At 37.8% G+C, this 86,223-nt stretch carries 81 protein-coding genes and 1 pseudogene (1 of these 82 running past the window's edge); 23 read left to right on the forward strand and 59 right to left on the reverse strand.

Translation table 11 applies throughout. The features are described 5' to 3' along the window. The 8 genes and pseudogenes from BZK16_RS06635 to BZK16_RS06670 form a co-directional block, all read left to right on the forward strand. Positions 1 to 811, forward strand: a pseudogene (locus BZK16_RS06635) (Rne/Rng family ribonuclease) (its annotated part extends 719 nt beyond the left edge of the window); the annotation flags it as partial. A gap of 838 nt (positions 812 to 1,649) precedes the next feature. Beyond that, positions 1,650 to 2,174: a hypothetical protein gene (locus tag BZK16_RS06640; protein ID WP_077928112.1), complete on the forward strand. Its 525-nt coding sequence runs from the start codon at positions 1,650 to 1,652 to the stop codon at positions 2,172 to 2,174. Positions 2,175 to 2,320: 146 nt separating this feature from the next. After that, positions 2,321 to 4,384 carry a polyphosphate kinase 1 gene (ppk1, locus tag BZK16_RS06645; protein ID WP_077928113.1) on the forward strand — a complete coding sequence of 688 codons (2,064 nt, stop codon included), beginning with the start codon at positions 2,321 to 2,323 and terminating at the stop codon, positions 4,382 to 4,384. An 8-nt stretch (positions 4,385 to 4,392) separates the two neighbouring features. Continuing rightward, a complete protein-coding gene (locus BZK16_RS06650; protein WP_077928114.1) occupies positions 4,393 to 6,198 on the forward strand; it encodes an SLC13 family permease in 1,806 nt (601 codons plus the stop codon). A 191-nt stretch (positions 6,199 to 6,389) separates the two neighbouring features. Then, the gene (locus tag BZK16_RS06655) at positions 6,390 to 7,592 is read left to right on the forward strand and encodes an amino acid aminotransferase (protein WP_077928191.1); all 1,203 of its coding nucleotides are present in this window, start codon (positions 6,390 to 6,392) and stop codon (positions 7,590 to 7,592) included. A gap of 491 nt (positions 7,593 to 8,083) precedes the next feature. Next, a complete protein-coding gene (locus BZK16_RS06660) occupies positions 8,084 to 9,043 on the forward strand; it encodes a biotin--[acetyl-CoA-carboxylase] ligase (RefSeq protein WP_077928115.1) in 960 nt (319 codons plus the stop codon). Further along, complete coding sequence (locus BZK16_RS06665) at positions 9,036 to 9,773, forward strand: type III pantothenate kinase (protein WP_077928116.1); 738 nt, start codon at positions 9,036 to 9,038, stop codon at positions 9,771 to 9,773. Before BZK16_RS06660 ends, BZK16_RS06665 begins: the two co-directional genes overlap by 8 nt. Before the next feature lie 19 nt (positions 9,774 to 9,792). Continuing rightward, positions 9,793 to 9,999 carry a DUF3079 domain-containing protein gene (locus BZK16_RS06670; RefSeq protein ID WP_332881382.1) on the forward strand — a complete coding sequence of 69 codons (207 nt, stop codon included), beginning with the start codon at positions 9,793 to 9,795 and terminating at the stop codon, positions 9,997 to 9,999. Positions 10,000 to 10,013: 14 nt separating this feature from the next. Here BZK16_RS06670 and BZK16_RS06675 read toward each other — a convergent pair whose 3' ends face one another. Both BZK16_RS06675 and BZK16_RS06680 read right to left on the reverse strand, forming a co-directional pair. Further along, positions 10,014 to 10,496, reverse strand: coding sequence for a DUF1294 domain-containing protein (locus tag BZK16_RS06675; protein WP_077928117.1), 483 nt, complete (start codon positions 10,494 to 10,496; stop codon positions 10,014 to 10,016). 40 nt (positions 10,497 to 10,536) lie between these two features. Next, complete coding sequence (locus BZK16_RS06680; protein ID WP_077928118.1) at positions 10,537 to 11,913, reverse strand: L-serine ammonia-lyase; 1,377 nt, start codon at positions 11,911 to 11,913, stop codon at positions 10,537 to 10,539. 165 nt (positions 11,914 to 12,078) lie between these two features. On the opposite strand from BZK16_RS06680, the gene BZK16_RS06685 reads away from it, so the two are divergent. Continuing rightward, complete coding sequence (locus tag BZK16_RS06685) at positions 12,079 to 12,594, forward strand: Slp family lipoprotein (protein WP_077928119.1); 516 nt, start codon at positions 12,079 to 12,081, stop codon at positions 12,592 to 12,594. Here BZK16_RS06685 and BZK16_RS06690 read toward each other — a convergent pair. The 24 genes from BZK16_RS06690 to apbC all read right to left on the reverse strand — a co-directional run bounded on the left by BZK16_RS06690 (position 12,591) and on the right by apbC (position 30,672). Then, positions 12,591 to 14,753 (reverse strand): primosomal protein N', encoded by a 2,163-nt coding sequence (locus BZK16_RS06690; protein WP_077928120.1) that lies wholly within the window; start codon positions 14,751 to 14,753, stop codon positions 12,591 to 12,593. The two genes, BZK16_RS06685 and BZK16_RS06690, sit on opposite strands and share 4 nt — an antisense overlap. Next, positions 14,750 to 15,331 (reverse strand): LemA family protein, encoded by a 582-nt coding sequence (locus tag BZK16_RS06695; RefSeq protein WP_077928121.1) that lies wholly within the window; start codon positions 15,329 to 15,331, stop codon positions 14,750 to 14,752. The genes BZK16_RS06690 and BZK16_RS06695 overlap by 4 nt, the downstream gene beginning before the upstream one ends. Positions 15,332 to 15,344: 13 nt before the next feature. Continuing rightward, positions 15,345 to 15,845, reverse strand: a complete 501-nt coding sequence (locus BZK16_RS06700) for a DUF2867 domain-containing protein (protein ID WP_077928122.1) — start codon at positions 15,843 to 15,845, stop codon at positions 15,345 to 15,347. A gap of 30 nt (positions 15,846 to 15,875) precedes the next feature. After that, positions 15,876 to 16,895 carry a protease SohB gene (gene sohB, locus BZK16_RS06705; RefSeq protein WP_408645563.1) on the reverse strand — a complete coding sequence of 340 codons (1,020 nt, stop codon included), beginning with the start codon at positions 16,893 to 16,895 and terminating at the stop codon, positions 15,876 to 15,878. Between the two features lie 71 nt (positions 16,896 to 16,966). Next, positions 16,967 to 17,794: a peptidylprolyl isomerase gene (locus tag BZK16_RS06710; RefSeq protein WP_077928124.1), complete on the reverse strand. Its 828-nt coding sequence runs from the start codon at positions 17,792 to 17,794 to the stop codon at positions 16,967 to 16,969. Positions 17,795 to 17,807: 13 nt separating this feature from the next. After that, positions 17,808 to 18,080: a BolA family protein gene (locus BZK16_RS06715; protein ID WP_332881383.1), complete on the reverse strand. Its 273-nt coding sequence runs from the start codon at positions 18,078 to 18,080 to the stop codon at positions 17,808 to 17,810. Then, positions 18,080 to 18,673, reverse strand: a complete 594-nt coding sequence (locus BZK16_RS06720; RefSeq protein WP_077928126.1) for an inner membrane-spanning protein YciB — start codon at positions 18,671 to 18,673, stop codon at positions 18,080 to 18,082. The genes BZK16_RS06715 and BZK16_RS06720 overlap by 1 nt, the downstream gene beginning before the upstream one ends. Next, positions 18,666 to 19,604, reverse strand: coding sequence for an ACP S-malonyltransferase (fabD, locus tag BZK16_RS06725; RefSeq protein ID WP_077928127.1), 939 nt, complete (start codon positions 19,602 to 19,604; stop codon positions 18,666 to 18,668). Before fabD ends, BZK16_RS06720 begins: the two co-directional genes overlap by 8 nt. A 13-nt stretch (positions 19,605 to 19,617) precedes the next feature. After that, entirely contained in the window at positions 19,618 to 20,571 is a 954-nt protein-coding gene (locus BZK16_RS06730) for a beta-ketoacyl-ACP synthase III (RefSeq protein ID WP_077928128.1), read from the reverse strand. A gap of 10 nt (positions 20,572 to 20,581) precedes the next feature. Then, a complete protein-coding gene (gene plsX / locus BZK16_RS06735) occupies positions 20,582 to 21,634 on the reverse strand; it encodes a phosphate acyltransferase PlsX (protein ID WP_077928129.1) in 1,053 nt (350 codons plus the stop codon). Between the two features lie 84 nt (positions 21,635 to 21,718). After that, complete coding sequence (rpmF, locus tag BZK16_RS06740) at positions 21,719 to 21,913, reverse strand: 50S ribosomal protein L32 (RefSeq protein ID WP_008315565.1); 195 nt, start codon at positions 21,911 to 21,913, stop codon at positions 21,719 to 21,721. 33 nt (positions 21,914 to 21,946) lie between these two features. Next, the gene (gene rpmF / locus BZK16_RS06745; RefSeq protein ID WP_077928130.1) at positions 21,947 to 22,150 is read right to left on the reverse strand and encodes a 50S ribosomal protein L32; all 204 of its coding nucleotides are present in this window, start codon (positions 22,148 to 22,150) and stop codon (positions 21,947 to 21,949) included. A 33-nt stretch (positions 22,151 to 22,183) separates the two neighbouring features. After that, the gene (locus BZK16_RS06750) at positions 22,184 to 22,684 is read right to left on the reverse strand and encodes a YceD family protein (RefSeq protein WP_077928131.1); all 501 of its coding nucleotides are present in this window, start codon (positions 22,682 to 22,684) and stop codon (positions 22,184 to 22,186) included. Between the two features lie 73 nt (positions 22,685 to 22,757). Continuing rightward, complete coding sequence (gene moaC, locus BZK16_RS06755; protein ID WP_077928132.1) at positions 22,758 to 23,240, reverse strand: cyclic pyranopterin monophosphate synthase MoaC; 483 nt, start codon at positions 23,238 to 23,240, stop codon at positions 22,758 to 22,760. Further along, positions 23,230 to 23,682, reverse strand: coding sequence for a YcgN family cysteine cluster protein (locus BZK16_RS06760; RefSeq protein ID WP_077928133.1), 453 nt, complete (start codon positions 23,680 to 23,682; stop codon positions 23,230 to 23,232). The genes moaC and BZK16_RS06760 overlap by 11 nt, the downstream gene beginning before the upstream one ends. Before the next feature lies 1 nt (position 23,683). Then, positions 23,684 to 24,664: a YihY/virulence factor BrkB family protein gene (locus BZK16_RS06765; RefSeq protein ID WP_077928134.1), complete on the reverse strand. Its 981-nt coding sequence runs from the start codon at positions 24,662 to 24,664 to the stop codon at positions 23,684 to 23,686. After that, a complete protein-coding gene (locus BZK16_RS06770; protein WP_233145215.1) occupies positions 24,661 to 25,080 on the reverse strand; it encodes an HIT domain-containing protein in 420 nt (139 codons plus the stop codon). Before BZK16_RS06770 ends, BZK16_RS06765 begins: the two co-directional genes overlap by 4 nt. Positions 25,081 to 25,124: 44 nt before the next feature. After that, positions 25,125 to 25,412 carry a cell division protein ZapA gene (locus BZK16_RS06775; RefSeq protein ID WP_077928135.1) on the reverse strand — a complete coding sequence of 96 codons (288 nt, stop codon included), beginning with the start codon at positions 25,410 to 25,412 and terminating at the stop codon, positions 25,125 to 25,127. 12 nt (positions 25,413 to 25,424) lie between these two features. Then, complete coding sequence (locus BZK16_RS06780) at positions 25,425 to 25,829, reverse strand: hypothetical protein (RefSeq protein ID WP_077928136.1); 405 nt, start codon at positions 25,827 to 25,829, stop codon at positions 25,425 to 25,427. A gap of 20 nt (positions 25,830 to 25,849) precedes the next feature. After that, a complete protein-coding gene (locus tag BZK16_RS06785) occupies positions 25,850 to 27,058 on the reverse strand; it encodes a UbiH/UbiF/VisC/COQ6 family ubiquinone biosynthesis hydroxylase (protein WP_077928137.1) in 1,209 nt (402 codons plus the stop codon). 8 nt (positions 27,059 to 27,066) lie between these two features. Then, a complete protein-coding gene (locus BZK16_RS06790; protein ID WP_077928138.1) occupies positions 27,067 to 28,233 on the reverse strand; it encodes an FAD-dependent monooxygenase in 1,167 nt (388 codons plus the stop codon). A gap of 5 nt (positions 28,234 to 28,238) precedes the next feature. Further along, positions 28,239 to 29,003, reverse strand: a complete 765-nt coding sequence (map, locus tag BZK16_RS06795) for a type I methionyl aminopeptidase (RefSeq protein WP_077928139.1) — start codon at positions 29,001 to 29,003, stop codon at positions 28,239 to 28,241. Positions 29,004 to 29,016: 13 nt separating this feature from the next. After that, the gene (dcd, locus tag BZK16_RS06800; RefSeq protein ID WP_077928140.1) at positions 29,017 to 29,586 is read right to left on the reverse strand and encodes a dCTP deaminase; all 570 of its coding nucleotides are present in this window, start codon (positions 29,584 to 29,586) and stop codon (positions 29,017 to 29,019) included. Positions 29,587 to 29,589: 3 nt separating this feature from the next. Beyond that, complete coding sequence (apbC, locus tag BZK16_RS06805; RefSeq protein ID WP_077928141.1) at positions 29,590 to 30,672, reverse strand: iron-sulfur cluster carrier protein ApbC; 1,083 nt, start codon at positions 30,670 to 30,672, stop codon at positions 29,590 to 29,592. A gap of 206 nt (positions 30,673 to 30,878) precedes the next feature. On the opposite strand from apbC, the gene BZK16_RS06810 reads away from it, so the two are divergent. Next, positions 30,879 to 31,553: a hypothetical protein gene (locus BZK16_RS06810; protein ID WP_077928142.1), complete on the forward strand. Its 675-nt coding sequence runs from the start codon at positions 30,879 to 30,881 to the stop codon at positions 31,551 to 31,553. Here BZK16_RS06810 and tsaE read toward each other — a convergent pair. The 11 genes from tsaE to BZK16_RS06865 all read right to left on the reverse strand — a co-directional run bounded on the left by tsaE (position 31,542) and on the right by BZK16_RS06865 (position 45,247). After that, positions 31,542 to 32,000, reverse strand: coding sequence for a tRNA (adenosine(37)-N6)-threonylcarbamoyltransferase complex ATPase subunit type 1 TsaE (gene tsaE, locus BZK16_RS06815; protein ID WP_077928143.1), 459 nt, complete (start codon positions 31,998 to 32,000; stop codon positions 31,542 to 31,544). The two genes, BZK16_RS06810 and tsaE, sit on opposite strands and share 12 nt — an antisense overlap. A gap of 1 nt (position 32,001) precedes the next feature. Further along, positions 32,002 to 32,394 (reverse strand): ADP-dependent NAD(P)H-hydrate dehydratase, encoded by a 393-nt coding sequence (locus BZK16_RS06820; protein ID WP_456300684.1) that lies wholly within the window; start codon positions 32,392 to 32,394, stop codon positions 32,002 to 32,004. A gap of 40 nt (positions 32,395 to 32,434) precedes the next feature. Continuing rightward, on the reverse strand, positions 32,435 to 33,661 hold the full coding sequence (locus BZK16_RS06825) for an NAD(P)H-hydrate epimerase (RefSeq protein WP_233145216.1): 1,227 nt from the start codon (positions 33,659 to 33,661) through the stop codon (positions 32,435 to 32,437). Between the two features lie 174 nt (positions 33,662 to 33,835). Then, on the reverse strand, positions 33,836 to 35,194 hold the full coding sequence (locus BZK16_RS06830) for an MATE family efflux transporter (protein WP_077928145.1): 1,359 nt from the start codon (positions 35,192 to 35,194) through the stop codon (positions 33,836 to 33,838). Between the two features lie 23 nt (positions 35,195 to 35,217). Next, positions 35,218 to 35,895, reverse strand: coding sequence for a MarC family NAAT transporter (locus BZK16_RS06835; RefSeq protein WP_077928146.1), 678 nt, complete (start codon positions 35,893 to 35,895; stop codon positions 35,218 to 35,220). A 69-nt stretch (positions 35,896 to 35,964) separates the two neighbouring features. Further along, the gene (gene gyrA / locus BZK16_RS06840) at positions 35,965 to 38,589 is read right to left on the reverse strand and encodes a DNA gyrase subunit A (protein ID WP_077928147.1); all 2,625 of its coding nucleotides are present in this window, start codon (positions 38,587 to 38,589) and stop codon (positions 35,965 to 35,967) included. 163 nt (positions 38,590 to 38,752) lie between these two features. Next, on the reverse strand, positions 38,753 to 40,153 hold the full coding sequence (locus tag BZK16_RS06845; protein ID WP_077928148.1) for a RelA/SpoT domain-containing protein: 1,401 nt from the start codon (positions 40,151 to 40,153) through the stop codon (positions 38,753 to 38,755). A gap of 109 nt (positions 40,154 to 40,262) precedes the next feature. Further along, a complete protein-coding gene (locus BZK16_RS06850; RefSeq protein ID WP_077928149.1) occupies positions 40,263 to 41,072 on the reverse strand; it encodes an ATP-binding cassette domain-containing protein in 810 nt (269 codons plus the stop codon). A gap of 9 nt (positions 41,073 to 41,081) precedes the next feature. After that, positions 41,082 to 42,086, reverse strand: a complete 1,005-nt coding sequence (locus tag BZK16_RS06855) for a FecCD family ABC transporter permease (protein WP_233145217.1) — start codon at positions 42,084 to 42,086, stop codon at positions 41,082 to 41,084. Continuing rightward, the gene (locus BZK16_RS06860; RefSeq protein WP_077928195.1) at positions 42,086 to 42,943 is read right to left on the reverse strand and encodes a heme/hemin ABC transporter substrate-binding protein; all 858 of its coding nucleotides are present in this window, start codon (positions 42,941 to 42,943) and stop codon (positions 42,086 to 42,088) included. Before BZK16_RS06860 ends, BZK16_RS06855 begins: the two co-directional genes overlap by 1 nt. A 15-nt stretch (positions 42,944 to 42,958) precedes the next feature. Continuing rightward, positions 42,959 to 45,247, reverse strand: coding sequence for a TonB-dependent hemoglobin/transferrin/lactoferrin family receptor (locus tag BZK16_RS06865; RefSeq protein ID WP_077928150.1), 2,289 nt, complete (start codon positions 45,245 to 45,247; stop codon positions 42,959 to 42,961). 375 nt (positions 45,248 to 45,622) lie between these two features. Between BZK16_RS06865 and BZK16_RS06870 the strand changes: the two genes are divergently transcribed. The 5 genes from BZK16_RS06870 to bfr (BZK16_RS06890) all read left to right on the forward strand — a co-directional run bounded on the left by BZK16_RS06870 (position 45,623) and on the right by bfr (BZK16_RS06890) (position 50,539). Beyond that, the gene (locus BZK16_RS06870) at positions 45,623 to 46,972 is read left to right on the forward strand and encodes a c-type cytochrome (RefSeq protein ID WP_077928151.1); all 1,350 of its coding nucleotides are present in this window, start codon (positions 45,623 to 45,625) and stop codon (positions 46,970 to 46,972) included. Then, entirely contained in the window at positions 46,972 to 47,868 is an 897-nt protein-coding gene (locus BZK16_RS06875; RefSeq protein ID WP_077928152.1) for a c-type cytochrome, read from the forward strand. The genes BZK16_RS06870 and BZK16_RS06875 overlap by 1 nt, the downstream gene beginning before the upstream one ends. Before the next feature lie 104 nt (positions 47,869 to 47,972). Further along, positions 47,973 to 48,833, forward strand: coding sequence for a tetratricopeptide repeat protein (locus BZK16_RS06880; RefSeq protein WP_158076823.1), 861 nt, complete (start codon positions 47,973 to 47,975; stop codon positions 48,831 to 48,833). A gap of 760 nt (positions 48,834 to 49,593) precedes the next feature. After that, positions 49,594 to 50,064: a bacterioferritin gene (bfr, locus tag BZK16_RS06885; protein WP_077928154.1), complete on the forward strand. Its 471-nt coding sequence runs from the start codon at positions 49,594 to 49,596 to the stop codon at positions 50,062 to 50,064. A gap of 10 nt (positions 50,065 to 50,074) precedes the next feature. Beyond that, positions 50,075 to 50,539: a bacterioferritin gene (bfr, locus tag BZK16_RS06890; protein WP_077928155.1), complete on the forward strand. Its 465-nt coding sequence runs from the start codon at positions 50,075 to 50,077 to the stop codon at positions 50,537 to 50,539. Between the two features lie 69 nt (positions 50,540 to 50,608). On the opposite strand, the gene fabF is transcribed toward bfr (BZK16_RS06890), so the two are convergent. From fabF to BZK16_RS06905, 3 genes are all read right to left on the reverse strand, one after another. Next, positions 50,609 to 51,886 (reverse strand): beta-ketoacyl-ACP synthase II, encoded by a 1,278-nt coding sequence (gene fabF / locus BZK16_RS06895; protein ID WP_077928156.1) that lies wholly within the window; start codon positions 51,884 to 51,886, stop codon positions 50,609 to 50,611. A gap of 2 nt (positions 51,887 to 51,888) precedes the next feature. Continuing rightward, a complete protein-coding gene (locus BZK16_RS06900; RefSeq protein WP_077928157.1) occupies positions 51,889 to 52,455 on the reverse strand; it encodes a TetR/AcrR family transcriptional regulator in 567 nt (188 codons plus the stop codon). A 115-nt stretch (positions 52,456 to 52,570) separates the two neighbouring features. Continuing rightward, positions 52,571 to 53,389: a MetQ/NlpA family ABC transporter substrate-binding protein gene (locus BZK16_RS06905; protein ID WP_077928158.1), complete on the reverse strand. Its 819-nt coding sequence runs from the start codon at positions 53,387 to 53,389 to the stop codon at positions 52,571 to 52,573. A gap of 119 nt (positions 53,390 to 53,508) precedes the next feature. On the opposite strand from BZK16_RS06905, the gene BZK16_RS06910 reads away from it, so the two are divergent. From BZK16_RS06910 to BZK16_RS06925, 4 genes are all read left to right on the forward strand, one after another. Continuing rightward, positions 53,509 to 54,072, forward strand: coding sequence for a DNA-3-methyladenine glycosylase I (locus tag BZK16_RS06910; protein WP_077928159.1), 564 nt, complete (start codon positions 53,509 to 53,511; stop codon positions 54,070 to 54,072). Positions 54,073 to 54,162: 90 nt separating this feature from the next. Then, complete coding sequence (locus BZK16_RS06915) at positions 54,163 to 54,909, forward strand: MipA/OmpV family protein (protein ID WP_077928160.1); 747 nt, start codon at positions 54,163 to 54,165, stop codon at positions 54,907 to 54,909. An 85-nt stretch (positions 54,910 to 54,994) separates the two neighbouring features. Continuing rightward, entirely contained in the window at positions 54,995 to 55,750 is a 756-nt protein-coding gene (gene cysZ / locus BZK16_RS06920; protein WP_077928161.1) for a sulfate transporter CysZ, read from the forward strand. A 62-nt stretch (positions 55,751 to 55,812) separates the two neighbouring features. Then, on the forward strand, positions 55,813 to 56,388 hold the full coding sequence (locus BZK16_RS06925; RefSeq protein ID WP_077928162.1) for an RNA pyrophosphohydrolase: 576 nt from the start codon (positions 55,813 to 55,815) through the stop codon (positions 56,386 to 56,388). Positions 56,389 to 56,428: 40 nt separating this feature from the next. On the opposite strand, the gene BZK16_RS06930 is transcribed toward BZK16_RS06925, so the two are convergent. Continuing rightward, a complete protein-coding gene (locus tag BZK16_RS06930; protein WP_077928163.1) occupies positions 56,429 to 57,115 on the reverse strand; it encodes a DUF2884 family protein in 687 nt (228 codons plus the stop codon). Between the two features lie 68 nt (positions 57,116 to 57,183). Beyond that, on the reverse strand, positions 57,184 to 59,223 hold the full coding sequence (locus BZK16_RS06935; RefSeq protein WP_077928164.1) for an OPT family oligopeptide transporter: 2,040 nt from the start codon (positions 59,221 to 59,223) through the stop codon (positions 57,184 to 57,186). A 166-nt stretch (positions 59,224 to 59,389) separates the two neighbouring features. On the opposite strand from BZK16_RS06935, the gene BZK16_RS06940 reads away from it, so the two are divergent. The 3 genes from BZK16_RS06940 to acuI are packed head-to-tail and all read left to right on the forward strand — an operon-like array spanning position 59,390 to position 62,807. After that, entirely contained in the window at positions 59,390 to 60,673 is a 1,284-nt protein-coding gene (locus tag BZK16_RS06940; protein ID WP_077928165.1) for a GntP family permease, read from the forward strand. 9 nt (positions 60,674 to 60,682) lie between these two features. Continuing rightward, on the forward strand, positions 60,683 to 61,828 hold the full coding sequence (locus BZK16_RS06945) for a glycerate kinase (protein WP_077928166.1): 1,146 nt from the start codon (positions 60,683 to 60,685) through the stop codon (positions 61,826 to 61,828). Position 61,829: 1 nt separating this feature from the next. Further along, positions 61,830 to 62,807 carry an acrylyl-CoA reductase (NADPH) gene (gene acuI, locus BZK16_RS06950; RefSeq protein WP_077928167.1) on the forward strand — a complete coding sequence of 326 codons (978 nt, stop codon included), beginning with the start codon at positions 61,830 to 61,832 and terminating at the stop codon, positions 62,805 to 62,807. Between the two features lie 48 nt (positions 62,808 to 62,855). Here acuI and BZK16_RS06955 read toward each other — a convergent pair whose 3' ends face one another. The 12 genes from BZK16_RS06955 to gmk form a co-directional block, all read right to left on the reverse strand. Further along, positions 62,856 to 64,448 (reverse strand): hypothetical protein, encoded by a 1,593-nt coding sequence (locus BZK16_RS06955; RefSeq protein WP_077928168.1) that lies wholly within the window; start codon positions 64,446 to 64,448, stop codon positions 62,856 to 62,858. A 67-nt stretch (positions 64,449 to 64,515) separates the two neighbouring features. Further along, a complete protein-coding gene (locus BZK16_RS14465) occupies positions 64,516 to 64,689 on the reverse strand; it encodes a hypothetical protein (RefSeq protein WP_198932440.1) in 174 nt (57 codons plus the stop codon). A 149-nt stretch (positions 64,690 to 64,838) separates the two neighbouring features. Further along, positions 64,839 to 66,677: a hypothetical protein gene (locus tag BZK16_RS06960; RefSeq protein ID WP_143691149.1), complete on the reverse strand. Its 1,839-nt coding sequence runs from the start codon at positions 66,675 to 66,677 to the stop codon at positions 64,839 to 64,841. Positions 66,678 to 66,856: 179 nt separating this feature from the next. Beyond that, positions 66,857 to 68,965 (reverse strand): polyribonucleotide nucleotidyltransferase, encoded by a 2,109-nt coding sequence (gene pnp / locus BZK16_RS06965; protein WP_077928170.1) that lies wholly within the window; start codon positions 68,963 to 68,965, stop codon positions 66,857 to 66,859. 264 nt (positions 68,966 to 69,229) lie between these two features. Further along, on the reverse strand, positions 69,230 to 69,496 hold the full coding sequence (rpsO, locus tag BZK16_RS06970; RefSeq protein ID WP_077925807.1) for a 30S ribosomal protein S15: 267 nt from the start codon (positions 69,494 to 69,496) through the stop codon (positions 69,230 to 69,232). Positions 69,497 to 69,590: 94 nt separating this feature from the next. Continuing rightward, positions 69,591 to 70,097: a DUF192 domain-containing protein gene (locus BZK16_RS06975; RefSeq protein ID WP_233145218.1), complete on the reverse strand. Its 507-nt coding sequence runs from the start codon at positions 70,095 to 70,097 to the stop codon at positions 69,591 to 69,593. Next, positions 70,057 to 71,274: a ribosomal protein uL16 3-hydroxylase gene (locus tag BZK16_RS06980; protein ID WP_077928172.1), complete on the reverse strand. Its 1,218-nt coding sequence runs from the start codon at positions 71,272 to 71,274 to the stop codon at positions 70,057 to 70,059. Before BZK16_RS06980 ends, BZK16_RS06975 begins: the two co-directional genes overlap by 41 nt. After that, positions 71,271 to 71,786 carry a sensor histidine kinase gene (locus BZK16_RS06985; protein ID WP_143691150.1) on the reverse strand — a complete coding sequence of 172 codons (516 nt, stop codon included), beginning with the start codon at positions 71,784 to 71,786 and terminating at the stop codon, positions 71,271 to 71,273. The genes BZK16_RS06980 and BZK16_RS06985 overlap by 4 nt, the downstream gene beginning before the upstream one ends. Positions 71,787 to 71,803: 17 nt before the next feature. Then, positions 71,804 to 73,852 (reverse strand): CHASE2 domain-containing protein, encoded by a 2,049-nt coding sequence (locus tag BZK16_RS06990; protein ID WP_077928196.1) that lies wholly within the window; start codon positions 73,850 to 73,852, stop codon positions 71,804 to 71,806. Positions 73,853 to 73,928: 76 nt separating this feature from the next. Next, positions 73,929 to 76,115: a RelA/SpoT family protein gene (locus BZK16_RS06995; protein ID WP_077928174.1), complete on the reverse strand. Its 2,187-nt coding sequence runs from the start codon at positions 76,113 to 76,115 to the stop codon at positions 73,929 to 73,931. Positions 76,116 to 76,135: 20 nt separating this feature from the next. Then, positions 76,136 to 76,396, reverse strand: a complete 261-nt coding sequence (rpoZ, locus tag BZK16_RS07000) for a DNA-directed RNA polymerase subunit omega (RefSeq protein WP_077928175.1) — start codon at positions 76,394 to 76,396, stop codon at positions 76,136 to 76,138. Positions 76,397 to 76,468: 72 nt separating this feature from the next. Next, positions 76,469 to 77,101, reverse strand: coding sequence for a guanylate kinase (gene gmk / locus BZK16_RS07005; RefSeq protein ID WP_077928176.1), 633 nt, complete (start codon positions 77,099 to 77,101; stop codon positions 76,469 to 76,471). Positions 77,102 to 77,283: 182 nt separating this feature from the next. On the opposite strand from gmk, the gene BZK16_RS07010 reads away from it, so the two are divergent. Further along, a complete protein-coding gene (locus BZK16_RS07010; protein WP_077928177.1) occupies positions 77,284 to 77,925 on the forward strand; it encodes an invasion associated locus B family protein in 642 nt (213 codons plus the stop codon). A gap of 88 nt (positions 77,926 to 78,013) precedes the next feature. On the opposite strand, the gene BZK16_RS07015 is transcribed toward BZK16_RS07010, so the two are convergent. The 5 genes from BZK16_RS07015 to BZK16_RS07035 form a co-directional block, all read right to left on the reverse strand. After that, a complete protein-coding gene (locus BZK16_RS07015; protein WP_077928178.1) occupies positions 78,014 to 78,754 on the reverse strand; it encodes a tRNA threonylcarbamoyladenosine dehydratase in 741 nt (246 codons plus the stop codon). 66 nt (positions 78,755 to 78,820) lie between these two features. Further along, positions 78,821 to 79,939 carry a PilT/PilU family type 4a pilus ATPase gene (locus tag BZK16_RS07020; protein ID WP_077928179.1) on the reverse strand — a complete coding sequence of 373 codons (1,119 nt, stop codon included), beginning with the start codon at positions 79,937 to 79,939 and terminating at the stop codon, positions 78,821 to 78,823. Positions 79,940 to 79,965: 26 nt separating this feature from the next. Beyond that, positions 79,966 to 80,397: a transcription antitermination factor NusB gene (gene nusB / locus BZK16_RS07025; RefSeq protein ID WP_077928180.1), complete on the reverse strand. Its 432-nt coding sequence runs from the start codon at positions 80,395 to 80,397 to the stop codon at positions 79,966 to 79,968. A gap of 70 nt (positions 80,398 to 80,467) precedes the next feature. Further along, the gene (gene rpoC, locus BZK16_RS07030) at positions 80,468 to 84,622 is read right to left on the reverse strand and encodes a DNA-directed RNA polymerase subunit beta' (protein WP_077928181.1); all 4,155 of its coding nucleotides are present in this window, start codon (positions 84,620 to 84,622) and stop codon (positions 80,468 to 80,470) included. Positions 84,623 to 84,650: 28 nt separating this feature from the next. Next, on the reverse strand, positions 84,651 to 86,223 hold a 1,573-nt coding region (locus BZK16_RS07035), incomplete at its 5' end, for a DNA-directed RNA polymerase subunit beta (RefSeq protein ID WP_456300681.1).

The following is an 86,223-nucleotide window of genomic DNA, read 5'->3' on the forward strand; positions in this document are numbered from 1 at the left end:
GCTTTTCGTGAGCAGAACAATGCCACAAATCCGCTCTAAGATTAAATTATACGAAGATCAAATTCCTTTGTTCACGCGTTATCAAATCGAAAACCAAATTCAATCAGCTTACCAACGTGAAGTGAAATTGCCTTCAGGCGGTGCTTTAGTTATCGACTACACAGAAGCTTTGGTTTCTATCGACATCAACTCAGGCCGTGCAACTCGCGGTGCTGACATTGAAGAAACTGCATTCAACACTAACGTTGAAGCCGCAGAAGAAATTGCACGCCAATTGAAACTCCGTGATCTAGGCGGCTTGATTGTCATCGACTTCATTGATATGTTGGAATCAGATCATCAACGCCAAGTGGAAAAAGCATTCCATGAAGCATTGGCTTTAGATCGTGCTCGTATTCAAACTGGTCACATTTCTCGCTTTGGTTTATTGGAAATGTCACGCCAACGTTTACGCCCTTCTTTGGATGAAACAACTCACATTGTTTGCCCACGATGTTCTGGCCATGGAACAATTCGTAACATCAAATCTTTATCATTAGAAATTTTACGTTTAATTGAAGAAGAAGGATTGAAAGAGCGTACTGGCGAAATCATCGTTCAGTTACCTGTTGATGTATCAATCTTCTTGTTGAATGAAAAACGTGAAGATGTTTCAGACATCGAAAAACGCTTAGGTGTTCGTGTTGTGATGATTCCTAATCAAGAATTAGAAACGCCACACTTTGAAATCACGCGTTATCGCACAGATCAAACAATGTTAACAAACAAAGTTAGCAATGAGCACAACACAACTGAAAAACCAATAGAAGAAGCATTGGTGAATCAAGCTTACAATCCTGCTAAACCACAGAAAAATATTCCTGTTGTAAGCAATATGGTACCTGCAACACCGCCGCCTGTCACAGAAGAAAAACCTGTAAAAGTACAACCACAGCAAACACCTTCATTGTGGTCAATGTTCGTGACTTGGTTTAAATCTTTATTAGCACCTTCTGAAAGCGCTCAGCCTAAAAAAGAAGAGAAAAAAGCACAGCCACAAAAGCAACAGCGCCAACGTTCAAATAATCGTCGTCGCAATAATCGCCGTGTGACAACTCGTGCAAATGCACCAGAACATAACGAAATTGCTACAGTTGAACGCGTTTCTGAAAGCCGTTCTGATATTGCTAAAGCTGATAAATCAGATAAGAACGAACGTAAGAATGATTCTGATAAGCAAAATGATGAATCTCGTGACAACAATGGCGAAGCACCAAAGTCTAGAAATCGCCGTTCACGTAACAAGAACAACAATGCTCAAAATACTCAGAAAACTGAAAAATCTGACAACAAGAATGAGAACCCTGTTAAAGCAACAAGCATTGCACCAAAGCCTGATTCTGTAGAAGTTGAAGTAAATGGCGAAGTGCGTAAACGTAAGATCAGAAAAGGTCGTAAACGCATTTCTGAAGAAGAAATGAACGCGTTGAAAAACATTGCAAATGCAGAAGTTATCGCTGAAACAACAGAAAAACCAGTAACTACAGAAGTACCTAATACTTCTACTGAAGAGATTGTGATTCAGCAAGAAGCCGTTGTGATCGTGACAGAAGAAAAACCTAAAGCCNCCAGTAACTACAGAAGTACCTAATACTTCTACTGAAGAGATTGTGATTCAGCAAGAAGCCGTTGTGATCGTGACAGAAGAAAAACCTAAAGCCAAAACTCAAACTGTTAAAGTTGAAGTCGAAGCTGAAAAAGCACCTGAAGTTGCAAGCATTGAAAAACCTGCTGAACCAATTAAAACTGTAACAGAAGAAGTTGAAATTGTGATTCAACAAACAACTGTAGAGCAATCAGAAGAAAAAGCTAAAGAGTCTGAGGCTTCTTTCATCAAAGTTGAAGTTGAGCCTGTTGTTGCTGTAGAACCAGTGAAAGCTGAAGTGCCTGCTGAAATCAAACCTGTAGCGGCACCCATTGAATCCACAGAAGAAATTGTGATTCAACAAAGCATCATTGAAACTAAGCCTGAGCCAAAAACTGCAGAAGTTAAAGAAAAGCCTGCTCAGCAAACTGTGACAGTAGAAGATGAAATCGTGATTAAACCTAAAATCATCGATACAAAAGATGTTAAAGAAGAATCTGAAATTCCAAGCTTCAAGATCATTTTAGAGGACGAAGCACCTAAAAAATAAGCTTCTTTTAAAAATCTTTTCAATTAATTAAAAAGCACAGGCAACTGTGCTTTTTCTTTGCATAGAAAAAGTGCATCTTTTCAGCTACAATAGACTGCTATTATTTTTATTATATAAGTAGGTCAATTGTGGATGCTTCGTTAACCATGTTAACCCCACATACTGTTCCACTCATTAATCGGGAACGTTCTATTCTTGCATTCCAAGAACGTGTATTGGCACAAGCAAAAAATAACACATTGCCATTATTAGAACGCCTCAAATTTATTGCTATTGTTTCATCGAACATTGATGAATTCTTTGAAGTTCGTATGGCAAATATGCAAGAGCAAATTCAATCTGGCTTAGAACGAATCGAGAATCAAAGTGCCAGTGAATGGCGCTTAAACATTCAAGCATATGCGTTGAAAATTACACAAGAACAACATCAAATCTTTTTTCATGAACTTTTACCTGAATTGAAAAAAGAGAGCATCAATGTGTTGGATCAAAATGAATGGAGCACTAAACAACATGAATGGCTCTATCATCTTTTCACACAAAATATGTTGCCAGTTTTCACACCGATTGCGTTGGATTTGGCACATCCTTTTCCACACATTACGAATAAATCACTCAACTTTATTGTGGATTTAAAAGGTACAGATGCGTATGGTCGAAACATTGATACAGCAATTCTGCCCATTCCTGAAAATTTACCACAAATCATTGAGCTACCATCACCCAATGGCGAAACTCAGCTCACAACAATTCAAGCCATCATTGAGGCATTTGTTGCAGATATCTTCCCAAGTTTAGAGATTCTAGGTTTATATCAATTCAGAGTAACTCGCAATAGTCATTTGTACATTGATAAAGAAGAACTGACGAACCTCCACCAAGCTTTGCGTGGTGAATTGAAACAACGCGGTTTTGGTCATGCTGTGCGTTTAGAAATTGAATGTCACTGCCCAGCTCATCTTAAATCACTATTGATCAAAGAATTTGAGCTATCACCTGAAGATTTATATGCAACAGAATATCACTTTGATTTCTCCCAGATTCACAACATTCTCGAATACATTGAACGTAAGCCACATCTGATCTTTACGCCCATCAAACGTCATATTCCTGCACGTTGGGAGAATCGTACAGATGCATTCAGTGAAATCAATCGTCAAGATGTTTTATTGCATCATCCTTATGATCGCTTTCTGCCAGTTGTAGATTTTTTAAAAGAAGCCTCCAATGATCTTGCTGTGCGTGCAATTCGTATGACTGTGTACCGAACAGGTGATGATTCGGAACTCATGGAATTGCTTGTGAATGCTGCAAGACAAGGTAAAGAAGTCAACGTTGTGGTTGAGCTCATGGCTCGCTTTGATGAAGCAACAAATTTATCATGGGCTTCTCGATTAGAAGATGCAGGCATTAAGATTGTTTATGGCGTATTTGGCTATAAAACTCATGCTAAAATGCTCTTAGTGATTCGTGAAGAGCAAAATCTCAAAGGTGAAACTTACCTTCGTCGCTATGCACATGTTGGCACAGGCAATTATCATCAAGGCAATGCAAGATTGTACACAGATTTCAGTTTATTAACTTCTCACAAAGAAGTTACTGCAAGTATTTCTGAAATATTCTTAAATCTATCGAGCCTTGCAAAAATTCCATCGCTATCAACAGTGTGGCAATCGCCCTTCAATTTTATTGATCGTCTATTGGAAGAGATTGATTTTGAAATTAATGAGGCTAAGGCAGGTAGAAAAGGCCATATCATTGCACGCATGAATGCCTTAATGGAACCCATCATCATCACTGCTTTATATAATGCTTCACAAGCTGGCGTACAAATTGATTTAATCGTACGTGGTGCATGTGCATTAAAACCTGGCATACCAGGTTTATCAGAAAATATTCGTGTGCGTTCTATTGTGGGAAGATTCTTGGAACATTCTCGCATTTACTATTTCTATCATGCAGGCAAAGAGCACGCCTATTTATCTAGTGCGGATTGGATGAACCGAAATTTCTTTAGAAGAATCGAAATCGCCGTGCCTTTGTATGATAAAGAGATCAAACAAAAAGTTGTGGAAGAAGGTTTATTATGGTGCTTAGAAGATCAAACTGCATGGTGCTTAAATGGTGCAACAGGCAATTATCATCAAGCGCCACACATTAACCCTGAAACATCCGTTCAATATCGTTTAATTCAAAAGCGCCTGTCGTAGGAAATGCTATGCTCAGTTACATCAATTTTCAAGTAATCCCTTATTTAACTAATGACCAACTATTTTCATTGGTTGTGCTCATTAGTGCCTTTGTTGCGTTTTTAATGGGACGAGTCCGCTATGATTTCGTTGCGTTAGGTGCGCTCTTAGCTTTAGTTATTTCTGGCATTGTGCCAATCTCAAAAACATTTGATGGTTTCAGCCATCCTGCGGTTATCACTGTTGCATCTGTTTTAGTGCTCAGCCATGCCATTGGCAAAACAGGCATTACATATCATCTTTCCAAACGATTGGGATATTTTTCCAATAGCCCATCCATGCTTGTATTTACTTTAGCAGGCTTAGTTGCATTCTTCTCAGCCTTTATGAATGATGTTGGTGCTTTAGCTTTAGTCATGCCAATCGCCATCCAACTTTGCCAACGCTATGATATTCCACCTGCCAAAGTATTAATGCCAATGGCATTTGCTTCACTGTTGGGCGGCACCATTACTGTGATTGGTACACCACCAAACTTAATCGTCGCCAACTATCGTGAATCAATTGGCTTAGCACAGTTCAACATGTTTGATTTCACACCAACAGGTTTAATCATTTCTGTTATTGGCTTGCTCTATCTTTCGCTCATTGGCTGGCGCTTGATTCCTAATCGCCGTTCTGAAAGTGCACAAACTAAATTCACGACAGATAATTATCTCTTGGAAGCCAAAGTTGAACATGGCAATAAAGTTGCAGATAAAACTGTTGCGATACTCGAAGAAATTTCTGAAAACTCAGTAAAAGTTGTTGTGATCATTCGTGGTGCGCGTCGTATCATAGCGCCAAGTAGTGAAGAGATCATTCGTAGTAACGATACATTACTGCTAGAAGGACAACCTGAAGAGCTTAAGCAACTCGAGTTACTGACAGGCATGAACTTAACGCGCAGCATTGCCAATAAAGATATTCCACACGATAAATTAGAAGTTCTAGAAGTTGTGATTAATCCAGGCTCTCGCATGGATAACCGCACATTATCTGAATTACAGTTCCGTGAAAAATATGGTTTAAATGTCATTGGCGTTGCAAGACATGGCGAGAATATTCGTAAGCGCTTCTCTCGCATTCAATTAAAAGTAGGCGATGTTCTACTCGTTCAAGGCCATGCCGATGAACTACCTGAAACATTACGCTATTTAGGTTGTTTCCCATTGGCTGAGCGAGATATCAGCCTCAAAGCTTCTTATCGCTTACTGCCAACCATTTTAATTTTCTTAGGTTCTATAGTTTTAGTGGCGACACAAACATTACCACCACAAATAAGTTTTCCTTTAGCTGTATTCTTATTAGTGATCTTTAAACTCTTGCCAATTCGTGATGTTTATCGTAGCCAAGAAGGCCCTTTATTAATGCTTTTAGGCTGTTTCATTACTGTAGGTTTTGCATTACAACAAACAGGTGTGACAGAAATTCTTGCCAATAAATTAGTGGGCGTAATTGGTGATCTGCCTGATGTTATGATTTTAGGTATCATCATCCTAATCACAATGATCATCACAGATGTCATTAATAGCTCCGCAACTGCTGTCATTATGTGCCCGATTGCTTATGGTATTTCACAGCAGCTTGGACATAATCCTGATGCTTACTTAATGGGTGTTGCGATTGCAAGTTCTTGCACATTCAACACGCCTATTGGTCATCATTCCAATACACTTGTGATGGGCCCTGCTGGCTATCAATTTGGTGATTATTGGCGTGTTGGCTTAATTTTAGATATATTAATATTAATAACCGTTACACCTGCATTACTTTGGGTGTGGCCTTTGTCATAAAATCACTCTATTTAACTTCAAAGGAAATCTATATGAGCGTTTTTAATCAAGTTGTATTGGCCCCTGATGACCCTATTCTTGGCTTAGTGGAAAAATTCAAACAAGATCCAAGAGAGAATAAAATCAACCTTACAATCGGCATTTATGCAGATGCAAATGGTAAAGTACCTGTTCTGAATGNGGAAATCTATATGAGCGTTTTTAATCAAGTTGTATTGGCCCCTGATGACCCTATTCTTGGCTTAGTGGAAAAATTCAAACAAGATCCAAGAGAGAATAAAATCAACCTTACAATCGGCATTTATGCAGATGCAAATGGTAAAGTACCTGTTCTGAATGTTGTGAAAAAAGCTCAAGATGCACTCTTTGCTGAAGCAAAACCTCATGTTTATTTGCCAATGCACGGTTTGCAAATGTACAACAACTCTGTACAGCGTTTACTATTCTCAGAACACCATTCAGTGATTGCTGAAAATCGTTTAGCAACAGTGCAAACATTGGGTGGCACAGGCGCATTGAAAGTTGGTGCAGATTTCCTTAACCAACTATTTGCAGAAAAATTACCAAAAGTTCACGTATCAGATCCTACTTGGGACAACCATCGTGCCATTTTCAAAGGCGCGGGCTTTGAAGTTGAAGCTTATCCTTATTTCGATTCAGAAACTGGCGGTGTACGTTTTGATGCGATGATTGAATATTTCAAAGCATTACCTGCAAACTCCATCGTAATTTTACATGCATGTTGCCATAACCCAACAGGCGCTGATTTAACAGATGCTCAATGGAGAACTTTGGCTGAAGTTGTGAAAGAAAAATCATTGATGCCTTTCTTAGATATGGCTTATCAAGGTTTTGCTCAAGGCGTTCAAGAAGATGCAAAAGCAATTCACATCATGACATATGCTGGTATGCCTGTATTGATTGCAAACTCATTCTCAAAATCGTTCTCGTTATATGGCGAACGCGTTGGTGCTTTATCAGTTGTTACAAAATCAGCTGAAGAACAAGTGCGTGTAACATCACAGTTGAAGAAAATGGTGCGTGCAAACTACTCTTCTCCTCCTGAATTTGGGGCTGCTTTAGTTGGCCACGTATTAAGTAATGATACATTACGCCAAGAATGGTTCGATGAGTTAGCTGAAATGCGTGTACGTATTCATGCAATGCGTGAGAAATTCACTGCATTATTGAATGAAGGCCAAACGAAAAAAGATTTCAGTTTCATCAAACAACAGCAAGGCATGTTCAGCTATTCTGGCCTTACAAAAGAGCAAGCTCAAAAGTTAAGAGATGAGCACGGTGTATATATCTTGGATACAGGTAGAATTTGTATTGCTGCCCTAAATGAGTATAATATCGTGGATTCGGCACAAGCCATCATTAAAGTTTTGTAATACATAACATCAAGGAGATATAGATGAAATTTTTTGAAAACAAATTACCACTATGCATTATTTGGGGTCTTTGTGCTCTCGGTTATACATCACTTATTTCCGTTGTATTTTTCAGCTAGTACATAAGTTATGACCCGGAAAAAAGTGCTCACTAGCACTTTTTTCTTTATCAATAGGCAATTTTCTGTAGTTATTAGTAAAGTACTCTTTTATTGATCACAATCATGATTAACATGATGCTTATGTTTTGGAAACAAGTATAATATTGTTGAGTCAACACAAACTATTATTAAAATTCTATAACATTTGACGTCAGGGAGAGAAAACATGAAAAAGTTTATTGATAACCAATTACCACTCTGGTTCATCTGGGGTGTTTGCATTCTTTCTTATGGTCTTGTTGCGGTTATTGTTGCCTTTAGCTAATACAAAACTCATTACCTAGAAAAAGTGCTTATTAGCACTTTTTTCTTTATCCAATAGTCCAATTTATGTCTCCATTAGCAAAAGAACTCTTCTATTTATTACAATCTGGCGAAATTTATAGTGGTGAAGCCTTAGCACAACGCTTTGATGTTACTCGCCAAGCTGTTTGGAAAGCTATCAACGAACTCAAAGTTGGGCACCTTGTTGAAACAATCGGCCGCCAAGGTTACAAAGCTTTCTATCCTTATATTCCTTTAGATCAAAAAAGTATTTTGGCTAAACTGCCAAAAAACTGCGTGGATGATGTCATTACGCAAATCGATGTCACATCAACTAATGAAGAAATTGCCAAATTGCCAATGAAAAAAGCATTAGTGATGGTGTGTGAAATGCAAACCCAAGGCCGTGGTCGAAATGGTAAAGTTTGGGTTTCTCCTTTAGCGCGTAATCTTTATTTTTCAATGCGCATCCAATTTAAAACTCAAGCATTGGCAAATCTAACAAGTTTTAGCCCTGCTTTAGGCATTTATTTAGTGGAGTATCTTCAAAGTAAAAACATTCCCGCTAAAATTAAATGGCCAAATGATATTTGGGTAAATGGCGCTAAATTAGCAGGTATTCTCATAGAAACTAGTGCAAAATCCGAGCATGAAGTTGAAATGATCATTGGAATTGGCTTGAATAATTTGCCACTTGCTGATACAAACTTAACTCAGAATAAAGCAACATCTGTATATGAAGTATTAGGTGAAGCAATCGATCGTAATATTTTAGTTGCAGATATTATTCAGTTAATCTCTAATCTTAGAGATGATTATGAGTCTTTTAATATTCCGAATATTGTAGAGCTATGGAATCACAATAGCGCTCTATATAGTCAGAAAATTAAATTGTTTTCTCCTGCACGAGAAATTATTGGTACAGAAGTTGGCATCGCAGACAATGGTGCGTTGTTGATTCAAAATGAGGATGGTACTGTGCAGCAGTATTTTTCTGGAGAGCTTTCGCTGCGTGCCTATGCCTAAGTTTTTGTTTGATTGCGGTAACACATGTATTAAGTTTGCTTTATTCACAGAAGAAAATGGTTTGTCACAACATCAGTTCATTGATTATTCAGTGCTACACAGCTTTGTGACTAAGCTCTTTAATCTTTATCCAATGCCAGATGAGATTAAAATCTCGTCAGTCACGAAAGTTGAAAGATTATCAACATTATTGGCTAATATTGCTGAATTTACTGATCTCAAACCCACTATTGCAAGCTCACAAAAAGATGCGTTAGGACTGATCAATCAATATGATATTCCTGAAACATTAGGCATTGATCGTTGGTTAGCAATGCTTGCAGCTTGGGATATTTATCGTGAATCAACATTAGTTGTAGATTTAGGTACAGCTCTAACGATTGATTACATCACACCTGAAGGTAAATTTGAAGGTGGACTAATCTTGCCAGGCATCAAATCATTGCGTGATGCGCTATTGAAAGACACTGCCATTAGAAATATCCCTGAATTACCATATACAAGTGAACTTGGGCACAATACTAGCTCATGTATTTCTTCTGGCATTCACTATGCGGTTGTTGGCTCAATATTAGCATTACATCAATCACTGCCCAATGTTAAAAGTGTCGTTTTATCAGGTGGCAGAGCAAAATGGCTCAAAGATATTTTAGAACCCATTTTGCCCAAAACAGAGTATCATGTGCATAAGCATTTGGTATTAGAAGGATTACTTCGCTTCCAAAGTTAATCCTAATGAGGGTTAGATTATGAAGTCTGAAACTAAAAAAATGCGGTTTCCACTGAAACCAAAGCACCCAGAAAAAATTTGCTGGGGCTGTGATAAGTTTTGTGCTGCCGATAAAATGATGTGTGGCAATGGCTCTGATCGCTCTCAACATCCCATTGAAGTCATTGGCGATGATTGGTATGAAACCTTATCTGAAGAGGATAAGAAAAAAATCATATTGGTTTAATGGTGAGGATTGCCCTACTCAATCGTACCTTTGATTTCATTAGAATGGCTTGGTTTATAAAAATCCAAATTCAACTGATTGATAAAATCACTATTAAAATAATCAAAAATCATCGAAATACCTTGCAAATTAAACAAAGCATAATCTGTCCAAAATGCACAATGCACAGTTACAATGAACCAAAATGTAAATTGATAACTCAGTTTGCGAGTTTTATGACGACAAACCATTTGTCCCCAAAAAGCACCAATCCAACCACCTAACCATTCAAAAAGATGCAATGTAGATTCACGCACGCGCCACATTCTATTTTTAGCAGCTAATTTATCTTTCTCATATAATCCAAAGACCATCATTGAAGCAACCACATAAACAATTGGTAGCCATCTCAATATATCTCTTTGATAAAAGAGCCATAAACCATAACATGTGATGCCGAGTGCGACAAAATAATAAAGAATTTTAATATAATCTCCAATTGTTCTGCTAGCCCGCATTATTCTTTCTCTATATATAATAATGCAGGCATATTACCATTTAATCACAAGGTGGCAAGATCATAATTGCTAAACCGCCTTGTGATGTTTCACGATACTTTGCATTCATATCCTTACCAGTGTTGTACATTGTTTCAATCACTTTATCCAATGAAACTAATGGCGCACTTTGACGATTGATTGCCATGCGCGCTGAGTTAATCGCCTTCACAGATGCAATTGCATTGCGCTCGATACATGGCACTTGCACTTGCCCATCGACAGGATCACACGTTAAACCTAAATTATGCTCCATGCCAATTTCAGCAGCCATGCAAACTTGCTCTGGCGTTGCGCCTAATATTTCTGCCAAGCCTGCTGCTGCCATCGAACAAGCAACACCAACTTCGCCTTGGCACCCCACTTCAGCACCAGAGATCGAAGCATTGCGTTGATACAATGTGCCAATCGCCCCTGATGCTAAAAAGAACTTCATTGCTTTTTCCGGTGTTAATGGCTCAATGAAACGATCATAATATTCCAATACTGCTGGCACAATGCCACAAGCTCCGTTCGTTGGTGCTGTCACAACTCGACCACCTGCTGCATTTTCTTCACTCACTGCTAATGCAAACAAATTAACCCAATCAATGATGATCATAGGATCTTTCGTATTTTGACCATGGGATGTCAGTAATTGATATAAATTATGAGCTCGACGAGGCACGCGCATTGGGCCAGGCAATTGTCCATCTGCTTTCATACCGCGCTCAATACATTCATTCATTACTTTCGCAATATTGCTAAAGTAATCTTGTATATAGTTCAGATCATGTGAAACCAATTCATTTTTCAATACAACATCTGAAATGGATTGTGATGTTTCAGCACAATACTGTAACAATTCTTTCGCAGATGTAAATGGATAAGGTATTGCTGTTATTTCAGTTTTACCTTTCTCAGCACTCATATCATCTTCATCTGAAATGATTTGCCCGCCACCAATTGAATAAAAGCTCATTTTCAATAGCAATTCTTCATCACGATAAGCAGAAAATGTCATCGCATTTTCATGGCGAGGTAAAAATTCACTGTGAAATTTCAGATGTGTTTTAGGAAAATCAATTTTATATTGACCATCATAAATGGATAGTTTTTCCTGAGTTCTAATAGTTTCTACAATGTTAGGAATCGCTTCAATATCCACATCATTGGCAGAATAACCTGATAAACCTAATAAAATTGCCACATCAGTTAAGTGACCTTTGCCGGTTAATGACAATGATCCATAAACATCAGCAATTAATGTGGTTGTCTCTTCAATCAAATTTTGCTGGATCAAACGATCCACGAATTCTTTAGCCGCTTTCATTGGGCCAATTGTGTGTGAGCTGGATGGGCCGATGCCAACTTTAAATACGTTCAATACGCTGTACATGATTCAGCCTCCAAATAAATTTAAACCAAAGTAAAGGTTCGTTATTTTGCCTAATTTATGCAAATTAGGCAACGCGATATCATGCTAATTTATTTTTAAAAAAGTTATCTTTTTGATATGATTTGTAACAACTTCTCTTTTGCCATTTCCCATAATGGAGCGATCATGAAAAAGCTTATTTTATTGGCAACACTTCTATTTCTGCAAGGCTGTGCTTCTAATTTCTTAGTGAATCAAGCAGGAGATGCTTTACATTATGAAGCTATTGCACAATTGCCCAAGAAAGAAGTCATGGATAGACGCGCTTATGTTGGCGGACAGATTGCTACCATCGATCGTAGTAAACGCCAGATTGAGTTAGTTAAGCGCCACATCAACAATTCCGGCTATCCTGAAGAAGGTAGCAATAACTTAGAACAACGTATCTTTGTCACATTCACGCCTGATGTCCGCATTAACTTCTATGATCTTGCCGCTGGCGATCGCATGGCTGTGATTGGTAAAATCATCGATCTACAGAAAGCTGACATTGCAGGCAATGAGATGACAATCCTACAAGTTGAAGTGAGTGGCGATAATTATAGAACATGGACTAATAATTATAGCCATCGTTGGGATGATGAGCCTTTCTATTGGAGTCCATATGGTAGATATGGCCGTTATCGCCCTTGGTACTACTAATCAAAATCCCACGGATCAATCTCACAAAAGTGGCGAATCTGACTGGGTAAATGATTCGCCGCTGATTGCATCAAATAATGTACTAATTGATGCAATGCTTTTCTCGATTTGCTTTGTAATACAACATAAAAACGATAATAGTTCTGACGCTTCGACAACGAATTAGGATAAATCGGCGTAATGCCCACAGGATAATCTCGGCAATCCAATGATTGCATCAATCCTTCAAAAGCCTTCAATGTTTCCTGCTCACTCTGCCCTTCCACTTGGAATAATGCTTGATATTCGTAAGGTGGAAATTCAAAATGATGGCGCTGTTCTAGTAAATTACGCGCAAATTTTGCATAACCCTGCTGTGGCAATTCTGTAAATAGTGGATGTTCAGGAAAGTGCGTTTGAATCACCACTTGTCCATGAGAAACATCTCGCCCTGATCGCCCTGAAACTTGCATTAAGGTCTGTGCTAATTTCTCTTCTGCTCGGAAATCTGATGAATACAAAATACCGTCAATATCCACCATACCAACCAATGTCACTTTATCGAAATCATGACCTTTGGCGATCATCTGTGTACCAATGATGATATCTACATTGCCTGCAATCACATCCTTCACAGCATCTTCAAATGCAGTTTTATTCTGCAATTGATCACGATCAAAACGAATCACATTAGCTTTAGGAAATGCATCTTGTAACGCTTTCTCAATGCGCTCGGTACCTTGCCCATGCATTTTCAATAATGCATTGTTACAGCTTGGGCATTTATTGGGTAATGCTTCACTGTGCCCACAATGATGGCAACGCAAGCTATGATTTTTACGATAAACCGTTAAACGATATTCGCAGGCTTTGCACTCTGGCACCCAACCACAAACTTCACACATCAAAACTGGCGAATAACCGCGACGATTGATATAAATTATCACTTGCTCTTTGCGTTCAATCGTTGCTTCAATGGCATTCAATAATTCAACAGAAATGCCATCCATCACCATGGATTCATTCATATCAATGATCTGCCAATTGGGAATTTGTCCTTTTGCCCGCTCATTCAGTGATAATAATTGATAGCGTTCACGCTCTACGTTATGCAACGTTTCTAAAATTGGTGTTGCAGAACCTAATACCAATGGAATCTTTAATAAATAGGCGCGCTGAATGGCTGCATCATGCGCAGAATAACGCACAGTATCACGCTGACGATATGAGCCATCGTGCTCTTCATCAATCATAATCATGCCAAGATTATCAAATGGCGTGAATAATGCCGAGCGCGTGCCGATTACCAAAGGCACAGTATGATGTTTTGCAGCTTCCCAAGCTTGCAACTTCTGATTCTCATTTACTTCGGAATGAACAACCACAAAGGAGATATTCAAAATACTTTTAACGCGTTCAATAAACTGTGGTGTTAAACCAATTTCTGGCACAAGAATCAATACTTGCTGGCCTTTGGTTAAAACTCGTTTCACCAACTCTAAATAAACTGCTGTTTTGCCTGAACCTGTCACACCTTCCAATAAAGATACCGAAAACTGCTCTAATGCAATCGCATCCACAGCTTTCTGTTGCTCATCATTTAATCTATAAGGCAATGGTGGAAATGTATGCTGTAAGAAATCTATAGGCTCGGGATATTGCTCTATATATTGCACGATGTTATCAGCTACTAAAGCTTTTTCGTGGGCTTTAAAATTACTGAATAATCCACAAAATTGAGTGCGTTCAATCGGCACGTGTTCTGCTAATTGCTCAACCAATGTCACTCGTGCTTTTTTATTTTTATTCTCTTCAATCCATGTGGAGAAATCATCAGATAATGTTAAATAAGTTTCACTACTTCGCTCATATGGCTCACTTTTACGGAGCTTTTGTGGCAACATCATACGAAAAACTAAGCCAATCGGTGCGTGATAATATTCAGCAATCCATTGCCCAAGCTTTAACATATCTTCTGTGAAAATGGGTGCTGTATCTAATAATTCAGCTTTCTTGAGCTTTTTATATTCACTCTGTTCAATAACTTTTAGGACAACGCCCACTAAATTTTGCCGCCCAAAGGAGACTTTGACACGGCAACCAATGGGCGCAATATCTGATGTTAACTCATAATCAAATACAGCATACAATGGACTTGGAATGGCAACTTGAACAATCATTGAAATACTTTAGGTGCTCCGTTCCCAATTTCTAAATCCAATTGTGCTAAATGTTTAAAGCCAAATAAACCTGCAATGATATTCGATGGAAATGATTCACGATCGATATTATAAAAAGTCACGCTATCGTTATAAGCTTGTCTTGCAAAAGCGATGGTATTTTCAATGTGTACCAACTCTTCATGCAATAATTTCATTTGTTGATTCGCTTTCAATTCAGGGTATTCTTCTACATTTGCAAAGAAACCTTGCAGGGCTGATGCAAAACTTGATTCGCTCTGCAATAACATCTGCATTGCTGCCAATGAGCCGATATCATCACGCGATGCAACCAAACTATCTGAAGCACGTTTACGTGCGCTGATTACACGTTCCAAAACTGTTGCTTCATGATCTAAATAACCTTTTGCCACAGAAACCAAATTTGGCACAAGATCATGACGTTTTTTTAACTGTACATCGATCTGTGCAAAGCTATTTTTGCAATAGTTACGTTTACGTACCAATCGATTAAAAATCGCAATGATTGTCACAGCAGCAAATGCTGCAATGATCCAAAAAATTGTTGAGGTTGTCATATTATTATTTTCCTTATCTGCCTAACTCGTACTCATCAATATTCTTAAACATACTTTTAACCACAATAGGATGGAACTTAGCGACAGGCACCATATATATTTTGCCTAAAATATTATGCTCCTTGACTGACGCAATCACATGCACCTTATTTTTTTGTTCATTTAAAGGTACTAATTTGATACAAATACAGACATCTAAATGCTTATCTTTCACTGCTAATGTTAACTTATTCTGTTGCTCTTCAAGAATCTGGAAGAAATGCGCTTTATGAGTTCCCCTATCAATACCGCCTTCAGAAAATCCTTGAATAGTTTTAATACCAAATAATCGGCAGAAAAAATCACGCACGCTAAACGAATAGCCGATCCATTTAGGCTGATGTTGTGTCATTAAGACATAAAAATCCATCGCAGATAATTCATTGGAAATTTCCATAGTTTGCACATCGAAATAATCCAATTGTTCTTTTGCACAAATTAAATCAATATGTTCAGGAAAATTATCTACAACCATATTTATAACCTTAATGATTTCTTTTTCAGATTAATATGAAAAACGAGATTGAATTTTTGCCAATACCTTCAATGCACTCGAACGCAATGTTTTACGTTCAACATAACCCACATGAATCACGCGAAATGCTTCTAGTTTAGACAATAAGTAAGCATCACTCGTTTGTAATTCATCCACTAAATTCAATGTTAATGCTTGTGAGCCTAGCCAATGCTCGCCCGTTGCGATTTCATCAATGTTCACTTGTGGACGATGTTGATTCACATACGCTTTAAAAATTGTGTGAATATCTTCTAATTCTTCTTTGAATTTTTCACGGCCTTCATCGGTATTTTCACCAAACATTGTCACAGTGCGTTTATATTTACCTGCTGTGAATTGCTCATAATCAATATCATATTTTTCCAATAAACGATGGAAGTTTGGCAATTGTGCCACAACACCGATTGAGCCAATAATTGCAAATGGTGCGGCAACGATCTTATTCGCCACACAAGCCATTAAGTAACCGCCACTTGCTGCAACTTCATCCACTGCAACAGTTAAGTTAAAATTTTTCTCTTTAAAACGCTCCAATTGCGCAGCTGCCAAACCATAGCCGTTCACAACACCACCAGGGCTTTTTAAACGCACAAATACTTCATCATTTTCTTTAGCAACGCTCAATACTGCATTCACTTCTTGCTTTAGGTTCTGTGCTGCATTGGCTGCCATATCACCATCAAAATCCAATACGAATAATTTAGGCAATGCTTTAGCTTCATCTTCTGTGGATTCTGATTTTTTCTTCCAGAACTGCCACCATTTTTTCTCAGATTTTTTGCTCGCTTTTTCATCTTCTTCAGACTTTTCATCAGAAATAAGATCTTCATACGATTCTTTCAACTCATCAAATTCTTCTGATAAATCTTCAAAGCAAATGGCACCTTTTTTCTTTTTAAGGTCTTTACCGCCCTTAATGATGATCAAAATAAGTAAAAGAGAAACTAAAATCGTGACGAGTTTGAAGAAAAATAAAAAGTAATTGGCTAAAAAATCCACTATATTCATTCCTAAGTACATAATAATAAAAAAGCCCAAATCAATGATTCAGGCTTTTACAGTATTGATTTTATCTGAGCTTACTGAGCTTTATATTCAATGTTAATTTTTTGCTGAATCCCTTCGATTTTATCACGAAGTTGGTTAGCAATTAGAGAATCTTTGATGCGCTCTTGAGAAAGCTCTAAAGTATCGATTGGCGTTTCACGAACTTCTTCCAAGCTGATGATGTGATAACCGAACTGAGTTTTCACAGGTGCTTTAGAAACTTCGCCTGCTTTCATTGTTTGTAATGCTGCACCAAATTCTGGCACCATTACTTGTGCTCTGAACCAGCCCAATTCACCGCCAGTATCTTTTGAGCCTGGATCTTTAGAGAATTTCTGTGCTGCTTCTGCAAATGATAAAGGTTTTTTCTTATCATTTAACTTAGCCAATAAATCTTTAGCTTCAGCTTCAGTTTCAACCAAGATGTGCGCTGCACGATATTCATTTTTATCGATTGCTTTCACTTGCTTGTCATATTCTGCTTTTACTTCTTCATCTGTAATTTTGATGTCATCTACAGTTTTCTTCAAGAAAGCCTGAGATAAACCTAATCTTGCAGCATGATCAATAAATTTTTTGTATTCAGCAGTTTGATCTAAACCTTCTTTCTTCGCTTTGCTTGCCAATTTATCTTGCAATGCCAATTGAGAAATCAATTCGTTCAATTGTTGTGCGTTTTGAATAAATTCTAAGTTATCTACGCCCACAATTGGTTCTACTGCTGATTGAAAATCTGCTTTTGATAATGGTTTACCATCAATCACAGCCACTGGATCTGGAATTTCAAAAGTTTGCGCTAAGCTCATAGAGCCAACAATGCTACTGAAAACTAATGCTGCACTAATTAACGTTTTTTTCATACTTAATAAGTCCTTATTTATTGGGTACAGTCGCTTCAATACTCAGTGCATGGATTTCACTATGCATCATGGAATCAACCGCGGTATATACCATTCTGTGACGTTGAACCAATGTTTTCCCCACAAATGCTTCAGAACAAATTTTTACAGTAAAGTGTCCTGCACCATTTTTTGCTCCTGCATGTCCTACATGATGATGACTGTCATCAATAATTTCAAGAAGCTCTGGTGAAAAATTTTCACGAAGTAATACTCCCATTCGTGCAATTCTTTCTACATTCATCATTATCCCTCTAAATTCTTACTCTTTTCAGCCGCTTCTCTATGACGTTTACTTTCACGATATAAATTCGCAATCATAATCACAGAGAACAATGTTGCCAAAATTGGGCCGATGATTGTTTTATAAATCACCCAACCTTCATTCGAAATATTAAATACAACTAATGCTGTATTGATTAATCCGCTAATGAAGAAATAAATCATCCAAATAATATTTTGGCGTAACCATACTGAATCAGGTAAATCTAATTCTAAATGCTTAGCAAATAAGTATTTGAAAGGCATCGTTTTAGAATAATACATCACAGCCAAACCAATACATAAAACTGCATTGATTACAGTTGGGCGCCATTTAATGAAAGATTCATTATCGAAATAAACTGTTAAACCTGAAAAAACCAAAAGGCTTCCCAACATTCCCCATGTTTTCCAATTGGTTTGTCGCCAAAAAACAGCACATACGACAGCCGCAACAACGCCAGCGCTTAATAATACTTTAGTGGCAAAGATTAAATTTTTACCACCAAAAAAGAAGCCTAGCAAAAAGGCAACAGATGTTAGCCCTAAAGCCGCTTGTGGAATATTGAATTTACCCAAGATTTGTTACAACCTCATTCAATGAAGCTTCACCATCAATATTGAATGATGTTGCTTCTTTATTAATGCGCTTTGTTAAACCTGTTAATACTTTATTTGGACCACATTCAACCAATTGAGTCACGCCTTGTGCGATCATTGATTCAACTGTTTCTGTCCAACGAACTGGTTGATATAACTGCTCAACCAAACTTGTTTTGATTTCAGCTGCATCATTGTGTGTTTTCACATCTACGTTGTGAATTACAGCAATGCTTGGTGCTGCAAATGTTAAAGATTCCATTTCTACTGCTAAACGATCCGCAGCTGGCTTCATCAACATGCAATGTGATGGCACTGAAACTGGCAAAGGCATTGCTTTACGCGCACCTTTATCTTTCGCCATTGCACTTGCTCTTTCCACTGCTGCTGCAGTTCCTGCAATCACAACTTGGCCAGGAGAGTTGAAGTTTACAGCTGATAAAATTTCACCTTCTGCAGCTTCTTCACATAATGCAACAACTGCCGCATCTTCCATGCCCAAAATCGCAGCCATTGCACCTTCACCAGGTTGCACAGCTTCTTGCATGTATGTTGCGCGCTGAGAAACTAATTTCACTGCATCAGCAAATGATAAAACACCTGCTGCAACCAATGCTGAGTATTCACCCAAGCTATGGCCCGCTAAAAATGCAGGACGAACTTCACTTTTTTCACACCATAAGCGCCACAAAGCAATGCTCACAGTTAAAATTGCAGGCTGAGTAATCACTGTTTTACCCAACTCTTCTTTAGAGCCTTCTAAAATGATTGCACGCAAATCATAGCCCAATGCATCATTAGCTTCTTGTAATGTCGCAGCCACAACTGGTTCATTCACAACATCAGCCAGCATGCCTTCTGTTTGTGAACCTTGACCTGGGAAAATAAATGCTAAATCTTTCTGAATCATAAAAACCTCTGTATTACATTCTGATCAAGGCTGAGCCCCAAGTGAAACCGCCACCAAATGCTTCTAATAATATTAATTGACCTTCTTTCACACGACCATCACGGCGCGCTGCATCCAATGCTAATGGGATACTTGCTGCGGATGTATTCGCATGTTGATCAACTGTAATGATAATTTTGCTTGAGTCTAAACCCATTTTCTTTGCTGTCGCATTGATGATGCGTAAGTTTGCTTGGTGAGGAATCAACCAATCCACTTGCTCTGCACTGATCTCATTTTGAGTTAATGTTTCCGCAACGATTTCATGCAATTTAGAAACAGCGTGTTTAAACACTTCACTGCCTTTCATTTGCACATATGGATTACCATCCACATCATCAGCATAAGGGCGATCCACACGTAATAAATCAGCATGGCGACCATCTGAGTGGATATGTGTTGATAAAACACCAGACTCTTCGCTTGCTTCTAAAATAATTGCAGCAGCACCATCACCAAATAACACACATGTTGCACGATCATTCCAATCCAACAAGCGAGAATAAACTTCTGTACCGATAATTAATGCACGCTTTGCAGAACCTGCTTTAATAAAGTTATCAGCAACACTCAAAGCGTAAATAAAGCCTGAACATGCAGCAGTGACATCAAATGCTGGTGCACCTTGATTACCCAATTCCGCTTGAATCAATGTTGCTGTTGATGGATAAACTTTATCTGGCGTTGATGTTGCCACCACGATCAAATCGATATCTGTTGCATCAATCCCTGCATTTTCTAATGCAGAACGCGCAGCATTCGCACCAAAACTTGTTGCAGTTTCACCTTCTGAGGCAATGTAACGCTGATGAATACCTGTACGTTCTACAATCCAATCATGATTTGTTTCGATCTTTTTTTCTAAATCATAATTAGTGACCACATTTTCTGGCAAATAGTGACCTGTTCCAATAATCTTAGAGTACATGCCTAAACCCTTAAATTTGTTCCGAATCGGATGTTATACCATCTTCCACTGAAAATTGCTTCTCGATTTGACCGACCACATCTTGCTCAGCCAATTTGACCGCAATATTGATAGCATTTTCAAAAGAGATACGATCAGCATTACCATGAGATTTCACAACAATACCGCGCAACCCTAATAAGCTTGCACCGTTATAATTTCTAGGATCAACCTCTGCTTTCAATGAATTCAACACAGATTTAGAAATGAGCGCAGCCATTTTCGTAAAAATATTTTTCTTGTATGAACGCTTCAAATATTCCGCGATCAACTTACAAGAACCTTCTAATGTTTTTAATGCAACATTACCTGAGAAACCATCACAGACAACAACATCCACATCGTCAAAGAAAATACCGTCACCTTCCACAAATCCAATATAGTTCAGATCCGTTTCTTGTAATAATTTTGCAGATTCACGAATTAGGCTGTTGCCTTTGATGGCTTCTGAACCAATGTTCAACAATGCAACTCTTGGTGAAGGATTTTTATCCATCGCAGCTGCTAACAATGAGCCCATAATGGCAAATTGTTGAAGATGTTTTGGCTCTTCATCTACGTTTGCACCTAAATCCAACATGTGAACATGTTTATATTTAGATTTTAATGAAGGCAATACAGTACAAATCGCAGGACGATCAATACCTGGCATTGTTTTCAAAACGAAACGTGCTGTCGCCATCAATGCACCAGTATTTCCTGCAGAAACACACGCAGATGCTTGTCCTGTTTTCACAAGATTAATGGCAACACGCATGGAAGAATCTTTTTTATTCTTCAACGCGCTTTGTGGTTGTTCATCCATTTCTACAACTTGTGTTGCATCTTGGATCTGAATTCGCCCTTCTTTATAAAGAGGATGCGCACTCAATTGTGCTTTCAATTTCTCTTCTTGGCCAACCGCAATCAACGTTAATTTTTCGTTGTTCATTGCAACGGAGATGACAGCGGGAAGAAGCTCTTCAGAGCCTTTATCACCGCTCATTACATCTACTGCAATCGTAATTTTCTGATTAAGTGACATATTATCCAAATAGAATTGTTCTAATAAAAAAACCCACGCGAATGCAATCCACGTAGGTTTTACTTTATCAACTTTTGAGTAAAATTACTCTACTGTTGGTACGTTTTTATCAAAGTTCAATACTTGGCGACCACGATAAAAGCCATTAGCAGTGATGTGGTGACGACGATGTAATTCACCGCTTGTCGCATCTGTGCTTAATTGTGCGCTTGTTAAAAAGTCGTGTGCGCGACGCATGTTACGCTTTGAACGTGTTACTTTTGATTTCTGAACAGCCATGTTTATTTCCTCTTAAAATTTACTAAAGAAAAACTATTTTTTTAGTAATTCAGCAAGCTCTGNTTTATCAAAGTTCAATACTTGGCGACCACGATAAAAGCCATTAGCAGTGATGTGGTGACGACGATGTAATTCACCGCTTGTCGCATCTGTGCTTAATTGTGCGCTTGTTAAAAAGTCGTGTGCGCGACGCATGTTACGCTTTGAACGTGTTACTTTTGATTTCTGAACAGCCATGTTTATTTCCTCTTAAAATTTACTAAAGAAAAACTATTTTTTTAGTAATTCAGCAAGCTCTGCAAAAGGTTGTTTCTTTTCCTCTTGTGGTTTGAGCTTTTCTAAATAATCCTTTCCATCGCAATCTTCATCTAAATCATGCTTTGGCACCAATGGAAGCGTTAATAAAACTTCATCTTCTAATAATTCTAGAAGATTAATTTCATCTCCTTCAACCAATAATAGAGCCTCGTCATCACCAATGAGATCATGCGCGGACTCATCTTTTACAGGGATCCAATGAATCGGTAGATCAAACTTAGTTTGAAACGGCTCTAAGCAACGCTGACATACCATAGATACATCAACAGCTACATTACCTTTAACCTCTTTCTGTCCTAACGGATTCGTTTCACCTTGAACCCGAAAACGAATAGGCGAATCGACAGAATAAACTGCCTCTTTTAGCCGAGGAAAATGCTCTACAGAGAGCGAATCTTCGTAAACTCGTCCTTCATTGACAGTTTTCTTGAGGGGAAACTCTGCGTATTTCACTTAAAATACCCTGCTAACAATCTCAAAAAAGATTGCTATTCTAATCTTTGCTGAATTTTTTGTCAAAATTTCTTCACTTTTCAGTACGTTTATAGTGACCGCTCTTGCCACCGATCTTCTCAAGAAGCTCGATATTGCTAATCACCATACTTTTATCGACAGCTTTTAACATATCATACACTGTCATGAGTCCAACGGAAACTCCTGTAATTGCTTCCATTTCAACACCTGTTTTGCCAACAGTCTCTGTTTGTACGATAATTTCTAGCGTACGATCATCATGATATTCAAAATCCACAGAAACATGTGTCAATGGCAAAGGATGGCACAATGGAATCAACAATGATGTCTGTTTCGTTGCTTGAATCGCAGCAATACGTGCAACCCCTAAAACATCACCTTTTTTACTTTCGCCTTTTTGCAAAGCATCAAAAGCAATCTGATTCATCGTAATTAAACCATGAGCCACAGCAATGCGCTTTGTATCACTTTTATCCGCAACATTTACCATGTGCGCTTCGCCTGCTTGATTAAAGTGTGTTAATTCATGACTCACGCGTAAAATCTCCATCAATCATATAATAATGCAGTGGCTTTTTAGTATCTTTCTCATGAATGAGTTTGTGTTGAGTAACATCCACAAATTCACGAACAGTATTGCGATCACCTGTTAATAAATAATGCCATTCAGGCAATGTTTGATCACGATAACGACGTGCATACGCGCATGTTTCTGGTAACCAATCCACAGTCGCCACTAATTTATACGTTAATTTAATACAATCAGATACAAACTGTTTTCTATTCACATAACTAGAACATTGGCAGGTATTCAAATCCAATAAATCGCATGCAACACGCGTTGTATAAATTCGACCTGTATCAATGTCTTCAATCTTATTTAAGCAGCATAAACCGCAACCATCACACAAAGCTTCCCATTCTTCTGGTGATAACTTTGCCAATGGCTTTTCCCAAAATGGACCTTGACTGTCCAAATCACTTCTCCTTATTCGTTTGAATGGATTGCACTATCCACTCTTCACCATATTTATCTTTAGGCATTATTTTAACTGTGATTGCTTCAGGCAATTTGAAATCATTCTCTTTTCTATCCATCACAAGCTGATGAGGATATTGTAATAAATATGCCAAACGATTCCCCAACAATACAACCAACCAAGTTAAATCCATCCAGATAAAAAACAGAATCACACTCGCAAAACCTGAATAAATCCCAGAATATTTCGTGGATGTCGCAATGAAATCTGCAAACATTTTACCCATGAATTGCCATGCAATTGCTGCAAATAAACCACCAAGCAATGCTGGTACAATTTTAACTTTTGCATTGGTTAAAAAGAAATACAATGCAGATAAAAACAGCATCAATACAACAACTGTCATGCCTTCGCTGACATATGCTGTTAACCAATTCGGCAAAGGTATCGAAAATACTTTAAAAATAACGGCACTAGATATCATTGAAATCAACGAGAATATTAAAACTGGACCCAATAAAACAATCACTAAATAATAAGAAATTCTTTGGGTAAAACTACGATTTTTCTCTACATTCCAGTTATTATTAAAAGCAGTTTCAATTGTGCTCACCAAGCTCACAACAGTATAGAAAAGCACCACAAAACCAATACTGCCCAATAAACCGACTTGTACATTGTCCACAAAACCAATCAATGTATTCATGATATTTTCATCTTGAATACCTGTTGATTCAAACATTTTATTCAATGTTGGAATAAAGTTTTGATAAACACCAAAGCTTTTCAGGATAGAAAAGCTCACAGCCATAAACGGCACAATGGATAAGATTGTTGTATAAGCCAAAGCTTGAGATCGGGTACGAATCCCTTCTTTAGAAACACTTTCGATTAAACGATAGATCAATCGACATAAGAATTTAAAAAAGTTACTGGGTTCTGCCCATAACCAAGCGCTTAACTTATTTACTAAACTCATACTGCGTAATTCACCAACTCTGCACGAATTTCTGCAGCTTTTGCTTCTAATTCTTCGCCATCATACATCAATGGTGCATCAAATTTTCCCCAAACAGGACCCGGCCAAGCACTATCAGATTCATAACGTGCAATCACGTGAACATGCAACTGCTTCACGATATTTCCTAAGTTCGCAACATTGAGCTTATCTGGGCTATATTTTGCTTTCATCAACTGAGAAACCATTACGATTTCACGCGTTAACTCTTGCTGATCTTCCATAGAAAGATCAATCAACTCTGATGCATTTTCCTGGCGTGGTACCAAAACCAGCCAAGGAAAACGTGATTCATTTTGTAAATAAAGATTACATAAAGGTAATTCTGCCACAAAACATGTGCTACCTAAAATTCTTGCATCTACATCAATTACCATATTTTATGCCTTTTGAGATAAAGCTTCGTCCAATTTGCCATATTTTATGCCTTTTGAGATAAAGCTTCGTCCAATTTGCCATTCAAAGAATCTAATTGATTAACCCATTGTGACCGCATATTTTTCAAAGAGGCTTCTGATTGCAACAATTCATCTGCCAAATTCAAGCCCACCATGATTGCTGCTTGCTCAATCGACATTTTGCCACTTGCGCGCATTGTCGTTAATTTTGAATCCAATAATACTGCTGAGCGTTTCAAAGAATCGACCTTATCCACTGGGCAGCTGATTTTGTAATCGATACCCAAAACAGTGATTGTAATTAATTCCATTGATCTTTCTCCTTATTGAACACCCAAAGATTCTAAGCGACTCATAATTTTCTTCAAATGCATTGTCAATTCAGCATTACGTGATTGAATCAAAGCATTTTCATCTTGCAACATTTGCACAGTTTGCTCTGACTCAGTTCGTAGCGTTTCCAAAGCTTGAGATGATGCTGTTTGCAATGTTGCTAACGCTTGAGCTGATTCCGTTTGTATTGTCTCAATTTTATGAGCAGATTCTGTTTTCAACGATGCAATAGTATTTGCTGATTCAGTTTTCAATGACTCAATCGTATGTGCTGATTCTGTCATGCATTGGCTTAAACTCTCTTTCAAAAGTCCTAATTCAACTTTTAAACTTTTATTTTCTTCCAACATTGTGAAAACTTTTGCTTCTAATTCTTTGAACTTATCTTCAATCATCCTTTGAGACCCTATTCCATTTAAGGTTTAACAAACTTTGGGACATCTCCATAGTAACCCATGGCAAATTTTGCCATTTCACGTTTCCCAAATGGTAATTTATCCGCAACTGTTAAACCGATATTACGTAATTTATTCATCACGAAGTGATCTGATCCACCACTGCGTTTGAAAAGATCCATAGCGCCCATAATCAGCATATTGTGCTTTTTACGACGCTTTTCATATTGTTTCAATACTGCATCATCTGATAGATTTAAACCTTGTTGACGAGCGTTCATCAACTCTTCCACCAAAGTTGCAGCATCTAAGAATCCGATATTAACACCTAATCCTGCCAAAGGATGAATATTATGTGCAGCATCACCTGCTAACACAAAATGATCACGGTAATATTGGCGTGCATGGTTCAATCGTAATGGGAAAGCACCTAAGCTCCAACTTGCCTCAATATTCCCAAAGCGGCCACCAAATGCTTCTGTTAAACGACGGCTAAATTCATCACGATCCAGTGCCAATAGTTCGTCCGCTTCCTGATGTGTTGTGTGCCATGCTAATGAACAACGACCATCATTCAATGGTAGTAATGCAACTGGGCCATTAGTTGTGAATTTTTGCCAGCAAGTATTATCATGTCCGCGTTCAGGCTTTACTTGCCCTACAATTGTTTTTTGCCCATAACTCCAACCTGTGCATGGAATGTTTGCCCAATCACGAATCAGCGATCGACCACCATCTGCACCGACAACTAATTCAGCTTCGTATTTCTCGCCATCATCAGTTTGTACGATCACACCATTGGCTATATTTTCAAAGCTCACTAATTTTCTGTTATCTAATAATGTGATATTCGCTTCGACTTTAACGCGATCTAATAAAGCACCTTGCGTTGCTTCATTATCTAAAATCCAACCCAATGCATCTGATCCTGTGCCATCTGCATCGAATTGCAAAGCACCATCGCCAGAACCATCCCAAACATGCATATGTAAGAATGGTGTCATTCGACCACTGTGCAATAAATTATCCCAAACGCCCACGTGCTCTAACCATTTGCGGCTAGTTGGCGTAAATGCAGAAACTCGTAAGCCATAATCATCTTTTGGATAAAGCTTTTCAATGGGAGCAAATTCTACGATCAATACTTTAAAACCTGATTCAGCCAGCGCCAAACCAATGCTTGATCCCACTAAACCTGCACCATTAATGATGACATCAAATTTCTGCATATTTTCTCCTAATATCCCATGCCAACTGTTGCGATTTTTTTCCTCACAAACGGCAATGTTTTAACGCCCAATAAGCCTAGCAATCGTGCTGTTTGTGCCAAAGTACCTTTAACACCAAATGCATTCACTAAGAAATCCGTTGCGCCCACTGTTTTCACAATATCTTTACGACGCACATCATTGAATGCTATCAAATCGCTTTCAGTTGGATATTGATTCACTGCAAATAAATCAATGATTGCTTCACAATCACGAATACCTAAATTCAAACCTTGTCCTGCAATCGGATGCAAACCATGAGCACTATTGCCTGCTAACAATAATTTACCATCCACAACTTTTTTAGGAATCATCAAAGTTAATGGCCAAACTTGGCGTTCACCAACCTCTGTGATATCGCCTAATCTCGCGCCAATTCTTGCTAAAATTTCAGCTGAATAAGTTAAGTCAGAAGCCTTCTTCCATTTTTCAGATTCACAGCTATCTGCAACCAAAACCACTGCCATTTCATGCTCGTTCACTGGCAATAAAGCCAAAGGTCCTTCTTCTGTGAAGCGCTCATAAGCAGTATTTTGATGAGGTTTCTCAAAAGTTGCGCGAGCAATCACAGCCACTTGATCATAATCTCGAGAGAACGTTTCTATGCCAAAATTATTGCGCAAAATAGAATTAACGCCTTCAGCAGCAATCAACCAATCAAAGGTTTCGGTAAATTTTTCATTATTTTGATGAATCGTCACTGTGCCATGCGATAAATCAGCACTTGGAATGATTCTGCTACCCAAACATAAGTCAATATGCTCTTGTGCAAGCACCTGTTCATACAGTGCTAAAATCACGCGCCCTTGCGGCACTAAATAACCAAAATGATCCAAATCATGCTGAGATGCTTTCATCAGCACCTCAACTTTGCATTTTTTCTGTGAAACATGCACAGAATTGATTGCCGTTGCATAATCCAACATATTGCCCCAAACACCCAAGCGCTTAAAGAACTCAACAGTGCGATGGGACAATGCCAGCATACGATGATCATCCACCAAAATATCTTTATCAATGTGTGACTTTTGATCCAAAAGCTTCACTTGATAACCAGATTGCCCTAATCCTAAAGCCAACGCTAACCCAATTGGACCCGCGCCTGAAATACAAAAAGAGAGTCGATGATCGTTCATAATACTTATAGTTTTGATAATGTTAGAATTTCATAACCTGTTGCTGTCACAAGAATTTGATGTTCCCATTGTGCTGATAAAGAGCGATCTCTTGTCACAACTGTCCAACCATCTGCCAATACTTTACATGCATATTTTCCTACATTGAGCATTGGTTCGATTGTAAAAATCATACCTTCTTGCATCACATCAGTCACTTTTGGTGAATCATAATGCAATACCAATGGCGCTTCATGGAACTCAATGCCAACGCCATGGCCACAGAAATCTTCTACAACAGAGAAATGATTAGCATGCGCATGCTTTTGAATCACTTGACCAATTTCGCGGAATGATGCACCAGGTTTCACAACTTCGATGCCTTTCATCATGCATTCATGTGTGACATCGATGAGACGTTTTGCTAATGTTGAAACTTCACCTGCTGTGTACATACGGCTGTTATCACCATAATAACCATCCAAAATCACAGTCACATCGATGTTTAAGATGTCGCCTTTCTTTAAAGGTTTATCATTTGGAATACCATGACACACAACATGATTCAAAGAAATGCACGTATATTTAGGAAAACCTGGATCACCATAACCAAAACATGCTGAAATCGCACCATGATCCAAAATGAATTGGTTCATAATGTTATCTAGCTCTTCAGTTGTGATGCCAACTTTTACGTGCTCGCCAATCATATCCAGAACATCTGCAGCCAAACGGCATGCTTTACGAATTCCTTCGATCTGTTCTGGTGTTTTTATTTTAATGTCAGACATTACTATCCTTCTATTATGTTCTTGGTAGTGTTACACCTGTTTGACCTTGGTATTTACCACCGCGGTCTTTATAAGATGTTTCACAAATTTCATCTGATTCAAAAAAGAGCATCTGCGCAACGCCTTCGCCCGCGTAAATTTTTGCAGGTAATGGTGTTGTGTTAGAAAATTCTAATGTTACATGCCCTTCCCATTCTGGTTCTAATGGCGTCACATTCACGATGATGCCACAGCGTGCATAAGTTGATTTACCTAAGCAAACTGTTAATACACTGCGCGGAATACGGAAATATTCAACCGTTCTTGCCAATGCAAATGAATTGGGTGGAATGATACAAACATCTGAAACTACATCGACAAAAGTGCCATCTTCAAAGTTTTTTGGATCAACAATTGTTGAGTTAATGTTCGTGAACACTTTAAATTCATTACTACAACGAACATCATAACCATAGCTTGATGTACCATAGCTGATGATGCGATTTTCATTGTCATCATAACGCACTTGGCTTGGCGCAAAAGGTTCAATCATGCCGTATTTTTCGGCTTGTTCACGGATCCAACGATCAGATTTAATGCTCATAATTTAGCTGTTCTCTACAACAATTTTAGGGAATTTGCCTGCCACATCTTTAGGTCTTTGTGACAAATGTGACACCATTTTAAGTGCAATCTCTTGATAACGCAAAGCAATATCCGAATCATTTAATGTTTGAAGCTCACCATTATCTAACGCTTTACGCACACGAATATCTAATGGTAACTGACCTAATAATGGCACGTGGCTATCTTGCGCCAATAATTTACCGCCATCTACACCAAAGATTGCTTCTTCATGACCACAATTAGAGCAAACATGTGTGCTCATATTTTCCACAACACCTAAAATTGGTACATCCACTTTTTCAAACATATCAATGCCTTTACGAGCATCGATCAATGCAATATCTTGTGGCGTTGTGACAATGACACTACCTGCTACTGGAATCTTTTGTGACAAGGTTAATTGAATATCACCTGTTCCTGGTGGCATATCGATGATCAAATAATCAATGTCACGCCAGTTTGTATCGTTTAATAATTGCGTCAATGCACCAACAGCCATAGGTGCACGCCAGATCATCGCATCTTTTTCATCTACTAAGAAGCCGATGGACATCGCTTGCATGCCATCAATTTCGATTGGCTCCATGCTCTTATTATCTTTAGAAACTGGCTTATCTTTTGTACCGAGCATTTTTGGCATACTTGGACCATAAATATCCGCATCCAAAATCCCCACAGAGAAACCTTCATTTTTCAAAGCATTGGCAATATTAATCGATGTTGTTGATTTGCCAACGCCACCCTTGCCAGAACCTACAGCAATGATATTTTTAATATTTTTGAATGGTTTCAAGCCATTTTGCACTTTATGCGTCACATTTTTAGCATTGATCTCGAAACGAACGCTTTCGCCTGTTTTCAACAATGGCTGAATTGCTTCACCACATGCTTTCACCAAAGCTTCATTATATGTTTTGCTTTCGAAGTTGAGAGTAATCGTCACAACATAAATTTGATCTTTTTCTAAATAATCAACTGATGTAATACGCAACAAATTGCCCAGCTTTTTATTATCAAAGACCACTTTGACATCATTTAAAGCATTCATGATTTTTTCTTTCATACAACCCTCAACATAATTTTAGACAATTACGCTTATTCTAGCACGCCTCAAGCAAACTAGACGAAATCTCACAAGCTGATATTTATCACAATTCGTATGAGTTCCATGATTTAACAATGAAATTCAAATGATTGATTATTTTTCCATGATATAATCCAAAAGATTACAATTTAAATCACCATAGATTATATAGAGACAGGATAATTATGAAAAAAATAATCCCTTTAAGTATGGCAAGCTTGATCGTATTGTCTGGTTGTATTTGGCCTGCTGTAGATGGTGCACCTGTTTATGGCGTTCCTTACGACGAATCAATTGCAGAACAACCAAAGTACAATTATGAACATTACAATGCTTGGGAAGTATCAGCTGTAGAACGCAATTCTTTAGATCGTGAAGTTGCGAACTTCAATCAAAATTCTTCTTACAAAATGCAAGAAACTTTGCGTAAATCCATTATAGAAGTGAAACAAAAATATCCATTATTATTTAAAAAGAAAAATGATATTTTCGCGAATGAAGTTTTCTTAGTGGGCGCTTTAGTGAATGCTAAAGATATTAATAAGAGCGAAAAAGCTGGCCGAATTGTTGGCATGGGCTTAACAGATGCCATTGGTAAAACAGCAACAGCTAAATATGTGCGTTATAAGCGCGATATGCTTGCTGTGCAGAATAAAATGATTGTACCAACAGCAGAAGCATCTCATGCAGCAGCTGCATTTAAGGCAGATATTATTGTAATGGGTGCTTATACTGTAAACGCTAATGACATTGCGATTCGCTATGCATTCTATGATGCTAAGACTCGCGCTTTCCTAGCAGAAGGCAGTACTGCAATCCCATTGGATCGCAACACAACTAAATTCGCGTCAGATATCTAATGCCAAAACTGCTTGTTGCCCAGATTCCGATTTGGGCAACAGCTGCATAGATAAGCTTTCATTTCTTTCTAAAACTAATAATAGATCAGACTCAGGGAGAGATTCACCACCTTTTTCTGGCCATTCGATCAGCCAAATTTTGTGATCATCTTCCAAAAATCCTAAATCATATAAATCTTGTTCTTCAATACGATATAAATCAATGTGATCGATATTGAAATCACCTGCAACATAACTCTCAATGATGGTATATGTTGGGCTTTTAATTATTTCTTCAACGCCTAAAGCTTTCAGAAAATATTTGGAAAATGTTGTTTTTCCAGCGCCCAATTCACCTGATAAATATAATTTAAACGCTTGTAAATTTTGTGAAGCAATCACTGCTGCTAGCTTTTCAGCAATCGCAGCAGTATCTGATTCACAGTGTAACTCGATTGTTAAATCCATCTTAATCCTTAAGTCTTGCGATTGCTTTTGGCAAGAATTCAATCACATCTGTTGCAATCACAGAGCGATAACCTTGCTCAGCACAAAGATCTCCTGCCAAACCGTGCAACCAAACACCTAAGCGCGTTGCACGTCTTGACGAAACGCCTTGCACAATCAATCCCGCAATAATACCACTCAAAGCATCACCCATACCAGAACTTGCCATCGCTGGATTACCCGTCGTATTGATACTTAAGAAGTCTGAATCACAAATCAATGAACCCGCGCCTTTCAATACAGTAATGCCAAATTTTTCTGACAATTGATAAGCCGTCACTAAACGATCTGCTTCAACATCATTGACTGTACCATGCAATAATCTTGCCGCTTCTACTGGATGTGGCGTGATCACATGATTATCTTTATTCTCTTCCAATAACTCTTTAGAGATTTTATCTTGNGCCAAATTTTTCTGACAATTGATAAGCCGTCACTAAACGATCTGCTTCAACATCATTGACTGTACCATGCAATAATCTTGCCGCTTCTACTGGATGTGGCGTGATCACATGATTATCTTTATTCTCTTCCAATAACTCTTTAGAGATTTTATCTTGAGCAATCAGATTTAAACCATCAGCATCAATCACGATTGGTTTGCCAGATGCCAATACAGCATCCATCAACTCCACTGACCATTCATTCGTACCCAAGCCACAACCAATTACAATGCACGTTGCCACCTCTAACATCGGGGCTAAATCTTCCGCACTATTCACGCCACGAACCATCAATTCAGGGTGATAAGGAATCATTGCAATTGCATGCGATGGATGCGTTGCAATAGAAACTCTACCTGCACCAATACGCAAAGCAGCATGACCTGCCAGTAGTGCAGCACCAGCCATCCCAATGTATCCACCCACAACTAAGATATGACCAAAGTTACCTTTATGATTGAACTTTTTACGATCAGGGAACCATTCCGCCATGGTTGGTAAATTAAAGCAGCAAGAAGCTGCATGAATTGATTCGAAACACTCTTCAGGAATACCTAAATCTGAACAAATGACTTTACCCACATATTCAGGGCCTTTACCTGTGTATAAACCTGGTTTTTGAGCAATGAACGTAATCGTTTCTGTTGCTTTCACTGCTTCACTTAGGATCGCACCAGTATTTGCATTCAAACCAGATGGCACATCTAGAGAAATCACAGGTTTGCCGCTACGATTAATCAACATCGCAGCACCCAACCATTCACCTGATAAAGCACGGTTTACACCTGTACCCATCATGGCATCAATGATTAAATCAGCATCATCTAAACAACTTGAAGTGAATGATTCACAAGGTACACCCATTCCTTTTGCAGCCAAATAAGCTTTACGCACATCATCCACTAAGTTATTAGGATCTGCTAAGTAGAAAATTTTAACTTCAAAGCCTGCGCTCAATGCTTGTTGCGCAAAGAAATAGCCGTCGCCACCATTTCGTCCAGCACCAACAATCACAGCAATCTTTTTCACATCTGGATATGACTTATAGAGATACCCCAGTACAAATAATGCAGCACGTTGCATTAATGTAATCGACGCGATATTGAGTACTTCTAGTGCTTTTTTCTCGATATCCTTGATGGCATGAATGTCATACAAAGGTGTTGAAGCGTTTTTCATGATACTTAACAATCCTATAAAATATGTGACTGAGCTAATTTAGAAACCGATAAGTTGACTAAAATAGTCCTAAGATTTGGAGCTGTATAGCATTCGACCATTTTTTATACAGCGAACAGTGCTAATGTAGCGAAATGTTTGAAGCGCAACATAGAAATCAATGTGCTCATTGACTTATGTCAAACCATACATGCCCTTCATTCGTTTAAACTGCCATTGCAAGCGTAAATTCGACAAGATTGCTGAACAGGTTAGACCAATAATTAAACCAACCCATACACCTTCTGCCTGCATATTTTTTGTCACCGCTAAATAATAACCAATCGGCAATGCAACTAACCAATAAGATGTAATACCGATCACCATTGGTGCTTTAGTATCTTTCATACCACGTAAACAACCCGCTGCCGCAATCTGTAAACCATCTGGCAATTGGAAAATGATAGAGAAAATCAATAAATGTGCACTGAGTTTTAAAATCTCAGGATCATCTGTAAATACCATTGGCAAATATGACTTCAAAGCAAAGAGATAAATACCTGTACCAATCATGATTCCGAAACATGTTAAACGCCCCATCTTCGCAATACGAATTGCACCTTCATAATCTTTACGCCCCATTCTCTGTCCAATCAATGCGATCAATGCAAATGAAGTGCTGAGTGGCACCATGAATGATAGACTTGTAATATTCAGTGCAATTTGATGGCTGTTAATCACAATCTCGCCAAAGCGCCCCAAGATTAATCCTGATACTGAAAATAATGCAACTTCCGCAAAAATAGATGCACCATTTGGCACGCCAACTTGTAGCAATCCTTTCACTTGCTTAAAAATACGTGCACGATAACGGAATAGATTCAAGGTTTTCAAACGTGGCTCTACGCGATAGAACATCAACATACTAATGAGCATGCTCCACATCGCAAATGCTGTCCCTAAACCTGAACCAATCACGCCATAACTTTTCAAACCAATTGGCTCATAGCCATAAACTAAGAAATAGTTCATGGCACCGTTAATCACAAAACCAATGAATGTCACGATTGTTACAGGTACAGGACGCGCAACACCTTCGCACACACAGCGCAATGTATTGAATAAGAAGATTGCAGGCACACCCACAGACAATGCACGCAAATAATTCACTGATAATGGAATCACATCATCTTGTACTTCAAAGAATTGCAAAATATGTTCTGAATTCCACATGATTACAATCGCAATCACTGAGAAAACAAGAGCAACTGAAACACCACCATGAAATATTGTGGGGATGCGTTTCACACGATTGGCACCAAACTGATGCGCTGTTAAAATCGTTACTGCCATCAATGTGCCACTTGCGAACAATAAAATTGGGTTCCACACAAATACACCCATCGCAACACCCGATTGCACAAGTGCATCAAAATGCCCAGTAATCGCAATATCTGTCGTTCCCATGGCCACTTGTAACAGCTGAGTACATAAAATTGGGAAAGCCAGCATGATGAGCGCTTTAAATTCCGCGCCCACAAAAAGTTTTTTCATCCAAATTCCTTATAAATATTATGTCATTTTGCCAATGGCACTTGATGAATCAATTCAATCACGCCATTGATACAGAACTGAACACCCATACAAACTAATAGAAAGCCCATGATTCGGGAAATCGCGTCGATGCCACTTTGACCAATCTTCGCAACAATTGTCGCTGAACTTTTTAAACAGACCCATAAGAATAAGCATAGTCCAATAAAAGAGATTATGGGTGCTGTTAACATGATCCACATGGGCGCGCCGAAACTTGGCAATGTTGATGCAATGCTGATGATCATTGCAATGGTTCCAGGGCCAGCAAATCCCGGCATTGTTAACGGAATAAACGCCAAACTTGATGAGCTTGTTCCTTTACCTTTTAATTCATCTTTTTTACTTTCTAACTCAGGCGAAGTGGATGAGCTTTGAGATGGAAACAACATTTGAAAACCAATCACCATGACAATTAAGCCACCTGCGATACGAAGGCCAGGAATGGAAATTCCAAAAACCTTCATCACAATTTGCCCACAGTAAAAGCTAATTAACATCAATGCCAATGAGTATTTCGCTGCTTGCTTTGCCTGTTTATTTTTTTCTTCATCAGGTAAACGTGCACCTAAACTCATCATCATGGTGGCAGATACTAAAGGATTCGCCAAAGGTAACAACATAAAGAAAACAACAAAAATAATTTTTCCAAATTCAAACATGCGATTTCTCCTTTAGATAAAAAAAGATAAGGCAGGTGATGCCTGCCTTATCTGAATTTAATGTAGTAATTATTCTACCGCATCGCCGCCAGATGATGTTTCATCGACAGCTTCAACATTTCCTTCAGTTTCTAGGCTTTCATCTATTTCATCAATCTCTTCTGCTTCAACCGCAGTTAAGCCAACCAACTTGTCCGACTCATCCAAACGAATCAAGCGAACACCTTGTGTATTACGACCTAAAATAGAAATTTCAGAAACTCGTGTACGAACCAATACGCCGTTACTTGAAATTAGAATAACTTCTTCTTCCTCTTTTACCAAGCAAGCACTGATCACTTGACCGTTACGCTCAGAAGTTTGGATACCAATCATTCCTTTACCACCACGACGATGGCGCGTGAACTCTTCTGTACGAGTACGTTTACCATAACCATTTTCAGTCGCAATCAATACAACGCTATCATCATTTGGAATGATCATAGATAAGATGGTTTGCTCTTCTGTTAAGTTCATGGATTTAACACCACGCGCACCACGACCAGTATCACGAACATCTTCTTCACTGAAGCGATTCACTTTACCATCTGATGTAAAGAGCATGATGTCTTTAGTACCATCAGTAATCGTTGTACCGATCAATTCATCACCTTCATCCAATGTGATTGCAATCACACCTGTTGAACGCTGGCTTGCGAATTTATCCAATGTTGTTTTCTTGATGACGCCAAATTTCGTTGCCATCACAATATATTTGTCAGCAACGTATTCATCCACTGGCATGATTGAACTAATACGCTCACCTTCGCTCAATGGCAACATGTTCACGATTGGGCGACCTGTTGAACCACGACCTGCTTCTGGTAATTCATAAGTGTGCAACCAATAAACGCGACCGATTGAAGAGAAACACATCAATTGTGAATGCGTGCTTGTTGTCATCATATTCACAACATAGTCTTCATCTTTAACTTTAGCAGCAGATTTACCACGGCCACCACGTTTCTGTGCTTGATATTCACCGAGCTGTTGATACTTGATGTAACCACGATGTGATAATGTTACAACCACCTGTTCATCTGCGATTAAATCTAAAATATTGATATCTTCTGCGGCTTGGCAAATCTCAGTACGACGCTCATCGTGATAATCAGCACGGACTTTTTCCAACTCTTCTAATACAACTTCGCGTAAACGATCAGGATTCACTAAGATTTCAATGAATGCAGCGATTGCTTCTAATAAGCCTTCGTATTCACCGTGAATCTTATCTTGCTCTAAACCTGTTAAACGCTGTAAACGCATATCCAAGATTGCTTGTGCTTGCGTTTCTGTTAAGCGATAGCCTTCAGCCAATAAGCCAAAGCCTTCTAATTCGCTCATTTTTGCATTTTCATTCAAATGTGCAGCGCGCTCTAACATTGGCACAACATCGCCTGCTGCCCAAATTTTCGCAAGCATTTTAGTTTTCGCTGTTGCACCATCTGGTGAAGAGCGAATCAATTCGATCATTTCATCGATATTCGCCAATGCAACTGTTAAACCTTCTAACAAATGTGCACGTTCACGTGCTTTACGCAAATCAAAAATTGTACGGCGAGTGATCACTTCGCGACGATGCGCCACGAATGCTTCCAATACTTGTTTCAAGTTCAACAATTTTGGCTGGCCTTGATCAATCGCAACCATATTGATGCTGAAACTGCTTTGCAACGCTGTATGCTTATATAGTTGATTCAATATAACCATGCCAGATTCGCCACGTTTCAATTCGATTACGATGCGCATACCATCTTTATCGGATTCATCACGCAAACCATCTGGTGCAATACCTTCAACGATTTTATCACGGTGCAATTCAACAATTTTCTCAATCAAGCGAGCTTTATTCACTTGATAAGGTAATTCTGAAACTACGATCACTTCACGATTACGCTTTTCATCAATTTCAATTTCACAACGCGCACGAATCACAACACGGCCACGACCTGTATGATACGCCTCACGAATTCCGCGTGTACCATTGATGATTGCTGCTGTTGGGAAATCTGGCGCAGGAATGTGTTCCATCAAACCATCAATTGTGATTTCTGGATCATTGATCAATGCAACACACGCATTGATTGTTTCAGTTAAGTTGTGTGGCGGAATATTTGTCGCCATACCAACCGCAATACCTGAAGAACCATTCACCAATAAGTTTGGAATTTGCGTTGGTAATACAGAAGGCTCAATTTCAGAACCATCATAGTTTGGAATGAAATCTACAGTATCTTTATCGATATCTTGTAATAAAGTATGCGCAATGCGGCTCATTCTAACTTCTGTATAACGCATCGCAGCTGGTGAGTCACCATCCACCGAACCGAAGTTACCTTGACCATCCACCAACATATAACGCATCGAGAATGGCTGCGCCATACGAACGATTGAATCATAAATCGCGCTATCACCATGTGGATGGTATTTACCCATCACGTCACCCACGATACGCGCAGATTTTTTATAAGGCTTATTCCAATCGTTATGAGTTTGATTCATCGAATGCAAGATTCGACGGTGAACTGGCTTCAATCCATCACGAACATCTGGCAAAGCACGACCAATAATCACGCTCATTGCATAGTCGAGATAAGACTTTTTCATCTCCTCTTCTAAGTTGACCGGAACTATCTCTTTGGCAAACTCACTCATTGAATATCCTTTGTCTAATTATTAATCTTTAACCGAAAAATTATATCACAAAAAGGTATTTTTTGCCCGAAATTCATAGATTGGAATTCCTTGATTTTTAGCAAGTTTTTACACAAATGGAATCACTTGAAATCCTAGTACAATTCTTTCTGCACTTTATAGATTAATCCTCATAATCATCTTTCTTTAATTTTTTAACGCTTTTAGATTTACTAGACTTGTCTTTCAAAGGAGTAGAAGCCAATATTCCTTTATTAAGGCTTAGATCTGACATAGATTTCAGCATATTTTGATTCTCAATCATGCTCTTCAAAGCTTTAGAATCCAGCATTCCTTTATTAAGGCTTAGATCTGACATAGATTTCAACATATTTTGATTCTCAATCATGCTCTTCAAGGCTTTAGAATCCAACATTCCTTTATGGAAGTTTAGATCTGACATAGATTTCAGCATATTTTGACTCTCAATCATGTTCTTCAAGGCTTTAGAATCCAGCATTCCTTTATTAAGGTTTAGATCTGACATAGATTTCAGCATATTTTGATTCTCAATCATGCTCTTCAAAGCCTTATTTTTAGGATAAGCTGTAGTAATAATACGAGACATATCACTATCACGAGCAAGATCTTCTAATACTTCATTAAAGCTAGTTGTTTTTACTGGCGCCTCATTCTCTAAAACTCCCTTTAATAGCTCTGAATTTTCTACATCTACTTTTTCTGAACTCGCTGGGCCTGCATCTACTAAAGCTGGCTCTACTGGCTCAGAAGCTTCATTAAGAAGAGCTAAGGCTTCACGAGTATTATCCTGAAAATATTCCACATAATTAGTTGCAAGTTCTTCACAACCATTAATAGCACCATTCAATATCGTCATTCTTCTTTTAAGATCTTCATCATTCTGATGATCTGGGTACCTAATAAAATGATCTATTTCGCCCCAAGCTTCATCCAGAATGGATCTAATTTGAATTTCTAATTTGAACTCATTAGGATAGTTGGCCTCAACAATATAATGTGTTGAACGATATTTAGATTCCTTTCTTTGTTGTGAATATTCTAGCTCACGCCCATTGATCTCTTTTTTATGCTTATCTTCATAATAAAACCTCAGATCATCTTCTGGAGCATGATAAATCATAACTTTTTCTTCATGACTTATCTTAAAATTCTTACAAATAAAATCATCTACTAATTCCCATTGAAATTTGAATAAATAGATAGCTCTTAAGCCTATTAGATCATTAATGATTTCCTTATAATTGTTTTCATTAATAGATAAATATTTGGATGACAGGTCTTTATTTTCTTTTGCTTCTTTTCTTTTTCTTACAATTTTTGTGAGCAAATGAATCGGGTCTTTAACCCTCCATCTGACAGAATTTATATTATTACAAACCTGCAACTTATTACTTAGATAAATCCCTTCGGTTTCTAATTCTCTCAAAGAGTTTATATAATTGTAATAAATTTTTATTAATTCTTCTGCCGTGATATCTGCTTGATCTAACTCATCTGCTGATAAATCTTTAGAATTTTTAAAATGGTTTTGAATATCAATCATTAAATATTTAGACCTAATTAAAGTTAATTAAACATATAATTTCTCATTAACAGTCTAAAGTCAAAACTAACTTATCAAATAAAATGCCCATTAAAGTGGGCATTGTCAGTTACTCATAACCAAATATCGACAGCGAATGTGCATTTGGATGCTCTTGATTGGTTAACTCTACAAATGGGATATTAAACACTTCACCTAGAATTCGACCATCTTTCAATGATTGTGAATCATAAACACCGTGCAATTCGCCTTGTTTTAATACAATGCATTGATCCGCAGCATGGAGCGCCTGATTCAAGTCATGCATCACACAAACGATCGTAATACCTTTTTCTTGCAATGTCTTAAAGTATTTCAGCAAATGCTTTTGGTGATATAGATCTAAATGATTAAAAGGCTCATCTAATAGCAATAAGCGATCTTCGCCACATGTTTCCAATTCAAACAATGCTTGCACTAAAACACGACCAATTTGTGTACGATGCTGCTCGCCACCTGACAAAACCTGATAAGTTCGATCTAACAAATGTGTTAACTGCAATTGCTCTGCAACTTCCATCATCACATTATGAGCACCTTCATGACGATAACTGACACCATGTGGCATTAAACCCATCGAAAGTACTGCCATCACATTAATGGCAAATGGAATGTGTTGCAATTGAGGCAAAACACAGCGCTTTTGTGCCAGTTCTGCAATTGTATAATCCTGCAACAAATAATCATCGAAGCGAATTTCACCCGTTGTTGGTTGTTCATCGCCTGATAACATATTTAATAGTGTCGTTTTTCCCGCGCCATTTGGCCCAATCAATGCTGTGAATTGATGTTTCGGGATTCGCAACTCAGGTACATTCACTAATGTACGATCACCTTTGCGAGTTTTGATCGTATAAGAGACATTTTTTAACGTAAACATCTTAATCCCCTAGCGCATACCTGATTGGCGATAAACCAAATAACCTAAGAATGGCGCGCCAATAAATGCTGTAAAGATACCTATTGGCACTTCAGCAGGTGCTGCTAAAGTTCTTGATAAACTATCTGCAAATAATAGCAATAGACCGCCCGACATAAACGACAATGGCAATACATAACGATTATCTGAACCAAAGAACATGCGCACTAAATGAGGAATCACTAAGCCGACAAAACCAATACCACCAGAGAATGCAACGGCACTGCCTGTTAAAATCGCAACGCCCCAAATTTGCTGTTTCTTCAATCGCTCTACATTCACGCCTAAGTGTTTCGCTTCACGTTCACCCAATAACATTGCATTCATTGCGCGAATCTTAAATAAGAACATTGGCACAATCAGTAACTGTAAAACAAAGAGAATCGTGAGTTTTGTATAATCAAAACCACCTAAACTACCCAATGACCAAAACGTCAATGAGCGTAACTCTTCATCACTGGCAATAAAAGTCAATAATCCTAAAAGCGCCCCGATGAAAGCGTTAATCGCAATACCAACTAATAGCATTGCGCTCACGCTCACACCTTGATTGTGCTTTGAGAAATGGTATAAAAAAGCTGTCACAGCCCACCCACCAATGCAGGCTGCGACAGGTAGCGTATAATCGTTTAAGTATTCTATTAATGCAGGAAATAGTTTACCACCCAAAACAATCGTTAACGCTACAAAAAAGGCCGCGCCACTTGATACACCGATAATTCCCGGCTCCACCAAAGGATTGCGAAATAAACCTTGCATCACAGCACCTGAGATAGCAAAAGCGCCACCCACTAATAATGCTGCGAGGATTCTTGGCAAGCGAACCTGCCAAAATATATAACTATCTAAACTACCAAAATTGAAAACTTCGCCCCAATTGATCGTTAAAGCTCCGAAATAACTGGATACAACCACAGTTAAAACAATTAAGCCTGTCATAAACATCAGGCTTAATGATAAAGATTTGTTGCCCACTACTTTGCTTCCTCTAAACACTCATCAATCATACGGCTTAGAATCAATGTATCGTCATACAAACGGACGCCATAAACTAATACATGGCTAATATCCACTTCAAATACACATTTTGGTTGCACTTGTTTTGGCCAGCCAATGCTAGAAACATCTTTTCGCATTACTGGCACATTTTTTTCTGAGAATTCTTTACGAGTGCCAATTAGTACAATCTCTGCATTTTGTTGAATTTGTGTTTCTAAATTCACAGCTTTATAAGCTCTAAATTGACTAGCAAATGGATTAGTCAAACCCAACAAATCAATCAAAGCTGTCGCACTTGTATCACCACCAGCAAAGCTTTTAGAGTTACCACCGCCCATTTCTTCCATAATGAACAGCGTATTACGAGCACCACGTTTATTAATGTCATCCTTCAATAAACCATGTTTTTTCTCTAATGATTGGTTCAATGCTTCACTTTTCATTGGCTCATTAAAAATTTCACCAATCTGTGTCACTAAGCTTTTTAATTCATCTAAATTGCTTGGCTTTGCCAATGTATAAGATTGAATGCCTGATTTACTCACTTGCTCTACAACATTTTTAGGACCTGAATCTGACGACCATAAAACCAAAGTTGGCTTTAAGGACAACATTCCCTCTGTTGACAGTGCAATGCGATAACCGACATCAGGTAATTGTTTCAATGCCTCGTTATAATGGCTTGTTGTATCTGCTCCAACTAACAATTGGTCTTTGCCCAATGCTTCGACAACTTGTGTGATGTAAGCAGAAGTCGTGATCACTCTTTCTTCTGCCATCACACCATTCACCAATCCTGCCATTAAGAGTGCAGATAAAATTACTTTTTTCATCATTTGCCTCTTAGCTTAGAAATTCACTGTCACAGAGATACCTGCATTGATGCCTGGCTGAGTTGCACGATCCAACGCTGCATTGCTCATTTTGCCCATACGACCGCCCCAGTTCCAATGTTTCTTATCTAATAGATTGTAGATGCCTGCATTCACACGAATGTTTTCAGTTGGCTTATATTCAGCAATCAAATCCAAAGTTCCGTAGCCCGGCATTTTCACGCCATCTTTACGTAAACCTTCTGAAATTTGACTGTCTTTTTTACCTTTTGATAATTTCCAGTTCAAACCAACATAAGCTGTATCACTGTATGCATAACTTAAACCTAAAACTGCTGTTAATGGCTCTACGCTATCAATTGGCTCTTTAGTTTTGTCGTCCTTGCCTTTGGCATACGCAACCGCACCATTAAAACGCAATTCTCCATCACCATTTTGTAATTCCAAAATACGTAAGCTTGTTTTCGCTTCTAAGCCATAAATATGAGTTTTATCCAAGTTTGTAGATTGATATGTCATCAAGCCAGTTTCTTTATCAATGCCTTGATAAACCATCTCTTCGATAAAATCATTGTAACGAGTATAGAACGCAGCAACAGATGCAGTATTAATGTCATCGTTGTAGTTCCAACCTAATTCAAATGTCTTACTTTTTTCAGGTTTCAAGTTAGGATTTGAGCGTGTTGCATAACCTTGTGCCAAGTTTGCAAAACCCATATTCACAGCTGTGAAGCTTGGTGCTTTGAAACCTTCAGCATAGTTAGCATATAAAGTATGGTTATCTGTTGGGTAATATAAAACGGCTAAGCGCTTAGATAGGTTATCTTTGTTCATACCCGTTGGTGCCAATGTACCTAAGTTACCATCAATGTATGCACCACCTTGTTTAACCTTCAATGAATAATGGTCATAACGCAAACCTACAATCACTTCAATTGTGTTATCTAAGAAACCAATACGATCTTGTACAAACAAACCATATTCTTGCACTTTAGAATCAGGGAAACTTTTTGTTGGGAAAGCACCAGCAGGCTCTTTAGATAAACCTGTTTCTGAATTGATTGTATCGCCCAATCTCAAAGTTTTAACTTTCTGATGCTTATAGTTTGCACCATACGTTAATTCGTGAGCAATAGAACCCAACATTAAATCTTTATTGAATTCAGCATTAAAACCAAACTGATCATTATCAAAATGTGATGTTCTCCAGCGATCTTCTAAATGTGGTGCAACTGCTGGTCTTGGTGGACGCGCTGGGCTACCAAAGTTTTGTCTCAATTCATCAACATTCTGCTTGGCTTTAGTTGTCTGGTAATAAGTCATCCAATGACCTTTATCAAACATTGGTGTTGCTGATTCAAACTCATGGCGTAAGTTAATTTGTTGTCTTTCTGTTTTTAAATCACTGCTTCTTTCAAGATATTTTGGCTGACTTGGCATACCCATCACATGCGAAGTAATCACAGATAGACCCTTATCCCAAGTTTTATCTTGATATGCTTCGTAGCTTAGTGAGAATTCATGTTCTGCATTTGGCTCGTAAACAACCTTCGTTAAGATATTTTTAATATTAGATTCTGAAGGATTTGGATTTTTACGATTCGCACCTAATTCTGATTCACTGTATGCTTTGCCATAGTAGTTTTCACGCTCATAATGTTTACGGAAAGATGCGCGCACAAATGCAGATAGTTCGTCAGTAAATTTTGCAGCAGCCGTGCCTGTGATTAACTGATCACGATCCACGGAGTTATAACCTGTTTTGATTTCAAAACCTGTTCTTCTACCTTCTTGGATAAAATCTATTGGGTCTTTCGTTTGCATAAAGATACCACCAGCCAATGCGCTGCTACCATACAACATTGAAACTGGACCTTTGATGATATCGATTGATTTCATAGCATCAATATCAAAGTACCCTTGCCCTAATTCTGTATAACCACCTGGAAAACTGAACGCTTTTGGTAATGGTGCACCATCAACTGCCACCATCACACGATCGCCACCAACACCACGAATTTTAATATCATCAATTCGACCAGAAGCACTTGAATCGATAGTGATGCCTGGCTCATATCGCAATGCATTAGATAAGTTTGTGGCACCAATACGTTCCATCGTTTCACTTGTCACTTGCACCAAACTTGTTGCAGCTTCTTCTGCAACACGATCATCCTTTAGCGCAGCCACAACAACTCTTGTTGTACCAACTTCTTTAGGTGCTTTTTCTTCAGCAGAAACAACTGTGCTAGATAATGCAACAGTCAACATAGTGAACAGCAAAGTGTGACGGTGGTTACGCATAAATATTCCCAAATGTGATTAACTCTTAATATCAAACGATATTGATTCTTGTTTGTGTATTATTGACATTTATCAAGCATTGTCAATCAAAACTTATCAGAATCTTTTAAGAAACTTATCACTGAGAAACATAATCCATTGAAATTATATTCATCTATATAAAAAATTATATTAATCATTTAATTAATATTAATTAAATAAGTGATGACTAGAAAAATGATAAAATCGCCCAGATGAAGCATGTTTGCTTGATTAACATCAATTTTATAAAGATAAATTTACAATTGTGTCCGCTAAAAATCATTATCATGAGACACTCGCTATATGTATATATAATTTCGAATTACCACCAACCCAATCAGATAAGGGAGCCATATGAAAAAACTTTTGACCAGATTGGTAATTTTAGGCGTTGTTGCCTTTATTGCCGTATTTGTAGGTTCTTTCATGATTATAAAAAATCGAACCAAAACATTTACAGAGCCACCTAAAGTTACGCAAGAAACATTACAACGTGGTGAGTATGTTGCACGATTATCAGACTGTGCAGCATGCCATACAGCACCTGGCGACCAAGAATACGCTGGTGGCTTAGCTATGCAAACACCATTTGGTGCAATCTATTCCACAAATATTACACCTGATAAAACAACAGGGATTGGTAATTACACATTAGAAGAATTTGGTAATGCTGTTAAACATGGTGTTCGTAAAGATGGCGCACCACTTTATCCTGCAATGCCTTATGCTTCTTATACATTAATGCCAGATGAAGACATCGCAGCAATGTATGCATATTTCATGCAATCAGTGCCTGCAATTCAAAAAGAAAATGGCGCATCCACATTCCCTTGGATCATCAGCATGCGTTGGCCAGTTGCTTATTGGCAAATGCTATTTGCACCAATTCGTGATTTTGAACAAAACACTCAATTAACAGAATTGCAAAATCATGGTGCTTATATTGTTGAAGGTCCAGGACATTGCGGTGCATGCCATACACCACGCGGTATCGCTTACCAAGAGAAAGCATTATCCAATGATTCTAGTGATCTATTTTTATCTGGTGCATTAATCGATGGCTGGAGAGCAAAAAGTTTACGTGGCGAAGGCCAAGGTTTAAAAACTTGGAGCGAAGATGAAATTGTTGAATTCTTGAAAACTGGTCGTACAGATAAAGTTGCAGCGTTTGGTGCAATGGCTGATGTTGTAGAACACAGCTCACAATACTGGACAGAGAAAGATCTGAAAGCAACAGCAAGTTACTTGAAAACATTGTCGCCTGCACCTAATAAATCATTGGAATTAGCAACGAAGAAAGATACAACAACAGATCTATTATTATCTGGCAAATTCATGAATGATCCAGGTGCAGTGTTATATGTGGAAAACTGTAATATCTGCCATAGAATGGATGGTGAAGGCGTACCTCGCATCTTCCCTGCTTTGAATCAGAATACAGCGATCACAGCTCAAAATGCACAATCAGTGATTCAAGTAACGCTAGAAGGCGGAAAAATGCCTAATACACCAGCAGATAGAATGGCATTCGCAATGCCTGGTTTCAATCACCTAAGTGATGATGAAACAGCATTGGTGATCAACTTCATTCGTAACTCTTGGAACAACGTAGCACCTGAAATTTCAGCACAAGATGTTGCAGAGATTCGCCATTTCTTAGCGAACAAAGCACCGAATATTACCTCAGTGAAGGAGGATAAATAATGAAAAAGCGTGTAATTTTATCTTTAAGTGTTGCAGCATTGATGGCAACATCAGCCTTCGCTTACACATTAACGGATGCTCAGCCAAAAGAATATGCAATGACAAGCAAAGATGGTCAACCATTGCCTGATTACGTTGTGCCATCTGATTTAGAAATTGCAAAAGAGCCAAATGCAGAGCAAATTTTTTATGGTAAAGAGCTTTTAAACTCAACCAAAAGATTATTGCCTGACAATGTTGGTGCAATGATGAACTGTAACAGCTGTCATATTGCTGAAGGTAAAGCGGAATTTGGTGCACCTTACTTAACATCGTTGCCACAATATCCAAAAGTGATGCCACGTGCTGGTAAATTAGTGAACATGGAAATGCGTGTCAACGGCTGTTTCCAACGCTCTATGAACGGTAAGCCTCTCAATCCTGAGTCCAAAGAGATGAAGGCAATCATTGCTTATATGGACTGGCTCAGCAAAACTCAACCAGAAGGTGCAAAAGTTAAATTAGTTAACTCAGGCCCTGTGGATGAATCATTAGTGCCAAATATTGACAATGGACAAGTTGTTTACGCTGAACGCTGTGCATCTTGCCATGGCAACGATGGTGAAGGCTTGAAAGATAAGCGTGGCAACATTGTATTCCCACCATTATGGGGCGATGAATCATTCAACATTGGTGCAGGTTTAGCACGTACTTATAAAGCGGCTCAATTTGTGAAATACAATATGCCAATGGGTGTTGAAACTACAGGCATTTGGGGCCAAGGCAATCAAGGCACATTGACAGATCAAGAAGCTGTGGATGTTTCTGAGTACTTCACGCACATGCCAAGACCTGATTTCCCAGGTAAAGTGAATGACTGGCCAAATGGCAATAAGCCAAAAGATGCAAGATATTAATGCATTAACATAACTGATCAGCCATTCTTATGAATGGCTTTTCTTTTTATATATCCGAACTCATCCTTTATAATCTAATATCATGTATCAACTTAGGAAGGATAATGACATACAAAATTTTCTCGACTGTTTTCTGCGCCCTAATTTTAACTGCCTGTAATTCTCTGCCTTCACATGAAAAGAAAATCCTAGATGGCGAAGCTTTATATTATAAAGGCGTACAACATCTCTCTGGCCAAGGTGCCCAAAAAGATGAGAAGAAAGCGCTACAATATTTCCAAGCGGCAAGTGATAAAGGCTATGTATCTGCTGATAATGCCATTGCTGTAATGTACGATGAAGGCATTGCCGTTAAACAAGATAAAACATTAGCACTTAAGTATTATGAAAAAGCTGCTGAATCTAACGAAGAATCTGCACAATACAACCTTGCAGCTTATTATTATGAAAACGATCCCACCAACCCAAAGCTTCAGCAATATTTAGCTCAACCTGTACCAAACAAAGATGGTGAAGCTTTAAACCTCAAAGCACGCATCCAAATGAATAATGGCAACTTTAAAGAAGCCTATCAATTATTCACAAAATCAGCGTGGCAACAAAACCCTGAAGCATTCTTTTATTTATATTTAATGAATAAAGAAGGCAAAGGCACACCACAAAATAATCAGAAAGCACTCACTTATTTACGCAAATCAGCTGAATTGAATCAACCCAATGCTCTATTTACATTAGGTACAATGTACTTAAAAGGTGAAGGTGTTCAACAAGATACAGATAAAGCATTACCATTATTAGAGAAAGCCGCACAAATGGGTCATACAAAAGCTCTTGTGAACGTAGCAATCATGTATCAAAAAGGTGATGGCGTGGAGCAAAATATACCTAAATCTATACAATTATTAAAAGTTGCGGCAGTACAAGGTGATCAACAAGCCATTCAAGCATTACAGACAATAAAATAACTCATTGATTTCAATGAAATATATTTATATATAAGATAATCATTCTCAAATAGTAAGACAAAAACTTGACTACATTATAAATACAAAAATGAAGTCAATTTTTTATAAAAACTTAATCAATATATTTATATTCAATAAGTTATATTGTTTTTAGCATAATTTACCCTATAAATTATCGTTGAACACAAAAAACAAAATGACATTTATCATGAATAATATGATTTAAAAATTGACATAAATATGAATTCTGATATTATGTCATTCGACATCTAGTTAATTCTAGATGTTCTCCTCCATATCCTCCTTTGGTGGTTATTTTGCCGAAATTCAGTTTTCGGCTTTTTTTTGCCTAAAATTTGGCAAACACAGCTATTCAGCCCTATTTATCGCAACAAGCTTATCTAATTTAATCTGTTTTGAGATACTTTGACTTGAAGATGGCATATCATATTTGATCTTCTATCCATCAATTGTTGAATCATTCTTTCCTTTTTTATTGTTGTCATGGTTATTTAGTTATTCTTATGATGTTAATGATAAGCTTTTTTATAATAAAAATAAATAGTTATCACTCAAACTGTTCTAGTGTTATTGATTCGCATTTTATGTTTTGTGTCATATACCTTTCATTGGCAAATGATATTAAGCAACATTTAATCAATATTATCAATAGCTTATTTAAATTAAAAGTTAATATTTATCACGTTTTAATGTATAATGTCATCTATGTATTGCCAATATTTAAAATAAGGAGAACATCATGAAAGGAAGTCAAAAAGTTATCGATTACTTAAACGTATTATTAGCAGGCGAATTAGCAGCACGTGATCAGTACTTCATTCACTCAGCGATGTATCAAGAATGGGGCTATAAAAAATTATTCGATAGAATTCGCCACGAAATGGATGATGAAACTGAACATGCACAATTGATCATCTCTCGTTTACTATTATTAGAAGCAACACCAAACATGATTCCTGATAAATTGGACATCGGTGCAGATGTTGTTGCAATGCTTGAAAGTGACTTACGTTTAGAATTAAGTGTACGTGAAGCATTGAAGAAAGGCATCAAATTGTGTGAAGAAGAACAAGATTACGTAACGCGTGATATGTTAGTTGTTCAGTTGAAAGATACTGAAGAAGATCATGCGCATTGGTTAGAAAAACAATTACGTTTAATCAAAACTATTTCTTTACCAAACTATCTTCAAGACCAATTGAACGGCTAGGAGGAAGTTTATGAAAGTTGATCGCGCTGTTATTCAACAGTTGAACAAAGTATTGGGTCAATATCTTATTTCTATTAACCAATATTTTTTACATGGTCGTATTTTAAAAAACTGGGGCTTTGAAGCTTTGGGCAAAACGATCTATAAAAAATCTATTGAAGATATGAAAGAATCAGATGATTTGATCGAACGTATTTTATTATTGGAAGGTTTACCAAATCTACAAGATTTGGGCAAAATCTTAATCGGTGAAGAAGTACCAGAAGTAATTAGCAGCGACTTAACTTGCGAATATAACAAACGCACAGTTTTAGTTGAAGCAATTCGTGTTTGTGAAGAAAAAGAAGATTATGTTTCTCGCGATTTGTTATCTCATTTATTAGATGAAAGCGAAGAACACATTGATTACTTAGAAACACAGCAAGAATTGTTGGCTGAGTTAGGTTCTGAGAAATACCATCAATCTATTATCTAATAGTAGAATATTTATGAGTTACAAAAAAACCGCCTATACTGCGGTTTTTTATTGCATATTTTAGATCTATCACTCAGCCCAAGCTTTTAATACTAAAGATGCATTGACTCCACCAAAGCCAAAGCCATTACACAATGCATATTGGATTTGCATAGGCTTAGCTTTTTCCATCACAATATTTAAATGTTCTGCTATAGGATCTGGCTGATGACAATTCAATGAAATTGGAACAATCTGATTTTTAAGCGCCATAGTTGTGAAAATTGCAGCCAAGCCACCAGCAGCACCTAATAAATGCCCAGTGGAAGATTTAGTCGAAGAAATCGCAACTTTTGCATGATCTCCAAATAAAGCTTTGATCGCTGTTAACTCACCAACATCACCAATTGGCGTTGATGTTGCATGTGCATTAATGTAATCAACCTGATTAGGTGAAATACCTGCCATCTTAATGGCATTTTCCATTGATCTTCTTGCACCATTACCATCTTCTGGCGCTGCTGTAATATGATAAGCATCGGCCGTTGTACCGTAACCTACGATTTCTGCAATCGGTTTTGCACCTCTTTGTTGTGCGTGCTCTAATGATTCAATGACAAGCAGCCCCGCGCCTTCTGCAATCACAAAACCATCACGATCTTGATCAAATGGACGAGATGCTGTTGTTGGATCGTCATTATGTGTCGTTGTTAATGCCTTTGCAGCATGGAAACCTGCAATTGCAACCGAATCAATACATGATTCTGCACCACCACACAATGCGATATCAGCTTCATCATTTTGAATTAGACGAACAGCATCACCAATTGCCTGTATGCCTGCGGCGCATGCCGTAACAGGCGTGCCCATTGGTCCTTTAAAGCCATACTTAATAGAAACTTGCCCAGCAGCTAAGTTTGCTAAAAATGATGGTACTGTGAAAGGTGATAGTCTTTTATTTGGATTTTCATGTAACGCAATCGCACTATCTTGTATCGTTTTTAAACCACCGATACCAGAAGCAATAATCGTTGCTGTCTGCATCTTTTCTTCTTCCGTTTCAGGATGCCAGTTAGCTTCTAATAACGCTTCATTGGCTGCAACAAGCGCAAACAAAATAAAACGTTCCATGCGCTTTTGATCCCTTTCTGTCATTAAAGCATCAGGATTAAAACCCGCACTTGGATCATTGGCAATTGAATCAACAATGCCTGCAATTTTTACAGGAAAATCCTTCGACAGATCATCAGGAATCTTTTTTATCCCAGATACGCCAGCAATTAAGCGTTCCCAAGCAACATCTGTTTGACAACCTAATGGAGAAACAGTGCCCATTCCTGTTATCACAATTCGTTTACGCTGAGTCATAATTATCTTCTCCAATAATGAAATAAATTATGTAAAAGTGGCAACATCTGATCAAAATGCTGATCTGCCCTTCTGTAAATCATAGAACCTTTGATGATTGAAATAAGTTCCACTGTGCATTGGTTAACATCAATATTATTTGGCAGCTCTTTTTCAGTCACTGCCTTTTGTATTAATTCCAAATACAAACTATATTCAAACTCAACCAAGGCAGTAATTCGTTTTTGCAATGTTTCAGGAAAAGCTTCATAACTATTTAAGAATGAAACCAAACCACAAATTTCATCTTTCTGTAAAGTTTTTATATTTTTATTCACCAAACGCTCCAATTTAGCAAGCGCTGTTGGGACGTTTATATTATCCAAAACTTTATTAAAAGCTGTTCTCCAAAAATTTTCTGTCAAATCGCAAATTGCAATCGCTAGGTCTTCTTTGGAAGCAAAATAGTAATGCAAGCTAGGCTTTGTAATGCCAATTTCTTTCGCTATATCAGCATAACTAAAATTGGAATACCCAACTGTTCGAATCTTTTGGCTCGCTATTTTTAATATCTGTTCACGTTTTGGCATAAGAAATTGTGCTCACTTAAAAATATATACTGTAATAATTTTATCTACTAGTAGGTAGATAAGTCAAATAATAAAAAAGCTATCCTTTTTTGATAGCTTCTTTTAGAACCTTATCTTAACCTTCTGGCCAAATGAAACGTCCTTTAATTTCAGGATCAGTTTCAATGAATGTTTTCATTTCATCTGATTGGAAAGATTTTTTCACATCTTTTGCCCAGGTTGTTTCTAAGTCAGATTTTTTCACTGTCACTAACAACTCTAAATCAGGCAAAAATGTCTCATGCGCCAAGGCATGTTCTGAACCAATGCCCGCCAACAATGCAACACCGCCTGGCATAATGCCATAATCAATTTCTTGTAATAAACGTGGAATCAAAGCTGAATCGACTTCTTTAAATTCCAAGTTATAAGGATTATTGGTGATATCTCTTTGCGTTAAAGTTGCAATATCCGCTTCTGGATTCACTTCGATCCAACCCACTTTTGCCAGCAAAGCATAAGCACGCGCTGTATTGGATGGATCATTTGGAATCAAAACCTTATCTTTATCCTTCACATTATCCAAATTCGTCTGTTTCACTGAATAGATAAACGCAGGAATGGATGGCGTATGCACCAATGAAACTAAATCACTTTTTGTTTCGCGATTATAAACGTTCAAATATGCTTGATGTTGTGCTGTATGGAAATCAATTCCGCCACTGATCAATGCTTCATTAGCATCACGTAAGCCATTAAAGTTCATCAATTCAATTGTATAACCTTGCTTCTCTAATTGAGGCACAACAACTTTTTCCACCAATACATTATGTGCACTTGGCGGCAAACCAACTTTCAATGTTTTCTTATCTGCTGATTGATCAGCACCCTGCCCGCAAGCCACTAATAAAAAGCTCAGTGTTGCAGCCATGATCGGATATATATATTTCTTCATGCTCACTCCATTTTAAATTTTAATTTCATATATAACATATATGTATTATATAGAATAATTTTTAACTGTATATCAAATTATTTTTAATTTAAAGTATCCTTTTTAATCGAGAAAATACTATGAATCAACGTTGTGGTTGGTGCGGTAACGAAAAGATCTATCAAGATTACCATGATCAAGAATGGGGCGAACCACTCTATGATGATCAAGCACTCTTTGAATTATTCATATTAGAAACATTACAAGCCGGTTTATCTTGGATCACTGTACTCAGAAAACGTGATGCTTATCGTGCTGCATTGGATAATTTTGATGCTGAAAAAATTGCCCAATATGATGAAGCCAAATATGAAGCATTGATGCAACATCCCGAGCTTATTAAAAACAAACTCAAAATGCACGCCATTATTCATAATGCACAATGTTATTTAGAATTGAAAGCAAAACACGGCAGTTTTTCTGATTGGCTGTGGCAATATGTTGACCATCAACCTATTATCAATGGCTTTGGGCGATTATCTGATGTGCCAGTTAAAACTGAAATTTCAGATAAATTAAGTAAAGATCTTAAAAAACTCGGCTTCAAATTTGTAGGTAGCGTAACAATTTATGCATTCATGCAGGCAATGGGCATGGTGAATGATCATGTGAGTAATTGTTTTAAGTATCAACCTAACCATTAACAATCCTAATAAACATGTAAATCTAACGTAAATAGCCAGCGATTCCGTTACAATACCGCGTATTAATGTTATTTAGATAAGAAAATTCCAATGAAAAAAGCATTCCTTACATCACTTCTGTTGATGTTACCTCTAGGCATTCACGCTAACGCACAAGATTCTATGAGCCTTGGTATTGGTCTTGGTTACCAACAAAAACCTTATGCAGGCGATAATGCTGATTGGGTTCCGTTACCACATTTTGAATATAAAAATGGTAATTTGTTCATTAAAGGCTTAAAAGCGGGTCTGTATCTATTCAATACACCAACAACTAAATTTGATGCTCACTTAAGATATGACTCATTAAACTTCAAACCAAGTGATGCAAATGGCGCATTGACTGGCTTAGACCGCCGTAAATCAACAATTGAATTAGGTGTAGGCTTTCAACATTACTTTGAAAACCAAGTATTCATAAGCACAGAAATCAATGGCGATATCTTAGGCAGAAGCGATGGTTTTAACATTGATGCTGGTGTTGGTATGGTTCATCAAATCAATGATCACTTTAAAGTGATTCCAAAAATTGGTGGTGTTTGGTCAAGTAAAGATCACAATGATTATTACTATGGTGTTTCAGGTTCTGAATCCAATAGAACAGGCGTATCTGCTTATAATCCTGGCAGTAGCTTCACACCATATGTTGGTGTTGGCACAGTGATTGATGCAACAGATAATCTGCATGTTTTTGGTGGCGCGCAAATCAAATTCTTACCAAGCGAAGTTAAAGATAGTCCAATGACAGATCGTTCAACACTATCTAACTTTGCAATTGGCGTTAGCTACAGCTTCTAAATCATTTTATAATGATGATAGATTCACAGGAATGGGCACGAACATGTGCCCTTTTTTATACTTTTAATATTTTAATCTGATCTCTATGAACAATCCTAACTCATCCACACCACAAAATGGCTTTTATTACTTTTCGCAAGGCTGGAAATTAATGTTGGAGCCTGGCTTAAAGCGTTACATTTTTATGCCAATCCTCATCAATATTTTGATCATTGGCAGTGCATTCTTTTATATCTATACACAAGTGAGTGATATTGTGAATTGGGCATTAAGTTACTTGCCAACATGGTTACATTGGTTGAGTTATGTGCTTTGGCCATTCATTCTTATCAGTGTGCTGATCTTCTTTGGTTACTTTTTCACCACGTTAGCCAACATTATCGCTGCGCCTTTCAATGGCATGTTATCCGCTAAATTGGAAAGTATGCTCACCAATACAACTGCTGAAGATGATTCATGGGCAAACTTTGCCAAAGATTTTGCGCGCAGCATTCAACGGGAATTTCAAAACCTCGCGTATTACATTCCAAGATTGATTGGAATTTTACTGTTATTTTTAGTGCCAGTGATTGGCACAATTGTCGCGCCAATCCTGCTCTTTTTATTCAATGCTTGGATGATGTCCATTCAATACAATGATTACGCTTTTGACAATAATCGCGTCAGTTTTCCAATAATGAGACAACGATTGAAGCAAGATCGTACAAATAACTTAATGTTCGGCACGATGATCAACCTTTTTACAATGATTCCTTTCGTTAACTTAGTGATAATGCCCGCAGCTGTTTGTGGTGGCACATTACAATGGGTCAAAAAATATCGTAGCGATTTTGTCAAATAAACTTGGTTTTAACTAGGCTTTGTGGAACAATAGAGCCATTAATTTTATTCAAGGTTTACATTATGATCGACAATGACGGCTATCGCTCGAATGTTGGAATCATCTTGTGTAATCGGGACAAAAAACTATTTTGGGGTCATAGAATAGGGCATTTAGATTCATGGCAATTTCCTCAAGGCGGCATCGATGATGGTGAAACGCCTGAAGAGGCAATGTTTCGAGAATTGAAGGAAGAAGTTGGATTATCTTCTGATGATGTAAAAATTTTAGGAAAAACTAAAAGCTGGTTAAGGTACCGTTTACCACAACGATTGATTCGTAGAAATAATACGCCTCGTTGTATTGGGCAGAAGCAGATTTGGTTCCTATTAGAACTCACTTCTGATGACAATGCGATCAATTTAGAGTGTTTTGATACACCTGAATTTGACCATTGGAAATGGGTTGAATATTGGAAACCAATCGACGAAGTCATATACTTCAAGCGTAAAGTTTACAACAGAGCACTGGTTGAGTTGGCACCATTATTATTTAAAGGCACAGCAGTTCCAGATAAACCTTTATATGAGAAACGTGCTGATTTTAGACCAAAACCAAAAGTAAGACGTTCTTTATATCGAATGAAGAGCAGAGGTTAAAAACTCAAATAGCCCATGAAATCATGGGCTATTTTTTTATCTAATACTTTTGAAGAAGCTGTTCTTTTTCCGTAGTGATCCAAGCCAAATCTGCACATAAAGCTTTATGAAACGCTTTGGCTTCTGGCTTAAATTTCTTCCATTCTTGATCACCTAAATATTTTATATCTTTGTAGTTCCGACCAATATTGAATGTGAATACACTTTTTGACACAATTTTTGCCATTTCTAATTTAAAATCGCCCGATGCGCGATCAATGATTTTATGAAAATCATTGGCAGAAAACTCTGTCACATTACCTTGAGTTTTAATCGCTTTACCCAAGGTTCTTGTTGCATCAGTATGTGTATTATCCAACATTGTAATGAGCTGAGAATTGCCATCTAATTGCACTTTCACAACATTCACAAATTGAGAATGTAATGAATCCATCAATGTCATTGCTTCTTTCTCTCGTTGTGGTAATTTCTGCACAATGAAAGCCACCAAAGCTTTAACTTTGCCCTGCTCTTCTTGCGATAAATCTAACTTTGCACCATTCAAAGATACTTCGCCTGTTTGATGCAAAATATAACGCTTTCGCCCTTCTGTGATTTCCACAAAGTTCGCAAATGCTGTCATATCGTATGTGGGGTCTTTCTCACAAACAGATTTTGCCAAACTCAATTGTGGCAATGCTAATGTACTTAGAATCAATAATAATCCGAGGGATTTCTTGGCTAACATAATAATTTTCCAATAAAAAAGCACAATATTTATGATTAAATATTGTGCTACAGATTACAACAAAATGATTATTTTTTCATAGCGGATAACGAACGTCTCACAAACACTGTACAGATCATAATGAATACAAATAAACCTGCCAATTGTGTGACTGTGCCTGTTGAACCGCCCAACATGTTTGTTAAATTATCCAACAATGATAATGGCGCTGCGCTGTGCCCACTAGAAACACTGATCACAATAATTACAGCCATTAACACGCCCACTAAGCTTTCACCCACAATTAAACCTGAAGCGATCAATGTTGCCTTACGATCCACCAATGTATAAGTTTCCTCAAAGTCTTTCACATCACCTTTATACATACGATTCTTCACAGAATGACGAATGAACCATGCTAATAAACCGCCCAAGAAGATTGGTGTTGTGATGGTTGGTGGCAAGTAAATTCCCATGCCCACAGCTAATGCTGGTAATCTTAATACTGAACCTGATTTACCTAAAATAAAATCAACAACAATAAAGAATACACCTAAGCCAACACCAATTAAGATCATCGTCCATTGTAAATTATGAGAGAAGATACCTGTCGCAATTGTACTCATCAACGTTGCTTGTGGCGCTGCCAATACTTGTGTTGGATCCATATCTGCGCGCGGTAATGCACCTGTGAAACCATAAGCTTGATATAACACATCCAAAATTGGTGCAATGACCAATGCGCCAATAATACAGCCGATCAATAACGCTGCTTGCTGTTTCCATGGCGTTGCATGAACCAAATAACCTGTTTTCAAATCTTGTAAGTTATCATTTGAAATACATGCAATTGCTAATACTGCTGTTGTTGTGAATAGCGCTAAAGCCGTTGCAAAATGCTGTCCATTTTCAGTGCCTAAGAAACCATTGCTTTCACCGATGACTAATAAAATCAATGAAACGACAATGATGGAAACAATCCCTATGCCTGAAATTGGGCTTGCGGATGATCCCACCAAACCTGCCATATAACCACTCGCCGCAGCAATCAAAAAGCCCATGACGAATGCAAAAATAACTGCACAAACAACTAATGTCCAAGCAATGCCTGCTGATAAACCACTATCTTGCACGAATACATAAAAAGTACCCACAAGAATTAACAACATTGCAAACATGATTGCGAAAATTGTTTTTGGTGATAAATCTTGCTCTGTACGATCAACGCCTTTGCCTTCTTCATCTTTCAAAGCGCCCAATGACATTTTTACGCCTTCAATCACTGGTTTAAGCAATGTGATCAATGTCCAAAGTGCAGCAATTGCCAACATACCTGCACCAATAAAGCGAACATCCTTCGCCCAGATTGTCATTGCTTCATCCGCTAAACTTGTGAATGTACCGTAATCACCCGTGCTACTTAAAATTGGCACAACCACAAACCATGCGATGATTGAGCCTAGAATAATCGCAATACCAGAAATGATGCCAACCAAATAACCCGCACTCAATAAAGCTAATGAGAAACCTAATGGCAATTGGAAAATTGCTTTGCCTTGCGTGAACCATAAAGATGCACTACCTGCCAATACACGAAAACCATTAGAAAAGAGCGTCACAATAGAAGCGACTAAACCGCCAAATAAAATGTCTCTTAAACCTTCTTTTGAAGATTCAGCACCTTCATTCGTATCAGTATTACAGCCTGCTTTAAGGATTTCCGCTGCTGCCACACCTTCAGGATATGGTAAGTTACTTTTCACAACCATCGCATGGCGCAATGGAATGGAGAATAAAACCCCGAGCATGCCACCTGCTGAACAGACAACGAACGTTAGCCAAAATGGAAAATCTTGCCAATAACCAATCATGAGTAAACCAGGAATCACAAAGATGACAGAAGATAATGTACCTGCTGCGGATGCTTGTGTTTGCACCATATTATTTTCAAGAATGGTCGAGCCTTTGAAAAATCTTAAGACCGCCATTGAGATCACTGCTGCAGGAATTGCAGAAGAGAATGTTAAACCTACTTTTAAGCCTAAATAAACGTTAGATGCGGTAAAAACAACCGTAATCAACGCACCTAAGATGATACCTCGTACTGTTAATTCTTTTAAGTCCTTCATAAATTTCCGATCATACTTTTTTACAAGCTATTGAATATACGCCGATGGATAAAAATGTAAACCTCTTCTACAAATGCCTAGGGATTGCGCATAAACTTTTCAATAAACCAACCTTGTAAATAGGCTACACTTGAGCTACAGAAAATTTTATTAACTTTGGAGTAAAATAATGACGATTACCTTAACAGGAGCATTGGTTGCCCTCATACTTGCCATTGTCTTAATTCTCAGAAAAGTTCCACCCGTTTATGGCATGCTGATTGGTGCTTTTGTGGGTGGTTTTGTAGGATTAATCTTCCAAACAACAATGGATACAGCACTGACAACAACTGTCAGCACAATGATGCAAGGTGCTCAAGGCATCATGCCCGCAGTTTTACGAATCATTGCCGCGGGTGTTTTAGCAGGTGTTTTAATCGAATCAGGTGCAGCATTAATCATTGCTGAAACCATCATCCGTAAAGTTGGCGAAGCTAAAGCATTATTAGCATTGATTCTAGCTAGCTGTATTTTGACAATGTCTGGTGTTTTCATTGACGTTGCGATCATCACTGTTGCACCGATTGCACTCGCAATTGGACATAAAGCCAATTTATCTAAAATGGCAATTTTGTTAGCAATGGTTGGTGGTGGTAAAGCAGGTAATATCATGTCACCCAACCCAAATACAATCGCCGCTTCGGATTTCTTCCATATCGAAATGACGAGCTTAATGGCTGCAGGTATTATCCCAGCAATTTTTGGCCTAATCGCTACGTACTTCTTGGCAAAATGGTTAACCAAAAAGGGTAGCAATATTCACACAACAGATTTAACAACGATTGATAATACGGATTTACCAAAATTCTTATGTGCGATTTCAGGCCCAATCGCAGCAATCTTACTATTAGCACTTCGTCCATTGGCTAAGATTACCATTGATCCTATGATCGCCTTACCTGTTGGTGGCTTAGTGGGTGCAATCATGATGGGCAAAGTTAAACACATTAACCATTATGCTATCTCTGGATTACATAGAATGTCTGGCGTTGCGATCATGTTATTGGGAACAGGCACCTTGGCTGGCATCATTGGCTCTTCTGAACTGAAAACTACGATGGTAAATTTAATCAATGCAACGAATTTACCCGACTATATGTTGGCACCAATCTCTGGTTCATTAATGTCATTGGCAACTGCCTCTACAACTGCAGGTACAGCTGTTGCATCAGGTTCATTTGGCGAAATTTTATTAAGCTTGGGGATTCCTGCTTTAGCATCCGCAGCTATGATTCACGCAGGTGCGACAACATTGGATCACATGCCACATGGTAGCTTCTTCCACGCAACAGGTGGTGCTGTGAATATGGATATGAAAGAGCGCTTGAAATTGATCCCATATGAAACATTGATTGGTTTAGTGCTAGCAATCGTTTCTACTTTAATCTTTGGTGTATTTGCAATTTTCTAAGGAGCCATTATGCACATTGTTATTGCCCCAGATTCATTCAAAGAGAGCTTAACTGCTCTAGAAATTGCCAATATTGTTGAACAAGGTTTTCAATCTGTTTTCCCTGATGCGACATTTTCAAAAATCCCTGTTGCGGATGGTGGTGAAGGCACATTACAAGCCATTGTTGATGCTAAAAATGGTCGATTAGTGGCTGTGGAAGTGAATGATCCGTTACAACGTAAAGTTACAGCGCATTATGGTTTAGTGGATAATAATTCTGTTGCCATTATCGAAATGGCAACAGCAAGCGGATTAACATTATTATCAGTCGATGAACGTAATCCATTAATCACGACAACTTATGGTACAGGCGAATTGATTCGCCATGCTTTAGATCATGGCGCTAAAAAAATCATTCTAGCGATTGGTGGTAGTGCAACCAATGATGGTGGCACAGGCATGTTGCAAGCATTAGGCGTGCAGTTTTTGGATCAAAATCAGAAACCTTTAGCAGTAGGTGGCGCTGCATTACAGCAACTGTATGCGATTGATCTCAGTAATTTTGATACTCGTATTCAAGAATGCGAATTTGAAATTGCATGTGATGTGGATAATCCATTGGTGGGTGAACGAGGGGCTTCTGCAATTTTTGGTCCACAAAAAGGTGCCACAGAAGATAATGTGGCAACTTTAGATTCAGCCCTAGATCATTATGCTGATATCACAACTGCCCTATTCAATGAAGATCATCGTTTTGATCATGGAGCAGGTGCCGCTGGCGGCATGGGCTTTGCAGCATTAACCTTTCTTAAAGGGCAATTGAAACCAGGGATTCGCATTGTGATGGATATTGTGAATCTTGCAGATGCTGTGAAAAATGCAGACCTTGTCATCACCGGCGAAGGTAAGATTGACCGCCAAACAATCTTTGGCAAAACACCAATTGGCGTTGCAAAAACAGCCAAGAAATTTGGTAAGCCTGTGATTGGCATTGCAGGATCACTCGGGCACGATGCTTATCATGTTCATGATCACGGCATTGATGCAGTATTCACCGTAACACAGCGCCCCGAAACTTTAGAAAAAGCATTAAAAGATACTGCAGATAACCTGTTATCATTATCCAGAAACATTGCAATCCTTTATCAACTTGGAATGAAAACAAGAGGTTAATATGACTTACAAAGCAATCGTGATTGATAAGAATCCTGATTACACAGCAACGTTAACAAATCTAACTGAAGATCAGCTCCCTGAAGGTGATGTTAAAATTGATGTCATTGCATCCACTATGAACTACAAAGATGCTTTAGCAATCACCAATAAAAATCCTGTGGTTCGCACATTTCCATTAACGCCTGGGATTGATTTAGTGGGTAAAGTTACAGAAAGCCAATCTACTCGTTTTAAAGTTGGCGATACCGTTGTTTTAAATGGCTTTGGTGTAGGTGAAGTTCATTCTGGTGGATTAGCAGAGAAAGCATCATTAAAGTCTGATTGGCTCATTCATTTACCAAAATCTATTTCTCCTGTCGATGCCATGACAATTGGCACCGCGGGCTATACAGCGATGTTATCCATCATTGCATTGGAAAAACACGGATTAACGCCAGAATCAGGCAAGATTTTAGTGACTGGTGCAACGGGTGGCGTTGGGAGCTTTGCAGTTTCTCTATTAACAAAATTAGGTTATGAAGTCATTGCAGCAACAGGTAAAGCAAGCGAACATGAATACCTTTATCAACTAGGTGCAAAAGAGGTCATTGATCGCCATGAGTTATCAGAGAAAGGTAAACCTTTGCAAAAAATGCGTTGGGTTGGTGCAATCGATTCTGTTGGTAGCAATACACTTGTGAACGTATTAGCTTCCACTGAATATGGTGGCTGTGTTGCTGCTTGCGGTTTAGCACAAGGCTTTGATTTAGATGGTACAGTGATGCCATTTATTCTACGTAATGTAACTTTACGTGGTGTAGATAGCGTAATGCGCCCATTGCCTGATCGTATTGAAGCATGGAGCAGATTAGCTGAATTAATTGACCCTGCAACACTAGCAAATATCCGCACAGAAATTACATTGGATGAAGTGATTGAAAGCGCCAATAAGATTATCAATGGCGAAATCAAAGGCCGATTGGTTGTGAAAATTTAATTCACAAACTTATCCACAAGATCTTAGGATAACCCACTTTTTAGTGGGTTATTTTTTAAAAGAATTTTGCTCGCGACACAGCGACTGATATTTAAATGCACCCTCATAAGGAACGCCTTGTGGTGCGAGTTGATTGAGACAATTTCTATCCAAAGGAATGGTTACTTCTAAATTTTGTATGCTTGGATCATCCTGTTGAGCTTGTCTCACAGAGTGAGGGATATATTTTCCTTCTTTTGGTAGAGGCGTTGATAAGACTCTAGTTTCAGCATTAAAATGATATCTCTCTTTTGTGATTGTATTTTTCGCCAAATCTCCCATTGAATTTAAAAACTCAGGAATATCTCTGATTGAAATATCATCCCTCAAAATCAAGTATTTTAAATATACTAATTGATGATAATTTTGCTGTTCATACAATCTAACAATATAGTCATCCATACTAGGAGAAAGATATTCCAAGGTAATAGATGCATTATCTTTTTGAATCATACTGTTAATCAAATCTACATCAAAGATATTCCCTTGCTCATTGATGCTATTTAATTCAGATATAATTTTAGCATGATTATTCAACATCAATAACCAAGAGCCTTTTTGCATCGTTTGCTGTGATATGGGCAACGAGATAAATGCCTTAATATATGGATAAAAATTTACTTTAAATATTGCATTAAGCTCAACCAATATACTTTGCTGCAACATAGAGCCTATAGTTTTAGGATAAGGTCGAAAGATTTTCTCTATCTGAGGATTATGCATTTCATGCGTTAATAATCCAGAATCTAGCAATGCATTCATAGTTTGATCAAGAAACTGAGCTTGTTGGTTAGTAATCATCACATCGATCAACAAGGGCATTGAATTCTCATTATATTGTAGGTCTATTCGTTTTCTTGCAATAGACAATAATTCAATACCGGCTTGATTATTTGAATAAGCAATGTTTAAAATTGCGTCAGACAATATCAGACCATATAACTTACTCATACCTTGATAGGAAGGTAGTTCAATAGATCCAATATCCATTCCATTTGGAAAAATAGTATCGTTATACATAGAATTTGAAATTAGACTAATAAATCTCTTCAACAAGTCTTGATTTTCTTGTAGAGCTTGATTAATTTCAGTGCTAATACTAAGAGTTTGTCGAATACAATTAGCATTTAAATACTGTAAACATGGCGTGTACTCTTTTAGATCTAATATAACCACACCATTCAGTGGCTTAAGAACCACAGATTTTTTCTTCATATCTTTCGGAATCAATTCTTCAATACGAGCAAATTTTGGAGATATGTCACCTTGTTTAAAGATATTAATCTTATATTCATTCAGAAATTGTAAACCAATAATATCTTGCTTTTGGATATGTTTTTTGACTAAATCTAAATAATTTTCTTGTGGTAGATATAATCCCATTTGTCCAACATAAAAATTGTTTTCCAATCTTTTAGGATCTAATGGCTCTACCTTCATCATTTCAGCAAGTGCTGGTGATATTTGTATTTGTTCTTCTGCAAATCCAACTGATGGTAGCAATACGATTAAATATAATAATTTTTTCATCATAGATATTATCTCTATTCTTATAATATGTTTATACAAATCATAGACTAATTTATTAATATTGCCACTCATTGGATCATGTCATACAAAAACCGAGCAATGCTCGGTTTTTTTCATTCAATTCACTACGATTGTTTTCTTATAATGTACATGCGCCGCCTGCACAGCTCGTATCTTCTACTTCTTCAAAATCATGTTTCTGAGATCTCGCTAGCGTGATTCTATCATCAGCACAAAACACACAGTCATCACCAGATTGTTCATTGAAGAATGCAACCATTAGCTCTTTCCCACATGTATGACATTTTTTCATTTTATTTGCCCTGTTTATAGTGTTTGAAAGTGAACTATTATATCCCTCAATTGTTACGACTTGGTGAAATTAAATCAATCATAGATAAATGTCATCTTGTGAGTGATTACAAATAAAAGTAGTTGATTGATATTACATTGATAAAGAATTTAGTACTTGGGTAAAATTACTTCAAAATTCTGAATACTGCCATCATACAATCTTGCAATTTTAATATGTGCTGGTAGATGTTTATTTTGCCTTGGCAATGGTGTAAATAATCGGCCTGTTTCATCATCATAAACGTATTGTTTTTTCGTCATAGTATTGCGTGCCAAATTCCCCATACCATCTAAAAACTCAGGGATATTATCTGAACTAATTTGCCCACTTATAACCAGATATTTTAAATATACTAATTGATGGTAATTTTGCTGCTCATACAATCGCACCCAATAATTATCAAAATTACTATAAACTGTTAAAGCTTGTGCAAAGCTTAGAGTTTCTTCATCAATACTATCTTTTAATAGTTCATTTAATTTATGAACCGATAGATGCTGTTTTAAATTTTCTTCTAATGAAATAATCTCAATTATTTTGAAATATTGATTATAAAAATATGTAGAAGGATAACGGTCATTTAAGTAAAACAGTGCATCTTTCGGTGTCATGCCAATGCTTTGAAAATAAGCGCTGTACCAATCATTCAAGACCTGTAGAAAATATTCATGACTATGATGCAGTAATTCTAATTCACTTTCTTCATCAGCAGTGTAAGTTCGTAAATCCTGTGCTTGGTGCACAACATTGAACCAAATTTTGTCAATCGATTGCGTAGATTTCTGTAAGTGATGTACTTTTTTCCAATCAGCATGCTTTGCTGTTGCAAAATGCATGTCATATAAACGCTCTAAAACGGGCGATAAAATTACACCAAAATTTTTAAGATAAGATAAAACAATGTATTCATCTTCCTCAGTCAAAACTACATCAGCTTTTGTTGAATGATATATTTTGATGTATCCATAAGCAAAATCTTTAAAATTTTGCTTCATTTCAAATAACACAACTTCATTTAATTTATGCCCAATATTCTCTCGATAAGGGCGAACTATAAAAATTAATCTCGGATCATATAAAACGTCATTCAATAACTTCTCATCTAGCAAAACATTGATTGTTTGATCTAAAAATTGTGTCACAGAAATATTCACAAAAAAATGCAATAACGATGCTTTAGATTTTTCATGAAACATCAAATCAATCCATTGCCTGACAATGACTAATTGATCTAGCCCTTCATTAACTTCGCCATCCGCAATTTTCATCATTGCATCTGTTAGATACAACTGAATCAATTTCATCATACCTGAGCTTGGTACTGTTTCTAACGAGGCATTCAAGTCATTATAAAAAAGAGCATAGTTATATTGAGAGCTTTCCACCAACTCTTTAAACCTGTTGAGCAATAACTGATTATCCTGAATTGTTGTCAGAATATATTCTCGGCGCTCTTTCATTTCGGCCAAACAATTATTACCAACATAATCTGCACATACAAAAAAATCTCGTGTATATCGATAACGCTTATTATCCAATGCACCTTGCTTAAAGTGTAGAAAACTTTCTGGATCTATGCTGCCATACAGATCCATCAATCCATTATCCTGCCCAAATAAATCTTTTAATATCTCTTTATTGTTATCTATTTGGAAAATAGCTTGCCGTGGATTAGCAAAATAATTAGTTAATAATCTGCCATCATTAATTCGTTGATTAAGTGCATCATCATTAATCTGAAAAATATCTCGATAAATGCTCAACCAATCATCTTTTGGATATGTTAATCCCATCCAGCCAATATAAGCATTATGTTCAAAATACTGCTCTGGAATGGGTTGTAATGTCATGAATTCATCTAATTCAGGTGTAAGCTTATATGATGCTTCGGTTTGAGCATAAACAATATTTGCCAGCAATAATATAATACTTGCGATTTTTTTCATGATTAACCCATTAAGCATTCAGTTTTCAATAACATGATAATTCGCGATTATTATATTGTAATTATTTACATTAAAATACATATATTAATAATATTTAGATTTGTATCAATAACAAATATTCTCTCAATAATAAAAAACCGAGATTTCTCTCGGTCTTTCTTCATACTATCTAAAGTAGATTATTCTGCTGCTGGCGCAGGCGCATCAACATCTTTCATTGTTAAGCGGATACGGCCTTGCTTATCAATTTCCAATACTTTAACGCGAACAACTTGACCAACTTTCAAGTGATCAGATACATTTTGGATACGCTCTTCAGAAGGAATCTGAGAAACGTGAACCATACCATCACGGCCAGGCATCAAGTTAACGAATGCACCGAAGTCCATGATACGAACAACTGCTGATTCATAAATACGACCAACTTCGATATCAGCTGTGATTTCTTCAATACGCTTCTTAGCTTCTGCTGCTTGATCTGCATTAGATGCTGCGATTTTGATTGTACCGTCATCTTCGATTTCGATTACAGCACCAGTTTCTTCTGTAATACCACGGATTGTTACGCCACCTTTGCCGATAACATCACGGATCTTATCAGGATTGATGCGGAAAATTGTGAAACGTGGTGCAAATTCAGAAATTTCTTCACGAGAAGTATTCAACGTACTGCTCATTTCATTGATGATATGTAAACGCGCAACCTTAGCTTGTGCTAACGCTTGTTCCATAATTTCTTTAGTGATACCTGTGATTTTGATATCCATTTGAAGTGCAGAAATACCATCAGTTGTACCTGCTACTTTAAAGTCCATATCACCTAAGTGATCTTCATCACCCAAGATATCTGTCAATACAGCAAAACGGTCGCCTTCTTTGATCAAGCCCATTGCAATACCAGCAACTGGAGCTTTCAAAGGAACACCTGCATCCATCAATGACAATGATGCACCACAAACTGATGCCATTGAACTTGAACCGTTAGATTCAGTGATTTCAGATACAACGCGAACAGTGTATGGATATTCTTCCATGCTTGGCAATACAGCTTGAACACCACGTTTTGCTAAACGACCGTGACCGATTTCACGACGCTTAGGTGAACCAACCATACCAGTTTCACCTACAGAATATGGAGGGAAGTTGTAATGGAACAAGAATTTGTCTTTGTATTCGCCATCTAATGCATCAATGATTTGTGCATCGCGATCTGTACCCAAAGTTGTTACAACCAATGCTTGAGTTTCGCCACGTGTGAACAATGCAGAACCGTGTGTACGAGGTAAAACGCCAACACGAGAAATGATTGGACGAACTGTTGTTGTATCACGACCATCAATACGTGGTTTACCATCTAAGATATGATCACGCACTAAACGGTAGCTCATGTCATCGATTACAGCGTTGATTACATCTTTTGTGAAATCATTATCTTCAGTGATCAAAGTTTCGATTGCTTCAGCACGCAATGCATCGATTGCAGCATAACGATCTGCTTTCACAGAAATTGTGTAAGCTGCTTCTAGTTTAGCTGTACCGAATGCTTTAACAGCTGCTTCTAATTCAGTATTTTTCTGTACTGTTTCATATTCAAATTTAGTTACGCCAACTTCTGCGCACAATGCATTGATGTTATCAACCACAACTTGCATTGATTGGTGACCGAACATTACAGCGCCTAACATTACGTCTTCGCTCAATAATTCAGCTTCTGATTCAACCATCAACACTGCATCTTTAGTACCAGCTACAACCAAATCCAATTTAGATGTTGCCAATTGTTCTTTAGATGGGTTCAACAAGTATTCGCCGTTATCGTAACCAACACGCGCAACACCCAAAGGGCCTGCAAATGGTAAACCTGCTAATGATACAGCTGCTGACGCACCTATCATTGCTGGGATATCAGCACTTACTTCTGGATTAATTGATACAACTGTTGCAATTACTTGTGTTTCGTTTGTGAAGCCTTCAGCAAACAATGGGCGCAATGGACGATCGATCAAACGAGCAATCAATGTTTCCCCTTCGGAAGGACGTCCTTCACGACGGAAGAAACCACCAGGGATTTTACCTGCTGCATATGTGCGCTCTTGATAGTTCACAGTCAATGGGAAGAAATCACGAGTCGGATCAAACTTAGTAGATGCAACACATGTTACAAATACTACAGTACCTTCAACGTCAACTTTAACCGCTGCATTTGCTTGGCGAGCCATTTCACCAACTTCTAAAACAACCTTTTGGTTGCCATACATAAACTCTTTTTTAGTAGCTTTTAATTCCATAATTTTTACCTTTCATATAGTTTTAAAAAATTTCGGTAAAAGTTCTTGATACCAAGGGAGCTGACAAAACATTCTCTGAATCGCTTCATCACATAAACTTTTTCATATTCCTTGCCGTAGGCGAGGAATATATATGAAGCATCATTTAATATAAAAATGCTCTGTCAGAACCCTTCAAAACCCTTTTACCACAAAATAATGAAAGCCCTTACAGAAAAACTGCAAGGGCTGTTCACTACATATTCATACGCATAATATTCAATATTAGCGACGTAATTGTAAACGCTCAATCAAAGTCTGATAACGCGCTAAATCTTTACGCTTCAAGTAATCCAACAATTTACGACGTTGGTTAACCATTTGCAACAAACCACGGCGTGAGTGATGATCTTTCTTGTGAGCATCAAAGTGAGCACGCAATGCGTTGATGTTGTTAGTTAAAAGTGCAACTTGAACTTCAGGAGAACCTGTGTCGTTTTCGCCGCGTGCGAATTCAGCAACGATTGCTGCTTTTTTTTCTGTTGTTAACATAAAGTTTAAAACTCCAAATAAAATAATGTTATGTCAATGGCGATGACAGCATAATTGCCGAAGATTATACCGATATTTTTGTTAAAACAAAAGCCTAATCTATCTTTTTCAGTTGATCGCCAATTTCAATTCCTAAACGCTTGCGTTCACCTTTGCCTATTTCAAGCACGTATTTTCCTTGTGCTTTCGATGGATAAGATGGGCAAGGATCATTCAAGCAAGGCACAGCTTCAGCAAAATCTACTAACACACCTTCTGCATTGAAATACAAAATATCCAATGGAATTTTTGTATTTTTCATCCAAAAGCTTAATGGCTGAGTTTTTTCAAACACAAATAACATGCCTTGACTTTCTGGCAAGATAAAACGATTCATCAAACCATAAGCTTGAGTTCTTGGTGTTGTTGCCAATTCCACTTGAATCGTTTTGTCATTAATCACAACATCCGCTAAAGGCAAATGTGATTGACCATGTTGTTCATTGCGCTCTTGCCAAAATTCACCTGCTGTTGCGAATGATAACGATAGCGCCAATAGCGCTACAGATGTTTGTTTCCAATTAGTGATCATGATCGCAATCACCATCACATTCGTGGTCATGATCATCGCCATCAAAGAATGCTAAGATGCCTTGATTCACTAAGTCCACAACAAATTCTGCGGCAACTTCATCTTTCATGAATTGCAACATTTTGCCTGGGCTATATTGACGATTTTCACATAAGAACTGAACCAATTTCGTATGCTTTTTGTCTAATGCAAAACATTCGCCATTTGCATACATCACAACTTCATCCACTGTTTCACGGAAGTATAATGAAACTGTTGGTACACGTTCGATATCCGCACCATCTTCTAATAAGACTTGAACTTCATCTGTACTGAATTCTTCATCCAAAGTTTCAGGTTCCTGCCCTTCTTTGCATTCGCTCATGAAGCGACCAAACCAATCAGCCACTAAATCACGATTATTAGACAAGCCTTCTTGGATCACTTTCATCACGCGATCAATATCATCATCATTCAATTCTGTTGAGAACTCACGTGGCAATAAATCTGCATCAGAATAACGTTCATCTGCGCCTGTGAATTGAATAATATCTTCCACAAAATCATGAATCATTTCACGATGCTTTGGCGCTCTAAAACCTACAGACCAAGTCATACTTTCACCAATCGCAACGCCGAAATGCCCAATTCTTGGTGGCAGATACAATAAATCGCCTGGCTCTACAATCCACTCTTCATGAACATTGAATTTCTCAATTAAACGAATTGGTAAACCTGTCACGAAGTCATTTTCAGAAACTTCGTCATAGCTAATTTGCCATTTCTTTTTACCCATGCCTTGAATTAAGAACACATCGTAATCATCCCAATGTGCGCCCACTGTACCTTGATCCACAGCATAACTCACTTGCAGATCATCCATTCTCCATTCAGGAATAAAATTGAAAGGATCTGAGAGAACACGCATTTGAGGCATAAATTTTTCAACATCGTTCACTAATAAAACCCATTTTTTCTCTGGTAAATTAGCAAAATCTTTATCTGCAAATGGTCCGCACTTTAATTCCCAATTGCGTTCTTCGAACACAAAACGAGAAGGCACACCTTCCTCACAGCTTAAACCAGCAATTTCATCTGGTGACATTGGGTCAACAAAGTCTTGAAACGCGTTCTTAACAAATAGAGGTTTTTTCTGCCAATAATCTCTGAAAAACTCTTCAATCGTCAATCCACCCAAAACTTTCATAGGTTTATTCGATTTGGTCATAAAAACATATCCTTTTTCGCTTTTTGATCTGAAATATAATTCGTCACTTCTTCCATAGAAGCGAGCGGTAAATAGAAATAGAATGTTGTGCCCACATTTTCCACTGAATCATAGTGTATTGTGCCACCCATTCTTTCAATGAATGCTTTAGAAATACTTAACCCCAAACCAGTTCCTTTCGAACGATGCTTCGCATCATCAGCTTGAGCAAACTTCATAAAGACTTTATTTTTGAAACTCTCAGGAATACCGACACCATAATCTTGAATATCCACACGCACTTTTTTACCTTCCAAAATCACGCGCACATCCACTTTACTGTCTGGTTTTGAGAACTTTGCAGCATTGGATAATAAGTTACTCATCACTTGCGTTAAACGATCAGAATCACCCATCACATAAATTGGATAAGAAGGTAATTCGCTATAAATTTTAACACCTAAATTCTGAGCATATAACTCATTCACTTCGATAGATTGTCGGACAACTACAACAATATCAATTGTCTTCAAATGGAAATCCAATGTACCTAATTGTATCTTTTGGATATCCAAAATATCANAATACCGACACCATAATCTTGAATATCCACACGCACTTTTTTACCTTCCAAAATCACGCGCACATCCACTTTACTGTCTGGTTTTGAGAACTTTGCAGCATTGGATAATAAGTTACTCATCACTTGCGTTAAACGATCAGAATCACCCATCACATAAATTGGATAAGAAGGTAATTCGCTATAAATTTTAACACCTAAATTCTGAGCATATAACTCATTCACTTCGATAGATTGTCGGACAACTACAACAATATCAATTGTCTTCAAATGGAAATCCAATGTACCTAATTGTATCTTTTGGATATCCAAAATATCATTCACAAGGCTCAATAAACGCTCACTATTACGAGAAGCTAATTCTAATAGTTTCTGTGCTTTCACAGGAATTTCACCTGTAATACCGCTACTCATTAACCCCAATGAACCTTTAATGGATGTAATCGGTGTGCGTAATTCATGAGAAACTGTTGCCACAAATTCCTGTGTGATAAATTCAGCACGTTTTTGATCACTGATATCACGAATGATACAAGCAAAATGATTCTGACGATCTGATGTGCTCAAACGAGAGAACAACAATGCAGTTGGTATGCCATTATATCTTGAACTTTCTGAAGACAACATACATTCTAATTGACTCGATTCACGTGTATTTAGCAACGCTTTAAAAATTTCTTTTGTATTAATTTGTGCACCGCCATGTGCCAAATCATATTTAAAATAATGCTCTAATGTTTTGGCATCTTCTACTGTGTGCAAATTAAAGAAACTCAATGCAGTACTGTTGGCTGTAATCAAATTTCCGTCTTCATCTGTGGATACAATACCAATCTGTAAACCATCCAATAATACTTTGAGTTGTTCCTCACTATCTCTTAAATCTGCCCAAATTTTCTCTTTTTCATTCATTTCTTGTGCTAAACGCAAATTAGAAATGACTAATTTTTTCGTGCGATCCGCAACGTTGAGATTCAATGTTCTATTGGCTTCTTTTAAGCTCACATGAATCTGGGCAATGGTATATAAAAAGATCACACTAATCATCGCGAATGCTAATGCAATGGGCGAATACCAATAACTTTGGAAATAAAATAGTAAGAAAGCACTACATGTTAAAAAACCAATATAGAGAACTAAAATCCCGATTGTGATTAACGGTGATGAGAAAATAGCGACCAGAGCAATACCTGTGATGGAAATAAAAGTCACAATGCTATCAAATAAGCCACTGGAATATTCTGTGACTGCTTGTTCACGCAAAGCTTCAAAGATTGATGCTTGAACTTCTACGCCCGTTTTGAATGTACTATTACGCAATGATGAACTTCTTAAGCGTTCACCAATCCCTGTTGCGCTCACACCCACAAATACGATTTTATCTTTAAATTCTGAAGGATCTATACGCCCCATCAAAACATCTGAAAATGAATATGTAGGATATGTTCTTTCAGATGAATAAACATAACGTATAGGCTCATCTAAATTGTCTTTATACAATTCACGCGCTGTTTTCTTAGTAGGATCAATGTCTGACAAAGCATTTAAAATCGCAAAGGAGAAGCTGCGCATCCCATCCAAATAAGGATCTACAGAACGCACAACACCATCGCTGTCGATGTTTACTTCCACATGCCCAAAATGCGCAATATCTTCAAATGGTACTAAACCATCTGATGAAAAGAAAAGAGGTTTAGGTAAGACAACTGCACCATGCTTATCAATAGCTTTGGCTAAAATTGCATCACTAGAACTACTTTCTGTGAATAAAATATCATACGCAATTACTTTAACGCCCATACGCGTTAACTCGGTGATCAACCCAGCATGATAAGCACGCGGCCAAGGCCAAATTTTTTCGAGCGCACGAATACTTTTGTCATCAATTACGATCATAACTAAATCGTTATCTTTGGCTAATGGCTGTGCTTTTTTTTCTATGAAATAATCATATAACGAGTAAGAGAGATTTTTAGTAACGGCAGAAGATTTGAAAAACAGATACATGCCCATCATCATGAATATCAAGATGCAGGCAGTTACTACTAGTCGAAAGCGACCTTTATCTTTATCAAACCAATCACGAACCAATGAGCTAAGCCTCGTCGTTTTGTCGTCCTATTCGCACGACATTATCTAATTTTTTTAAATGTCGAAATACGTTCGCTAAGAAAATTCTATCTGGCACATGAATCACCATCCAGATATGGCTAAAGTCACCATTAATTGACTGTGAACGTAAGTCATTAATATTCACATCCATCTCTACTAACGCTTTGGTGATTTCTGCAATTACACCACGTTGATTTTTAATTATAAAACAGAGCTGAACTGGGAATAACGCTTTTTCTTTATTATGATTCCATGTTAATGGGTAACAACGTTCTAAATGTTTTAATGCTTCTACTGCGATGTGACAATCTGTTCTATGTACAACTAATTTGCCATGACGAGGTTGCCAATATCCCATAATACTATCATCTGGAATAGGATAACAGCAATCTCCGAAGAGAATTTCTCTACCATTGGCACCATCCACAGTGCCACTATTTTGTTCTGTATAGTGCGAATGTTTAAACTCTTGTTCAACATCCAAACCATGTGCTTCCAATCGATTAATAATGAATGAAGATGGCCGCTTGCCTGATCCAATACCAGCATACATCGCTTCAACCGATTCTACTTGTAACTCTTTTGCTAAGCGTGCCAATACTTCATCAGTCAATTGCTCTAATGCAATATTCTTTTGCTTCATCGCATTTTCTAGCAAGTTACGACCAATCACAACGGTATCATCATAACTTAATTTGCTGAGATAACTACGAATGGCTGATCGTGCTTTCGCTGTTCTCACAAACTCTAACCACATTGGGTTAGGCTGAGCGCTTTGTGATGTCTGTATTTCTACAGTTTGCCCTGTTACTAAAACTTGAGAGATTGGCGCAAATTTTGCATCCACTTTTGCTGAAATACAGTGATTACCAATATCTGAGTGAATTGCATAAGCAAAGTCAACAGCAGTTGAACCTTTTGGCAACTCAATGATTCGGCCATTGGGCGTAAATACATAAATCTCTGATGGGAATAAATCTTCCTTCATGGAAGCCATAAACTCTTCGGAAGACAGCATGCTATTTTGTAATTCAGTGACGTAATCTAACCATTCTCGCGTTTTATGTTTAGTATAGTTTTGTTCACGATAAGCTTCACCATAACGCCAGTGCGCGGCAGCGCCTGCTTCAGCAATGATATGCATCTCTTTTGTACGAATTTGCACTTCGACTGGCAACATATTTGCGCCAAAAACGACTGTGTGCAAACTCTGATAACCATTCACTTTAGGAATGGCTATGAAATCTTTAAAACGACCAATGATCGGCTTGTTCAAACTGTGAACAATGCCCAATACGCGATAACATTCATCAGTACTATTCACAATCACACGAATTGAGAAAATATCTGATAATTGGCTAGTTGAGCCACGTTTTTGAAGTTTCTTATATAAACTCCAACCATGTTTTTCACGAATTGAAATGCGTGCGGAAATCCCCACAACATCTAATTTCGATTGAATGGCTTCACGAATTGCTTGAACCGTTGGGCCTTGCGAAATTCGCTTTTTATTCACAAATTCCTGCAAGATGCGATAACGCATTGGATAGATATTTTCAAAGCACAAGTTTTCTAATTCAACTTGCAGTGCAAACATCCCCAATCGTGCGGCAATTGGTGTATAAATATCTAAAGTATCGCGTGCAATTCTGCGCTTTTTATAAGGTGCTAAAGCCCCTAAAGTACGCATATTGTGTAGACGATCTGCCAGCTTAACCATGATGACACGCAAATCTTTTGTCATTGCGAGGATCATTTTTCTAAAGTTTTCAGCTTTGGCTTCTAACTTAGAACTGAAGCGAATTTTAGTTAATTTACTGACACCATCAACAATTTCGGCAGTTTCCTTGCCAAACTTATCTTTAATTTCATCAAATGTGATCTCAGTATCTTCGATCACATCATGTAGCACAGCACCCACAATGGAATGAATATCCAATTGAACCAACGTTAAGATCAACGCAACTTCAATTGGATGAAAAATATAAGGTTCACCCGAGCTTCTAGATTGCCCTTGATGAGCCCAAGCTCCAAAAATACATGCTTCCCTGACCTTTGCTGTTTCAGCTTTGGTCATATAGCGACTAACGCGAGATTCCAACTCTGCAACTTTAGCAAAAAATGCTTCGTTCCAAAGCGCCATTTCTTCAGGGAGCTTGATTGGTTCCATAATGAGATCCAATGCGCTAATTAAAATTCAAATGCTGTTTCTGGTTTGAAGCTTTCAACGATTACTGGCTTTGGCTTCACATTCAATTTTTTAATTTCATCAATTGTAATCAACTCTTCAGCAATTTCACGCAATGCCATTACAGTTACTTTTTCACCATTAGGTGCCAATTTTGTATCTGCACCCAATGCTAGTTGATGAGCACGGCGAGAAGCCAATAGTACTAATTGGAAACGGTTATCTACTTTATCTAAACAATCTTCTACGGTTACACGTGCCATAAATAAAACTCCTAATTCTTACAGTATCCTGTATTAATAATAACTAAAATATTGATTGAGCGTATTGAAATCTTACGACTGCAATAGCGATGAGATCAATAATTGATGACGAACCTTTTGATGATCCGCTTTTAAACGCTCTGCCATAATGATAGAACGTAAATTTGCTAATGCGATATCAAAGTCATCATTCACAACCAAATAATCAAAATCTTTATAATGCATGATCTGATTACTTGCATCTCTCATTCTATTTTCAACAACTGCAACGCTATCTTCATTACGTGCAAATAAACGCGCACGCAATGTTTCTAATGATGGTGGCAAAATAAAGATGGTAATCGCTTCAGGATGGCTAATGCGAACTTGTTCCGCACCTTGCCAATCGATCACTAAAATCACATCCATGCCATGTCTCAATTTAGCTTTCACTTCTTTCCATGAAGTACCATAATGAAAGTTAAATACTTGCGCAGTTTCAACAAATCCACCTTCATCTTTCAATGACAAAAATTCATCTGATGTCACAAAATGATAATGAACGCCATGTTTTTCATTCGGTCTTGGTGGTCGTGTCGTGTGTGTTACCACTCGGCTAATATCTGGTGTACATTCAAGTAATTGGCTGACCAATGTCGTTTTTCCACCACCTGAAGGCGATGAAATGACATAAAGATTGCCTAAGAACTTTTCGCGCTCACACATTTTTCACTCACTTTCTTCTCGTATTTTAAGGAGTGACTATTATACAAAAATTACCCTCAACTTGTAAGACCACAACCATAGAAAACTTCTTTAATACAAAGGATTTACCTTGATTTAACAACAAATACGAGTAGAATAATCCAATAGTTGACTATTTTTAACTTCATTTTAATGAGGATATTATGTTTAAAAAAGTAATGGCTGCAACATTCATCTCATCTGCATTGTTAGCAGGTGCAAATGCTCAGCAAGCAAATGACTCAGTATATAAAAAGAAACACCAAGATTGGACAGTTGAATGTTTTGCTGCACCAAACAATAAAAAAGAATGCCAAATGTTTCATCAAACAACTATGGCTGCGCCTGCTGATGAAAAATTAGCAAAAGATAAGCAAAGACAAGTTCCAATTTTAAGAACTTCCATTACTTTATTTGATAAAACACCTGTAATGGTATTTGCTGCACCATTAGATGTTCAGTTGAGCGAAGGTTTACAAATTCGTTTAAACAGCAATGATGATAAAGGTAAAATTTACATCACTGTAAAAGGCCAAGACGAAGCTGGTAAAGAAAAAGATATCGATACAGATATCGCTCAAATCAACTTTGAACGTTGTACAAACTTCGGCTGTATCGCTGCATTGCCAATGGATGTAGATGTTAAAGGTAAATTATTAGAACAATTCCAAAAAGGTAACAATGTATTTGTTAACTTCACATTTGACTCTAATGCACCTAAAAACAGCCCTTTACATATCAAAGCAACTGCACCATTGAAAGGTTTCTCAGCTGCTTATACTGATTTGTTAGAGCAATCTAAATAATTAAATAGTTCATTATTTAATATAAATAAGATTCAAAAAAAACCTGATTATAAAATCAGGTTTTTTATTGCCTTGGATTTTTATCCACCTACTTACCCACAATCTTATTCACAACATAACCTGCCATCATCATGCCCATCGTTGCAGTCATTGTAACGATTGAGCCATAACCAGCACAGTTTAATCCGCCTTTGCCTTTATGTGAACCTTGCATGTTTTCTGTGGAAAACACAGTTGGTACATTGAGTTTTGCACCATCTTTGCCTAAATTGTATTTCTTCTTCAATGTTGCTTTTAAACTTGCGCACAGTGGGTCGTGATAAGTTTTCGATAAATCATCTAATTTAAATGATTGAGGGTCAATCTTGCCACCCGCTGCCCCACTAACCATAATCTTAAACTTATTACGCTTTGCCCAAGCAATCAATGTGGCTTTCACACGAACATTATCAATCGCATCCACAATCCATGTATTCTTAGAATCAAATTGACTCAGCAGCTCATCCAAATTTTCTTCCGTGAGAAAATCATCGATCAACGTGACTTTACAATCTTCATTAATTTCTTGAATGCGCTTTGCCATCACCTCAATTTTAGATTCACCCAAAGTTGAAGATAATGCAAGTAACTGACGATTGATGTTACTTTCTGCCACAACATCTAAGTCAACCAAAGTTAAATGACCAATACCCGACCGAGCCAATGCTTCCACACACCAAGAACCAACGCCACCAACACCTGCGATAATGACATGTGCTTCTTGTAAAATATCCGTTGCTTCTTTTTGATATAAACGATTTAAACCTGAAAAACGACGATCATAATCCATAATTTTTCCCAATAAAAAAGCACTAATAACTGTGCTATCAGTGCTTTGTTAGAATCATTTCAACAATTAATATTGTTTTAATTTAAATTTAGCTTCGCCTGCAATATCATCTCTTGTAACACCGCGTGTATCGCCCATGCGAATACGTAAAGAAACGTTATTTTTAGAGTCAGCATTTGAAATAGCTTCTTCAGCAGAAATAATGCCTTGTGCATACATATCATAAAGCGCCTGATCAAATGTGCGCATACCTGTTGTACCACCATTTTCCATAGCATCAGGAATCGTATCCAATTTACCTTTCATAATCAATTCTTGGATATATGGCGTATTTAGCATCACTTCAACTGCAGGTACTAACTTACCATCCACACCTTTAACTAAACGCTGTGAAATAATAGCTTTGATATTTAAAGATAAATCCACTAACAATTGCGCGCGTGCTGATTCAGGGAAGAAGTTAACGATTCTATCTAGCGCACCAATTGCATTATTCGCATGCAAGGTCGTTAAGCATAAATGCCCAGTGATAGAGAAGTTGATTACAGCTTTCATGATTTCTGTACTACGAACTTCACCCACCAAAATCACATCAGGAGCTTCTCGCATCGCAGATTCTAACGCTTTTTCGTAACTGTGAGTATCCAAGCCAACTTCACGCTGCCCAATGATAGAACGTTTATGTTCATAAACGAACTCGATTGGATCTTCAACTGTTAGAATATGGCCCGCTGTATGTGTTGCACGATAATCAATCATAGATGCCAAACTGGTAGATTTACCGCTACCTGTTGAGCCGACAACTAAGATTAAACCCCGTTTTTCCATAATGATATCTTTAAATATCTCTGGAACACGCAAATCTTCCATGCGAGGAATGACAGCTTTAACATAACGAATAACCATGCCATATTCATTACGTTGCTTGAAAATATTTACCCTGAAACGAGCACCATCATCTAACTTAATGGCAAAGTTTAATTCAAGCTCACGATTAAACTCTTCTGCTTGTGCTTCTGTTAATAATCCAAAAATTGCACTTTTCACAGTGTCTGCAGACAAAGTTTCGCGGCTTAACGGATGAACTGTACCACTTAATTTAATACAGATCGGTGCATTCGGATACATAAAAAGATCCGAACCATTTTTTTCTACCATGAAGCGGAGAAAAGGAGAGATATCCATTATATTATTCTCAGATGATTTAATAATTATTGATAATCTATTCTAACCTTCTTTGCGACCTTATCAAGAACACCATTAATAAATTTATAACTTTGATCACCACCAAATTTCTTCGCCAAGTTTACAGATTCATTAATGATAACTTTGTAAGGCGTTTCAGGATGTGTTAATAATTCATAACAACCCATCCATAACACCGCTTTTTCCACCAAGTCTAATTGCTCAATTGGGCGATCCAATAATGGCGCGATCAATTCATTCGCTTCTGCTTGGCCACGAATTGATCCGCGCAACATATTAGAGAAAGATTCTCTATTAGCTTTCACAAAATCTGGGTTTTCTGCAAGATGGCGCTCGATCTCTTCCACTTGACTTTGTGACACTTGCCATTCATACAAGCCTTGTAATGTGAAGCGTCTTGCCCACATCATACGTTCAAATTCACGTTTATTTGACATCCTAATTTCCTCATAAACAATAAAAGCATCTAGGAGTAGATGCTTTTATAATTATATTTAATTGTTCGAATTACTCAGCACTGATGAATAATTCTGTACCTTCGTGCTCTTGCTCTCTTTCTTTACGGCGTTCATCATGGTAAGCCAAACCCGTACCTGCAGGAATCAAACGACCCACAATTACGTTTTCTTTCAAACCACGTAACTCATCACGTAAACCACGAACAGAAGCTTCTGTTAATACACGTGTTGTTTCTTGGAACGATGCAGCTGAGATAAAGCTTTCTGTAGCCAATGACGCTTTCGTAATACCCAATAAAATTGGTTCATACGTTGCAGGCACTTTGCCTTCTTTAATCAAGCGTGCATTTTCACGAAGCATTTGAGTTTTCTCAACTTGCTCACCTTTGATGTATTCAGAATCATTCGCTTCCAAAATTTCAACTTTACGTAACATCTGGCGAATAATTACTTCAATATGCTTATCAGAGATTTTTACACCTTGTAAACGATAAACGTCTTGAATTTCTTTCACCAAGTAAGCAGCCAATTCTTTAACACCCAACAAACGTAAGATGTCATGTGAACTTAACTCACCATCAACAATGATTTCACCTTTCTCAACGCTTTCACCTTCGAACACGTTGATTGTACGCCATTTTGGAATCAATTCTTCGTAGATATTACCTTCACGATCTGTCAATACCAAACGCTGTTTGCCTTTTGTTTCCTTACCAAAGCTAACAACACCAGAGATTTCAGCCAAGATTGCAGCTTCTTTCGGACGGCGTGCTTCAAATAAGTCAGCAACACGTGGCAAACCACCCGTGATATCACGAGTTTTTGATGATTCTTGTGGAATACGCGCTAATACGTCACCAACAGAAACAGCAGCATTATCGTTCAATGAAACAATCGCACCTACTGGTAATGTATAGATCGCAGCAATATCAGTACCTGGCAATGTCAATGCATCACCATTTGCATCTACTACGTGAATTGCTGGACGCTTATCTTTACCTGCACCACGTGATTTAGAATCCAATACGCTTAAGTGAGTCAAACCTGTGATTTCATCTGTTTGCTTCTGAACATTGATGCCTTCATCGAAGTCTTCAAATTTCACGAAACCAGATGCTTCTACAACTACTGGATATGTATGTGGATCCCAAGTTGCAACAATATCACCAACATTTACTTCTTCACCTTCATGGATTGCTAATGTTGCACCGTAAGGTACTTTATAGCGCTCACGGTTACGACCGTATTCATCCGTAATAATGATTTCACCAGAACGTGATGTTGATACCAATTGGTTATCTTTGTTCTTAACAGTTTTCATTTTAACAAGTTTCAACAAACCTTTTGTTTTAACTTGTACGTTTGAAACTGCTGCTGCTCTAGATGCTGTACCACCGATATGGAACGTACGCATTGTTAACTGTGTACCTGGCTCACCGATTGATTGAGCGGCAATAACACCTACAGATTCACCTGGGTTAACAATGTGACCACGACCTAAGTCACGACCATAACATTTAGCACATAAGCCAAATAAGTTTTCACATGTGATAGCTGAACGAACGATCATTTCATCCACGCCCTTCTCATCCAACACTTCAGCCAATGCTTCATCAATCAATGTACCCGCAGGGAATAATACTTCATCTGAACCTGGGATATAAACGTCTTGTGCAGTTACTAAACCTAGTACACGCTCACTCAAACGCTCAATAACATCACCACCTTCAACAGTTGGTGTCATCAATAAGCCGTCTGTTGTACCACAGTCATCAGTCACCACAACTAGATCTTGTGCAACGTCAACTAAACGACGAGTCAAGTAACCTGAGTTAGCTGTTTTCAATGCCGTATCCGCCAAACCTTTACGAGCACCATGCGTTGATACGAAGTACTGAAGAACGTCTAGGCCTTCACGGAAGTTTGCTGTGATTGGAGTTTCGATGATCGAACCATCTGGTTTTGCCATCAAACCACGCATACCCGCTAGCTGACGAATCTGCGCCGCACTACCACGAGCACCTGAGTCAGCCATCATAAAGATTGAGTTGAATGAATCTTCTAAGATTTCATTGCCATCTGCATCGATATTGCGGTCTTTACTCAAGTTTTTCATCATCACTTTGGCAACTTCTTCGTTTGTACGAGACCAAATATCGATAACTTTATTGTAACGTTCACCGTTTGTTACCAAACCTTGTGCGTATTGCTCTTGAACTTCTTTAACTTCTGTTTCTGCTTCATGAATGATGCCAGCTTTTTCTTCAGGAATTACCATATCTTGGTAACCAACAGAAGAACCTGAACGCATTGCATAGTAGAAGCCTGTATACATCAAACGGTCAGCAAAGATTACTGTATCTTTCAATCCTAAACGACGATACGCTTGGTTAATTAAGCTAGAAATTACTTTCTTTGTTAATGCACGATCGATCAATGCAAAAGGTAAACCTTTTGGCAATACATCTGACAATAAAACACGACCAACAGTTGTACTAACACGGCGTACTTTTTCACCTTCTTGTGCATCTTCAAACATGTATGCAGGCAAACGAACTTGAATTTTCGCATGTACTGCAACTTGTTTAGATTGATATGCACGCAATACTTCAGCGTAATCAGCGAAGATCATACCTTCACCTTTTACACGAGCGCGATCACGAGTCATATAGTACAAGCCTAATACAACGTCCTGTGAAGGAACGATGATTGGCTCACCATTTGCAGGTGATAAAATATTGTTTGAAGACATCATCAATGCACGAGCTTCTAGCTGTGCTTCAATTGATAATGGAACGTGAACAGCCATCTGGTCACCATCGAAGTCGGCGTTGAACGCTGTACATACTAATGGGTGCAACTGAATCGCTTTACCTTCAATCAAGATTGGTTCAAACGCTTGAATACCTAATCTATGCAATGTTGGTGCACGGTTCAATAATACTGGATGTTCTGCGATTACTTCTTCTAAAACGTCCCAAACTTCTGGTGCTTCTCTTTCCACTAATTTCTTAGCTGCTTTAATTTTTACAGCGATACCACGAGAAATTAATTTAGAGAAAATGAATGGTTTGAACAATTCCAAAGCCATTTTTTTCGGCAAACCGCACTGGTGCAAACGCAATGTAGGACCAACCACGATTACAGAACGGCCTGAGTAGTCAACACGTTTACCCAACAAGTTCTGACGGAAACGACCTTGCTTACCTTTGATCATATCTGCCAAAGATTTCAATGGACGTTTGTTTGTACCAGTAATTGCACGACCACGACGACCATTGTCTAACAATGAGTCAACAGCTTCCTGCAACATACGCTTTTCGTTACGTACGATGATGTCTGGTGCGCTTAATTCTAATAAACGTTTCAAACGGTTGTTACGGTTGATAACGCGACGATACAAATCATTCAAGTCTGACGTTGCGAAACGACCACCATCCAATGCAACCAATGGACGTAAATCTGGTGGTAATACTGGCAATACAGTCAAGATCATCCATTCTGGTTTGTTACCAGACTGAATGAATGATTCGATCAATTTCAAACGCTTAGATAAGCGCTTGAATTTAGTTTCTGAACCAGTTTCTTCTAATTCTTCACGTAGACGAGAAACTTCTTGTTCCAAATCTAAAGCTTTCAATAGATCCAAAATTGCTTCTGCACCCATTTTTGCTTCAAATTCATCACCATGCTCTTCAATGATGTCTAAGAATTCTTCATCCGTTAAGATTTGACCGTGTTCTAACGGAGTCATACCTGGATCTGTTACAACAAATGATTCGAAATACAAGATTTTTTCGATATCACGTAATGTCATATCCAACAACAAACCGATACGGCTTGGTAATGATTTCAAGTACCAAATGTGAGCAACTGGTGATGCTAAGTCAATGTGACCCATTCTTTCACGGCGCACTTTAGCAACTGTTACTTCAACACCACATTTTTCACACACAACACCACGGTGTTTCAAACGCTTGTATTTACCACACAAGCATTCGTAATCTTTTACTGGCCCGAAAATACGAGCACAGAATAGACCATCACGCTCTGGTCTAAATGTACGGTAGTTAATTGTTTCTGGTTTTTTAACCTCACCAAATGACCACGAACGGATCATTTCTGGTGAAGATAAACCAATTTTAATCGCATCAAAGTTCTTAACATTGTCCGAACTTTTAAATAAATTCATTAAATCTTTCATTGTTCATTAGTTCCTATGCTTTAAGAGATTACTCGCCGTCTAACTCTATATTGATACCAAGAGAACGAATTTCTTTAACGAGAACGTTGAAAGATTCCGGCATACCAGTATCCATACGATGCTCTCCATTCACAATACTCTTATAAACTTCCGTACGACCAACAACGTCATCTGACTTAACAGTTAACATTTCTTGTAGCGTGTATGACGCACCATATGCTTGCAATGCCCATACTTCCATCTCACCGAAACGCTGACCACCGAATTGAGCTTTACCACCCAATGGCTGTTGCGTTACTAATGAGTAAGGACCTGTTGAACGAGCATGCATCTTATCGTCAACCAAGTGATTCAATTTCAACATGTACATGTAACCGATTGTTACAGGACGATCAAACGCATCACCTGTACGACCATCGAACAACGTGATTTGACCTGATTCTGGTAAATCAGCTAAACGCAACATGCGACGCATTTCTTCTTCTGAAGCACCATCGAATACTGGCGTTGCCATTGGCACACCATTTTTCAAGTTGTGACACAATTCTAAGAATTGATCATCATTGAAGTCATTCAAATCAACTTTCTGTGCACTGTCATCTTTGTTATAGATTTCATCAACAAAGCTACGAAGATCCGTCATTGCAGATTTTTCTTCTAACATTCGTTGGATCTTATTACCCAAGCCCTTTGCAGCCCAGCCTAAGTGAGTTTCCAAAATCTGTCCGATATTCATACGTGAAGGAACACCTAGTGGGTTCAAACAGATATCAACTGGCGTACCATCTTCCATATATGGCATATCTTCTTCAGGAACGATCATAGAAACAACACCTTTGTTTCCGTGACGACCAGCCATCTTATCACCAGGTTGAATACGACGTTTAACAGCTAAGTAAACCTTAACCATTTTCAATACGCCAGGTGCTAATTCATCGCTTTGAATTAATTTTTCACGTTTTTCTTCGAATTGTTTATCGAATTCTTTACGTTGTTGTGACATCAATTCTTTCAATTGTGCCAAGTCATTTGCTGCACTTTCTTCTTTCAATGCCAAGCTCAACCATTCTTCACGGCTCAAACCTAACAAATATTCTTCAGTAAAGTTAGTACCTGCTTTAAAGCCTCTGTTGCCAGCTGCTGCCGCATTTGACATCAACAAACGTTGTGCACGATCAAACAAGTCATCTTCTAAGATACGTAATTGGTCATTCAAGTCTTTACGAACACGTTTCAGTTCAGCAGCTTCGATTTCACGAGTACGGCTATCTTTTTCGATGCCATCACGTGTGAAGACACGAACGTCAATTACTGTACCATCCATACCTGTAGGAACACGTAAAGATGTATCTTTAACATCAGATGCTTTATCACCGAAGATTGCACGCAATAATTTTTCTTCTGGCGTTAATTGTGTTTCACCTTTAGGAGAAACTTTACCTACCAAGATATCGCCTGCTTTAACTTCAGCACCGATGAACGCCATACCAGCTTCATCTAATTTTGTTAATGCAGCTTCTGATACGTTAGGAATATCCGCAGAAATTTCTTCTGGACCTAATTTAGTATCACGTGCCACACATGTTAATTCTTCAATATGA

It is taken from the genome of Wohlfahrtiimonas populi (assembly GCF_002006795.1).
GTDB classification, from domain to species: domain Bacteria; phylum Pseudomonadota; class Gammaproteobacteria; order Cardiobacteriales; family Wohlfahrtiimonadaceae; genus Wohlfahrtiimonas; species Wohlfahrtiimonas populi.

Excerpts from the sequence above, each read along its gene's own strand:
- ppk1 (WP_077928113.1), top strand. The coding sequence starts at position 2,321 with ATGTTAACCCCACATACTGTTCCACTCATTAATCGGGAACGTTCTATT.
- BZK16_RS06650 (WP_077928114.1), top strand. The coding sequence starts at position 4,393 with ATGCTCAGTTACATCAATTTTCAAGTAATCCCTTATTTAACTAATGAC.
- BZK16_RS06655 (WP_077928191.1), top strand. The coding sequence starts at position 6,390 with ATGAGCGTTTTTAATCAAGTTGTATTGGCCCCTGATGACCCTATTCTT.
- BZK16_RS06660 (WP_077928115.1), top strand. The coding sequence starts at position 8,084 with ATGTCTCCATTAGCAAAAGAACTCTTCTATTTATTACAATCTGGCGAA.
- BZK16_RS06665 (WP_077928116.1), top strand. The coding sequence starts at position 9,036 with ATGCCTAAGTTTTTGTTTGATTGCGGTAACACATGTATTAAGTTTGCT.
- BZK16_RS06670 (WP_332881382.1), top strand. The coding sequence starts at position 9,793 with ATGAAGTCTGAAACTAAAAAAATGCGGTTTCCACTGAAACCAAAGCAC.
- BZK16_RS06675 (WP_077928117.1), bottom strand. The coding sequence starts at position 10,496 with ATGCGGGCTAGCAGAACAATTGGAGATTATATTAAAATTCTTTATTAT.
- BZK16_RS06680 (WP_077928118.1), bottom strand. The coding sequence starts at position 11,913 with ATGTACAGCGTATTGAACGTATTTAAAGTTGGCATCGGCCCATCCAGC.
- BZK16_RS06685 (WP_077928119.1), top strand. The coding sequence starts at position 12,079 with ATGAAAAAGCTTATTTTATTGGCAACACTTCTATTTCTGCAAGGCTGT.
- BZK16_RS06690 (WP_077928120.1), bottom strand. The coding sequence starts at position 14,753 with ATGATTGTTCAAGTTGCCATTCCAAGTCCATTGTATGCTGTATTTGAT.
- BZK16_RS06695 (WP_077928121.1), bottom strand. The coding sequence starts at position 15,331 with ATGACAACCTCAACAATTTTTTGGATCATTGCAGCATTTGCTGCTGTG.
- BZK16_RS06700 (WP_077928122.1), bottom strand. The coding sequence starts at position 15,845 with ATGGTTGTAGATAATTTTCCTGAACATATTGATTTAATTTGTGCAAAA.
- sohB (WP_408645563.1), bottom strand. The coding sequence starts at position 16,895 with ATGAATATAGTGGATTTTTTAGCCAATTACTTTTTATTTTTCTTCAAA.
- BZK16_RS06710 (WP_077928124.1), bottom strand. The coding sequence starts at position 17,794 with ATGAAAAAAACGTTAATTAGTGCAGCATTAGTTTTCAGTAGCATTGTT.
- BZK16_RS06715 (WP_332881383.1), bottom strand. The coding sequence starts at position 18,080 with ATGATGAATGTAGAAAGAATTGCACGAATGGGAGTATTACTTCGTGAA.
- fabD (WP_077928127.1), bottom strand. The coding sequence starts at position 19,604 with ATGATTCAGAAAGATTTAGCATTTATTTTCCCAGGTCAAGGTTCACAA.
- BZK16_RS06730 (WP_077928128.1), bottom strand. The coding sequence starts at position 20,571 with ATGTACTCTAAGATTATTGGAACAGGTCACTATTTGCCAGAAAATGTG.
- plsX (WP_077928129.1), bottom strand. The coding sequence starts at position 21,634 with ATGTCACTTAATCAGAAAATTACGATTGCAGTAGATGTAATGAGCGGT.
- rpmF (WP_008315565.1), bottom strand. The coding sequence starts at position 21,913 with ATGGCTGTTCAGAAATCAAAAGTAACACGTTCAAAGCGTAACATGCGT.
- BZK16_RS06765 (WP_077928134.1), bottom strand. The coding sequence starts at position 24,664 with ATGAGTTTAGTAAATAAGTTAAGCGCTTGGTTATGGGCAGAACCCAGT.
- BZK16_RS06770 (WP_233145215.1), bottom strand. The coding sequence starts at position 25,080 with ATGGTAATTGATGTAGATGCAAGAATTTTAGGTAGCACATGTTTTGTG.
- BZK16_RS06775 (WP_077928135.1), bottom strand. The coding sequence starts at position 25,412 with ATGGAATTAATTACAATCACTGTTTTGGGTATCGATTACAAAATCAGC.
- BZK16_RS06780 (WP_077928136.1), bottom strand. The coding sequence starts at position 25,829 with ATGATTGAAGATAAGTTCAAAGAATTAGAAGCAAAAGTTTTCACAATG.
- BZK16_RS06785 (WP_077928137.1), bottom strand. The coding sequence starts at position 27,058 with ATGCAGAAATTTGATGTCATCATTAATGGTGCAGGTTTAGTGGGATCA.
- BZK16_RS06790 (WP_077928138.1), bottom strand. The coding sequence starts at position 28,233 with ATGAACGATCATCGACTCTCTTTTTGTATTTCAGGCGCGGGTCCAATT.
- map (WP_077928139.1), bottom strand. The coding sequence starts at position 29,003 with ATGTCTGACATTAAAATAAAAACACCAGAACAGATCGAAGGAATTCGT.
- dcd (WP_077928140.1), bottom strand. The coding sequence starts at position 29,586 with ATGAGCATTAAATCTGATCGTTGGATCCGTGAACAAGCCGAAAAATAC.
- apbC (WP_077928141.1), bottom strand. The coding sequence starts at position 30,672 with ATGAAAGAAAAAATCATGAATGCTTTAAATGATGTCAAAGTGGTCTTT.
- BZK16_RS06810 (WP_077928142.1), top strand. The coding sequence starts at position 30,879 with ATGAAAAAAATAATCCCTTTAAGTATGGCAAGCTTGATCGTATTGTCT.
- tsaE (WP_077928143.1), bottom strand. The coding sequence starts at position 32,000 with ATGGATTTAACAATCGAGTTACACTGTGAATCAGATACTGCTGCGATT.
- BZK16_RS06830 (WP_077928145.1), bottom strand. The coding sequence starts at position 35,194 with ATGAAAAAACTTTTTGTGGGCGCGGAATTTAAAGCGCTCATCATGCTG.
- BZK16_RS06835 (WP_077928146.1), bottom strand. The coding sequence starts at position 35,895 with ATGTTTGAATTTGGAAAAATTATTTTTGTTGTTTTCTTTATGTTGTTA.
- gyrA (WP_077928147.1), bottom strand. The coding sequence starts at position 38,589 with ATGAGTGAGTTTGCCAAAGAGATAGTTCCGGTCAACTTAGAAGAGGAG.
- BZK16_RS06845 (WP_077928148.1), bottom strand. The coding sequence starts at position 40,153 with ATGATTGATATTCAAAACCATTTTAAAAATTCTAAAGATTTATCAGCA.
- BZK16_RS06850 (WP_077928149.1), bottom strand. The coding sequence starts at position 41,072 with ATGTTTACGTTAAAAAATGTCTCTTATACGATCAAAACTCGCAAAGGT.
- BZK16_RS06860 (WP_077928195.1), bottom strand. The coding sequence starts at position 42,943 with ATGAAAAAAGTAATTTTATCTGCACTCTTAATGGCAGGATTGGTGAAT.
- BZK16_RS06865 (WP_077928150.1), bottom strand. The coding sequence starts at position 45,247 with ATGCGTAACCACCGTCACACTTTGCTGTTCACTATGTTGACTGTTGCA.
- BZK16_RS06870 (WP_077928151.1), top strand. The coding sequence starts at position 45,623 with ATGAAAAAACTTTTGACCAGATTGGTAATTTTAGGCGTTGTTGCCTTT.
- BZK16_RS06875 (WP_077928152.1), top strand. The coding sequence starts at position 46,972 with ATGAAAAAGCGTGTAATTTTATCTTTAAGTGTTGCAGCATTGATGGCA.
- BZK16_RS06880 (WP_158076823.1), top strand. The coding sequence starts at position 47,973 with ATGACATACAAAATTTTCTCGACTGTTTTCTGCGCCCTAATTTTAACT.
- bfr (WP_077928154.1), top strand. The coding sequence starts at position 49,594 with ATGAAAGGAAGTCAAAAAGTTATCGATTACTTAAACGTATTATTAGCA.
- bfr (WP_077928155.1), top strand. The coding sequence starts at position 50,075 with ATGAAAGTTGATCGCGCTGTTATTCAACAGTTGAACAAAGTATTGGGT.
- fabF (WP_077928156.1), bottom strand. The coding sequence starts at position 51,886 with ATGACTCAGCGTAAACGAATTGTGATAACAGGAATGGGCACTGTTTCT.
- BZK16_RS06900 (WP_077928157.1), bottom strand. The coding sequence starts at position 52,455 with ATGCCAAAACGTGAACAGATATTAAAAATAGCGAGCCAAAAGATTCGA.
- BZK16_RS06905 (WP_077928158.1), bottom strand. The coding sequence starts at position 53,389 with ATGAAGAAATATATATATCCGATCATGGCTGCAACACTGAGCTTTTTA.
- BZK16_RS06910 (WP_077928159.1), top strand. The coding sequence starts at position 53,509 with ATGAATCAACGTTGTGGTTGGTGCGGTAACGAAAAGATCTATCAAGAT.
- BZK16_RS06915 (WP_077928160.1), top strand. The coding sequence starts at position 54,163 with ATGAAAAAAGCATTCCTTACATCACTTCTGTTGATGTTACCTCTAGGC.
- cysZ (WP_077928161.1), top strand. The coding sequence starts at position 54,995 with ATGAACAATCCTAACTCATCCACACCACAAAATGGCTTTTATTACTTT.
- BZK16_RS06925 (WP_077928162.1), top strand. The coding sequence starts at position 55,813 with ATGATCGACAATGACGGCTATCGCTCGAATGTTGGAATCATCTTGTGT.
- BZK16_RS06930 (WP_077928163.1), bottom strand. The coding sequence starts at position 57,115 with ATGTTAGCCAAGAAATCCCTCGGATTATTATTGATTCTAAGTACATTA.
- BZK16_RS06935 (WP_077928164.1), bottom strand. The coding sequence starts at position 59,223 with ATGAAGGACTTAAAAGAATTAACAGTACGAGGTATCATCTTAGGTGCG.
- BZK16_RS06945 (WP_077928166.1), top strand. The coding sequence starts at position 60,683 with ATGCACATTGTTATTGCCCCAGATTCATTCAAAGAGAGCTTAACTGCT.
- acuI (WP_077928167.1), top strand. The coding sequence starts at position 61,830 with ATGACTTACAAAGCAATCGTGATTGATAAGAATCCTGATTACACAGCA.
- BZK16_RS06955 (WP_077928168.1), bottom strand. The coding sequence starts at position 64,448 with ATGAGTGGCAATATTAATAAATTAGTCTATGATTTGTATAAACATATT.
- BZK16_RS14465 (WP_198932440.1), bottom strand. The coding sequence starts at position 64,689 with ATGAAAAAATGTCATACATGTGGGAAAGAGCTAATGGTTGCATTCTTC.
- BZK16_RS06960 (WP_143691149.1), bottom strand. The coding sequence starts at position 66,677 with ATGAAAAAAATCGCAAGTATTATATTATTGCTGGCAAATATTGTTTAT.
- pnp (WP_077928170.1), bottom strand. The coding sequence starts at position 68,965 with ATGGAATTAAAAGCTACTAAAAAAGAGTTTATGTATGGCAACCAAAAG.
- rpsO (WP_077925807.1), bottom strand. The coding sequence starts at position 69,496 with ATGTTAACAACAGAAAAAAAAGCAGCAATCGTTGCTGAATTCGCACGC.
- BZK16_RS06975 (WP_233145218.1), bottom strand. The coding sequence starts at position 70,097 with ATGACCACGAATGTGATGGTGATTGCGATCATGATCACTAATTGGAAA.
- BZK16_RS06980 (WP_077928172.1), bottom strand. The coding sequence starts at position 71,274 with ATGACCAAATCGAATAAACCTATGAAAGTTTTGGGTGGATTGACGATT.
- BZK16_RS06995 (WP_077928174.1), bottom strand. The coding sequence starts at position 76,115 with ATGGAACCAATCAAGCTCCCTGAAGAAATGGCGCTTTGGAACGAAGCA.
- rpoZ (WP_077928175.1), bottom strand. The coding sequence starts at position 76,396 with ATGGCACGTGTAACCGTAGAAGATTGTTTAGATAAAGTAGATAACCGT.
- gmk (WP_077928176.1), bottom strand. The coding sequence starts at position 77,101 with ATGTGTGAGCGCGAAAAGTTCTTAGGCAATCTTTATGTCATTTCATCG.
- BZK16_RS07010 (WP_077928177.1), top strand. The coding sequence starts at position 77,284 with ATGTTTAAAAAAGTAATGGCTGCAACATTCATCTCATCTGCATTGTTA.
- BZK16_RS07015 (WP_077928178.1), bottom strand. The coding sequence starts at position 78,754 with ATGGATTATGATCGTCGTTTTTCAGGTTTAAATCGTTTATATCAAAAA.
- BZK16_RS07020 (WP_077928179.1), bottom strand. The coding sequence starts at position 79,939 with ATGGATATCTCTCCTTTTCTCCGCTTCATGGTAGAAAAAAATGGTTCG.
- nusB (WP_077928180.1), bottom strand. The coding sequence starts at position 80,397 with ATGTCAAATAAACGTGAATTTGAACGTATGATGTGGGCAAGACGCTTC.
- rpoC (WP_077928181.1), bottom strand. The coding sequence starts at position 84,622 with ATGAAAGATTTAATGAATTTATTTAAAAGTTCGGACAATGTTAAGAAC.